At 66.7% G+C, this 115343-nt stretch carries 103 protein-coding genes (2 of these 103 running past the window's edge); 64 read left to right on the forward strand and 39 right to left on the reverse strand.

What is annotated here, in order from left to right:
• The 4 genes from IWX75_RS04055 to IWX75_RS04070 all read left to right on the forward strand — a co-directional run.
• Positions 1-639, forward strand: the 3' portion of a protein-coding gene (locus IWX75_RS04055; RefSeq protein WP_026531449.1) for a DNA-directed RNA polymerase subunit alpha. The gene continues 372 nt to the left of window position 1, outside the view; the window shows 639 of its 1011 coding nt (coding positions 373-1011); its start codon lies off the left edge, out of view; the stop codon is at positions 637-639.
• 67 nt (positions 640-706) lie between these two features.
• The gene (rplQ, locus tag IWX75_RS04060) at positions 707-1333 is read left to right on the forward strand and encodes a 50S ribosomal protein L17 (RefSeq protein WP_196820976.1); all 627 of its coding nucleotides are present in this window, start codon (positions 707-709) and stop codon (positions 1331-1333) included.
• Between the two features lie 28 nt (positions 1334-1361).
• Entirely contained in the window at positions 1362-2306 is a 945-nt protein-coding gene (locus tag IWX75_RS04065; protein ID WP_196820977.1) for a tRNA pseudouridine synthase A, read from the forward strand.
• A gap of 187 nt (positions 2307-2493) precedes the next feature.
• On the forward strand, positions 2494-4827 hold the full coding sequence (locus IWX75_RS04070) for a chromosome segregation ATPase (protein ID WP_196820978.1): 2334 nt from the start codon (positions 2494-2496) through the stop codon (positions 4825-4827).
• 191 nt (positions 4828-5018) lie between these two features.
• Here the strand turns inward: IWX75_RS04070 and IWX75_RS04075 are convergent, their stop codons facing one another.
• Both IWX75_RS04075 and IWX75_RS04080 read right to left on the reverse strand, forming a co-directional pair.
• Positions 5019-5657 (reverse strand): prepilin peptidase, encoded by a 639-nt coding sequence (locus tag IWX75_RS04075; RefSeq protein WP_196820979.1) that lies wholly within the window; start codon positions 5655-5657, stop codon positions 5019-5021.
• A gap of 1 nt (position 5658) precedes the next feature.
• Entirely contained in the window at positions 5659-7479 is a 1821-nt protein-coding gene (locus IWX75_RS04080; RefSeq protein ID WP_334684097.1) for a sensor histidine kinase, read from the reverse strand.
• A 223-nt stretch (positions 7480-7702) separates the two neighbouring features.
• Here IWX75_RS04080 and IWX75_RS04085 point away from each other — a divergent pair, with 223 nt between their 5' ends.
• Positions 7703-8497 carry a response regulator transcription factor gene (locus IWX75_RS04085; protein ID WP_334684098.1) on the forward strand — a complete coding sequence of 265 codons (795 nt, stop codon included), beginning with the start codon at positions 7703-7705 and terminating at the stop codon, positions 8495-8497.
• Between the two features lie 17 nt (positions 8498-8514).
• Here the strand turns inward: IWX75_RS04085 and IWX75_RS04090 are convergent, their stop codons facing one another.
• The 8 genes from IWX75_RS04090 to IWX75_RS04125 all read right to left on the reverse strand — a co-directional run bounded on the left by IWX75_RS04090 (position 8515) and on the right by IWX75_RS04125 (position 15473).
• Positions 8515-9399 (reverse strand): type II secretion system F family protein, encoded by an 885-nt coding sequence (locus IWX75_RS04090; RefSeq protein WP_196820981.1) that lies wholly within the window; start codon positions 9397-9399, stop codon positions 8515-8517.
• Positions 9400-9409: 10 nt separating this feature from the next.
• Positions 9410-10336 carry a type II secretion system F family protein gene (locus IWX75_RS04095; protein ID WP_196821355.1) on the reverse strand — a complete coding sequence of 309 codons (927 nt, stop codon included), beginning with the start codon at positions 10334-10336 and terminating at the stop codon, positions 9410-9412.
• 13 nt (positions 10337-10349) lie between these two features.
• Positions 10350-11798: a CpaF family protein gene (locus tag IWX75_RS04100; protein ID WP_196820982.1), complete on the reverse strand. Its 1449-nt coding sequence runs from the start codon at positions 11796-11798 to the stop codon at positions 10350-10352.
• Positions 11798-12994: an AAA family ATPase gene (locus IWX75_RS04105; protein ID WP_196820983.1), complete on the reverse strand. Its 1197-nt coding sequence runs from the start codon at positions 12992-12994 to the stop codon at positions 11798-11800. The genes IWX75_RS04100 and IWX75_RS04105 overlap by 1 nt, the downstream gene beginning before the upstream one ends.
• Positions 12991-13758: a Flp pilus assembly protein CpaB gene (cpaB, locus tag IWX75_RS04110; RefSeq protein ID WP_196820984.1), complete on the reverse strand. Its 768-nt coding sequence runs from the start codon at positions 13756-13758 to the stop codon at positions 12991-12993. The genes IWX75_RS04105 and cpaB overlap by 4 nt, the downstream gene beginning before the upstream one ends.
• A 1-nt stretch (position 13759) precedes the next feature.
• Entirely contained in the window at positions 13760-14797 is a 1038-nt protein-coding gene (locus IWX75_RS04115) for a pilus assembly protein TadG-related protein (protein ID WP_196820985.1), read from the reverse strand.
• Complete coding sequence (locus tag IWX75_RS04120; protein WP_196820986.1) at positions 14785-15168, reverse strand: TadE/TadG family type IV pilus assembly protein; 384 nt, start codon at positions 15166-15168, stop codon at positions 14785-14787. Before IWX75_RS04120 ends, IWX75_RS04115 begins: the two co-directional genes overlap by 13 nt.
• A gap of 68 nt (positions 15169-15236) precedes the next feature.
• Entirely contained in the window at positions 15237-15473 is a 237-nt protein-coding gene (locus IWX75_RS04125) for a Flp family type IVb pilin (protein ID WP_196820987.1), read from the reverse strand.
• Between the two features lie 254 nt (positions 15474-15727).
• On the opposite strand from IWX75_RS04125, the gene IWX75_RS04130 reads away from it, so the two are divergent.
• The 4 genes from IWX75_RS04130 to glmM all read left to right on the forward strand — a co-directional run bounded on the left by IWX75_RS04130 (position 15728) and on the right by glmM (position 20730).
• On the forward strand, positions 15728-17956 hold the full coding sequence (locus IWX75_RS04130) for a putative bifunctional diguanylate cyclase/phosphodiesterase (RefSeq protein WP_196820988.1): 2229 nt from the start codon (positions 15728-15730) through the stop codon (positions 17954-17956).
• 245 nt (positions 17957-18201) lie between these two features.
• Entirely contained in the window at positions 18202-18645 is a 444-nt protein-coding gene (gene rplM / locus IWX75_RS04135; protein ID WP_026550700.1) for a 50S ribosomal protein L13, read from the forward strand.
• Positions 18646-18686: 41 nt separating this feature from the next.
• The gene (gene rpsI / locus IWX75_RS04140) at positions 18687-19184 is read left to right on the forward strand and encodes a 30S ribosomal protein S9 (RefSeq protein ID WP_196820989.1); all 498 of its coding nucleotides are present in this window, start codon (positions 18687-18689) and stop codon (positions 19182-19184) included.
• 187 nt (positions 19185-19371) lie between these two features.
• The gene (gene glmM / locus IWX75_RS04145; RefSeq protein WP_196820990.1) at positions 19372-20730 is read left to right on the forward strand and encodes a phosphoglucosamine mutase; all 1359 of its coding nucleotides are present in this window, start codon (positions 19372-19374) and stop codon (positions 20728-20730) included.
• Positions 20731-20810: 80 nt separating this feature from the next.
• Here the strand turns inward: glmM and IWX75_RS04150 are convergent, their stop codons facing one another.
• The 3 genes from IWX75_RS04150 to coaA form a co-directional block, all read right to left on the reverse strand.
• On the reverse strand, positions 20811-21482 hold the full coding sequence (locus IWX75_RS04150) for a DNA alkylation repair protein (protein WP_196820991.1): 672 nt from the start codon (positions 21480-21482) through the stop codon (positions 20811-20813).
• A 42-nt stretch (positions 21483-21524) separates the two neighbouring features.
• Complete coding sequence (locus IWX75_RS04155; RefSeq protein ID WP_334684099.1) at positions 21525-22139, reverse strand: M15 family metallopeptidase; 615 nt, start codon at positions 22137-22139, stop codon at positions 21525-21527.
• Between the two features lie 329 nt (positions 22140-22468).
• The gene (gene coaA / locus IWX75_RS04160; protein WP_196820992.1) at positions 22469-23455 is read right to left on the reverse strand and encodes a type I pantothenate kinase; all 987 of its coding nucleotides are present in this window, start codon (positions 23453-23455) and stop codon (positions 22469-22471) included.
• 54 nt (positions 23456-23509) lie between these two features.
• Between coaA and glmS the strand changes: the two genes are divergently transcribed.
• The 11 genes from glmS to IWX75_RS04215 all read left to right on the forward strand — a co-directional run bounded on the left by glmS (position 23510) and on the right by IWX75_RS04215 (position 38850).
• The gene (gene glmS, locus IWX75_RS04165) at positions 23510-25450 is read left to right on the forward strand and encodes a glutamine--fructose-6-phosphate transaminase (isomerizing) (RefSeq protein ID WP_196820993.1); all 1941 of its coding nucleotides are present in this window, start codon (positions 23510-23512) and stop codon (positions 25448-25450) included.
• A gap of 33 nt (positions 25451-25483) precedes the next feature.
• The gene (locus tag IWX75_RS04170) at positions 25484-25837 is read left to right on the forward strand and encodes a holo-ACP synthase (protein ID WP_196820994.1); all 354 of its coding nucleotides are present in this window, start codon (positions 25484-25486) and stop codon (positions 25835-25837) included.
• A gap of 86 nt (positions 25838-25923) precedes the next feature.
• Entirely contained in the window at positions 25924-27477 is a 1554-nt protein-coding gene (locus tag IWX75_RS04175) for a bifunctional ADP-dependent NAD(P)H-hydrate dehydratase/NAD(P)H-hydrate epimerase (RefSeq protein WP_196820995.1), read from the forward strand.
• Between the two features lie 61 nt (positions 27478-27538).
• The gene (gene glgX / locus IWX75_RS04180; protein ID WP_196820996.1) at positions 27539-29725 is read left to right on the forward strand and encodes a glycogen debranching protein GlgX; all 2187 of its coding nucleotides are present in this window, start codon (positions 27539-27541) and stop codon (positions 29723-29725) included.
• 34 nt (positions 29726-29759) lie between these two features.
• The gene (gene treY, locus IWX75_RS04185) at positions 29760-32078 is read left to right on the forward strand and encodes a malto-oligosyltrehalose synthase (protein ID WP_196820997.1); all 2319 of its coding nucleotides are present in this window, start codon (positions 29760-29762) and stop codon (positions 32076-32078) included.
• Positions 32075-33829 carry a malto-oligosyltrehalose trehalohydrolase gene (treZ, locus tag IWX75_RS04190; protein ID WP_196820998.1) on the forward strand — a complete coding sequence of 585 codons (1755 nt, stop codon included), beginning with the start codon at positions 32075-32077 and terminating at the stop codon, positions 33827-33829. Before treY ends, treZ begins: the two co-directional genes overlap by 4 nt.
• Before the next feature lie 9 nt (positions 33830-33838).
• Positions 33839-35362 (forward strand): FAD-dependent monooxygenase, encoded by a 1524-nt coding sequence (locus IWX75_RS04195; protein ID WP_196820999.1) that lies wholly within the window; start codon positions 33839-33841, stop codon positions 35360-35362.
• 90 nt (positions 35363-35452) lie between these two features.
• Positions 35453-36172: an HpcH/HpaI aldolase family protein gene (locus tag IWX75_RS04200; RefSeq protein ID WP_196821000.1), complete on the forward strand. Its 720-nt coding sequence runs from the start codon at positions 35453-35455 to the stop codon at positions 36170-36172.
• Positions 36156-37256, forward strand: coding sequence for an alanine racemase (locus tag IWX75_RS04205; RefSeq protein ID WP_196821357.1), 1101 nt, complete (start codon positions 36156-36158; stop codon positions 37254-37256). Before IWX75_RS04200 ends, IWX75_RS04205 begins: the two co-directional genes overlap by 17 nt.
• A gap of 47 nt (positions 37257-37303) precedes the next feature.
• A complete protein-coding gene (gene mgrA, locus IWX75_RS04210; protein WP_196821001.1) occupies positions 37304-38350 on the forward strand; it encodes an L-glyceraldehyde 3-phosphate reductase in 1047 nt (348 codons plus the stop codon).
• Complete coding sequence (locus IWX75_RS04215; RefSeq protein WP_196821002.1) at positions 38350-38850, forward strand: GNAT family N-acetyltransferase; 501 nt, start codon at positions 38350-38352, stop codon at positions 38848-38850. The genes mgrA and IWX75_RS04215 overlap by 1 nt, the downstream gene beginning before the upstream one ends.
• A 19-nt stretch (positions 38851-38869) precedes the next feature.
• Here IWX75_RS04215 and IWX75_RS04220 read toward each other — a convergent pair whose 3' ends face one another.
• A complete protein-coding gene (locus tag IWX75_RS04220; RefSeq protein WP_196821003.1) occupies positions 38870-39295 on the reverse strand; it encodes a DUF1801 domain-containing protein in 426 nt (141 codons plus the stop codon).
• Positions 39296-39576: 281 nt separating this feature from the next.
• Between IWX75_RS04220 and IWX75_RS04225 the strand changes: the two genes are divergently transcribed.
• The 3 genes from IWX75_RS04225 (at position 39577) to IWX75_RS04235 (ending at position 41343) form a co-directional block, all read left to right on the forward strand.
• On the forward strand, positions 39577-40038 hold the full coding sequence (locus tag IWX75_RS04225; protein WP_196821004.1) for an Hsp20/alpha crystallin family protein: 462 nt from the start codon (positions 39577-39579) through the stop codon (positions 40036-40038).
• A 484-nt stretch (positions 40039-40522) separates the two neighbouring features.
• Positions 40523-40897, forward strand: coding sequence for a DUF7793 family protein (locus IWX75_RS04230; RefSeq protein WP_196821005.1), 375 nt, complete (start codon positions 40523-40525; stop codon positions 40895-40897).
• Positions 40894-41343 carry a DUF7793 family protein gene (locus tag IWX75_RS04235; protein ID WP_196821006.1) on the forward strand — a complete coding sequence of 150 codons (450 nt, stop codon included), beginning with the start codon at positions 40894-40896 and terminating at the stop codon, positions 41341-41343. Before IWX75_RS04230 ends, IWX75_RS04235 begins: the two co-directional genes overlap by 4 nt.
• On the opposite strand, the gene IWX75_RS04240 is transcribed toward IWX75_RS04235, so the two are convergent.
• Positions 41320-42738, reverse strand: a complete 1419-nt coding sequence (locus tag IWX75_RS04240; RefSeq protein ID WP_196821007.1) for a family 4 glycosyl hydrolase — start codon at positions 42736-42738, stop codon at positions 41320-41322. The two genes, IWX75_RS04235 and IWX75_RS04240, sit on opposite strands and share 24 nt — an antisense overlap.
• 65 nt (positions 42739-42803) lie before the next feature.
• On the opposite strand from IWX75_RS04240, the gene IWX75_RS04245 reads away from it, so the two are divergent.
• Genes IWX75_RS04245 through tsaD form a run of 6 tightly spaced genes read left to right on the forward strand, consistent with a single transcriptional unit; the run spans position 42804 to position 47896 of the window.
• Positions 42804-43889 (forward strand): PfkB family carbohydrate kinase, encoded by a 1086-nt coding sequence (locus tag IWX75_RS04245; protein WP_196821358.1) that lies wholly within the window; start codon positions 42804-42806, stop codon positions 43887-43889.
• A 42-nt stretch (positions 43890-43931) separates the two neighbouring features.
• Positions 43932-45095 (forward strand): alanine racemase, encoded by a 1164-nt coding sequence (alr, locus tag IWX75_RS04250; protein ID WP_196821008.1) that lies wholly within the window; start codon positions 43932-43934, stop codon positions 45093-45095.
• On the forward strand, positions 45088-45639 hold the full coding sequence (gene tsaE, locus IWX75_RS04255; protein WP_196821009.1) for a tRNA (adenosine(37)-N6)-threonylcarbamoyltransferase complex ATPase subunit type 1 TsaE: 552 nt from the start codon (positions 45088-45090) through the stop codon (positions 45637-45639). The genes alr and tsaE overlap by 8 nt, the downstream gene beginning before the upstream one ends.
• Positions 45640-45648: 9 nt before the next feature.
• Positions 45649-46314 carry a tRNA (adenosine(37)-N6)-threonylcarbamoyltransferase complex dimerization subunit type 1 TsaB gene (gene tsaB / locus IWX75_RS04260; RefSeq protein WP_196821010.1) on the forward strand — a complete coding sequence of 222 codons (666 nt, stop codon included), beginning with the start codon at positions 45649-45651 and terminating at the stop codon, positions 46312-46314.
• The gene (gene rimI / locus IWX75_RS04265) at positions 46311-46811 is read left to right on the forward strand and encodes a ribosomal protein S18-alanine N-acetyltransferase (protein WP_196821011.1); all 501 of its coding nucleotides are present in this window, start codon (positions 46311-46313) and stop codon (positions 46809-46811) included. Before tsaB ends, rimI begins: the two co-directional genes overlap by 4 nt.
• Positions 46808-47896 (forward strand): tRNA (adenosine(37)-N6)-threonylcarbamoyltransferase complex transferase subunit TsaD, encoded by a 1089-nt coding sequence (gene tsaD, locus IWX75_RS04270; RefSeq protein ID WP_196821012.1) that lies wholly within the window; start codon positions 46808-46810, stop codon positions 47894-47896. Before rimI ends, tsaD begins: the two co-directional genes overlap by 4 nt.
• Before the next feature lie 18 nt (positions 47897-47914).
• Here the strand turns inward: tsaD and ptsP are convergent, their stop codons facing one another.
• Positions 47915-49600, reverse strand: a complete 1686-nt coding sequence (gene ptsP / locus IWX75_RS04275; protein ID WP_196821013.1) for a phosphoenolpyruvate--protein phosphotransferase — start codon at positions 49598-49600, stop codon at positions 47915-47917.
• 136 nt (positions 49601-49736) lie between these two features.
• Here ptsP and IWX75_RS04280 point away from each other — a divergent pair, with 136 nt between their 5' ends.
• The 3 genes from IWX75_RS04280 (at position 49737) to IWX75_RS04290 (ending at position 53666) form a co-directional block, all read left to right on the forward strand.
• Positions 49737-50465 carry a TetR/AcrR family transcriptional regulator gene (locus tag IWX75_RS04280; RefSeq protein WP_196821014.1) on the forward strand — a complete coding sequence of 243 codons (729 nt, stop codon included), beginning with the start codon at positions 49737-49739 and terminating at the stop codon, positions 50463-50465.
• Positions 50466-50532: 67 nt separating this feature from the next.
• Complete coding sequence (locus IWX75_RS04285) at positions 50533-52503, forward strand: PTS mannitol transporter subunit IICBA (protein WP_196821015.1); 1971 nt, start codon at positions 50533-50535, stop codon at positions 52501-52503.
• The gene (locus IWX75_RS04290) at positions 52503-53666 is read left to right on the forward strand and encodes a mannitol-1-phosphate 5-dehydrogenase (RefSeq protein ID WP_196821016.1); all 1164 of its coding nucleotides are present in this window, start codon (positions 52503-52505) and stop codon (positions 53664-53666) included. The genes IWX75_RS04285 and IWX75_RS04290 overlap by 1 nt, the downstream gene beginning before the upstream one ends.
• Positions 53667-53800: 134 nt before the next feature.
• On the opposite strand, the gene IWX75_RS04295 is transcribed toward IWX75_RS04290, so the two are convergent.
• On the reverse strand, positions 53801-54199 hold the full coding sequence (locus IWX75_RS04295; protein WP_196821017.1) for a MerR family transcriptional regulator: 399 nt from the start codon (positions 54197-54199) through the stop codon (positions 53801-53803).
• A 170-nt stretch (positions 54200-54369) separates the two neighbouring features.
• On the opposite strand from IWX75_RS04295, the gene IWX75_RS04300 reads away from it, so the two are divergent.
• Together IWX75_RS04300 and IWX75_RS04305 are read left to right on the forward strand one after the other, a co-directional pair.
• Positions 54370-55893 carry a SulP family inorganic anion transporter gene (locus IWX75_RS04300; RefSeq protein ID WP_196821018.1) on the forward strand — a complete coding sequence of 508 codons (1524 nt, stop codon included), beginning with the start codon at positions 54370-54372 and terminating at the stop codon, positions 55891-55893.
• Positions 55894-55910: 17 nt separating this feature from the next.
• Positions 55911-56141, forward strand: coding sequence for a hypothetical protein (locus IWX75_RS04305; protein ID WP_196821019.1), 231 nt, complete (start codon positions 55911-55913; stop codon positions 56139-56141).
• A gap of 7 nt (positions 56142-56148) precedes the next feature.
• Here the strand turns inward: IWX75_RS04305 and IWX75_RS04310 are convergent, their stop codons facing one another.
• Complete coding sequence (locus IWX75_RS04310) at positions 56149-57288, reverse strand: glutamate--cysteine ligase (RefSeq protein WP_196821020.1); 1140 nt, start codon at positions 57286-57288, stop codon at positions 56149-56151.
• Between the two features lie 137 nt (positions 57289-57425).
• Between IWX75_RS04310 and IWX75_RS04315 the strand changes: the two genes are divergently transcribed.
• On the forward strand, positions 57426-58244 hold the full coding sequence (locus IWX75_RS04315) for a shikimate 5-dehydrogenase (RefSeq protein WP_334684101.1): 819 nt from the start codon (positions 57426-57428) through the stop codon (positions 58242-58244).
• Positions 58245-58309: 65 nt separating this feature from the next.
• On the opposite strand, the gene IWX75_RS04320 is transcribed toward IWX75_RS04315, so the two are convergent.
• From IWX75_RS04320 to ybaK, 5 genes are all read right to left on the reverse strand, one after another.
• The gene (locus tag IWX75_RS04320; RefSeq protein WP_196821021.1) at positions 58310-59650 is read right to left on the reverse strand and encodes an ABC transporter substrate-binding protein; all 1341 of its coding nucleotides are present in this window, start codon (positions 59648-59650) and stop codon (positions 58310-58312) included.
• A 106-nt stretch (positions 59651-59756) separates the two neighbouring features.
• On the reverse strand, positions 59757-60686 hold the full coding sequence (locus IWX75_RS04325; RefSeq protein WP_196821022.1) for a carbohydrate ABC transporter permease: 930 nt from the start codon (positions 60684-60686) through the stop codon (positions 59757-59759).
• A complete protein-coding gene (locus IWX75_RS04330) occupies positions 60683-61621 on the reverse strand; it encodes a carbohydrate ABC transporter permease (protein WP_196821023.1) in 939 nt (312 codons plus the stop codon). Before IWX75_RS04330 ends, IWX75_RS04325 begins: the two co-directional genes overlap by 4 nt.
• Positions 61599-63671: a beta-galactosidase gene (locus IWX75_RS04335; protein WP_196821024.1), complete on the reverse strand. Its 2073-nt coding sequence runs from the start codon at positions 63669-63671 to the stop codon at positions 61599-61601. The genes IWX75_RS04330 and IWX75_RS04335 overlap by 23 nt, the downstream gene beginning before the upstream one ends.
• A 181-nt stretch (positions 63672-63852) precedes the next feature.
• Positions 63853-64341 carry a Cys-tRNA(Pro) deacylase gene (gene ybaK / locus IWX75_RS04340; protein WP_196821025.1) on the reverse strand — a complete coding sequence of 163 codons (489 nt, stop codon included), beginning with the start codon at positions 64339-64341 and terminating at the stop codon, positions 63853-63855.
• Positions 64342-64663: 322 nt separating this feature from the next.
• Here ybaK and IWX75_RS04345 point away from each other — a divergent pair, with 322 nt between their 5' ends.
• The gene (locus tag IWX75_RS04345; protein ID WP_196821026.1) at positions 64664-65470 is read left to right on the forward strand and encodes a GAF domain-containing protein; all 807 of its coding nucleotides are present in this window, start codon (positions 64664-64666) and stop codon (positions 65468-65470) included.
• A 178-nt stretch (positions 65471-65648) separates the two neighbouring features.
• A complete protein-coding gene (locus IWX75_RS04350) occupies positions 65649-66665 on the forward strand; it encodes a LacI family DNA-binding transcriptional regulator (protein WP_196821027.1) in 1017 nt (338 codons plus the stop codon).
• A 60-nt stretch (positions 66666-66725) separates the two neighbouring features.
• Here the strand turns inward: IWX75_RS04350 and IWX75_RS04355 are convergent, their stop codons facing one another.
• The gene (locus tag IWX75_RS04355; RefSeq protein WP_196821028.1) at positions 66726-67418 is read right to left on the reverse strand and encodes an HAD family hydrolase; all 693 of its coding nucleotides are present in this window, start codon (positions 67416-67418) and stop codon (positions 66726-66728) included.
• Positions 67419-67497: 79 nt separating this feature from the next.
• Positions 67498-68709, reverse strand: a complete 1212-nt coding sequence (locus IWX75_RS04360) for a class I SAM-dependent methyltransferase (RefSeq protein ID WP_196821029.1) — start codon at positions 68707-68709, stop codon at positions 67498-67500.
• Between the two features lie 202 nt (positions 68710-68911).
• Here IWX75_RS04360 and IWX75_RS04365 point away from each other — a divergent pair, with 202 nt between their 5' ends.
• Complete coding sequence (locus IWX75_RS04365; RefSeq protein WP_196821030.1) at positions 68912-69628, forward strand: GAF and ANTAR domain-containing protein; 717 nt, start codon at positions 68912-68914, stop codon at positions 69626-69628.
• Positions 69629-69640: 12 nt separating this feature from the next.
• The gene (locus IWX75_RS04370; RefSeq protein WP_196821031.1) at positions 69641-70039 is read left to right on the forward strand and encodes a hypothetical protein; all 399 of its coding nucleotides are present in this window, start codon (positions 69641-69643) and stop codon (positions 70037-70039) included.
• A 41-nt stretch (positions 70040-70080) separates the two neighbouring features.
• On the opposite strand, the gene IWX75_RS04375 is transcribed toward IWX75_RS04370, so the two are convergent.
• Positions 70081-70836, reverse strand: a complete 756-nt coding sequence (locus IWX75_RS04375) for an ANTAR domain-containing protein (RefSeq protein WP_196821032.1) — start codon at positions 70834-70836, stop codon at positions 70081-70083.
• 320 nt (positions 70837-71156) lie between these two features.
• Here IWX75_RS04375 and groES point away from each other — a divergent pair, with 320 nt between their 5' ends.
• Together groES and groL are read left to right on the forward strand one after the other, a co-directional pair.
• The gene (gene groES, locus IWX75_RS04380; protein ID WP_026531894.1) at positions 71157-71453 is read left to right on the forward strand and encodes a co-chaperone GroES; all 297 of its coding nucleotides are present in this window, start codon (positions 71157-71159) and stop codon (positions 71451-71453) included.
• A 72-nt stretch (positions 71454-71525) separates the two neighbouring features.
• A complete protein-coding gene (groL, locus tag IWX75_RS04385) occupies positions 71526-73139 on the forward strand; it encodes a chaperonin GroEL (protein WP_196821033.1) in 1614 nt (537 codons plus the stop codon).
• A 358-nt stretch (positions 73140-73497) separates the two neighbouring features.
• Here groL and IWX75_RS04390 read toward each other — a convergent pair whose 3' ends face one another.
• Positions 73498-75132: a ribonuclease J gene (locus tag IWX75_RS04390; protein WP_196821360.1), complete on the reverse strand. Its 1635-nt coding sequence runs from the start codon at positions 75130-75132 to the stop codon at positions 73498-73500.
• Between the two features lie 612 nt (positions 75133-75744).
• Here IWX75_RS04390 and guaB point away from each other — a divergent pair.
• The 5 genes from guaB to IWX75_RS04415 all read left to right on the forward strand — a co-directional run bounded on the left by guaB (position 75745) and on the right by IWX75_RS04415 (position 82757).
• A complete protein-coding gene (guaB, locus tag IWX75_RS04395; RefSeq protein ID WP_196821034.1) occupies positions 75745-77271 on the forward strand; it encodes an IMP dehydrogenase in 1527 nt (508 codons plus the stop codon).
• Between the two features lie 60 nt (positions 77272-77331).
• Positions 77332-79188, forward strand: coding sequence for an ABC transporter ATP-binding protein (locus IWX75_RS04400; RefSeq protein WP_196821035.1), 1857 nt, complete (start codon positions 77332-77334; stop codon positions 79186-79188).
• Positions 79189-79279: 91 nt separating this feature from the next.
• Positions 79280-80419 carry a GuaB3 family IMP dehydrogenase-related protein gene (locus tag IWX75_RS04405; protein WP_196821036.1) on the forward strand — a complete coding sequence of 380 codons (1140 nt, stop codon included), beginning with the start codon at positions 79280-79282 and terminating at the stop codon, positions 80417-80419.
• A gap of 74 nt (positions 80420-80493) precedes the next feature.
• Positions 80494-82218: a glycerol-3-phosphate dehydrogenase/oxidase gene (locus IWX75_RS04410; RefSeq protein WP_196821037.1), complete on the forward strand. Its 1725-nt coding sequence runs from the start codon at positions 80494-80496 to the stop codon at positions 82216-82218.
• Between the two features lie 47 nt (positions 82219-82265).
• Positions 82266-82757 (forward strand): PTS sugar transporter subunit IIA, encoded by a 492-nt coding sequence (locus IWX75_RS04415; RefSeq protein ID WP_196821038.1) that lies wholly within the window; start codon positions 82266-82268, stop codon positions 82755-82757.
• A gap of 87 nt (positions 82758-82844) precedes the next feature.
• Here the strand turns inward: IWX75_RS04415 and IWX75_RS04420 are convergent, their stop codons facing one another.
• Positions 82845-84608 carry an ABC transporter ATP-binding protein gene (locus tag IWX75_RS04420; RefSeq protein WP_196821361.1) on the reverse strand — a complete coding sequence of 588 codons (1764 nt, stop codon included), beginning with the start codon at positions 84606-84608 and terminating at the stop codon, positions 82845-82847.
• Positions 84609-84642: 34 nt separating this feature from the next.
• Complete coding sequence (locus IWX75_RS04425; RefSeq protein WP_196821039.1) at positions 84643-86361, reverse strand: ABC transporter ATP-binding protein; 1719 nt, start codon at positions 86359-86361, stop codon at positions 84643-84645.
• Between the two features lie 118 nt (positions 86362-86479).
• Between IWX75_RS04425 and IWX75_RS04430 the strand changes: the two genes are divergently transcribed.
• The 4 genes from IWX75_RS04430 to IWX75_RS04445 all read left to right on the forward strand — a co-directional run bounded on the left by IWX75_RS04430 (position 86480) and on the right by IWX75_RS04445 (position 93507).
• On the forward strand, positions 86480-87355 hold the full coding sequence (locus IWX75_RS04430) for an SURF1 family protein (protein WP_196821040.1): 876 nt from the start codon (positions 86480-86482) through the stop codon (positions 87353-87355).
• Positions 87348-87845, forward strand: a complete 498-nt coding sequence (locus tag IWX75_RS04435) for a DUF3817 domain-containing protein (RefSeq protein ID WP_196821041.1) — start codon at positions 87348-87350, stop codon at positions 87843-87845. Before IWX75_RS04430 ends, IWX75_RS04435 begins: the two co-directional genes overlap by 8 nt.
• Positions 87846-87911: 66 nt before the next feature.
• Positions 87912-89498: a glutamine-hydrolyzing GMP synthase gene (gene guaA, locus IWX75_RS04440; protein ID WP_196821042.1), complete on the forward strand. Its 1587-nt coding sequence runs from the start codon at positions 87912-87914 to the stop codon at positions 89496-89498.
• 196 nt (positions 89499-89694) lie between these two features.
• On the forward strand, positions 89695-93507 hold the full coding sequence (locus IWX75_RS04445) for a DUF4011 domain-containing protein (protein ID WP_442858950.1): 3813 nt from the start codon (positions 89695-89697) through the stop codon (positions 93505-93507).
• Between the two features lie 9 nt (positions 93508-93516).
• Here IWX75_RS04445 and IWX75_RS04450 read toward each other — a convergent pair whose 3' ends face one another.
• The 3 genes from IWX75_RS04450 to IWX75_RS04460 all read right to left on the reverse strand — a co-directional run bounded on the left by IWX75_RS04450 (position 93517) and on the right by IWX75_RS04460 (position 95426).
• Entirely contained in the window at positions 93517-94191 is a 675-nt protein-coding gene (locus IWX75_RS04450; RefSeq protein ID WP_196821044.1) for an RcpC/CpaB family pilus assembly protein, read from the reverse strand.
• A gap of 132 nt (positions 94192-94323) precedes the next feature.
• Positions 94324-94683 carry an FmdB family zinc ribbon protein gene (locus IWX75_RS04455; RefSeq protein ID WP_196821045.1) on the reverse strand — a complete coding sequence of 120 codons (360 nt, stop codon included), beginning with the start codon at positions 94681-94683 and terminating at the stop codon, positions 94324-94326.
• 95 nt (positions 94684-94778) lie between these two features.
• Complete coding sequence (locus IWX75_RS04460) at positions 94779-95426, reverse strand: 5-formyltetrahydrofolate cyclo-ligase (protein ID WP_196821046.1); 648 nt, start codon at positions 95424-95426, stop codon at positions 94779-94781.
• A 57-nt stretch (positions 95427-95483) separates the two neighbouring features.
• Between IWX75_RS04460 and galU the strand changes: the two genes are divergently transcribed.
• The 4 genes from galU (at position 95484) to IWX75_RS04480 (ending at position 99507) form a co-directional block, all read left to right on the forward strand.
• Positions 95484-96386 carry a UTP--glucose-1-phosphate uridylyltransferase GalU gene (gene galU / locus IWX75_RS04465; protein WP_196821047.1) on the forward strand — a complete coding sequence of 301 codons (903 nt, stop codon included), beginning with the start codon at positions 95484-95486 and terminating at the stop codon, positions 96384-96386.
• A gap of 6 nt (positions 96387-96392) precedes the next feature.
• The gene (locus tag IWX75_RS04470) at positions 96393-97016 is read left to right on the forward strand and encodes a GNAT family N-acetyltransferase (protein ID WP_196821048.1); all 624 of its coding nucleotides are present in this window, start codon (positions 96393-96395) and stop codon (positions 97014-97016) included.
• A gap of 291 nt (positions 97017-97307) precedes the next feature.
• A complete protein-coding gene (locus IWX75_RS04475; RefSeq protein WP_196821049.1) occupies positions 97308-98204 on the forward strand; it encodes a hypothetical protein in 897 nt (298 codons plus the stop codon).
• Positions 98173-99507, forward strand: coding sequence for a phosphotransferase family protein (locus IWX75_RS04480; protein ID WP_334684102.1), 1335 nt, complete (start codon positions 98173-98175; stop codon positions 99505-99507). The genes IWX75_RS04475 and IWX75_RS04480 overlap by 32 nt, the downstream gene beginning before the upstream one ends.
• Before the next feature lie 18 nt (positions 99508-99525).
• Here the strand turns inward: IWX75_RS04480 and IWX75_RS04485 are convergent, their stop codons facing one another.
• The 5 genes from IWX75_RS04485 to IWX75_RS04505 are packed head-to-tail and all read right to left on the reverse strand — an operon-like array spanning position 99526 to position 103822.
• Positions 99526-100194, reverse strand: a complete 669-nt coding sequence (locus IWX75_RS04485; RefSeq protein WP_196821050.1) for a response regulator transcription factor — start codon at positions 100192-100194, stop codon at positions 99526-99528.
• Complete coding sequence (locus IWX75_RS04490) at positions 100191-101939, reverse strand: sensor histidine kinase (protein ID WP_196821051.1); 1749 nt, start codon at positions 101937-101939, stop codon at positions 100191-100193. The genes IWX75_RS04485 and IWX75_RS04490 overlap by 4 nt, the downstream gene beginning before the upstream one ends.
• Positions 101932-102432 (reverse strand): hypothetical protein, encoded by a 501-nt coding sequence (locus IWX75_RS04495; RefSeq protein ID WP_196821052.1) that lies wholly within the window; start codon positions 102430-102432, stop codon positions 101932-101934. Before IWX75_RS04495 ends, IWX75_RS04490 begins: the two co-directional genes overlap by 8 nt.
• A gap of 41 nt (positions 102433-102473) precedes the next feature.
• Positions 102474-103343, reverse strand: coding sequence for a metal-dependent hydrolase (locus IWX75_RS04500; RefSeq protein ID WP_196821053.1), 870 nt, complete (start codon positions 103341-103343; stop codon positions 102474-102476).
• A complete protein-coding gene (locus IWX75_RS04505) occupies positions 103340-103822 on the reverse strand; it encodes an Lrp/AsnC family transcriptional regulator (protein ID WP_196821054.1) in 483 nt (160 codons plus the stop codon). Before IWX75_RS04505 ends, IWX75_RS04500 begins: the two co-directional genes overlap by 4 nt.
• A gap of 198 nt (positions 103823-104020) precedes the next feature.
• Between IWX75_RS04505 and IWX75_RS04510 the strand changes: the two genes are divergently transcribed.
• The 8 genes from IWX75_RS04510 (at position 104021) to IWX75_RS04545 (ending at position 112236) form a co-directional block, all read left to right on the forward strand.
• Complete coding sequence (locus IWX75_RS04510) at positions 104021-105268, forward strand: MFS transporter (protein ID WP_196821055.1); 1248 nt, start codon at positions 104021-104023, stop codon at positions 105266-105268.
• Positions 105269-105277: 9 nt separating this feature from the next.
• Complete coding sequence (locus IWX75_RS04515) at positions 105278-106174, forward strand: N-acetylglucosamine kinase (RefSeq protein ID WP_196821056.1); 897 nt, start codon at positions 105278-105280, stop codon at positions 106172-106174.
• A gap of 288 nt (positions 106175-106462) precedes the next feature.
• Complete coding sequence (locus tag IWX75_RS04520) at positions 106463-107581, forward strand: ABC transporter ATP-binding protein (protein ID WP_196821363.1); 1119 nt, start codon at positions 106463-106465, stop codon at positions 107579-107581.
• A 2-nt stretch (positions 107582-107583) separates the two neighbouring features.
• Positions 107584-108288 carry an ABC transporter permease gene (locus IWX75_RS04525; protein ID WP_196821057.1) on the forward strand — a complete coding sequence of 235 codons (705 nt, stop codon included), beginning with the start codon at positions 107584-107586 and terminating at the stop codon, positions 108286-108288.
• The gene (locus IWX75_RS04530) at positions 108288-109037 is read left to right on the forward strand and encodes an ABC transporter permease (RefSeq protein WP_196821058.1); all 750 of its coding nucleotides are present in this window, start codon (positions 108288-108290) and stop codon (positions 109035-109037) included. Before IWX75_RS04525 ends, IWX75_RS04530 begins: the two co-directional genes overlap by 1 nt.
• Positions 109034-109999 carry an ABC transporter substrate-binding protein gene (locus IWX75_RS04535; RefSeq protein ID WP_196821059.1) on the forward strand — a complete coding sequence of 322 codons (966 nt, stop codon included), beginning with the start codon at positions 109034-109036 and terminating at the stop codon, positions 109997-109999. The genes IWX75_RS04530 and IWX75_RS04535 overlap by 4 nt, the downstream gene beginning before the upstream one ends.
• 101 nt (positions 110000-110100) lie before the next feature.
• On the forward strand, positions 110101-111318 hold the full coding sequence (locus tag IWX75_RS04540; protein ID WP_196821060.1) for a pyridoxal phosphate-dependent aminotransferase: 1218 nt from the start codon (positions 110101-110103) through the stop codon (positions 111316-111318).
• A 63-nt stretch (positions 111319-111381) separates the two neighbouring features.
• On the forward strand, positions 111382-112236 hold the full coding sequence (locus IWX75_RS04545) for a PPK2 family polyphosphate kinase (RefSeq protein ID WP_196821061.1): 855 nt from the start codon (positions 111382-111384) through the stop codon (positions 112234-112236).
• A gap of 75 nt (positions 112237-112311) precedes the next feature.
• Here the strand turns inward: IWX75_RS04545 and IWX75_RS04550 are convergent, their stop codons facing one another.
• Together IWX75_RS04550 and xseA are read right to left on the reverse strand one after the other, a co-directional pair.
• The gene (locus tag IWX75_RS04550) at positions 112312-112548 is read right to left on the reverse strand and encodes an exodeoxyribonuclease VII small subunit (protein WP_196821062.1); all 237 of its coding nucleotides are present in this window, start codon (positions 112546-112548) and stop codon (positions 112312-112314) included.
• Positions 112549-112599: 51 nt separating this feature from the next.
• Positions 112600-113937: an exodeoxyribonuclease VII large subunit gene (gene xseA / locus IWX75_RS04555; RefSeq protein ID WP_196821063.1), complete on the reverse strand. Its 1338-nt coding sequence runs from the start codon at positions 113935-113937 to the stop codon at positions 112600-112602.
• Between the two features lie 182 nt (positions 113938-114119).
• Here xseA and IWX75_RS04560 point away from each other — a divergent pair, with 182 nt between their 5' ends.
• Both IWX75_RS04560 and IWX75_RS04565 read left to right on the forward strand, forming a co-directional pair.
• Positions 114120-114965, forward strand: a complete 846-nt coding sequence (locus IWX75_RS04560) for a hypothetical protein (RefSeq protein WP_196821064.1) — start codon at positions 114120-114122, stop codon at positions 114963-114965.
• A 61-nt stretch (positions 114966-115026) separates the two neighbouring features.
• Positions 115027-115343 carry the 5' end (the start) of a 4-hydroxy-3-methylbut-2-enyl diphosphate reductase gene (locus IWX75_RS04565; protein ID WP_196821065.1) on the forward strand. Its footprint extends 781 nt past the window's final position, so the window shows 317 of its 1098 coding nt (coding positions 1-317); the start codon lies at positions 115027-115029; its stop codon lies off the right edge, out of view.

Below are 115343 nucleotides of genomic sequence, written 5' to 3' on the forward strand. Positions count from 1 at the left end.
ATCGCCACCCTGAACTCGAAGGGCAAGTTCGAGCTCGAACTGACCATCGAGCGCGGGCGCGGCTACGTGTCTGCTTCGCAGAACAAGTCCGGCGACTCCGAGATCGGCCGTATCCCGGTCGACTCGATCTACTCGCCGGTCCTGAAGGTGACCTTCCGCGTGGAAGCCACCCGTGTCGAGCAGCGCACCGACTTCGACCGCCTGATCGTCGACGTCGAAACCAAGGACGCCATCGAGCCCCGTGACGCCGTCGCCTCAGCAGGTACCACCCTGGTGGAACTGTTCGGTCTGGCCCGCGAGCTCAACACGGCAGCTGAAGGTATCGAGATCGGTCCTTCGCCCACTGACGCAGCCCTGGCTGCCGACATGGCGTTGCCCATCGAGGACCTCGAGCTGACGGTCCGCTCGTACAACTGCCTCAAGCGCGAGGGCATCCACACCGTGGGTGAACTCGTCGGGCGCTCGGAAGCCGACCTCATGGATATCCGCAACTTCGGTGCGAAGTCCATCGACGAGGTCAAGGCGAAGCTCGTCGAGCTGGGTCTGTCCCTGAAGGATTCCCCTCCAGGGTTCGATCTCGCTGCACGTGCCGCTGCCATCGAAGAGGACGACGCCGCCTACGGCGACGAAGAGCTCTAACAAAGCTAGATCCGCCTGTCCGTCGCCCTAGAAGCGGTCGGCAGGACCACTAAGAGGAGAAACAATTATGCCCACACCCACAAAGGGCCCACGTCTCGGAGGCGGTCCGGCGCACGAGCGCCTGATGCTCGCCAACCTGGCCGCCTCACTGTTCGAGCACAAGCGCATCACCACCACGGTCACCAAGGCCAAGCGGCTCCGTCCCTACGCAGAGCGCCTGATCACCTTCGCCAAGAAGGGCGATCTCGCCTCACGCCGTCGCGTCCTCGGTGTCATCAGCAGCAAGAGCATCGTCCACGAGCTGTTCACGGACATCGCCCCTGCCGTCGCCAACCGCGAAGGCGGCTACACCCGCATCACCAAGATCGGCAACCGCAAGGGCGACAACGCTCCCATGGCCGTCATCGAACTGGTGCTGGACCCGATGTCGGCGAAGCAGTCGGTCGTCGCCGAGGCCGAGCAGGCCAGGACAGCCACACCAGCGGCCGCTTCGGTTGCCGCACCCGTCGCTGAGTCGGCTGATTCACCCGAGTCACCTGAATCCGCAGACTCGGTGGAGTCTGCTGATTCGGCCGAGTCCGCGCCGTCGGCTGACGAGGTTGCAGCAGAAGACACCACCATCGATGCCGAAGCCGGCACCGAAGAGGTTGTTGTCGTCGAAGAAGGCTCCACCGGGACCGACGAGAAGAAGTAATTCTTCCCTCGCACCCTGGTTCAGCTGAATGACGACGCAAAAGCCCGCCTCTCCTTCGGGGGACGGCGGGCTTTTGCGTGTCCGGATCGACCTGGCCTACGACGGCGGCCCCTTCGCCGGCTGGGCACTGCAGCCGGGACTCGCCACTGTCCAGGGCGTGGTGGAGGAAGGGCTGTTCACCCTGCTGCGTCGCCCCGCCAGGGTGACGGTCGCGGGCAGGACCGATACCGGAGTGCACGCGCGCGGCCAGGTGATGCACGTGGACCTGACGCAGGGGGAGTGGCAGGCGATGACGCGTGGCAAGGACGTCTCGCCTGAAGACGCGATGCGCCGCAGGTTGACGGGAACGGTGAACCTCGTGCTCACCCGTCAGCCGCCCGGCAGCGGTAGGACGACGAGGAACGCCGTGCCCGCCGTCGTCGTGCGGAAGGTCGGCCTTGCTCCCGAAGGGTTCGATGCACGGTTCTCGGCACTGTGGCGGCGCTACAGCTACCGCATCGCCGATGCGCAGGCGGGGCAGGATCCACTCGCACGTCACACCACGCTCTGGTACCAGGGCGAGCTCGACGTCGGGCAGCTCAACAGCGGGGCCGCTCACCTGCGGGGGATGCAGGACTTCCGGGCCTTCTGCAAACCGCGGGCGGGAGCAACCACCATCCGCGAACTGCAGCGATACGAGTTCCAACGCGGAGCCGACGGCGCCATCACCGTCACCATCCAGGCCGACGCCTTCTGCCACAACATGGTGCGCGCGCTGATCGGCTCCACCCTGCGGGTAGGCAGTGGGGAAATGCCCGTTCGGTGGCTGAAGGACCGGCTGGAGGCCCGGATCAAGGACGCGCAGTCCATCTTGGCGCCGGCGCACCCACTGGTGCTTGAGGAAGTGGCGTACCCGGAAGCCGCTGAGCTCGGCCGTAGAGCAGCGTTGACGCGAGCGCGGCGAGCTCCTGCGGCGCTCGCCGAACCGGAGTAGTGGGCTGCACACGGACCGTCACCGCCTGAAACGTCGATTCGTGTGAGCGGGGCGCAGGAGGCGGTGCGCCGAAACCCAAGTACCACCTGGAAAACACAAGTAGGACGTACTGTGTTCTGCTGCGAGGAGGTGACATACCTTTCGGGAGGCGATCCAGCCACTTCCCCTTAGGTCTCCAGGAGCAACTGTGCCCACCTCCAGCGCGAAATCCATTCTCGCCCGCCGCGTTGCAAGCGCTGTTCTCCTGTCCGGGATCCTGACCAGCGTCCTGGTGTTCGCTCCGCCGGCCGTGGCTGCAAACGGCCCGACGTCGGGCATCTGCAATGGCGTGGTGAACCAGCAGGCGCACCGTGGCACGGTCCAGGAAAACCTCCTCAAGGCCGCGGCGCGGAAGAATGCCGAACAAATCACCGAACTGCAGGCCGAACGCGCCACGCTTCAGTCGGTGGCCGCCACCCTTGGTGCGGAGGTTACTGCTGCGAGCAACGCGATCGCTGCACTCGAGTTGGAGGGTATGCGGCTCGACGAGCGGATCTCGACCGCCGACGAGGAACTCACCGCTCTTACTGCTGAGCAGGCAAGTACCGCGAAAGCGATCGAGGCGGGCGAGGATGCCCTGGCTGACCTGGAGACACAGCAGGCCGCCGTGCTGGTCTTGCTCAAACCGCTGCAGGATAACCTCGCCGCAGCCCAGGCAGCCTTGGCGACGCTGGAGGAGCGGGCCGCGGTCGTGGAAACCGACCTGACGGCCAACCGGAAAGCACTCGGCGCCGCATCGGAGGAGCTCGCCGTGCTTGAGGCTGCCGCGTTCCGGGCCACCACCGACCTGACCACACGGAATGATGCCATCACGACGGCCGAGGGAGAGCTGATCCCGCTCACTGCGAATGCGCTGGATGCCGCCACAGCAGTCACCGCAGCAACCGCGGCTGTCATCGAGGCCGAGGACGGGTTTCAGCAACTCATCGACGCAGGCACAGCGGCGCAGTCTGTCCTCGACGCGCAGACGGAAAAGGTTGAGGAGGCGAAGGCGACGCTGGAAACGCGTCAGGCTGACGCGACGAAGGCGGGCGACGCGGTGACGGCGAAGAACGCGCAGATAACCACAGCCCAGAGTGAACTCAAGACGCTGCAGGCCGACGCATTGAAGGCTTCTGACGCGGTGACGGCGAAGAACGCGCAGATATCCACAGCCCAGAATGAAGTTCCAACGTTGCAAGCCGACGCGGTGAAGGCGTCGGACGCCGTCGCGAAGAATACCGCCGCGGTGAACACTCTCGCTGCCGAAATCGTCCAGGTGCAGAAGAAGATCGACCTCAAGAATGCGGAAATCACAGCCGCGCAGTCTGGCATTGTGACGGAACAGGAGAAGCTTGCGGCGCTGCAGACAAGACGAATCGCTGTACTCACCGAGATCGCCGATCTCACAACTCAGATCAATGCGATCAATGGCAATTCGAATCTCAAAAGGGAGCTGCTCGCTCAGCGCGCCACGAAAATAGATGAGCGCGACTCCCTGATCACCCAGATTGAGGATAAGGACACCCTGATCTCGGGTCTGAAGGGCAACCTCGCCACGCTTCGGACTCAGGTCGACACCCTCAATGCCCAACTGCTCGCCAGGAAGGGCGAGAGCAGCGCACTCCAGCAGCAAGCTGCACCGCTGCAGGCCGCGCTAACCGCTGCAAACACCTCGGTTGTCACCAAGGAGACGGAAATCAGGACCTCACAGGTTCAGCTTCCCGGGCTGGAAGCCGCTGTGGCCGAGGCCAACACTTCGGTGGCCACCAAGCAGGGCGAGCTGACTGCCCTGCAGGAACAGCTCCCCGCACTGGAAGCAACAGCAACCTCAGCCACCGAGGCGGTCACGGCCCAGAAGGAAGTTGTCGCGGACCTCGAAGCCGAACTCCCGACCCTCACCGAGGGCGTCGCAGCGGCCGACGCCGCGATCGTGGTGCAGAAGGGAGTGCTCGAGGGGCTGCAGAAGGACCTGGGGGACGCCGAGACCGCCCTCACCGCTGCTACCACAGCCGTCGACACCAAAAACGCCGAACTCACCGGGCTGAAGGATCGGCTGCCGGTTCTTCAGACCGCGGCCGACGACACAGCGAAGGCGGTGACCACCAAGCAGGGCGAGATCGCCGGCCTCAACACGGAAATGAACAAGCTGGTGACGGACCTCGGCGGGCTCAACCCTCAGATCACCGCGAAGGAAGGCGAGGTCCTTGCCCTGCAGAACCGGGTCGCTCCGCTGCTGGTACAACTCACCAGCCTCAACGGCGAAATCAGCGCGACGGAAGCTCGGCTCACAAGCCTGCAAGGGCAACTGACCACCATCGATCCACAGGTCACCGCCGCGAAGGCGGTTATGAGCGATCTTCAAGCGCAGAAGAAGCAGAACAGGAACGCCATCGCCGCGCAGCAGGCCAAGGTCAAGGCCCTCGAAGACCAGCTCGGTGCGGTCCAGAAGCAGATCATGGCTATTGACGGGCAGATCGCGCTCGGTGGATGCGTCGTCTGACAACAGGGCTGCATGAAAGGAAGGCCGTGACGGCTCGACGCATCCCGCCACGGCCCGGCGGCACGTGAGATACCGGGACCGGTGAAGCGCCCGATTCAGTGAACATCCGGCAAAACGTTGCAAATTACGACATTCACACCTGTTCTACCCTGTGTGAATGTCGCTTTCAGTCGCGGTTCCCGGAGGTGCGGCTACAGCGCCAGCGTCCCGAGGAAGGCAGCCAGGAGCATACCGGGCCCGAAGGGGAAGACGGCGTGGCGGTCGCCCCGCCGGGAAAGCAGTACGGCCAGCCCGGCGAGACCGCCGAAGAGGAAACCACCCAGCAGGGTGATAAGCCAGGGGAGCAGTCCGGCATAACCGCCGTACAGGCCGAGGACGGCCGCAAGCTTGACGTCTCCCATCCCCATGCCCGCCGGTGACATCAGGGCCAGCAGCAGGTAGAAACCGAACATCGAGGCTGCACCCAGTGCAGCGCCGGAGAGGGGCTGCCAGCCGGCCCCGGTGATCGCAGCGAGACCAAGCGCCGCGGCCGTTGCGCCGGCGAAGGGCAGCAGGAGGGCGTTCGGGAGCAGTTTCGACCTGAGGTCGATTGCTGCGAGGAGTACGCCGAAAACCGGCAGCACAACGAACAGCGGCACCTCGCCGGGGAAACCCGCGGTCGCAGCTCCCAGGCCCGCCAGCAGCGCGGTCAGGGCGGTCATCGGGAAGCGCCAGGACGCGGGCAGCGGTGTCCTCGGATCCCGCAGGGCCAGGGGGAAGACCGAGTAGCCTCCTGCCGCTCCGGCCAACGCGGCAATGGCTATTCCCAGCACAGCTACCAGCGTCTCCATGCTATGCATGCTCCTCAGCAGGCTGCTGCGACTGCTGCCCATATTCTTCCGCGGGCTGCCGCGTTCGCTCGGGCGCTGGCGGCCCCGGTTCCGGTTCCGGTTCCGGTTCCGCCGTAGGGTTCCTGGCGTGCAACGCGGGCTGGGCCCGTTCCATCGGTACGCCGGCGCTCCCGCTGGAGGGCAGCTTCACAGTGAAGACGCTTCCGGCCCCGAGTGAACTGGTGCAGGAAATGGTTCCGCCGTGGGCCTCCACGATGGCTTTGGTGATTGCCAGGCCGAGCCCCAGCCCGTTGATGTCGCCGTTCCGCGCAGCGGGGGTGCGGTAGAACCGGGAAAAGATCTTCGAGGTTTCCTGCGGTTGCATGCCGATGCCGGTGTCCCGCACCTGCAACTCGAGGGACGCGGCGGTCTCGCACGCGCTGATGGTGACGACGCCGCCGTCGGGCGAGTACTTGATGGCGTTGGAGAACAGGTTGTCGAGCACCTGGGAAATCCGCAGCGGATCCAGCAGGGACCAGAGCGGGGCGGGCACGTCGATCTCGAAAACGATGCCGTTCTCCTGCGCCCGGAGCCGGTGGGAGCGGATACCCATCTCCACGAGCCCCGCGAGGTCCACCGGTTTCGGATGCACGCGTACGTTGTCCCCGGCGGTGGACAGCAGGTCCGCCACCAGGTCCAGCACGCGTTCGGCGTTACGGGTGGCCACCTCGAGATAGGCCTGCAGGTAGTCCGGGAGCGGGTGCTCGTCCTCGAGCACGAGTTCGAGGTAGCCCAGCACCGAGGTGAGCGGTGCGTGGAAATCGTGCGAGACATTCGAGATGAGGGCGTCCTTGGCTGCGACCGCGTCCACGAGCCGCGTCACGTCGCTGCAGACGATCACCGCACCGGCGAGCCCGCCGTCGTCGTTCCGAATGGGCCGTGCCGCAGTGGAAACCGCCCTCTGGTCATCTCCCGTGCCGATCCACACGAGCTGGTCCGCGAAGGTCTCCCCGGCGAGCGCGCGCCGGATGGGGCGTTGCTCCTGGGCCAGCGGAGTGGTGCGGTCGGGTGCGAAAAGGAGCTGGCCCTCCTCCTCCGTGACGGAGCCGCCGGAAATGCACGCGAGCCGGTGGAAGAGGTCCTGCTGGTGGTTGGTCAGGGTGTGTTTTCCGTCGGCGTCGACGGCGATCAGGCCCAGGTCCACGGTGTCGAGGATGGTGCTCAGCAGCTTTTCACGTTCATTGCTCGCTTTGAGGAGCTCCTTCAGCTCCTGTTCCTTCTGCCGGAGCTCGTGGTCATTGAGCCTCAGCTGCATCTTCGCAAGGTGGACGGTAAGTGCGAGCGTCACCATGACGACGGGCAGGAGGAGCGCCGTAGTGATGTCGGCCACCGTGGAGGACGTGCCGTCCACGGCCAGGGGGAGCAGCACCACGAGGGATGAGCCGGCAAAGCCGAGGGGCACGGAGATCCACGGGGAGAGCCTGGACGCCGCGAGCCACAGGACGGGAAAGAACGAGAGGACGCCGAGGCTTGGCTGGCTTTCCAGTGCACCGTAGCGGTAGAGGGCGATCGCGGGAAAATCCAGCACCGGGATAAGGAGGATTGCTCCCCGCGGAAGTTTCGGCCAGGGAACCAGGACACAGAGGGCGAGCAACAAGAGGTGGAGGAACACCGCGCCCTCGAACGTCGCGTTCTGCAGAAGCCCGGGACGAAGGACCGGGGCCGCGACGGCGATGACGAGCACGATCAGGGTCAGGGGAAGCTGGCAGAGCACCACGGGATGGCGGAGGTTGAAGCTTTGGAACGTGCCGTCCGCACGAGACGGCGGCAGGCGCTCAGGCACGAGCCCGCGCGTGCTCGGTCCGAACCTGGGTGAGAGACCACATGAAAAGAACTACTTCCCGCAGCTATAGGTAACAAACCCCATTATTCACATAAGCAACACCAGTTGGGCAGAGGCTCGCGTAAGGTGGCGACGCCGGACGGTGGGACACGGCACAATGGACGATATGTCCTAGGCATCCCGGTAATGCAATGCACAACAGGGCAGGGGGGAGGTGATGGCTGTGGCGAACGATCCCGGAGTGGCGGTGGTGATCGAGGACGACGCCGATGTCAGGAACCTGGTGGGGGCAGTGCTCCAGCAGTCAGGATTCGACGTCTTCATGGCGTCCACAGGGCGCGACGGTGTGGAGCTGGTGCGGGCTAACGACGCCACGGTGGTGACGGTCGACGTCGGGCTGCCCGATATCGACGGCTACGAGGTGCTGCGCCGGATCCGCGGTTTCACCGACTGCTACGTGGTGATGCTCACTTCGCGGGGGGATGAGCTGGACACCCTCACCGCCCTGCAGTCCGGAGCCGACGACTACCTGACGAAACCCTTCCGGCCGCGTGAACTGCGCGCAAGGATCGCGGCGATGCTGCGCCGGCCGAGGGGAAAGCCGGACCCGCAGGTCCTGGCGGCGCATGTCGCCGAGGTGGCCACCTCGCCGCCTGACCCGCCTCAGCCGCAGTTCGGCACTCGAGCACCGCTCCTGCAGCACAACGGGTTGGTGCTCAACCAGGACGCACGGACGGCGTCCCTCGACGGCGCCGACCTGACGCTGACCCGCAGCGAGTTCGACCTCCTCCACGAAATGCTGAAGAGCGACGGCGCGGTGCGCACCAAGGCAGACCTGGTCCGGGTGGTGCGCGGCGACCTGTACGGGGAGAGTGCGTACATCAGCGAGTCGGACGAGCGGGCCATCGAGGTCCATATCGGCAATCTCCGGCGGAAACTGCTGGAGGACCCGAAGTTGCCGCGGTGGCTGCAGACCGTGCGGGGAGTGGGTTACCGGCTCACGCCGCGGAAGGACTAGGTGCTTCACTGGCTATCTCACTGGCCCGCGAAGGTGGCCATGACGTTGATGACCGCCGGCCCCAGGATCACGATGAACAGCACCGGGAAGATGAAGAACAGCAGTGGGAAAAGCACCGTCACGGGGAGTTTCATCGCCTTCTCCTCTGCCCGCTGGCGCCGTTTGACGCGCATCACCTTCGCCTGGGTCCTCAACACTCCCGACAGCGCGATGCCATACGCATCGGCCTGCACGATGGCTTTGACGAAACTCCGGAGTTCGGGAATGCTGCTTCGCTCGGCCAGCGCCAGATAGGCTTCCCTGCGGCTGCGCCCCACCTGCATGTCCTGCAGCGTCCGCACCAATTCCTCTGCGAGCGGCCCCTTGCCGTTTTCGCCGGCCCGCTGCATGGCGCTCTCGAAGCCGAGCCCCGCCTCCACCGAGATCAGCATCTGGTCGAGGGTGTTCGCGAGCTCCAGCTGCATTGCCTTCTGGCGTTCCTGACCCCGGCTGTAGAGCAGGAGGTCGGGAATGAAGTAGGCGAGGACGAAGACGAAGATCCCGAGGAGGATGAACTGTTTCGTCGGGTTGGAGCTGATCAGCAGGAGCGCCAGCAGCCCGGCGACAAGGGCCAGTGCAGGTTTTGCGGTGAGGACCTTGGCGAGCGGCAGTGATGCCGGGCGGCCCGCCAGGGCGAGGAGGTGGTCCAGCTTCTGGACGTAACCCTCGGGAGTCAGGCGGTGTCCCAGCTGCAGGAACGGGTTCGGTCGGGCTGCTGCCTCCGCACCTACCGCTCCGCCTCCCCGGTTCAGGTTCTTTTGCACCGTCCTGCGTGTCTTGGTGTCGGAGGTGAGCAGGGACCACGTGAGGTAGCCGAGCGGGGCAGCGACCAGGAGCAGGGACATGGAGAGCATCGGATTCACGGTGGGTCCCTCAGAACTTCAGGTCGATGATCTTGCGGAGCCAGAGGCACCCGATGGTCATCATGACGGCTGCGCCACCGAGCATCGCCCAGCCCAGCGGTTCACTGAAGAGCGGGTCCACGTAGCCGGGGCTGACGACGGTGAGCATGATCGCGATGGCAAAAGGAAGCGCTCCGAGGATGTAGGCCGAGAATTTGCCTTCCGCGGCGAGTGCGCGGATCTGTCCCTTGATTTCGCTGCGCTCGCGGATGGTGTGGCCCACCTGGTCCAGCACGTCGGCAAGGTCCCCGCCCACTTCACGGTTGATCTGGATGGCCTGTGCAATCCAGGCGAAGTCCTCGTTCTCCATGCGCTTCGACGTATCCAGGAGTGACTGGAGGAGATCCTTGCCGAGGCTCGTCTCCGCGACGATCCGCCGCATTTCCTCCGCGGTGGGGCTGTCCGCCTCCGTGGCTGCTGCGTCGATTGCCCGGAGGATGCTGTGCCCGGCCCGCAGGCCGCCGGTGAGAAGCTGCAGTGTATCGCCAAGCTGGGAGTCGAATCTCTTCCTGCGCCTGCCGGTGAGGAAGGAGAGGACCAGGTGCGCAATGGCGGGGGCGAGAACCAGAAGCAGGAGCCCGACTGCGGGCGCTATCAGTACCCAGCCGACCAGCAGTCCGGTGGCTCCGCCGGTGATCACGAGGAGGATCATGTCGGCCTGGCTGAGCCTTACGCCCGCCGTCTCGAGTACTTCCCGGCGGAAGAAGCGCTTCGGGTGCTCCCGGAGATGATTCTCCATCCAGCGCCCGGCGGATCCCGCGAAACGGGACAGTTGCGAGTCCGATTCCAGCTGGACGGGACGACGCCGGTCCAGGGGAACGGGTGACTGCAGTGGCCGGAACGCCAGCATCACCAGCCCCATAGCGGCGAAACACAAAGCAGCGCCGGTCACGAACATACCGGTCATGCCGTCACCAGGTCCGGGCCGGGACTGCGCCGAAAACCGCCGGCGATACCGTGATGCCCATGTCCTCGAAGCGCTCCATGAACCGGGGCCGGATGCCGGTGGGCACGGGTTTTCCGAGGAAGCGGCCCGATGAGTCCACGCCGGCGGAGTAGTCGAAGACGAAAGCATCCTGGAGCGTGACGACGTCGCCCTCCATGCCCTGCACCTCGGTGACGTGCGTGATGCGGCGGGAGCCGTCACGGAGCCTCGAGATCTGGACCACGAGGTTGACCGCCGACGCGAGTTGCTCCCGGATCGCCCGGAGCGGCAGATCCATCCCCGCCATCAACACGAGCGTTTCGAGACGGGCGACGGCGTCGCGCGGCGAGTTCGCGTGCACAGTGGACAGCGAGCCGTCGTGGCCGGTGTTCATGGCCTGCAGCATGTCGAGGGATTCACCGCCACGGACCTCACCGATGACGATGCGGTCGGGTCGCATACGCAGCGAGTTCCGGACGAGGTCACGGATGGTGACGGCGCCCTTGCCCTCGGTGTTGGGCGGCCGGCTCTCGAGACGAACCACATGCTGTTTCTGGATCTGCAGCTCGACGGCGTCCTCGATGGTGACGATGCGTTCGTTGTCGGGGAGGAACGAGGACAGGACGTTCAGCAGGGTGGTCTTTCCCGTACCGGTTCCACCGGACACGATGATGTTCAGCTTGGCTCGGACGCAGGCGTCGAGGAGCTCCGCCATCTCCGGCGTCAGGGTGCCGAAGTCGATGAGGTTCTGGACGGTCAGCGGGACCTTGCTGAATTTCCGGATGGTGAGTGAGGAGCCGTTGACGGCAAGCGGAGGGATGACCGCGTTGACGCGCGAACCGTCCTCGAGCCGCGCATCGACGAAGGGCGAGGATTCGTCGATGCGGCGTCCTACCTTCGAGACGATCCGCTCGATGACCCGTCGCAGGTGCTGTTCGGAGCTGAACCGCGAGCCGCTGAGGGTCAGCTTTCCGCCCTTTTCCACATAGATCTGGTCCATGCGGTTGACCATGATCTCCGTGACCGTGGGGTCGTCCAGGAGGCGTTGCAACGGGCCGAAACCGAGGACGTCGTCAGCCACGTCCTGGATCAGCCGACGGCGCTCGTCAGGGGTGAGCGGCACCTGCTCGGCGTCGATGATCTCGCTCAGCTCTTCGCGCGCCGCGATCTTCAGGTCCTCCTCGGTGACCGAGGTGTCGCTGGCCCGGGATCCCATGCGCTCGAAGAGGGCCGACGCCGCCCGCAGTTTCAGTCCCGCGAAGACGTCGACGCGCGCGCTGGCCTGCGGTTCCGCCGTTCCCGCTCCTGCAGGGCCCGGGGATTTCACTGCGGGAGCTGCCTTTTTCTCCCCGGCCTTCGTATCGGCGGAGTGCTTCTCCGACGCGGAGACGGTGAGGGGGAGGCCGGCGGCCTGGATGCGGTCCGAGAGTTTCATCAGACGACCACCCTGCGGTGCATCTTGCGCTGTGACTTCGCGCGCCACTGATGGTCGAAGCGCTGGACGAGGCTGCGCAGGTTCTTGGTGGCCGGGTCCCGGACGTTTTCCTGCAGGAGGGGAATTCCGCGGTTCGTTGCCAGGGAGATGCCGCGCGAGCGTGGAACGGAAATGTCGACGGGTGCTCCAAGTGTCGCTTCGACGTCCTGGACCGACAACCCGGTCTTGGAGTCGGCGAAGTTGAGCACCACGTGGCGTGACTCGGGAAGCAGGCTTAGCCTGCCGAGGAGATCGAGGCCCGTGCGCAGACCCCGGACGCTGGGCACGTCCATGCCGGTGACCCAGATGGCGTCGGTGCACTGCTCAAGTGCCGCCAGGCTGTGTTCGCTCAGACCCGGGCCGGTGTCGACCACCACGTAACGGAACTCGGCGGCGAGCTGTTTCAGGAGTTGGGTGATCTGCTCGGTGCTGATGCGGTCGGCATCGGCTGGATTTCGGGGAGCACAGAGGGCGTAGATCCCGGCGGGGTGCACGGTCAGGAACGCCTTGAGGACCATGGAGTCCTGCGTCGCGGATCCGGAGACGGCGTCGAGGACCGAGTACTCGGGGTTGAGGTAGAGGCCTGTGGCAACGTCGCCGAACTGAAGGTCGAGGTCCACGATCACCACGCTCATGGGAGCCAGCTTCCCGAGGCCCACCGCCACGTTGGTGGCGATCGTCGTCTTGCCCACGCCGCCCTTGGGGGAGAGCACCCCGATCACCAGACCGTTTTCCTGCTGGCCCTGGTGCTGCCCGAAGTCGTTGCGGCGCCGGCTTGCGAAGGCCTGGCAGGCATGCTCGAGCTGGGTGCGGATGCTCGCGACGTCGGCGAGGGGGCTGAGCACGTCCCTGACGCCGGCGCGCATGGCCTGCAGGACGACGTCGGGCTGGCTGTCGTTGACGAGGATCAGGCTGACTTCGGGAAATTGAACGTCGAACACGGTGGCGAGACGCAGCGCGTCCTCGACGGGCAGGCCCGGGCCGAAGATGAGGACCTCGGGACGCTCGGGGGAGAGCTGCTCGAGGATTTCGTGCGCTTCGCTGGTGAGGACGCTCGCCGGCAGGCTTTTCACCTCGCCGTGCAGTCCGCCGGCGACGGCGAGGCGGACCTTCTGCTCGAATTCCGAGCTCGGGGTGATCAGGACGAATCTGCTCATCGGTAGAGCTCCTTGTCTTGCATGACCGGCGAGTCGCCTTCAGGGGTGTCCAGGGGTTGCTTGCTGAGCCAGAGTGAGGCGTTCTCGTTGGCATAGATGATCTTCGTCGCCTGGTCGCTATCCACGGCAACGGTCAGCATCAACGATCCGGTGGGGAGCGCCTCAGCCTCGGCCCGGGCCACTTCCTCTGGGTCTGCGGCCGGATCAGCCGGGGCCACCGCGGTGGGAGCGCGCTGTACTGATGTCACAAGGATCTTGTTGAGCACCAGCTTGGTCGTCTTTTCCTCCGGGCTGTCTTCAAGACCGCCCGACTCCATCGAGATGAACACGCCGACGTAATCGCCCGGAGTGACCTTGCCTCCCGCTACGCGCTGAGGCTCGAGGGAGAAGGAAACTTCCTGGAGACCGGCAGGAACATCGACCGAACCGGAGGCAGGGCCTTCCGCGGGATCCACGAGCCGCTCCGCGAGGAGCTGCTCACCGGGCAGGAGGTCAACTGCCGTGACGAGTCCCTCCGATGACGCAAGGTCCTTGAGCGCCCCTTCGGGAACGGCGTTCGAGGGCAGTGACTCCGTCGTCAGGAACGGCGTCAGTTCCGCGACGGTGGTGCCGGCCGGTACTGGCTGCTGTATCACGAGGACGGGGATGGGGTCGAGACCCTGCACGGCCCGGTTGTCTGCAGCCTGGGCGTACCCGTACACCAGTACGGCACCGATCAGGGCCAGGACGACGGCGGCAACGCCGGCGATGAGACGGGATTTCACGTTATGGTGCTCCGATGGTTAGCCGCACCACAGCGGTGCCGAATTCGTCGTCGATCGGTCCGAGTGCATAGGCGTCGTCGAGCGACACCATTTCGACGAACTTGCCGATGATGCCGATGCATTGTGTTGTCGAACATTTCGCGCCCGAGTGGTATTCGTGCCGGAACGCTTCCGGGAAGGGAGGGTTACCTGTTTGTTTGAGCTTCCAGCCGTGGACCTCGAAGGCAGCGAAGCCGGTCAGACTATAGACCGCGTTGGTTCCGCTGTCGGTGATCGTCTCGTAGATGGGAAAGAGCCCTACAGGAGGTGTTCCCGCCAGGATTTCATCGCGCCATTCGGTGAGCAGGGGAGTGCAATTGGCGGGGATCCCGTTGCCTGTGGAACTGCCGGAGGCAGCATTGTCGATGTCGACGAGAGCCTCGCATTTGCCATCTACTTGCTCGAGATTACTGAAACCGCCTGGGGGCCCACCGGCGCAGCCCGAAGCCGTATCGTCCTTCAGACGAAACTTGATCAATTGCAGGTCCGGCCCGTCCAGGAGTTCACATTCGGAGAAGACGACAGGGAAGGGAGCCGGGCCCGACACCGGGGAACCCCATTGTGCCAAGGATTCCGCTGTTACTTCCGCCGAGGAGATTCCTAGTGCGTTCGCGAAGACGAGCGACATTCGGTTGTCCTCGACGCCATCCTGATCCATTGCGCCTGTTGTCACGCTAACCGTGCCGAGAGCTGTATCGACGGCCAGGTCATCGACATTCGAAAGACCGTCGTTGGCATTCTGCTTGGCGAACGAATCAGCCATCGGCGATTCGTTCGAGCACTTCGGTGCTAGCGGATCGGCAGCGCAAACCTGTGCGATGCCGAGTGCTGCAGCATCGGCACCATTCTGAAGTTGCGCCTTCTCCGAATACAGCATTCCTACGTCGATCGCCAGAGCCGCGAAGCCCAGGAGAACGACCATCAGGAGGGCTACGAGGACGCTGACTGCACCGCGTTCACTCTTGTCGACCTGCGTCTGGGCAATGCCTAACCGCCGCATAGCATGACGCTCCTGCCTTCCATAGTGAATGGGCCGGCTATCCCGGTCAATGTGCTCAGCGAGTAGGTGATGGTCACAGAGACCTCAGCCGGTGCCGTGCATGTTCCAGAGGGCGAAGTAGTGATGACTATGTTTGGATCGTTCAAGGCGGGGTTAAGAGCTTGTGCGGCGCTTTTCGCTGATGTCCTCGCGTCAGAATCGCTCTTTGTGATCGCCATGACGCGTACGCTTTCGCGGGCGGCGTTGGTCAAAGTAATCTGGGTGTTGAAGGCTCGTCCAAACTCCATAATTCCAAGGAGTAGGAGGATGAGAACGGGCAACACGAGAGCCATTTCGACGGCGGCGGCGCCGCGCTCGGACCTTATCGCCATTCAACACCTCCTGGAACCGATTGGCCTAGCGAACTTCGTGAATTTAATCGCTAGGCCAATCGAACTCGCTACGGGCCGCAGGTGGCGGTGCCGGCTGCTCCCGCGGCCGTGAAGGTTCCACCGTTGATGGCACACTGAGCTTGAGTGAATGCGTCTCCTAGGCCATCACCGAGGAAAGTGACAGCGGTGATAATGACGACTGCGATGAGGGCGACCATGATGCCGTACTCAACGGCGGTGGCGCCGACTTCACTGCGGCGCAGGCGAGCGATGGCTTTCTGAACTGCATTCTTGAGAAACTGCATGAGAACTCCTGAAGTGGGGTAGGGCCGGCCCAGCGCCGGCCCTGCTCAAAAGGTAGCTCTCCCACAAGCCTCATATGGCACATTTTTTCGGATCCTGCGCGAAGCCTGACCCACCTGCGCTTTTCCTGTGCAATTTCTGCGGTTGAAGTGTGGCTGATAACGAGCCTCCCGTCCGAAAAACCATGAAAAGGGCCGGTTCTATCAAGAATCGCGTCCAACCTTGAAACGGAATGCATTCGACCTACACTGGCGGAATGACCTCTACTTCCGCCTCGGCTAATGCTGCGCGGACCGCACCGATATCCTCGGAGAAGCGACAAGAGGCCGACGCCGTCGTCGTAATTCACAGCGAAACTGCGGCCCACCCCGAGCTCGAGTACCTGCGCCGGCTTGCCGCGCTGGTCGAGTCCTCGAAGGATGCCATCAACGGCGCCGACCTGAACGGCATCATCACCAGCTGGAACGCGGGCGCGGAGGAGCTCTACGGCTACAGCGCCCAAGAGGCGATCGGCCGCAGCATCGAGATGCTGACTCCGCTGAATGCCGGCGGCGCCGGAAACGCGCTGCGGGCCGGGCTGGCCGAGGGCAAGGGCGTCACGGGACAGCAGACTGTCGCCAAGCACCGGGACGGTTCGCTCATCGAGGTGTGCCTGACCCTTTCGCCGGTGTTCGACGCCCATGGCAAGGTCATCGGGTCCTCCGGGATTGCCCGGAACATCACTGAAACCCAGCAACTGCGCGCCTCAGCCGAGCACGAGCGGGATCGGCTGACCTTCGCCCAGGAGATCGCCCACGTGGGCTCCGTCGAGGTCAACATGATCACCGGGCACCGGTGGTGGTCCGACGAGTACTTCCGAATCCATGGTCTGCCCATCAGTTCGAGTCCCACCGAGGAGTTGTGGCACTCGGTACTGCACCCGGAGGATCGCGAGCGGGTGCAGCAGGTCTGGCAGGAACTCGAGTCAGGTGGCCCGCCCCTCAAGCTGATCCATCGGATCCTTCGTCCCAGCGGGGAGGTCCGCTGGGTTCATACCCGCGCTGCCGCCGAACACAATGACGGCGTGCTGGTCCGGCTTCTCGAAACAGCCGTCGACATCACCGAGCGGAAGCAGGCCGAGGAAGCGCTCGAACGCCTGGCCTTCCAGGACCCACTCACCGGGCTTGCCAACCGGACGCTCCTGACGAACTGCATCGAACTCGCCCTCAAGGAAGCTGCCGTCGCCGGCACCCAGATGGGGGTGCTCTTCCTCGATGTCAACCGTTTCAAGGTGGTCAACGACGGGCTGGGACATGCTGCGGGGGACAGTCTGCTCGTCCAGCTCGCCGCGCGCCTTCGAAGCGCCGTGCGTCCGGATGACACTCTCGCGCGGTTCGCCGGCGATGAATTCGTGATCGTCTGCAGCGGCATCGGCTCGGAGGAGGCGCATGACCTGGCAGGACGCATCGCCGAGGAGGTGCAGGTTCCGTTCGACCTCCTGGGCCAGGAGCTGTTCGTCAGTGTCAGCATTGGCATCGCCCTTTCATCGAGCGGCGACACTGCAGAATCGCTCCTCCACCAGGCTGACGCGGCCATGTACTTCGCCAAGGACGTCGGCAGGATCGACGGCGTCGTCTTCGACGAATCGATGCTTCGCCGCGCCGAGGCCCGCCTCGACATCGGATCCCAGCTGCCGCGCGCCATCGAACGGGGAGAGCTCGAGGTGTACTACCAGCCGATTCTCGACGTCGGAAGCCAGGCTCCGGTGGCCTTCGAGGCTCTTCTGCGGTGGAGGCATCCCAAGCACGGGCTCGTGTCGCCGTGCGATTTCATCCCGGTGGCCGAGGAAACGGGACTGATCGTCCCCATCGGTGGCTGGGTACTGGTGAACGCTCTCACGCAAGCGCAGCATTGGCGGTCGCAGGTACCCGGGGCGTCTGCTCTCCGGATCGCCGTCAACCTGTCGGCCCGTCAACTACAGGATCCGGGGCTGTTCGACACCGTGGCAGACGCGATTGCCCGCGCACGGATCGATCCCTCCGCCGTCGAGCTCGAAATCACCGATTCAGTGCTCATGAAGGATGTGGATACCTCAATGGCGACGCTGACGCGGCTCCGCAGCCTCGGCGTGGGGCTCTCGGTCGACGACTTCGGGACCGGCTACTCCTCACTGAGCTACCTGCGGCGATTCCCCGTGACGACGCTCAAGATCGACGGCTCCTTCGTGGAAGGTCTGGACGGCAAGGACGTGCATGCCCGGCCGATCGTCGCCGCAATCGCGATGATGGCCATCGCCCTCGGATTGGACGTGGTGGCGGAAGGCGTTGAAACCCTGGACCAGCTCCGCGAACTGGAGAGGCTGGAGGTTCGTTCCGCTCAGGGCTACCTCTGGGCAGAGCCGATGCCGGCCGGGAAAGTGGCCCCCTGGCTGTCGGAGCTGCCGCAGTTTCCCGGCGGAGTGCTGGAGGGCGCTGGCGCATCCCGACAGGCCTTCGGAGCGTTTTGACCTGAGGCACCGCTTCGCGCTAACCTTGAAAGTCGTTGTGCGTATCCCTTCTCGATACGTCTGCGCCTCCGGAGCGGTTCAGTTGCAGAACCACCTGGCCCGGAGAAGCAGCCGAGATGTACGGGATAACTGGTCTTATTTCAGCCCTCACCTGGAGTTCCGGTAACGCATGAATAAGCTGAGCCCGTGTCCGCGGAATTTCCCGTGATGCGGGCGACACCGAATAAGAAACGAAGGCCATAACCGTGCGTACGTACACCCCGAAGCCAGGCGACATCACCCGCCAGTGGCACGTCATTGACGCAACCGACGTTGTCCTAGGCCGTCTTGCCAGCCAGACCGCAATCCTGCTGCGCGGAAAGCACAAGCCGACCTTTGCACCCCATATGGACATGGGCGATTTCGTCATCATCATCAACGCTGACAAGGTAGCCCTCACGGGCGCCAAGCTCGAGCAGAAGCGTGCCTACCGCCACTCGGGTTTCCCGGGCGGCCTGAAGTCCACCACCTATGCCGAGCTCCTTGAGAAGAACCCCGAGCGCGCAGTGGAGAAGGCCATCAAGGGCATGCTCCCCAAGAACTCGCTGGCTGCCCAGCAGATCGGCAAGCTCAAGGTCTACCGCGGCGCCGAGCACCCCCACGGTGCACAGCAGCCGACGTCGTACGAAATCACCCAGGTCGCCCAGTAGTCCTGGCCACCACACACTAAGAAATTAATTCAAGGAGAACCGTGGCTCAGAACCCTGAAGAGCTGAATGAATCTGCTGAGGAGCTTACGAGCTACACCTCAGAATCCACCGAAGGCAGCGAAACCCCCGTCAAGGAGCGCCCTGCGCTGACTGTCGGCGGCGGAGCCGTTGGGCGCCGCAAGGAAGCCGTGGCCCGCGTACGCCTCGTGCCCGGCACCGGCAAGTGGATCGTCAACGGGCGCGAGCTCAGCGACTACTTCCCGAACAAGCTTCACCAGCAGGAAGTCAATGACCCCTTCAAGCTCCTCGAGCTCGACGGCGCCTACGACGTCATCGCCCGCATCCACGGCGGTGGACCCTCCGGCCAGGCCGGTGCCCTTCGCCTCGGTGTTGCCCGCACGCTCAACGACATTGACCGTGAGAACAACCGCCCCGCGCTGAAGAAGGCCGGCTTCCTCACCCGCGACGCCCGCGTGATCGAGCGCAAGAAGGCTGGTCTCAAGAAGGCCCGCAAGGCGCCTCAGTACTCCAAGCGCTAAATCCGCCTACCCCTTGCGCGACCGCTGACGCGATTTCGCAAGGGGCCCCGCGTCGGATTTCGGCGCTTGGCTCCAGCGCTGAATGTGCTTTTGCGATGCCCGTCCGGCTTGCTGGACGGGCATCGTGCGTTAACGAAGATGGCGTGGTGCGCGCCATAGCAGTGAGGTCGACTTAGGATGAAGAACCATGAGTAAGTTATTTGGAACCGATGGTGTCCGCGGGCTGGCGAATGGCTTGATCACCGCCGAACTCTCCCTCCAGCTGGCCCAGGCCGCAGCAGTGGTGCTCGGCCACCGGGCGGTGGAGGGCAATCGCCGACCCACAGCCGTGATCGCGCGGGACCCCCGCATCAGCGGTGAGTTCATCGCAGCCGCCGTTGAGGCGGGGCTGGCGAGCTGCGGCGTCGACGTCTATGACGCCGGTGTGCTGCCCACGCCCGCCGCGGCGTTCCTCGTCGCCGACCTCGATGCCGACTTCGGCGTGATGATTTCCGCGTCGCACAACCCGGCGCCCGACAACGGCATCAAGTTCCTTGCCCGCGGCGGCAAGAAGCTCGACGACGCCCTCGAGGAGGCCATCGAGGCCGAACTCCAAGAGCCGTGCCCGCGGCCCGTCGGCGCCGACGTGGGACGCATCCAGCGGTTCGCCGACGCGGAAGACCGCTACATCGTCCACCTGCTGCAGACACTGCCGCACCGCCTCGACGGGATCAAGGTGGTGCTCGACTGCGCCCACGGCGCTGCCAGCGGATGCTCACCCCAGGTATTCGCCAACGCAGGTGCGGAGATCGTCGTCATCGGCGCAGACCCGGACGGCAACAACATCAACGACGGCTACGGCTCCACGCACCTCGAGAAGCTGCAGGCCGCGGTGCTCGAACACGGCGCCCATCTCGGCATAGCGCACGACGGCGACGCCGACCGCTGCCTCGCCGTGGATCATGAGGGAACGGTTGTGGACGGTGACCAGATCATGGCCGTGATGGCCGTGGCGATGAAGGACGCCGGCAAGCTCGTGGACAATACCCTCGTAGCCACGGTGATGAGCAACCTCGGCCTGAAGATCGCACTGCGTGACGCCGGCGTTCTCATCAGGGAAACCGCAGTGGGCGACCGCTACGTGCTCGAGGGAATGCGCGACGGCGGATTCAGCCTGGGCGGCGAACAGTCGGGCCACGTGATCTTCGCCGAGTACGCCACCACGGGCGACGGCGTGCTGACGGGACTCCAGCTGGCCGCGCAGGTCGCGAAGACCGGGCGGAGCCTGAAGGACCTCGCCGGCGTCATGACGAAGCTTCCGCAGGTGCTCATCAACGTCCGGGGAGTGGACCGCACCGCAGTGAACTCGGACGAGGGCGTGCAGGACGCCGTGCGGAAAGCCCAGGAGGTACTGGGTGAGACCGGCCGTGTCCTGCTGCGCCCCTCCGGCACCGAGCCCGTGGTACGCGTGATGGTGGAGGCAGCCGATATGGGGACCGCCCAGCGCATTGCCGATGAGCTCGCGGAAACGGTCCAGGGGCGCCTCGCGCTGGAGCCGGTGGCCTGAAGTCCGGCCGCTCGCGGCCCCGTTGGCGTTGTGCCGCCCTTTCGCGGAGGCAGCGGCGCGGGCGTGAACGAAAACCCTCGCTAGGAAACGTTCTGGCGGCGCACCATCTCGGCGATCCAGCTGGGCGCGAACGGAGATGTGCAGTTCGGGGGAGTCGGGTAGTCCTTGAGAACCTCCAGGCGCTCACCGAGGTCGATGGCGCGGGCGCGGTGCTCAGGGTGCTCGATCCCGATCTGGGCCAGGCAGGTGTTCATCGCCCACTGCAGGCGGCCCGGAGCGTTCCTCATCTCCGCCTCGATGATGTCGAGCAGTCCTGCGAGGTCGAGGCCCTCCGGATTCTTCACGACGCGTTCGCTGGTCAGCGCCCAGCCGGCACTCGCGACCACAGGATCCGGGTCGCCGAACCAGGCCGCACGCAGCTCCTCGGCGTGCGGGTTCTTCTTCACCACGTAGTTCACGAGCCAGTCGTGCACCTTGGGGATACGCGCTTCGCGCAACATTCCATCCAACTCGTTCCGCTCGAACGCCTTCGGCCGGCAGATCAGGATCGCCAGCAGTCTCGCCGCGGTGTCCTTCGTTCCCCAGAGCTCACGCGCAAGTTCCTGCTGCGTCTTCAGCCGCTTTGCCAGCGCGCGCAGTTTTCCGAGGTTCACACCGTGATCGTCCCCGTGTCTCTCGTTCACCTCGCGTGCTTTCGGGTCCTCGAGCGCGGCCAGCGCGGCCATCACCTCGGCCACCGTCGTCCCGGCCATCCCAGCCTCCTGTCCAGTCCATGTGTGGGGATCCAGCCTAGGCTAATACCCGGGCGCCGCCGGAAGCCCGAAGTACTCCTCGAGGGTGGCCGTTCCCGCCGACCTCATGGCGCCGGCGATTTCGGTTCCCACGTAGCGGAGGTGCCACGGCTCCCAGGAAAAGCCGGTCGTCGCGTCTTTGCCCTGGGGGTAGCGCACGATGAACCCGAACGACGCCGCATTGGCCTCGGCCCACCGGCCCGCCGCGGTGTTGCTGAAGCAGGTGGCCAGGGTGCAGGCGCCGTCGTCCTGCCCTATGTCGACGGCCAGGCCCGTCTGGTGCTCCGAGAACCCGGCCCGTGCCGAGACCGTGTCCGCCAGCGCGGCGTCACCGTACTGGCTGACCCAGTAGGCGTAGGTCGATTCCTGGTCCGCGTACGAGCGGTACGCACTGACTACCGTCAGGTTCACGCCGTCCGCCTGCGCAGCCGAGAACATCCACTCGACGGCGGCGGCGGTGTCCGGCCGAAGCAGAGCGCTCCCTGCCGAGGGGCCCAGTGGAACAGCAGGTGGAACGAGCTGGGCCGGCGCGAAGTCCGCGGGACCCAGCGGCCGCCGCTTGTTCACGACGACGTCGATCGCTGACGGATCCGAGTGAGCACCGGGTGCTCCAGCCACCGGACCCGGCGCAGGGGCCTCCCCTCCGCGAGACGGCGGTCCGGGGGCAGGTGCCACGGGCAACGGACTTTCGGCCGGTGGCGGCGTTTCAGGTGCCGGTGGCTCGGGCACCGCCGGTCCGTCCGCCGACGGCCGGCCGGAGGAGGAAGGTGCGGAAGGAGCGGGGGAGGGTGCAACGGAAGCGGAAGCGGAAGCGGACGCGCCCGCGGAAACCGTCGTCGTTCCCGCAGGAACGGCGGAATCTTCCGACGGACTGCACCCGCTCAGGAGCAGGGCCCCCAGCAGCAGGACGCTGAGCGGACGGGCGGAGGACCGGGGGCGCGGAGCTGTCAGGTTTTCCGTAGCAGCATCCTCCGGATGGAATGGTCGGACTCCTTGGTCAGGACCAGCTGCGCCCGCCCCCGCGTCGGGAGCACGTTCATCATCAGGTTCGGCTCGTTGATGCGCCGCCAGATCCCCTGCGCCGTCTCCCGTGCCTCGTCGTCCGAGAGCCGGGCATAGCGGTGGAAATAGGAGTGGGGGTCGGCGAACGCACCGGAACGCAGCGACTGGAACCGCTGGATGTACCACTGTTCGATGTAGGACGTCTTCGCGTCCACGTAGAGGGAGAAATCGAAGAAGTCGCTGAGGGCGAGGCCGGTGACGCCGTCCGGCCGTGCCCGCGCGGGCGCGAGGACGTTGAGGCCCTCCACGATCAGAACGTCGGGCCGCCGCACCACCACTTCCCGGCCCGGCACGATGTCATAGGTCAGGTGCGAATACCAGGGCGCACGTACTTCCTCCGCGCCGCTCTTCACCTCGCTCACGAAGCGGAGGAGACGCCGCCGGTCATAGGACTCGGGAAATCCCTTGCGCTCCATGAGCCCGCGGCGCTTCAGCTCGGCGTTCGGGTAGAGGAATCCGTCGGTGGTGACGAGCTCGACGCTCGGCGATTCCGGCCACCGGCGCAGCAGGTCCCGCAGCACACGCGCCGTCGTCGACTTCCCCACGGCAACCGATCCCGCCACGCCGATCACGAAGGGGGTGCGCCGGGTCGTTTCACCGAGAAAGGTGTTGGTGGCGGAATGCAGTTCACCGGCGGCGGCGATGTAGAGGTTGAGGAGCCTCGAGAGGGGCAGGTACACCTCACGGACTTCGTCGAGGTTGAGCGCTTCGCCCAGGCCGCGGAGCCGCTGGATGTCCTCCGAGTTGAGGGGAGACGTGATTTCGTTGGAGAGCCGTGACCACATCTGCCGGTCGAGTTCCACGAAGGGTGTGAACGTTTCGGGACCGCTGGCCTGTTGATTACCCGGGTTTCGATCGTTCACCCTGAGCATTCTGCCTGCTGGCCTTGACATTAACAAACCACTACTGCCGGTAGGCTTGACCTCATGTGTGGAATCGTAGGTTATGTAGGCCGTGAACGCGGACAGGTCCTTTCAACGCTGGAAGCTGTGCCGCCGGCGGTTGGGTCGGCAAATGGGGAGGTCGAGCACGGTGCCCTCGACGTCGTCATGGAGGGCCTCCGGCGCCTCGAATACCGCGGGTATGACTCCGCGGGCGTCGCGGTGCTCACGCCGTCGGGCGTCGAATCCCGCAAGAAGGCGGGCAAACTGACCAACCTGGTGCAGGAACTCGCAGCCGAGCCGCTGCCGCGGTCCATGACGGGCATCGGCCACACCCGCTGGGCCACCCATGGCGGCCCGACCGACCAGAACGCGCACCCCCACCTTGCCGACCAGGGCCGGCTGGCAGTCATTCACAACGGCATCATCGAGAACTATGCGGAGCTGAAGGCGGAACTGCTGGCCCAGGGCCTCGAGTTCATCTCCGACACCGACACCGAAGTGGCCGCCGGGCTCCTGGGCTCCATCTACCGCGGCCTCAAGGACAGCGGATCCGAGGGCGACGTCCTGACCCTCGCCATGCAGCAGGCCTGCCAGCGCCTCGAGGGTGCCTTCACGCTGCTCGCGATCCACGAGGACCAGCCGGGAACGGTTACCGCAGGACGCCGCAACTCGCCCCTCGTCGTCGGCCTCGGCGACGGCGAGAACTTCCTCGGCTCCGACGTCTCCGGCTTCATCGACTTCACGCGCCGCGCGGTGGAGCTCGGCCAGGACCAGATCGTCACCATCACACCGGAAGACGTCGTCATCACCGACTTCTTCGGAACCCCCGCCGAGGGCACCGAGTTCTACGTGAACTGGGATGCCGCTGCTGCTGAGAAGGGCGGGTACGACTCCTTCATGGAGAAGGAGATCAACGACCAGCCCGACGCCGTGGGCCAGACCCTCCTGGGACGCTCCGACGTCAAGGGCAACCTCGTCCTCGACGAGCTGCGCATCGACGAATCGATCCTTCGCTCGGTGGACAAGATCGTGGTGCTCGCCTGCGGTACCTCGGCCTACGCCGGCCAGGTGGCCAAGTACGCCATCGAGCACTGGTGCCGCATCCCCACCGAAGTGGAGCTCTCGCACGAGTTCCGGTACCGCGACCCCATCGTCAACGAGAAGACCCTCGTGGTCGCCATCTCGCAGTCGGGCGAAACCATGGACACCCTCATGGCGGTGCGCTACGCCCGCGAGCAGGGCGCGAAGGTGGTGGCGATCTGCAACACCAACGGCTCCACCATCCCGCGTGAATCGGACGCCGTCCTGTACACCCACGCCGGCCCCGAGATCGCCGTCGCCTCGACGAAGGCGTTCCTCGCCCAGATCACCGCCGCGTACCTGCTCGGTCTCTACCTCGCCCAACTGCGTGGCAACAAGTACCGCGACGAGATCAACGCGGTGATGGCGGACCTCGCGGAGATTCCCGCGAAGATCCAGACCGTGCTCGACAACGCGGACAAGATCAAGCAGCTCGGCACGGAGATGGCGGACGCCAAGTCGGTGCTGTTCCTGGGCCGCCACGTAGGGTTCCCCGTTGCCATGGAGGGTGCGCTCAAGCTCAAGGAGCTCGCCTACATCCATGCCGAGGGCTTCGCCGCGGGCGAGCTCAAGCACGGCCCGATCGCGCTGATCGAGGAAGGCCAGCCCGTAGTGGTGGTCATGCCGTCGTCGTCGGCCCGGGACTCGCTGCACGCGAAGGTCGTCTCGAACGTCCAGGAGATCCGGGCCCGTGGCGCCGTCACCATCGTGATCGCCGAGGAGGGAGACACCTCCGTGGAGGCTTACTCGGAGCACGTGTTCTACGTTCCGGCGACGCCGACACTCCTCGCGCCGCTGCTGACCACGGTTCCGCTGCAGATCTTCGCGCTCGCGCTGGCCAGCGCCAAGGGCTACGACGTCGACCAGCCGCGAAACCTTGCCAAATCGGTCACGGTTGAGTAGAGCGCTGCGGCGCTCCGGTCTGAGGACATCCTCGTGATCATCGGTATCGGGATGGACGTCGTCGACATCGAGCGCTTCCGACGCCAGCTCGAGCGGACGCCCGGTCTGGTGACGCGGCTGTTCGTGCCCGCCGAGCGGCAACTGACCACGCGGTCCCTTGCCGCCCGTTTCGCGGCGAAGGAGGCCGTGGCCAAGGCCCTGGGTGCGCCGGCGGGTATGAACTGGCAGGACTGCTGCATCGCCGTGGACGCGGCAGGCGTGCCCTCCATCGAGGTGTGCGGGACCGTTGCGGAGGCCGCTGCCCGTCGCGGCATCTCGGAGTGGCACCTGTCCCTCAGCCACGACGGCGGCCTGGCGACGGCCATGGTGGTGGCCGAGGGCACGTAGGGCGAAGCTCGCCCCTGTGGCGGAGAGCACATCCAAAAATAGTAACCCGGCTGACTATCGGGCCGGGTGCCGCTAAGCTCGTACATATGCTCAATGCCTTTACCGGCGCCCAGGTCCGCGCGGCCGAGGTGCCTTTCCTCAATGCCGGACACGGGAACACCCTGATGCAGAAGGCTGCCCATGGACTGTTCCTGGTGGCGCTCGAGATGCTCCGGTCGGCTGGCCACAGCGCGAAACGCAGTAGCGTCGTGGTGCTCGTCGGTTCCGGGAACAACGGCGCGGACGCCCTGTACGCGGGGGAGCGGCTGCTGCGGCGGGGCGTTGCGGTCACCGCCATCGCCGTCGCCGACGAGGTCCACTCCGAAGCCTCCGAGGCGTTCGGCCGGCGGGGCGGGCGGGTCCTGCACCTCGGCCCGGAGAACTTCCCCGATCTCGCAGCGCGGGCGGTCCGGGCCACGCTGGTCATCGACGGGATCCTCGGCACCGGTGCCAGGGGAGGGCTGCGCGGAATCGCTGCCGAACTGGTCTCGGCGATCAACACCGGAGCGGGTGAGCGGAGCGTCCGCTCGCTGCTGGTGGTCGCGTGCGACCTGCCCAGCGGCGTGGATGTCGACTCGGGTGAGCTTCTGGAGCCGGTCCTCCTCGCCGATGCGACGGTGACCTTCGGTGCGGCGAAGACCGGACTGCTCGTTTCGGGCGGAGCACTGGCGGCGGGCGAGTTGAACGTCGTCGACATCGGTCTGGGGATGACCACCCCGGGCGCCGACACCGCCATGGAACCGCCGATGCGCCGGCTCGAGGCCCACGACGTCTCGGCCCTGTACCGCCGGCCGCAGGTGGGTGACCACAAGTACACGCGCGGCGTGCTCGGCGTCGCGGCGGGTTCAGCCCAGTACCCGGGGGCTGCCGTCCTGGCCACGGGTGCCGCACTGGCCACCGGGTTGGGTATGGTGCGCTATCTCGGGCCGCCCGCGGTGGCCACGATCATCAACGCCGTCCATCCCGAAGTGGTCTGCTCCACCGGGGATGTCGAGGATTCGCGCTCGCAGGCATGGCTCGTGGGGCCCGGTGCGGTGGAGGACGACGACCAGGCCCGCCGCGCCCGCGGAGCCATCGCGAGCGGGCTGCCCGTGGTGGTCGACGCCGGGGCCCTCTCCGAGGTGCCCGAGCGCGTGGAGTCCTCAGTGATCCTCACCCCCCATGCGGGGGAACTGCGGGCGCTCCTCGCCACGCGCGGCATCGACGTCTCCCGCGCCGACATCGAAGCCGCGCCTGCGCGGTTCGCCCTGGAGGCGGCTCGGCTGACCGGAGCAACGGTGCTCCTCAAGGGCTTCACCACCATCACCGCCGCGCCCACCGGGGAAGTCTTCAGCCAGGCCGAGGCTCCGCCGTGGCTCGCCACCGCGGGCTCGGGGGACACGCTGTCCGGGATCCTCGGGGCACTTGTCGCCACGCTGGCGGAGGACGACGGCGTCGCCGCGCGCCTCGGCCTTCCCGCCAGCGCCACCTGGGCGGCGGTCGCCGCGGCGGCTGCGCTGATCCACGGGCTGGCGGGCATGCGGGCTGCGGAGTACGGGCCCGTCGTCGTGGCCGGCCTGCCCCGCCACATCGGTGCGGTCCTCGCCGACATCCTCGCATGAGGCAAGCCGGACCCCGCTAAACTTTCCCTCGAAACAGCTGAACACCCCACAAGGAGCACACATGGAATTATGGCCCGGCGACGCGTACCCCCTGGGCGCGACCTATGACGGCACGGGAACGAACTTCGCGCTCTACAGCGAGGTAGCGGACCTGGTTGTCCTCTGCCTGTTCGACGACGACGGTACGGAGACGTGCATCGAACTCAAGGAGGTCGACGGCTATGTCTGGCACGGGTACCTCCCGCAGGTGAGCCCCGGGCAGAAGTACGGCTACCGGGTCCACGGCCCGAACAACCCCGCCGAGGGACACCGCTGCAACCCGAACAAGCTCCTCCTTGATCCCTACGCCAAGGCCGTTGCGGGCGACCTCGACTGGGACCAGGCACTGTTCGGCTACAACTTCGGCGACGAGCACTCCGTCAACAACGAGGACTCCGCCGCGCACATGATGCTCGGCGTCGTCATCAATCCCTTCTTCAACTGGGACGGCGACCGCATGCCGCGCACTCCCTACCACCAGTCGGTCATCTATGAGGCGCACGTCAAGGGCCTCACCCAGCTGCACCCGGAGATTCCCGAGGAGCAGCGCGGCACCTATGCCGGCATCGCCCACCCGGCCGTGATCGCCCACCTGCAGAAGCTCGGCGTCACCGCGATCGAACTCATGCCGGTGCACCAGTTCGTCAACGACAGCACGCTCCAGGAGAAGGGCCTCTCCAACTACTGGGGCTACAACACCATCGGATTCTTCGCTCCGCACAACAAGTACAACTCCAGCGGTGACCAGGGCGAGCAGGTCCAGGAGTTCAAGGCCATGGTGCGCGAACTGCACCTGGCAGGCATCGAGGTGATCCTCGACGTCGTCTACAACCACACGGCCGAGGGCAACCACATGGGCCCAACCATCTCGATGCGCGGTATCGACAACGTGTCCTACTACCGCCTGGTGGAGGACGACAAACAGTACTACATGGACACCACGGGCACCGGTAACTCCCTCAACGTCGGGAACCCGCACTCCCTGCAGTTGCTCATGGATTCCCTGCGCTACTGGGTCACCGAGATGCACGTCGACGGCTTCCGCTTCGACCTGGCCTCCGCGCTCGCCCGCGAGTTCTACGAGGTGGACCGGCTTTCGGCCTTCTTCGAACTGGTGCAGCAGGACCCGGTGGTCTCGCAGGTCAAGCTCATCGCCGAGCCCTGGGACGTAGGCCCCGGCGGGTACCAGGTGGGCAACTTCCCGCCGCAGTGGACGGAGTGGAACGGCAAGTACCGCGACACGGTCCGTGACTTCTGGCGCGGGGAGCCCTCCAGCATCGGCGAGTTCGCGGCCCGCCTCACGGGGTCCGCGGACCTCTACGAGCACAGCATGCGGCGTCCCGTCGCGTCCATCAACTTCGTCACCGCCCATGACGGCTTCACCATCCGCGACCTCGTGTCCTACAACGAGAAGCACAACGAGGCCAACGGCGAGGGCAACAACGACGGCGAATCCCACAACCGCTCCTGGAACTGCGGAGTCGAGGGCCCCACCGACGACCCCGAGGTCAACGCTGTGCGCGTCCGCCAGCAGCGCAACTACATCGCCACGCTCCTGCTCTCGCAGGGTGTGCCGATGCTGCTGCACGGCGATGAGCTGGGCCGTACCCAGGAAGGCAACAACAACACCTACTGCCAGGACTCCGAGCTCAGCTGGGTGCACTGGGACAAGGTGGACCAGCCGCTGCTCGAATTCACTGCCGCGGTGAACCGGTTGCGCTCCGAGCACCCGACCTTCCGGCGTCGGCGCTTCTTCGACGGACGCCCGGTGCGCCGCGGCGAGGGTGAGGCGCTGCCGGATATCGTGTGGCTCGACACCTCGGGCGAGCTGATGGCGCCGGAGGACTGGGACAGCGGGTTCGGTCGCTCGATCGGCGTGTTCCTCAACGGGCAGGGGATTCGCGGGCGCGATGCCCGCGGCCAGCGCATCACCGACGCCAACTTCCTCCTGTACTTCAACGCACATGATGAAGCAGTCGATTTCACCATCCCCTCGGACGAGTACGGCCCGTCCTGGGACGAGGTCATCGACACCGCCGGCAAATTCGCCGACACCGCCGCGATCCCCGCAGGGAAGACGATCTCCATCGAAGGTAAATCGATGGTAGTGCTGCGCGCCCACTCCGAAGCCGAGGATCTCGACCACTCGGTAGCGGCGTCGTTGGCGATCCTCGCCAACGAGGTCACGGCCAAGACCGGCACCGCCTAACCACCCCTGCATCCCAGTTCCCAGGAGGACATGCGTGAAGACACCGAAATCGACCTACCGGCTGCAGATTCGAAATGAATTCGACCTGCGGGAAGCCGCGGCACTGGTGCCGTACCTGCATGACCTCGGGGTGGACTGGGTGTACCTGTCGCCCATCCTGACCGCGGAGGAGGGGTCCGGCCACGGCTACGACGTGACCGATCCCTCCACCGTGGACCCCGCGCGGGGCGGCCGCGAAGCCCTCATCGAGCTGAGCACCGCCGCCCGCGGGGCGGGACTGGGGATCCTGGTGGACATCGTGCCCAACCACATGGGCATCGAGACGCCGGCACGCAACGCGTGGTGGTGGCAACTCCTGAAGGAGGGCCGCGGTTCCCGGATGGCCGAAGCCTTCGATGTCGACTGGGACTCAGCCGACGGGCGGATCCGCATTCCGGTGCTGGGCGACGGGGACTCCGAGGAGGACGCACTCGAGGTGGTGGACGGCGAACTCCGCTACTACGACAACCGCTACCCCATCGCCGAGGGCACGTTCTCACCGGGGGACACCGCTGCCGACGTGCACGCGAAACAGCACTACGAGCTCGTGAACTGGCGCCGCGCCGACAGCGAGCTGAACTACCGGCGATTCTTCGGGGTCAACACCTTGGCGGGCCTCCGCGTCGAGGTGCCGTGGGTTTTCGAGGAAAGCCACAGCGAGGTGCGGAGCTGGTTCGACGACGGACTCGTCGACGGCCTGCGCATCGACCACCCCGACGGCCTCGCCGATCCGGTGGGTTACCTCGAGGATCTCCGCGAGCTGACCGGCGGCGCCTACGTCCTCGTGGAGAAGATCCTGGAGCCCGGCGAGGAACTGCCGGGCAACTGGGAGTGCGAAGGGACCACGGGTTATGACGCGCTCGCCGACGTCGACCGCCTCCTCACCGATCCCGCGGGCGAGCACGACCTCACGGCTCTCGTTCCCGTGGAGCCGTTCCACGAGATGATCCACGGCACCAAGCGGGGCATCGCGGATGGCATCCTCCGCTCGGAGGTGCTCCGCCTGACCCGGCTGGTGCCCGAGAGCGCGGGCCTCGACCCGGCTGAGGCGGCCGATGCACTCGCCGAACTCCTGACCTGTTTCCCCGTCTACCGAAGCTACCTGCCCGAGGGCGCGGGATACCTCGCCGACGCCGTTCGCGACGCCCAGGTGCGCCGCCCGGACCTCGGCGCCACTCTCGAGGTCCTCCACCCGCTGCTCAACCCGTTCCTCGAGGGGGAGCCCGACGCCGAGCTGAACGCCCTGGCCCGGCGCTTCCAGCAGACCTCAGGCATGGTGATGGCCAAGGGCGTCGAGGACACGGCGTTCTACCGGTACAGCCGGCTGGTCTCGCTCAACGAGGTGGGAGCGGACCCGTCGATCTTCGCGATCGATCCCCTGGAGATGCACCGCCGCCTCCTGGAGCGGGAGACCAGCAACCCGCTGTCGATGACCACGCTGAGCACCCACGACACCAAGCGCAGCGAGGACACCCGCGCTCGGATCGTAGTGCTGTCCGAGATGCCCGACGAGTGGGCGCGGCTCCTCGCCGAACTCGAAACCCTCGCGCCGATCTCGGACCCCTCCTTCGCGCCGCTGATGTGGCAGTCGCTTCTCGGTGCGTGGCCGCTCAGCCGCGAACGCGCCCACGCGTACGTGGAGAAGGCCTCGCGTGAAGCCGACCTGAGCACCCACTGGACCGCGCCGGACGAGGAGTTCGAAGCGGCCATGCACAGCGCTGTCGATGCCGCGTTCGACAACGCCCGAGTGAACGATCTCGTCAGCGGAATGGCCCAGCGGCTCGAAGGGCACGGCTGGTCCAATTCGATCGCGGCCAAACTGCTCCAGCTCACCATGCCCGGGGTCCCCGATGTGTACCAGGGAACCGAGTTCTGGGACTTCTCCCTCGTGGATCCGGACAACCGCCGCGAGGTGGACTACGCCGCGCGTCGGCAGGCCCTGACCGACCTCAACTTCGGGGCTGTTCCCGCCGTGGGAGAGGACGCCGCAGCGAAACTGCTCGTCGTGTCGCGGGCACTCAAACTGCGCCGCGACCGACCGGAACTCTTCTCCGGCTACCAGGCCGTGCAGGCCGCCGGTTCCGCCGCGAACCACGTCTTCGCGTTCAACCGGGGCGGCGTCGTCGTGCTGGTGACCCGCCTGCCGTACGGCCTCGAGAACCGTGGCGGCTGGGGCGACACCACGGTGCACCTTCCCGACGGTTCCTACACCTGCGCGATCACGGGCACCGCGGTGACCGGCGGCATCGTGCGGGCAGCCGACCTCTTCCCCACTTTCCCGGCAGCACTACTCGTCCAGGAGGACGCATCATGAGCAGCAGTTTCGATGTGTGGGCGCCACGCGCCGAGACCCTTTCCCTCCTCGTCGACGGAACCGCCCGGAAGATGACGCAGGGCGACGGCGGCTGGTGGACCGCCCCCGGCGGCGTCTCCGCCGCCACTGCCACCGGTGACGTCGACTACGGCTACCTGGTCAACGGATCGGAATCGCCGGTACCGGACCCGCGGTCGCGCCGGCAGCCGGAAGGAGTCCACGGTCTTTCACGCACCTTCGATCCGGCCGCGCACGAATGGCAGGATCAGGGCTGGGTCTCGCCCGGCCCGAACGGGGGCGTGATCTACGAGATGCACCTCGGCACCTTCACTCCCGAGGGCACCCTCGACGCCGCCATCGGACGCCTCGACTACCTGGTGGAGCTGGGCATCCAGTACGTGGAGCTCCTCCCCGTGAACGCGTTCAACGGAACGCACAACTGGGGTTACGACGGCGTGCTGTGGTACGCGGTCCAGGAGAACTACGGGGGCCCTGCCGCCTACCAGCGCTTCGTCGACGCCGCGCACCAGAAGGGCCTCGGCGTCATCCAGGACGTGGTCTACAACCACCTGGGGCCGAGCGGCAACTATCTCGGCCAGTTCGGGCCGTACCTCACCGAGGGCAAGTCTAATACCTGGGGTGACTCGCTGAACCTCGACGGCCCGCTCTCCGACGAGGTGCGGCGCTACGTGATCGAGAATGTGCTGATGTGGCTGCGCGACTACCATGTGGACGGCCTGCGGCTCGACGCCGTGCATGCCCTCCACGACGAGCGTGCCGTGCACATCCTCGAGGAATTCGCCGCCGAAACGGACGCCCTGGCAGCCGAACTCGGAAAGCCGCTGTTCCTGATCGCCGAATCCGACCTCAACAACCCGCGCCTGATCCAGGCGCGCGGCGTGAATGGCTACGGACTGGCCGGGCAGTGGAGCGACGACTTCCACCACGCCGTGCACGTCAACCTCACGGGGGAAACCGAGGGGTACTACGCCGACTTCGATTCGGTGGGCGCGTTGGCCAAGGTCCTCGAGAAGGGGTTCTTCCACAACGGCACCTACTCGTCATTCCGCGAGCGCCACCACGGCCGCGAGATCGATGTCGAGCGGGTGACGCCGCTGCAGTTGGTGGTGTGCACGCAGAACCACGACCAGATCGGCAACCGTGCTGCCGGCGACCGCATCAGCGCCACGCTGAACACCGCGCAGCTGGCTCAGGCCGCAGTGCTGAACCTGGCAGGGCCGTTCACGCCCATGCTCTTCATGGGTGAGGAGTACGGAGCCCGGACGCCGTGGCCGTTCTTCACTTCACACCCCGAGCCCGAACTGGGCAAGGCCACCGCCGAGGGCAGGCTCCGGGAGTTCGAGCGCATGGGGTGGAAGCCCGAGGACGTGCCGAACCCGCAGGAACCTTCGACGTTCGAGTCGGCGAAACTCGACTGGTCCGAGCTCGGCAACCAGGAGCAGGGCCGGCTGCTGGAGACATACCGGACGCTGATCCGGCTGCGCCGGGACCGCCCGGAACTGCGGGAGCCGGACTTCGCCGGCATCTCCGTGGAGTACAGCGACGACGAACGGTGGCTCGTCCTTCACCGGGGACGGACCGCCGTCGTCCTCAACCTCAGCGACCAGCTCCGCACCGTGCCGCTGCAAGCGGTCGATGCAGAAGTGCTGCTCTCGACCGTCGACGGCGTCGGCCTGCTGGAGGACACCGTCCAGCTGCCGCCGCATGCGTCACTGATCCTGGCCCTGTAGGAGCAACCCGTGGACACCCCGCACCGCACCACCGACGTCCTGGTGGTCGGTGCGGGACCCACCGGGCTGATGCTGGCGAATTGGCTGCGAAAGCTCGGCGTCGACGCCGTTCTCATCGATGCCAAGGCCGGGCCCACGCGGGAGTCGCGGGCCATCGGCGTGCAGTCCCGCACCCTCGAGATCTTCGACCAGCTCGGCCTTGCCGACCGCGTGCTCGAGGAGGCACAGCACGCCGGCCTGGTGCGGCAGGGGTACGGGAAACGTTCCTATGCGCCGGTTCCGCTCGGCGAGCTGGGGCGTGGCCTCACGCCGTTCCCCGGCCTGTTCTTCCTCGAGCAGAGCCGCAACGAGCAGCTCCTCGCCTCGAACCTCGTCGCTTCAGGTGGTGAGGTGCTGTGGGGTACGCGGCTGGTGGGACTGGAGGATGCGGGCACCGTCTCGGCATCGGTGGAGGGGAGGGACGGACCCACTGTCATCGAGGCGCGGTACTGCGTGGCGTGCGACGGTGGATCCTCGGAAGTCCGCCGCCTGAAGGGGATTCCCTTCGAAGGAGTGACGAACCAGCACACCTTCTACGTGCTGGACGCGCTCGCCGTGGGCGGGCTCGCCGAAGCGTCGGTCAATATCCGTCAGGGCGCCTCCGACTTCCTCCTCGCGTTCCCGATGAAGTCCCCGTCCGGCAGCGACAACGCCTTCCGGTTGATCGGAGTTGTCCCCACAGCCGGGGATGCCGACGTCTCGGAAGAGGTTGCGCAGGCTCGGCTTTCAGCCATCTTCGGTGTCTCCTACGGGACGTCGCGATGGTTCTCGACCTACCGGGTGCACCACCGTCTGGCGGCCCGGTTCCGCGACGGCGCCGTGTTCCTCGCCGGGGATGCCGGGCACCTCCATTCGCCCGTCGGCGCCCAGGGGATGAACACCGGGCTGCAGGATGCCCACAATCTGGCGTTCAAGCTCGCCGATGTTCTTCGGCATTCGGCGTCGCCCGACTATCTCGACCGGTACGACTCCGAACGCCGCCCCGTTGCCCGGCGCCTGGTCCGCTCGACCGACCGGGTGTTCGGGTTCCTCACCTCGAACGCCGTTCCGGCCCGGTTGGCCCGCAGGTTGGTGCCGCGACTGGTGCTGCCCGTCGTCGTGCGGGTGGTGCCGCGCCTGCCTCTCGCCGGTCGGCTTGCCGGCTACCTGGGCCAGCTCCGCATCCACTACTGGATGAGCCCCGGTGCGAAGGAAGCGGCAAATGGCCGTCGCGGCCGTGTGGTGGGACGGCGACTGCCATGGACCGGCGTCAATTTCGACGTCCTGCGGGAGGCGGTGTGGCAGGTCCATACGTATGGCGGGATGGACGACGCCGTGGCTGACGCCGTCGGACGCTCCCTCGGCCTGGCCGTCCACCGGTTTCCTGCGGCACCCGACAAGGGCCTGCAGGAGGGCTTCTTCTACCTCGTGCGGCCGGACGGCTTCGTCGCGGCGGGAGCTCCCGCCTCTTCCGCGGTGTCGGAGCTGCATCGCGCGCTTCCTGTGGTGCCCTGACGCCGGAACTCGCGCATTCCCTGCGGGTGTTCGGCCCGCTGCCCACCACGGGTGCACGACTTCCTGCGCCGTTTCGGCGAGAATGGCTGCATGACGACGAAACCCGGTGTGTGGGTGACCCTCGGGGATGCCCGCACGGCCGCAGAGCTCGAGCACGCCGGCTTCGACTGGCTGGGCCTCGACGCGCAGCATGGCCACTTCGACGACCGCAGCCTTCGGGATTTCTTCGCCCTGCGGCGCGATCGGGAGGCCACCGTGCTGGTGCGGGTGGCAGCGAATGATCCCACGCTCATCGGACGAGCGCTCGACGCCGGAGCCGACGGCGTCATCGTGCCCCTGATCGACACCGCGGAGCACGCCGAGGCGGCCGTGGCAGCTGCCCACTGTCCGCCCAGGGGCAGGCGCAGCTGGGGTCCGCTGCCCGGCACTCCCGCGAGCCGTGGGACCGAAGTGCCCGTGCCCTTCTGTGCAGTGATGGTGGAGACTTCGCTCGCCGTCGAGAACCTCGACGCGATCGCGGCGACGCCTGGCCTCGACATGCTGTTCGTGGGCCCCTTCGATTTGTCCCTCGCGCTCGGGCTCGACGTCGATGACCTTCTGTCCGACCGCTCGGAGCACGCACCGCTTCCCGCCATCGTGCGGGCCTGCCGCACAGCAGGGATACTGGCGGGCGCCTATGCGGGCTCGCTGGACCGCACGAGGGCGCTTCAGGAACAGGGCTTCGCGTGGATCGCGGCGGCCACCGACACCGGAGTCCTCCACCTGGGAAGCGCCGCCGCCCGCGCCGGTCTGTCTGCCGATGATTCCTGACCAGATCGACACGCCGTCGGTGATGATCGACGTCGGTGTGCTCGATGCGAACATTGCACGGATGGCGTCGGCGATGCACACGCGGGGAGTGAGACTGCGGCCCCATGCGAAGACGCACAAGGTCCTCGAGATCGGTGCCAGGCAACTCGCAGCGGGCGCGGTGGGCCTGACCGTGGCCACGATCGGTGAGGCCGAGACCTTCGCGGCAGGCGGGGCCGCGAATCTCTTCATCGCCTACCCGCTGTGGGTCGATGCACGACGGGCACGGCGCCTGCGGGTCCTCAGCGAAGCAGCGGCCATCCGGGTCGGCGTCGACTCGGTGGAGGGCGCCGCGGAGATGGGCCGGAATCTCGGCACCGGAGCCCGGAACGTCAGCGTACTGGTGGAGGTGGACAGCGGGCACCACCGCAGCGGCGCCAGGCCCGCCGACGTCGTGGACATCGCCCGCGCGGCCGCGGATGCAGGACTCCTCGTCGAAGGAGCCTTCACCTTCCCCGGCCACAGCTATGCACCGGGAATGCCCCAGCACGCCCTGCAGGACGAGGACACCGCGCTCAGGGAAGCGTCGTCGCGCCTTCGAGCCGCAGGATTCGACGTCGATGAGCTGAGTGGCGGTTCCACGCCCACAGCCCTTCTCGGCGGAGGAGGCGCGGCCACCGAGCTGCGTCCGGGCGTCTACGTTCTCGGGGACGCGCAGCAGTACGAGCTGCAGCGCTGCGCCCTGGAGGACATTGCGCTGACGGTCGCCGCAACGGTCGTGAGCCGATCCGCTCCGGCACACGCCAGGGGCCGCCGCGTCGTCGTCGACTCCGGAAGCAAGATCCTGGGGAGCGACCGTCCCGCCTGGGCCACCGGCTACGGGAGGCTTCTCGACGAGCCCGCCGCACGCATCGTCGCACTGTCCGAGCACCACGCCACCATCGAATGGCCCGACGGCGCCGCGATGCCGGCGCACGGGCAGCGGCTGCGGATTGTCCCCAACCATGTGTGCCTCACGATGAACCTCGTCGATCGGGTGAGCGTGGTGCGGAACGGCTCGGTCGAGGACGAATGGGAAGTTGCCGCGCGGGGACAGAACAGCTGAACGGTTCCGGAGAGCCGGCGCGGCGATGTCCCCAATAGGATGGGTGGATGACCTACCACCCCGCGGAAGACCGTTACGAAAAGATGAAGTACCGCCGTGTCGGCAAGAGCGGGCTGCAGCTGCCCGCCGTGTCCCTCGGCCTCTGGCACAACTTCGGCGACGACAAATCCTTCGATACCCAGCGCGCCATCCTGCGCCGCGCCTTCGATCTCGGCGTCACGCACTTCGACCTGGCGAACAACTACGGACCGCCCTACGGCAGTGCTGAGACGAACTTCGGGCGCCACTTCGCCGACGACTTCCGGCCCTTCCGCGACGAGCTCGTCATCTCGAGCAAGGCCGGCTACGACATGTGGCCCGGCCCCTACGGCAACTTCGGCTCCCGCAAGTACCTCCTGGCCAGCCTCGACCAGTCGCTGAACCGCATGGGCCTCGACTACGTGGACATCTTCTACAGCCACCGGCCTGACCCCGAGACTCCCCTCGAGGAAACCATGGGCGCGCTGGACACCGCCGTCCGGTCCGGGCGCGCACTCTACGCCGGCATCTCGTCCTACTCGCCCGGAAGGACCATCGAGGCCGCAGCCATCCTGCGCGAGATGGGGACTCCGCTGCTCATCCACCAGCCGTCCTACTCGATGCTCAACCGGTGGGTCGAGAACGGTGAGCCCAACCTGCCGCAGGCGCTCGAGAAGGTGGGCGCCGGGTCCATCGCGTTCTCACCGCTTGCCCAGGGCCTCCTCACTGACCGGTACCTCGACGGCGTTCCTGCGGATTCCCGGGCCGCCGCGGACAAGTCACTCTCGGAAGGCCACCTGTCCGAGGACAACCTGCGGCGCGTGCGGGGCCTCAACGAGATCGCGGGCGGGCGTGGCCAGACGCTGGCCCAGATGGCGATCGCCTGGATCCTGCGGCCGCAGGCCAAGGGGACGCCGATCACCTCGGCGCTCATCGGAGCGTCCAGCGTGAAGCAGCTCGAGAACAGCCTCGCGGCCGTCGGCAACCTCGACTTCACCACCGAGGAGCTTCACGCGATCGATGAGTTCGCCGTCGAATCGGACATCAACCTGTGGGCGGGAGCGCTGAAGGCCTGATGCGCACCCTCCGGAGGGCGGTCCGTAGTGACTGGGCCGCCCTCTGGCGCATCATGGAGCCGGTGGTCAGGGCCGGGGACACCTACTGCTGGGATCCCGCCATGGAGGAGGAGGCAGCGCGGCGGGAGTGGTTTCCCGAGGAACCCCTCGATGCAACGTTGTGCGTCTATGTGGTGGCCGACGACGACGTCGTGGTGGGCACTGCTCAATTGCACGCGAACCGTGGGGGCAACGGCAGCCACGTTGCCAACGCCTCGTTTCTGGTGGCGGCTGACTCCGGCGGGAAAGGATTCGCGCGGTTGCTCGCTGAGCGGGTGATGGAGGAGGCTCGTGGTCAGGGCTACGAATCGATGCAGTTCAACGCCGTGGTGCAGACGAATGAGCGGGCGGTGGCGCTGTGGCAGTCCCTGGGATTCGAGGTGATCGGCACTGTTCCGAACGCCTTCCGGCATCCTGTGCAGGGACTGACCGGCCTCCACATCATGTATCGGGAACTCTAGGGACGCATCCGCGGGAATGCTAGCCGAGGGTGAAGTCCGCCGTCGTCATGTAGGTGTGGCCCAGCCGGATCAACTCCTGAAGCACTTCGGTGTCCACCTCTGCCAGCGACGGGATGTACAGGCACGCAGCGCCGGTCCGATGCCTGCCCAGACGGGCGAGGAGGTCCTCCGCGCCGGGGGCGATCGTGAGTCCGTACAGGGCAAGGGCGTCGCTCCGAGGGGAAAACCCGACGGCGAGGGCGTCCCCTTCGCGACCGGAGGCGTATTTGTAGGAATACTGCCCGAACCCGATCATCGAGGGCCCCCACAGAACGGGGTCGAGCTTCGTGATCGACTGCATCATCCGGAGCACCGCGAAGCCGTCATTGCGGCGTCGTTCGTTGGTGACATCGTTGAGGAAGGCGATCGGGTCGGCCGTACTCGGTCGGGTCTTGTTCGCTGCCACCGCGCCACCTGGCTTCCTGTCGCGGGAAAGGCCCCGGAAGGACCTGTCCTGTGTCAGGTCCTTCCGGCCATCCTAAGCGGTCGGCACCGGCCGTTGCCGGGTCGAGGGACACCGGTGGTCGGGTCGAATGCGGAAGGGAAAAATCTTCCGGCAGATCTGGCACTCTCCCTGCAGGAGTGCTAACCTATTTCCGTAGTTGAGCGAAGGACGCTCAACTACCCGAAACAATGGATCGAGCGTTGCTTCCGAGGGAAGCGGCACACCTGAAGGAGTTGACAACAATGGCTATGAGGTTTGACCCGTTCCGCGAGATCGACCGTGTTGCCGGTGCGCTTCTGAACAGCGGGCCGGGCCTGCGCGGGATGCCGATGGACCTGTACCGCCAGGGAGATCATTACGTCCTGAATGCGGATCTTCCCGGGTTGGATCCAGGATCGGTCGACATCGATGTCGACGGGCAATTGCTGACCATTCGTGCGGAGCGGACACTGCAGGGCGCTGACGGCGTCCAGTGGTTGACCCGTGAGCGCGACAGCGGCTCGTTCCTGCGCCAACTCAACCTGGGACAGGGAATCGACACCGAAAACATTTCCGCACATTACGAGAACGGTGTCCTGAGCGTCACCATCCCTGTGGTCGAGAAGGCGAGGTCCCGCAAGATCGCGGTGACCACCAACCACGATTCCGACGTCGTGGAAGAGGGTACGGATCCACGCAACAGGCAGCAGGCCGTGGAGCCCTAGGACGCCTGTTCAAGAGCGCCGCAAAACGCCGGATCCAACCAACGGTCGGGTCCGGCGTTTCTCGTGGAAGCGATTCGGGACGATTCCCCAGAAGCGAGCTGTAGCAACCCGGAGCGCCCCGACACCACCTGAAGCAACCCGGTTCAATCCGGTGCAACCGGTGCAAGGTCGAGAAAGGGACCGGGGGCGTTGCTGGGGGTGAAGCCCCGGTCTCAAGAGGGCTTGCGGCCCCCGGTCCCATTCGAGGGCAGCCGCCCGATTACCGGCGGTTCTGCCGCTGGCTTTTCTTGAACTGCTGCCTTGACGCAATCATCACGTGCCGTTCTTGGGAAAAGCTTGTGTTCTCTCCCCGACGACCCGGCCCCGTAACAAGGCTTCTCGAACGCTCCGCCGTGTCACGAGGGTCGGTCGGGAACTTCGGACTACGCTTCGCTACAGTGCATCGCTAAAGTGCTCAGTCACCGGGGGAGATTCGATGGGCCGCGTGTCAGCTGCCAGGGGTAAGGCGTGGATCAGCACCACTGGAGGAAACGGACTCCGCCTCGAGTGGGAGCCTTCCTCCCAGGTGGAAGCCGACGACGCCCGGTCCGTCCTGGAAACGAGTACCTTTCTGGCCGGCGGGGAACCGTACGTACTCCTGGTCGACCTGACGATGCTCATCTCCATCAGTACCGAGGCCCGGGACGTCTTCAATGCCTGCGGCGATGTCCTCGCCGCGGCAATGGTGGGGCAGGGTCCCATGGACCGGGTTCTGGCTGCACCTTCGGGGAACGCCGGCCATCCCACGGGATTCTTCACCTCGGAGGCCGATGCGCTCAGCTGGCTCGGAAGAATGAGCTCCGGAGGAAGGAACCCATGAACAATCCGCGAAATCGCACGGGCAGGTTCCTCGCGGTCCGGGAGGACAACGATCTCATCCGCGTCGACTGGGATCGGGGCATCACCATCTCCGACGACGACGCCCGCCAGCTGATCGCCCGGCTTGCTGAACTCTCCCCGCTCGTGTGCGGGCCGATGCTCGTCAACCTCAACGGCATGGTGTCCCTCAGCCGGGGATCCCTCAGCGCCTTCGCCGGGAACCTGGATATCTCGGCGATGGCGCTCGTCGGGCACTCGGCCGTGGACCGGCTCCTGGCGGGATTCTTCATCGGTGTGCATCGCCCGCCGTATCCCACCTGCTACTTCGACTCCGAGGAGGCCGGCGAAGAGTGGCTGCTGGGACGCCGTCATCTCGACCGGGACTGCGTCCTCGAGCCCTCGACATTCGAGCCGGTTGAGCTCTCACTCCCGCCAGAAGCTCCTTAGGCCGGGGAAAACCTCTTCATACCCCTGCAGCACGCGGGCTGCAGCGTGCGCCGAATCGATGAGCGGGTGGAGGGTGAAGGCCTTCAGCGCCGCGTCCCGGTCCGCACGCAAAGCCGCCTGCACGGCCTGCTGCTCAGCCCCCTTGACCGACGCCATCAGACCGAGTTGGGAAACGGTCAGGGGCGAGGCGGGGAGCGGAACAGCCCCGCTGCCGGACACCCGCGCCGGAACCTCGACGACAGCGTCCTCCGGCAGCCCACCGAAGGTTGTGCCGTTGCGGACGTTCAGGATCAGTTCGGCGGGAGTGTCCGTCAGCAGCGCGTGCATCACCTGCAGCGCCACCCTCTCGTACCCGCCTCCGGCGAGGTCGCTCAGTTCCCGTTGCTCGTCGGGGCGGCGCGCCTCCACGAGGTAACCGGACTCCCGCGCCAACCGCGCTTCCTCCCATACCGCGAACGGGTGCGTCGCCTCGAGCAGTCGTGGGTACAGCCCGTGCTGCTGGCTCGCGAGGATCTCGCCGCGGGTCTGCCCGGCGGATGACACAGCACGCAGTGCCTCACGATGGAAGTAGTAGTAGAACAGGTACTCGTTGGGCAGGGCGCCGAGAAGCCGGAGCAGGTCGGGGCCGAACACCCTGCCCTCCTCGAAGGACAGTAACCGTGCAGGATCCCGCAGCAGGGCCGGAAGCCGGTCCTCGCCGTCGTGCATCAATCCCCGCAGCCACCCGAGATGGTTCAGGCCCACATAGTCGACGCCGGTGAGGGACCCGGCAGCCAGCGGGATGCCTGCGGCAGCGCAGGCACGCGTCACGAGGCCCGACGCCGAATCGCAGATGCCGATCACGCGCCCGCCGAGGACAGTCTGGAGCGCCTCGGTCACCATTCCGGCGGGATTGGTGAAGTTGATGAGCCACGCGTCGGGCGCGTGCTCCTGCAGCAGACGCGCCACGTGCATCATGTCGGGAATGGACCGGAGAGCGTAGGAGATCCCACCCGCACCGACGGTTTCCTGACCCAGCAGGCCCGCACCGAGCGCGACACGCTCGTCGAGGACGCGGCCCTCCAGCCCGCCGCTGCGGACGGCTGCGAAGACGACGTCGGCCCCCACCAGCGCAGTACGCAGGTCCGATCGGACCTCCACCTCGGGCCGGTGTCCGGCATCGGGCGCGGAGCCGCCGGCGGCTCCGGAACCGGCGCCCGGAGGCGGCCTCGCCGCGAGCCCCGCATCCCCGGAGAGCGGCATGTCATCGAGCACCCGCCGGATGGCCTCCGCGCGTCCGGCATCGGCATCCACCAGGACCAGCGAGTCGATCAGGCCGGCGAAACGCCCTTGGGACAGCGCGCGGTAGACCAGAGGGACACGGAACCCGCCGCCGCCTACGATCACCAGTTTCATCGGCGTTCCGCTCCCTTCCAGCACGTCGCAGGCCGGCGGTGCAGCCTACGAGTATTGTGCCGTACATGGTTCATCAGCACCGCTTCGACCCCCTGGCCGGCCGGCGGACCAGTGAGGAACCCGAATTCGACCTGCTGGTCGCCGGCCAGGTGTTCTTCGACATCATCTTCACCGGACTCGAGCAACTGCCGTCACCCGGCACCGAAGTGTGGACCGACGGGATGGGTTCGAGCCCGGGAGGGATCGCGAACCAGGCCATCGCTGCGAGCAGACTGGGGCTCCGGACCACGCTGGCGGCCGCGTTCGGTGACGACGGGTACGGGCAGTCCAACTGGAACATCCTCCAGGATCAGGAATACGTCGACCTCTCGCGGTCCCGGGTCTTCGAGAACTGGCACTCGCCCGTCACCGTCTCGTTGTCGGTGCACCGCGACCGCTCCATGGTGACCCATGGCCACCCGTCGCCCCTCTCCGCCTCGACGCTCATCGGAGACCCGCCGCGCTGCCGTGCCGCCGTCGTCGGGGTCGAACTGGAGGTCGAACGCTGGGCGCGTGCGGCGAGCGCCAACGGAACCAAGCTTTTCGGAGATGTGGGGTGGGATCCTGCCGGGAAGTGGGCTCCGGAAACCCTGCGTTCACTCGAGTATTTCCACGCCTTCATGCCCAATGGAGCCGAGGCGATGGCCTATACGCAGACGGACGATCCCTGGGCCGCGCTGTACGCGCTCGCTGACCGCGTCCCCGTGGCGGTGGTGACGGTGGGGCAGCACGGCGCCATGGCCATCGACTCGTTGACGGGCGAGGAGGAGTGGGTGCCGGCGCTTCCCGTTGCTGCCTACGATCCCACCGGCGCCGGTGACTGCTTCAGTGCAGGCTTCGTGGTGACCGATCTCCTGGGGCTGCCGCTGGCCGACCGGCTGAGCTTCGCCAACCTGTGTGCCTCGCTCTCCGTCCAGCATGTGGGGGGATCGCTGGCCGCGCCCGGCTGGGGGGACATCGCCGACTGGTGGCACCGGATGAGCGCCGAGCGCGACGGCGTCCGCAAGCAGTGGCTGCGTCGCTATGCCTTCCTGGAGGACCTGGTGTCGGATGTGCCCCTCGAGGCCGTCCGCCGCGCGTCGGCCACCATCGCGCGGCATTCGGACGCGTAGCCGGGAGTGTCGAGGAAGCGGGTGCAGTGACAGAATGGGCCAGTGAGTTTTCCAAGTCCGGTCCCGGCTGACCGCCGCGCAGAGATAGACCTCGACGCCGTCCGCTCCAATGTCCGCCATATCGCTCGGCTGGTGAGTCCCGCGAGGGTCATGGCCGTAGTGAAGGCCGATGGCTACGGCCACGGCGCGGTGCCCGTGGCCAGGGCGGCGATCGAAGCGGGAGCAGCGTGGCTGGGGGTGGCGCACATCGCGGAGGCCGTCGCGCTCCGGGAAGCAGGAATCGAAGCGCCGCTGCTCGCCTGGCTCCACACTCCCGGCTCCGACTTCGCCGCCGGTATCGAGAATTCTGTGGACCTCGGCGTCTCCGGCTGGGAGCTCGAGCACGTGGTGGCCGCCGCACGGTCCCTCGAACGCCCCGCGCGTGTCCATCTGAAGATCGACACCGGACTCGGCCGGAACGGCTGCCCGCCGGAGCAGTGGGACGCCCTGCTCGGCAAAGCCCTCGAGTACCAGGAGGAGGGCCTCCTGAGGGTGGTGGGAATCTTCTCGCATCTCGCGGTGGCCGACGAACCCGAGCGGCCCGAGACCGACGACCAGTTGCGGCGTTTCCGCGAAGCGGTGGCGGTCGCGGAAGACTGCGGGGTGGACGTGGAGGTGCGCCACCTCGCCAATACCCCGGCAACGCTCTCCCGGCCGGATTGCCACTTCGACCTGGTGAGGGTAGGCCTCGGGATCTACGGGCTGTCCCCGTTCGCCGACCAGACTCCGGAGCATCTCGGCCTGCGCCCCGCGATGACCCTTGCGACGTCGGTTGCCAACTGCAAGGAGGTTCCTGCCGGGCAGGGAGTGTCCTACGGATTCACCTACCGGACGGCGGAACGGACCACCCTCGGCCTGATCCCGGTGGGTTACGGCGACGGCGTTCCGCGGATCGCCACCGGTGCGCCGGTGATGGTGGACGGACGCTGCTACCCCGTGGTCGGCAGGATTGCGATGGACCAGTTGGTGATCGACTTCGGCGCGGACGGCCTCGTCGACTCGGACGAGAGCCCGCTGGGCCACCGGGCCGTTCTCTTCGGCGGGGACGACGCACCGTCGGTCCAGGCCTGGGCGGCGGCGTCGCACTCGATCAACTACGAGGTGGTCACGAGGATCAGCGGCCGGGTACCCCGGATCTACCTCAACGAAACGGCGACCGATGATTAGGCCGGCATGGACCGTTGAGCGCCAGGTGCGGTCGGCGGAGGAACTCAAGGAGCTCGCCCGGCGGCTCGCGGTCGACCTCCTGGCCGGCGATCTGCTCGTCCTGGCCGGTGAGCTCGGCGCCGGCAAGACCACCTTCACGCAGGGCCTCGGCCGCGGGCTCGGCGTCCGGGAGGGAATCATCTCTCCCACTTTCGTCCTCGTGCGCCAGCACCCGAACCTCGGCGACGGGCCGGGCCTGGTCCACGTGGACGCCTACCGGCTGGACTCCGCCGCCGAGATCGACGACCTCGACCTCGAAGCGACGCTGGACACCAGCGTCACAGTCATCGAGTGGGGTGCGGACCGTGTCGAGCACCTCACGGCGAGCCGCCTCGACATCGCCATCACCCGGCCGGTGGGCGGCGGGCTCGTCCCGGGCCCCGGACTCGATCCGGAATCGCCGGTGACGTTCGACGACGACGCCGACGAACTCCGGCACATCAGCATCACCGCCCACGGGCCCCGCTGGTCGGCCGGGCAACCGGCGTCGCTGCTGCTCGATTAGGCTGTACTGGTGCTCATCCTTGCCCTCGACACCTCCGCCGCGGCCAGTGCCGCGCTCCTGAGGGACGGCGGAGTGGCACAGCATTTCCTCGGCACCGACACCCGCGCCCACGCCGAGGTGCTGGCCCCCGCCGTGCAGGACCTCCTTGACGCGGAAGGGGTTGCGGGTCGGGACCTTGACGCCGTCGTCGCCGGGGTGGGGCCGGGACCGTTCACCGGTCTCCGGGCCGGACTGGTGACGGCTCGCACCCTCGCTTTCGTGTGGGAGGTGCCGCTGCACGGCGTGATGAGCCTCGACGCGATTGCTTACGATGCGCGAGCGGACGGCCCCGAGGGCTCCGAATTCCTGGTGGCCACCGACGCGCGCCGCACGGAGGTGTACTGGGCCCGGTATGCCTGGGGAGGCGAAGGGCTTCCCTCCCTGCTGGACGGCCCGCACGTGGGAGCCGCCGCGACCCTGCCGGACCTGCCCGCCTACGGGCGCGGAGCAGGGCTGTATTCGAGCGCCCTGGCGGCCGTGCCCGGGTTTGCCGCCAGAAACCCCGATGCCGCCTCCGTGGGATTGGTTGCGGAGCGAAGCCTCCGGCAGGGGCTTCTCCTCCGCGACACGACGCCGCTGTACCTGCGGGAATCCGACGCGAAAGTCCCCGGGCCGCGAAAGAGGGCAACCCCGTGAGTTTCACCCTGCGAGACCTGACCTTCGAGGACATCGGCACCGTCGGGCGGCTTGAGAACGAGCTCTTCCCGGTCGATGCCTGGCCGCTCCAGATGTTCTACGACGAGTTCTTCCAGCCCGACACCCGGCGGTACGTCGTGGCCGAGGTCGACGGCGCAATGGTCGCCTACGCGGGTCTGATGTGCGTGGATACCACCGCTGACATCCAGACCATCGGAGTGCTTCCCGCGTTCGAAGGCAGGGGTATCGGACGCGCACTGCTCACCGAACTCCTCGCCGAGGCGGCCCGGCGGGGTGCTGACAATGTGATGCTGGAGGTGCGCGCCGACAACCCCCGCGCCCAGCAGCTCTACACCCGCTTCGGCTTCGAGCGCATCCACACCCGCCGGAGGTACTACCGCGACGGCGTCGACGCCTGGATCATGCGGCTGGCACTTCCTTCCCCGGAGGCAGGCCCCCGGAATCCGTCCGGAACCATCCCGGCGGACGGCCGATGAACCGCACCGAACCCCTGGTACTCGGCATCGAATCCTCGTGCGACGAAACAGGCGTGGGGCTGGTGGCAGGTACCCGGCTGCTCGCCAACACGGTGTCCTCGTCCATGGCGGAGCATGTGCGCTTCGGCGGTGTCATCCCCGAGATCGCGTCACGCGCGCACCTCGATGCCTTCGTTCCGGCGCTCCGGCAGGCCCTCGACGACGCCGGCGTCACCCTCGAGGACGTCGACGCCATCGCAGTGACCGCCGGGCCCGGACTCTCCGGCGCCCTCATGGTGGGAGTCTCGGCGGCGAAGGCGCTCGCCGTGGCCACCGGCAAGCCGCTCTTCGCGATCAACCACCTCGTGGCGCACGTGGGCGTCGGAATGCTGGGGGGCACCTTCCCGCAGGGGCTTCCCCCTCGCCTCGGCGCGCTCCTGGTCTCCGGCGGACACACCGAGATCCTGCGGGTGGGCAGCATCGCCGCCGACGTGGAACTGCTCGGGTCGACGATCGACGACGCCGCCGGCGAGGCCTACGACAAGACGGCCCGGATCCTGGGGCTCGGCTACCCCGGCGGTCCCGCGATCGACCGGCTGGCCGCAGGGGGCAACCCCACCGCCATCCGTTATCCCCGCGGGCTCACCCAGCCCAAGTACATGGGCTCCGCGGAACATCCCGGGCCGCACCGGTACGACTGGTCGTTCAGCGGACTGAAGACCGCGGTGGCGCGCAGCGTCGAACACTTCGAAGCCACCGGGCAGCCGGTCCCGGTAGCCGACATCGCGGCGTCGTTCCAGGAGGCAGTGGTGGACGTCATCACCGCCAAGGCCGTCCTCGCCTGTACCGAGAACGGCATCAGCCACCTGTTGCTGGGTGGGGGAGTCGCGGCGAACGCCCGCCTGCGCGGGCTCGCCGCCGAGCGCTGTGCGGCGGCGGGCATCGAGCTCACCGTGCCCCCGCCGTCGTTGTGCACCGACAACGGTGCCATGGTGGCCGCCCTCGGCGCGCAGCTCGTGATGGCCGGCGGCACGCCGAGCGGCATCGGTTTCGCCACCGATTCCTCCCTGCCGGTCACGAGCATCCTGCTCCCACCGCTGAGCTAGGGCAGTTACAGCCGGCAGTTACAGGCCCAGGCTCTCCAGCACCGGAAGTTCAGCCCTCACCCGGGCCCGCGCCTCGTCCGCGGTCGGGGAGCCGACCGCGATCGCCGCGAGTTTCCGGGCGTCCTCGAGGCTGACGCTGCCCAGTACGGCGCCCACCCCCGCCAGTGCGCGGAACGTCATCGACAGCGTCGAGACGCCGAGACCCACCAGCACGACGGCGAGGGCCGGGTCGGCGGCGGCCTCACCGCACACCCCGACCGGCTTGTTGGAACCCTCGGCCGCTGAGCCTTCGACGGTCAGCTGAACGAGGCGAAGCAGGGCCGGCTGCCATGAATTGTTGAGCGCGGCGAGTGACCCGAGCTGGCGGTCGGCGGCCATCGTGTACTGGGTGAGGTCGTTGGTGCCGAGGCTCGCGAATTCGACCTCCGACAGGATCGCTGCGGCGGTCAGTGCCGCCGAGGGCACCTCGACCATCACTCCCGGCGTCTTCAGTCCAGCAGTGGCGCACATGGCGGCGAATGCTGCTGCCTCCTCCGCGGTGGCGATCATGGGCGCCATCACCCAGACCTCCGCGGAGGTCTGGGCGGCGGCGTCGGCGATCGCGGTGAGTTGCCGCTCGAGGACACCGGGCGAGGTGAGATCGGTGCGGTAGCCCCGCACCCCGAGCGCGGGGTTCGGCTCGGTGGAATCGGTCAGGAACGGGAGTGGCTTGTCGGCGCCGGCGTCGAGGGTGCGCACCACCACCTTCTTGCCCGGGAACGCATCGAAGACACCCTTGTAGGCGGCGATCTGCTCGTCCCCGGTGGGCTCGGTGTCCCGCTCGAGGAAGCAGAACTCGGTCCGGAGCAGGCCGACGCCCTGTGCTCCGGCGTCAGCGGCGGCTCTCGCGTCCTTCGCGCCGCCGACGTTCGCGAGGAGCGGTACCTCATGACCGTCGGCCGTGACGCCGGTGCCGTCGAACACCGCGAGCGCCGCCGCCGCCGCCGCATAGGCTTCGGCGGCCGCCGCTTCGTCGTCGCCGGGATCGAGCATGATCCGTCCCGCGGCGCCGTCCACGAAGACGGTGCTGCCGTCGTCGAGCGTTCCGACGCCGTTCGCCGCCACCACTGCGGGAAGGCCGAGGGAACGCGCGATGATGGCGGTGTGGGACTGGGGTCCGCCGCCCGAGGTGACGAGTGCCAGCACGAGCTCAGGGTCGAGGGTCGCCGTGTCGGCGGGCGCGAGGTCTTCCGCCACAAGGATGAAGGGGGTGTCCGACGCCGGAATGCCGGGCGCGGGCAGGCCGCGCAGCTGCGCGACGATGCGGGCGCGGACGTCGAGGACGTCGGCCGTGCGCTCGGCCATGTAGCCGCCGAGATTGTGGAGCATCTCCGCGACGGACGCACCGGCATCCCACACGGCGCGCTCGGGGGAGGACCCGCCCCGGATCAGCTTGCCCGCCGCCTTGAGGAGCATGGGGTCGGCGGCCATGAGCGAGGTGGCCTGGAGGACCGCCTTGCCGTCACCCTTCGCGGCCGCCGCACGGGACTTCAGCTCCTCCTGGACCGACTTCGACGCCGCGCGCAGCAGTTCGATGGCCTCCTCCGCCGCGTCAGGGTCCGCAAGGCGCTCACCGACGGGCGGTTCGCTGATCGACTCCGGCATATGGCGGATGGTGCCGATCACGCGGCCGGGACTTACGCCCACCCCTGAGAAATTCTGCATTGAACGTCCTCGTTTCCTCATCTGTGCTTGCATCTAGAACCATTCTGCAGGGTGAAGCGGACGGTGCAGGGGTTCGGGGAAGAAAGTTTTGTGATGCACTTCATATATCAGCGTTATAGATGCTACGGTAGCAGGCATGAAATCCGCTGGCGAACCTCCTCCCAAAACGAGGCTCCTGAGGGCTGCTGCCTCGCTGTTGGCGGAATCCAACGGGGCGCCGGTGTCCACCCGGCAGGTCACCCAGCTTGCCCGTGTCACCGCCCCCACCCTGTACCACCACTTCGGGGACAAGGAGGGCCTCTTCGACGCCGTCGTCGCCGAGGGCTTCAGTGAATATCTTGAAGGGGAGCGCAACCTGGCGTCCTCAGGCCAGCCCGTCGAGGACCTCCGGCGGCACTGGGACAACCACGTGCAGTTCGGCCTCGACCATCCGCACCTCTACCTCGTGATGTTCGGGAACATCCGCCCGGAGCGCCGCCCCTCGATGGTCGCCAGTGCGGAGGCGTTCCTCGAGGAGGTGCTCGATAAGGCGGCCGCTGCCGCACGGCTGGTCGTCTCTCCGCATGAGGCAGCACGCAGCATGCTCGCCGCCAATATCGGCGTCACGCTCATGCTGATCGCGGAGCCCGCGGCCAAGCGGAACCTCGACCTGTCGGCGATGACGAGGGAGGCGGTTCTCTCCGCCGTCGCGACCGATTCGGAAGCTGATCCGGTGACCGACACCGAGGGTAGCCCCTCGGTGGTGGTGGCGGCCATCGCACTCAACGCCGCGCTGCAGTCGTCCCATCCGGACCAGCTCTCCAGCTCGGAACTCAAACTGTTCCTCGAATGGCTGCAACGCATCTCGGCGAGGACCGGCACCTGATTCACCAGATCGATTCAAATATCCATTCCACCCTGCGATGCTGCAGGGGTAGCGGTTAGGAAAGCATGTGGCAACACAAACAGCAGTGACGCCCCGCCCCAGTGCGCGCGTCCGCGTTCAGAAATTCGGGACATTCCTGTCCGGAATGATCATGCCCAACATCGGGGCCTTCATCGCCTGGGGCCTCGTCACGGCCCTCTTCATCGAAGCGGGGTGGCTCCCTGTTCCGCAGCTCGGCGGATTCGGCGAGACCGACGGCGTGGCCAACGTTGGACTTGTGGGACCGATGATCACCTACCTGCTGCCCCTCCTGATCGCCTACACCGGCGGCCGAATGGTCTATGACGTCCGCGGTGGCGTGGTGGGTTCGATCGCCACCATGGGCGTCATCGTGGGTGCCGGCATCCCGATGTTCATCGGAGCCATGATCATGGGTCCGCTCGGTGGCTGGACCATGAAGAAGATCGACGCGATCTGGGACGGCAAGATCCGGCCGGGCTTCGAGATGCTGGTGAACAACTTCTCCGCCGGGATCTGGGGTGCGCTGCTGGCGCTGATCGGCTTCTACGGCGTCTCCCCGCTGGTGCAGGCCTTCAGCACGGGCGCGGGCAACGTGGTCCAGTTCCTGGTAAACAACGGCCTGCTGCCGCTGACCAGCATCTTCATCGAGCCGGCGAAGGTCCTGTTCCTCAACAACGCCATCAATCACGGGGTCCTGACTCCGCTGGGCGTCCAGCAATCGCTGGACCAGGGCAAGTCGATCCTGTTCCTGCTCGAGGCCAATCCTGGTCCAGGCCTCGGAATCCTGCTCGCCTACATGATCTTCGGTCGCGGCGCCGCCAAGGCATCCGCGTCCGGAGCCGCCATCATCCACTTCGTCGGCGGGATCCACGAGATCTATTTCCCGTACGTGCTGATGCGCCCGCTGCTCATCCTCGCCGCTATCGCCGGCGGCATGACAGGCATTGCCACCCTGAGCATCACGAATGCCGGCCTGGTGGCACCCGCCGCTCCGGGATCCATCATCGCAGTGCTCGCCCAGACCGCCCGTGACAGCTACTTCGGTGTAGCTCTGTCCGTCGTGCTCGCAACGGCCGTGTCCTTCCTCGTCGCTTCCGTCATCCTCAAGACGGGCAAGAACCAGGACGACGGCGACATCGCGGCTGCCGCCACGAAGATGGAAGGCCTCAAGGGGAAGAAGAGCTCCGTGGCCGGCAACTTCCGCTCCTCGGCAGCCACCGACGGACCCATCCGCAACATCGTGTTCGCCTGCGATGCCGGGATGGGCTCCTCCGCGATGGGCGCCTCGGTGCTCCGCAACAAGATCAAGGCGGCCGGGTTCCCGGACGTCAAGGTCACGAACCTCGCCATCGCCAACCTGAAGGACGACTACGACGTCGTCGTGACGCACCAGGATCTCGCCGCCCGCGCCGAGCCCCTGACACAGGGCGCGACGCACGTCGCGGTCGACAATTTCATGAACAGCCCGCGCTATGACGAGATCGTGGAACTGGTCCGTGCCAGCGCGGCAGCCGAGGGTGGGGTCGATCCGAAGAACCCGACGCCTGCCGCGGTGGCATCCGAGGCCGACTCCGGGAGTGCCGCCAACGATGTCCTCGCTGAGGAAAGCGTCGTGCTGGACGGAAGGGCAACCACGCAGGAGGACGCCATCAACGAGGCCGGCCGCCTGCTGGTCGACCGCGGTGCGGTGGATTCCGGGTACGTTGCAGCCATGCACGAGCGCGAGAAGTCCGTCCCGACCTACATGGGCAACTTCCTGGCGATTCCACACGGCACCAATGACGCCAAGGACCTCATCAAGCGTTCGGCGGTGTCCATCATCCGTTACCCCGAGGGCATCGACTGGAACGGCAAGCAGGTCAAGTTCGTGGTGGGAGTGGCAGGCCGGAACAACGAGCACCTGTCCATCCTCTCGGCGATCGCCCGCGTCTTCTCCGACAAGGAACAGGTGGCGCAACTCGAGAATGCGACCACGGTTGATGAAGTGCTTGCGCTCTTCGGGAAGGTCAACGCCTAGTGAAGGCCGTCCATTTCGGAGCCGGGAACATCGGCCGCGGTTTCGTGGGACTGCTCCTCCACGAGGCGGGCTACGAGGTGGTTTTCGCCGACGTCGCCGACGCACTGATCGACCAGCTCGCCTCGACACCGGCTTATGACGTGCACGAGGTGGGGGAGGCGCCGGCTGTCAAGCGGGTGGACAACTACCGTGCGCTGAATTCACGAACACAGGAAGCAGCGGTGGTCGCCGAGATCGCATCGGCGGACATGGTGACCACCGCCGTGGGGCCCAACGTCCTGAAGTTCCTCGCTCCCGTCATCGCTGCGGGGATCGCCGGGCGGTCGGGCGGGCAGGATCCGCTCCAGGTGATGGCCTGCGAGAACGCCATCAACGCGACCGACCTGCTGCGGAAGGAGATCGTCAACGCCTATCCGGGTTCCGAGGGGGACCTGGCGCAACGGGCGGTCTTCGCCAACACGGCAGTCGACCGCATCGTGCCGAACCAGGCCCCCGGCCAGGGGCTGGACGTCACGGTGGAGACCTTCTTCGAGTGGGTCATCGATCGGACGCCGTTCGCCGGCGCCGAACCGGCCATTCCCGGCGCCACCTATGTCGATGATCTGGCTCCGTACATCGAGCGCAAGCTCTTCACCGTGAATACGGGCCACGCTTCCTGCGCCTACTTCGGCTACGCGGCAGGGTTGGAGAAAGTGTCCGACGCGATGGCCGACCCGGAGGTGGCGGGGCAGGTCCGTGCTGTGCTCGACGAGACGAAACAGCTGCTCGTGGACAAGCACGGGTTCGACCCCGGGGAGCAGGAAGCCTACGTGCAGAAGATCCTGCACCGGTTCTCGAACCCGCATCTGCCGGACACCGTGCAGAGGGTAGGCAGGGCGCCGCTGCGCAAGCTGGGCCGCAACGAGCGGTTCGTCGGTCCAGCCGCCGAGCTGGCGGAGCGGGGAACGGTCCCGTCGGGATTGCTGTCGGCCATGCAGGCAGCGCTCGCATTCCGGGACCCCGCTGATCCTGAGGTCGAGGCGCTTGCAGGGATCCTTCGAAGCGAAACGCCCGAGCAGGCCACGACGTCGGTCAGCGGGCTGGAGCCCGGGCATCCGCTGTACGTGCACGTCCTCGAGCTGGTACGCCGGGCGCAGTCGGATTCCGGCGCGGCTTCGGCATAGAGGGCGGCGCGGTGCGGGCGATCAGCCGGTACCGCGCCTTTCGCTTGGCGAACGGAGGATCCCGGCTCGGGTGCCGACCCGCCCACCGGTTGGGTGGATTCCGGGCAAGGAAGCAATGCCTCGTACTTCGCCGACTAGTACTTCGCCAAGATATCGATGAATTCGTCGGCACGGGCAAGGGTCTCGACCATTCGTGCCCGCCGATCCGTCGCCGCGTCCCGGAACGCGGCGAGCCTCCGGCGCAGTTCCAGGGCGCGTGCCGGGTCCTTCTCCTCCTGAAGGGCGTCAAGAACGGTCAGGAGGTCCGTCATCTCCTCGAGCGTGAATCCGAGGGGCTTCATTCGGCGGATCACCATCAGACGCTCGAGGTCGTCCTCGGTGTAGACCCGGAAACCTCCCTCCGTGCGTGCGGTTGCCGGCAGGATCCCCACCTCGTCGTAATGCCGGATGGTCCGCAACGAGAGCCCCGTCCGTTCCGCGAGCTCGCCGATATGCATGGTCCGCCCTTCAGTACTTGAAGGGGTTTTGCTCATGACAGCCAGCTCCTCGGGTTTCGACCAACACTAACATTACGTTAGAGTAGGGTTCAGCTTCGGTCAGGCACAGGAACCAGACTCTTCCTGCACAGCGGCGTGGCCATCCTTTCCGCCCGCCCTGGGCGATGGCACTGAACCTTGTACGACTGCTCGAAGGAACCTGCCGTATGTCTTCATCAACTCTTTCCACGTCCCCTGAACTGACGCCCCTCGAACGGCAGTCCGTCACCCGTACGCTGCGGTCACCGCGCCTGCTGAAAACCGAGGTCCTTGCCGGCCTCGTCGTGGCGCTGGCGCTGATTCCAGAGGCTATAGCGTTCTCCATCATCGCCGGTGTGGACCCGCGCCTCGGCCTGTTCGCCTCCTTCACCATGGCCGTCAGTATCGCCTTCCTCGGCGGACGGCCCGCCATGATCTCCGCCGCGACCGGCGCCGTCGCGCTCGTCATCGCCCCGCTGGTGGACAGCCACGGCGTCGACTACTTCATCGCTGCCGTCATTCTCGGTGGCACCATCCAGGTTCTCCTGGGAGTGGCCGGCGTGGCCAAGGTGATGCGGTTCATCCCCCGCTCGGTGATGGTGGGCTTCGTCAACGCCCTGGCCATCCTGATCTTCCTGTCCCAGGTCCCCGAACTCATCGGTGTCCCGTTCCTCGTGTACCCCATGGCCGCCGTCGGACTGCTCATCGTCTTCGGGCTCCCACGCCTCACCCGCGCCGTGCCCGCACCCCTGGTGGCGATCGTCGTCCTCACCGTCTTCGCAGTCTTCGCCAACGTCCTGGTTCCGACCGTGGGTGACAAGGGGGAGCTTCCTGACAGTCTTCCCTCGCTCTTCCTACCCAACGTCCCGCTGACCCTCGAAACCCTGCAGATCATCGCGCCGTTCTCCCTGGCGCTGGCCGCCGTGGGTCTGCTCGAATCCCTCATGACCGCCAAGCTCGTCGACGACATCACCGACACCCGCTCCCACAAGACCCGCGAATCCTGGGGCCAGGGGGCCGCCAACATCATCACCGGATTCTTCGGCGGCATGGGCGGCTGTGCGATGATCGGCCAGACCATGATCAACGTCAAGGCCTCCGGAGCCCGCACCCGGATCTCCACCTTTCTGGCCGGCATATTCCTGCTCATCCTCGTCGTCGCCCTCGGCGACATCGTCGCACTGATCCCCATGGCGGCGCTGGTCGCGGTGATGATCTTCGTCGCCATCGCCACCTTCGACTGGCACAGCATCCAACCCTCCACGCTGAAGCGGATGCCCAAGAGCGAGACCACGGTCATGCTCGCCACCGTGATCGTGACCGTCTGGACCCATAACCTCGCGATCGGCGTGGGCGTCGGTGTGCTCGTCGCCATGGTGGCGTTCGCCCGCCGGGTCGCCCACTTCGTCACCGTCGAACGCGCCGAGGACATCGTCGACGGGCACCAGCACGCGACCTACACCGTCAACGGTGAGCTCTTCTTCGCGTCCTCCAACGACCTCTACACCCAGTTCGAATACGCCACCGACCCCTCCTCGGTGACCATCGATCTGCACGGCTCGCACCTCTGGGACGCCTCGACCATCGCGTCCCTCGACGCCATCCAGGAGAAGTACCGGCACCACGGGACCGACGTGGAGATCGTCGGCCTCAACGAGGCCTCCACGATGATGCGGGAACGGCTCGGCGGGAGACTCGGAAGCGGCCATTAGGAGCGTACGCTCGGTGCATGACGAGCGATACGAACAATAATTCAACCGGCGACGACAGCACTCCCGACAGCTCCGACGTCGCGGAGATCCAGGAGGACGACTCCCTCAGCCAGGCGGATCAGGTGGACTACATCGCCAACCGGGTGGTGCCGGATGACTCGCCGGCCGTTGAGACGGTTGCCGGGAATCTCGGGCTCGAGGATTCGCCCTCGGACCACCCTTCCGGGGACCAGCTGCGCGGACGCTGAACGCTTCTCAGGGCCGCAGCTGCTGCACCATGTCGAGAACGACGGCGCGCAGGTCGCCGTCGTTCTCCGCCGCCACGCGCCGCTGGCGCTGGTAGCCGGCGCCGCGTGTGAGGATGGTTTCGACGTCGGCGAGCTCCGCGCTGCAGCCCAGCTTCGCCGCCACCGGCTCGAGCCGATTGAGGACCTCGGTGAGGTGCTCGGTGACCAGTTGCTCCCTGCCCGCGGCGTCGAGGATGATGATGGCGTCGAGTCCGTAACGGGCGGCTCGCCATTTGTTCTCCTGGACATGCCAGGGCGGCATGGTGGGGATGGTCCCGCCGTCGTCGAGCGTTGTGGAGAACTCGTCCACGAGGCACTGCGTGAGGGCGGCCACCGCCCCCACGTCCTGGAGGGTGGACAGGCCGTCGCACACCCGCATCTCCACGGTGCCGAGGTTCCCGACGGGCCGGATGTCCCACCGGATCTCACTGACCGTGTCGATCACACCGGTGGTGAACATGTCCTGGACATAGGCCTCGTAGGCGGTCCAGTCCGAGAACTGGAACGGCAGGCCCGCTGTGGGAAGCTGCTGGAACATGAGTGCACGCTGCGATGCGTAGCCGGTGTCCTCACCGCCCCAGAAGGGCGAGGATGCAGAGAGCGCCTGGAAATGCGGAAAGTAGTTGACCAGCCCGTCGACCACCGGCAACGCCTTGTCGCGTGAGTCGAGCCCCACATGGACGTGCACCCCGTAGATCACCATCTGGCGGCCCCACCACTGGGTACGGTCGATCAGCTTGAAGTAGCGTTCCTTGTCGGTGACCTGCTGGGAGCGCGGTGCGCTGAAGGGGTGCGAGCCGGCGCAGAAAAGCTCCACTCCCATCGGGTCGGTGACCTCCCGCACTGCGGCGAGCGAGCGTGCGAGGTCCGCCTTCGCCTCGGACACGGTGGTGCAGACGCCCGTCACCAGTTCAACGGTGTTGAGCAGCAGTTCCTGCTTGATGTGGGGGTGCTCCTCGTCATCCTGCAGTTCGGGATGACGGTCGTTGACCCCGCGGAGTACTTCATCGGCAACCGACACCAGTTCGCCGTTGTACCGGTCAACCAGTGCCAGTTCCCATTCGACGCCGAGCGTCGACTGGGAGGACTTCGCAAAATCGATCTTCAAGGGGTGGCTCCTGACCGTACCGGACTGCAGGTGGATGAATGCCTCGGTAGCGCCATCGCGGAAGAGAACTGACCCAATATTAGTCTGGTCCGCCCGGTCCCCGGCGACACGGCCGGAAGACAGGGGACAATGGCGGGGTGCCAATACTGAACAAGGACATGACCCTGTGTATCTCACTGGCCGCGCGGCCCAGCAACATCGGCACGCGCTTCCACAACTACCTGTATGACGAGCTCGGCCTGAACTATGTCTACAAGGCCTTCACCACCACGGACCTGCCCGCAGCCATCGGGGGTGTGCGGGCGCTGGGGATCCGCGGCTGCGCGATCTCCATGCCCTTCAAGGAGGAGGTCATCGCGCTCGTGGACCGGCTGGACGGCTCCGCGCGTGCCATCGACTCGGTGAACACCATCGTGAACGACGACGGCGTCCTCACCGCCTACAACACCGACTACCTTGCCGTCGCACGGCTCCTGGAGTCCCACGGGGTGCCGGCCAGTTCCACGGTGCTCGTGCGCGGCTCGGGCGGGATGGCGAAGGCGGTTGTCGCGGCCCTCCGGGACGCGGGCTTCGCCGCCGTCACGGTGGTGGCACGCAACGAGACGGCAGGACGGGCGCTCGCCGGTCTGTACGGCTTCGGCTGGCAGGCGGAGGTGGACGGCTCCACGGCCGACCTTCTCATCAACGTCACGCCGCTGGGCATGGCAGGCGCGGACGCCTCAACGGTGTCCTTCCCCGCTGCGACCATCGATGCCGCTCGGGTGGTGTTCGACGTCGTCGCCCTGCCCTCGGAGACCCCGCTCGTCCGGACCGCGCGGGCTGCTGGAAAACCGGTCATCACCGGAGCGGAGGTGGTGGCGCTGCAGGCCGAGGAGCAGTTCGTGCTCTATACCGGACGGCGTCCCACGCCCGACCAGGTGCTGGCTGCGGGAGAATTCTCGCGGCAGGAGCCCTGATCGGCGCGAAAAAAGCTCCGCACCGGCAAAAGACCGGTGCGGAGCTTCGTTCTTCAGCGGAAATGCTACTCGTTGACCGGAATCGACTGGGCCTTCAGGGCGTCGATGGTCTTCTGCTGGCCTTCGGTCAGGGCATCCATGAGGGTGCTTGATCCGCCGATGGCCGCACCGAAACCGTCGGAGACGTCGGTGTAGGTCTGGGTCATGGTCGGTCCCCAGGTGAAGTCGGGGTCGACGTTCGAGGAGGCTTCGGCGAAGACGTCGTAGATTGGCTGTCCACCGTAGAACTCGACGCCGCCCGCGAAGGCCTCGAGCTCCGCAGCCGACTCGGCAGCCGGGTAGAGCCCGCCGAGTTCGTTGGCCAGGGCGAGAGCTTCGGGATCGGTGTTGAGCCAGAGGGCGAATGCCGCCGCTTCGGCCGGGTTCTCGGAGCCCTTGAGGACGGCGGTGGAGGAGCCGCCCCAGTTACCTGCGGACTCTCCGCCGTCTTCCCACTGCGGCATGGGCGCTACAGCCCACTGGCCGGCGGTGTCGGGTGCGGCGTCGGAAAGCGTGGTGGCACCCCAGACCGCCGACACCCAGGTCCACTGCTGTCCCTCGTTGAAGGAGGCGTTCCATTCATCGGAGAAGGACGGCAGGGTGGAGACAAGGTCCTCCGAGAGGAGGTCCTGCCAGTAGGTGGCGACCTGCTCGGATTCCTCGCCCGTGAGGTTGACGTCCCAGGCTTCGCCGTCGTTGGCGAACCACTGACCGCCCGCCTGCCACACCATACCGGCGAACCAGTTCACGTCGGACCTCGGGAAGTTGGTGATGTAGGCGCCCTCGGCCTTGATCTGCTCGGCTGCGGCAGCGTACTCCTCCCAGGTGGTGGGCACCTCGATGCCGGCCGCCTCGAAGAGGTCGGCGCGGTAGTACATCGCCATGGGTCCGCTGTCCTGCGGCACGGCGTAGACGGCGTCGTCCTCGCCGAAGGTGACCTGCCCCCAGGTCCAGTCGACGAACTGGTCCTCGGCGTCGGCTATCCCTTCGCACGCGGCGATGTTCTCGAGGCCGTCCTGCACGCGGAAGTTCGGCAGGGCGTCGTACTCGATCTGGCCGAGGTCCGGCGCGTTGCCGGCCTGCAGCTGGTTGAAGAAGTTCTGGTAGGTTCCGGAGTTGCCGTTCGGCCCGGTCTGGACAGTGACCTGGACATCCGGATTCTCCTCGTTCCACAGTTCGACGACCTGGTCCATGCCCGGAACCCAGGTGGTGAAGGTGAGTTCGACCGGACCTCCCGCTGGTTCGCAGGCCCCGCCGTCGGCACCTGCGTCGGTGCTGCCGCTGTCTCCGCCGGCTGAGCAGCCGGACAGTGTCAGCGCAGAGATCATGGCAAAGGCCGCGGTGACTTTTCCGTAATGCGCGCGCATTTCGTTTCCTATCGGTGGTAGTGCTGCCGGGGCTTTGTCCGGCAGCGGATGGGGGATGGGTTGATTCGGGAGAACACGTCAGGGCGATGACGCACCCTGGGAGCTGCTACTTGACGCCTCCGGCGCCGAGGCCGCTGCTCCAGAAGCGCTGCAGGCCGAGGAACGCGATGATCAGCGGAAGAATGGAGACCAGCGCGCCGACGATCACGAGTGGCCGAAGCTCGGGAATCTGGCTGATTTGGCTGTTCCACGCATACAGGCCCAGGGTGACGGGGAAGAGCGCCTGGTCGCGGAGCATGATCAGGGGCAGGAAGAAGTTGTTCCAGATCGCCACGAACTGGAAGAGGAAGATCGTGACGAGCGCCGGAGCCATCAGCCGCGTCGATACGGTGAAGAACGTTCGCACCTCTCCCGATCCGTCGAGGCGGGCCGCCTCGAGGAGTTCACCCGGTACGCTGGCTGCCGCATAGATCCGCGCCAGGTAGACGCCGAACGGACTGACCAGGCTCGGCAGGAAGACGGCCCACAGGGTGTTGGTGAGATTCACCTCGCTGAAGATCAGGAACAGGGGCAGCGCGAGGGCTGTCGCCGGGACCAGCACGCCGCTGAGCACCACGTTGAAAATGGCCTCGCGCCCCCGGAACTCGTACTTGGCGAGCGCGTAGCCGCACATCGCGGCGATGACGGTGCCGACCAGGGCGCCCAGGCCGGCGTAGATCGCCGAGTTGACGAGCCAGCGGCCGAAAAGGCCGTCGCCGTAGCTGAAGAGGTTCCCGAGGTTGCCGAAGAACGTCGTGAGGGACTCCGCGGTGAACCAGAGGGGCGCGGATCCGGTGATCTCGCTGCCGGTCTTCGTGGAGGAGACGAGCAGCCACCAGATCGGGGTCAGGAAGTACAGGGTGAAGACGCCCATAATGAGCATCGCCGCGCTTCGGGAGAGCATGCTCTGGCGGGGTCCGCGCGAGCGGGGCCCGGCGGCCCGGCTATGGCCGGCATCCCGGGGTTGTTCGGGTGCTGTGGCTGGGGCTGCCGTCATTGGGTGACCTTCCGCTGGGTCGACTTGAGGAAGACGAAGGACAGAGCGAAGGTGGCCAGTGCCAGCACCACCGAGAATGCCGCTGCGAGGTTGTAGTTGGGTACGGATGCCGTGGTGTAGACGGCCAGGTTCGGGGTGAACGAGCTACTGATGGCCGAGCTGAAACTACGAAGCGTCTGTGGTTCGGCAAGCAGCTGCAGGGTACCGATGATCGAGAACACCGCGGTCAGGATGATCGCGGGGATCACGAGCGGGATCTTGATACGCCACGCGATCTGGATGTTGCTGGCGCCATCGAGCCGTGCCGCTTCGTAGATCTCGGTGGGGATCGCCAGCAGGGCGGAGAAGATGATCAGCATGTTGTAGCCCACATACACCCAGGTGACGATGTTCGCGATGGCCCACAGCACAAGCTCCGCGGAAAGGAAGTCGATGCTGGAGGTCACTGCCCCGAACGGCGAGAGGGACGGGGAGTACAGGAACCCCCACATGATGGCGGCGATGACGCCGGGTACGGCGTAGGGGGCGAAGAACGCGAGACGGAAGAACTTCTTGCCCTTGAGTAGCGGCGAATCGAGCAACAGCGCAAAAAGGAGTGCCAGTCCCAGCATGATCGGGACCTGCACCGCGCCGAAGGCCAGCACACGGCCTACTGATTGCCAGAACTCGGTGTCCCGGAAGACCTGCTCATACTGGGTCAGTCCGCCGAACACCTGTCGGGGCGGGCCGAACGTGCCCTCGCGTTCTACGGTCAGCAGTGACTGCACCACCGCGAAGATGATCGGCACCGCATAGAACGCGAGGAACAGGACGGCGAAGGGTGCAATGAAGATGGCGACGGCCCGGCGCTGGGCGCCGGACGATCGGTTCCTCCGCGCGACCGCCGGCGCTTTGGGCGCCGTGGGCGGAGTGCTAGTTGCTGTCACGGTGTGCATCCTTTCGGTCCCGGACGGGTCCGTTCTTCTTCGGGTGGACGGCGGGTGTTGCCGGAAAGCGCATCACGCGCACAGCGCCGGCGGGAACCACGACGACGTCGGCGATGACCTCGTCCGTCAGTAGTTCAGTGCCCGTTCCGCGGTATTTGCGGTCGTCGCTGGAGTGGTTGATAAGGAAGACATAGCTATTGCCGTTGCCGCTGCGCACGATGACCTCCAGCCCGTCCTGTACCTCGGGAACGGCGACTCCCGCCGCGGCTGCGGCGGTGACGAGGAGGTGTTTCAGGGTGTCGGGGTCAAGGACGGTTCCCGTGTACCAGGCCTGGCCTTCGCCGAAGCCGTTCCGGGTGACGGCCGGTACTCCGGCGAGGTGGCCGCCCTCGTAGGCCAGGACCGTTTCGGCGCCTTCCAGTCGCAGCGCTTCGGACCAGAGGGTCGCTGTGCCTCCGTTGTCCAGGGGAAGCGATTCCCGCGGGTGCAGCGGGAAGAACTCCTCACTGCGGATGCCCAGCAGATCGAGGAATGCCCCTGGGTAACCGCCGGGGCGTACGCGCTCGTTCTCGTCGACGATGCCGCTGAAGAAGGTGATGAGCGCATGGCCGCCGTCTTCCACGTATGCCGTCAGTGCTGCAGCATCCGTGTCGCGCACCAGGTAGAGCCCGGGGACCACCACGAATCTGTAGCGGGCGAGGTCAGCTCCCGGCGCGACGACGTCCACGGTGATTCCTGCTTCCCACAGCGCCCGGTAGGACGCGTGCACCTGGTCGAGGTAGCGCACGTCCCCGGAAGGGTGGGAGTCCTGGTCGTGGGCCCACCACGCCTCCCAGCTGAAGACCAGGGCCACCTCGGCCTGGACGGTTGTGCCCGCGACTTCGCCGAGTCGTCGGAGTGACGATCCGAGTTCGAGGACGTCCCGCCAGGTGCGGGAGTCGGTGCCGGCGTGGGGGAGCATGGCCGAATGGAACTTTTCACTGCCCTGCAGCGAGGCGCGCCACTGGAAGAAGCACAGGCCGTCAGCACCGCGCGCAAGGTGGGTCAGCGAATTGCGCAGCAGTTCCCCCGGACCTTTGGCGATGTTGCGTGGCTGCCAGTTGACGGCGCCTGTCGAGTGTTCCATGAGGAGCCAGGGCTCCCCCTGCGCCAGCCCACGGGAGGTATCGGCTGCGAAGGCGAGTTCACTGTCGGGGGAGTCCAGCCGGTGGTCGAGGTAATGGTCATTGGCGATCAGGTCCATGGCGGGAGCCCAGGACCAGTAGTCCTGGTTCCGGATGTGCGCGGACACCATGAAGTTGGTGGTCACGGGAGCTGTGCTGAGGCGTCTCAGGATTGCTGTTTCGGCCGTGTAGTGGGCAAGCAACTCGTCGGAGCTGAACCGCTGGTAGTCCAGCGTCTGGGTGGGATTCGTGGCCGAAAGAGTCAGTCGCGGCGGGAGAATCTGCTCCCAGGCCGAGTAGCGCTGGCTCCAGAACGCCGTGCCCCAGGCGCTGTTCAGGGCACCAAGGGTGGCGTACCGGTCCTGGAGCCAGGTGCGGAAAGAACCGGCGGAGACATCGCAGTAGCACAGCGCATTGTGGCAGCCGAGCTCGTTCGAGACGTGCCAGATCCGAAGGGCTGGGTGGCTGCCGTAGCGCGCCGCCACCTGCTCCACGAGGCGCAGGGCGTGTTCGCGGTATACAGGGGAACTCGGGCACCAGGCCTGGCGTCCGCCGGGCCAGCGTCGGGTTCCATCAATTGCCTGGGGGAGGACCTCGGGGTGCAGGGTGGTGAGCCAGGCCGGCGTCGACGACGTTGCGGTGCCGAGGTTTACTCCGATTCCGTGCTCCGCCAGCAGGTCCAGAACGGCATCCAGGCGGTCGAAGCGGTAGGTACCCTGCGTGGGTTCCAGTTCTGCCCAGCCGAAGATGTTGACTGCCACCAGATTGACGCCGGCCTCCTTCATCAGCAGGACGTCCTCCTGCCAGACTTCGGGGTCCCATTGCTCGGGGTTGTAATCGCAACCGAAAACCAACGATCCGTCGGCGAGTCCTGTTACGGCGGTCCTGCGTGCCAATCGTGCTCCTCACACCTGCGCTGCCCGAATTCTCGAGGGCGCTTTCCTGACCAAAAGGTTTTCTGCGTCCGTCTGGGAACGTTCCCATAAGACAAGTGTGCGGTTTCGCCCTCGACTCTGGGAACGTTCCCAGAGTAATGCGCATCACAGCTGCTTGTCAACGAAACCGTTCAGCGAAGAGCTAGGCGGCTGCGATCCGCGCGACCCGCGCTGACGTGATTCTCACGAGGTCTGCCGGGCTGAGCTCGATCTCGAGTCCGCGTCTTCCTCCCGAAACCAGGACGGTACCGAATCCGAGAGCTGATTCATCGATCACCACGGGGCACGGGTGCCGCTGGCCGAGCGGAGATATCCCGCCGAGTACATACCCGCTTCGCCGTTGGGCCGCGGCCGGGTCTGCCATGGCAGCCCTCCTTGCGCCCAGGGCCGTGGCTAGAGCCTTGGGATCCAACTGGCGGTTCACCGGTACGACGGCGGCCACCATGACGCCGTCGGCCATGGCCATGAGCGTCTTGAAGACGCGCTGCGGATCTTCACCGAGGGCCACGGCCGCCTCGGGCCCGAAAGCACCGCCCGCTGAATCATGCGCATAGGTGCGAAGGAGGAACTCGATCCCTGCGGCTGATGCTGCCGATGCCGCCGGGGTGGGGGCGGCTTTCCTGTCCCTCACCCCGGACGGCCCTCAGCAACGGGGGTGGGTACCGGCCGATCGAGGTGATCAGGGTCGCGGACCGGATAGTTGCACATGATCGAAAGTATGCGCTCCGGGGAGGTCGAGGACCATGTGCGCGCGTGCCGGATCCGGGTCCAGCACACAATGTCCCCGCCTGTCGACTTCGTTACGGCCCACGGGATCTCGGCAGGACTGCTGTTCCAACTCGGTTACGCTCGATGATAAGCAGGCTGATCGTTAGCGGTAGGGCTGTCCTGCGGACTTCCGACTGGAAGGCCATGGCACAAGCAGCCCGGACAACATAATTGGAGTGCCTTGCATGGATGGTCAGACGCAGCAGCAACTCACTCTTGTTGCGGCCACCGACGCGGGGTTGAATCCTGAGGAGATCTGGATCCAGTATTTCGGGTTGGGGGGAACCCTCGCGCAGATCGAGATCGAGGCCTACCTTCGCGGGCTGTTGGACCTGCCGGCGGCGGAAAGGGACACCCTCGCCAGCGCGGTCAATGAGATCCTGGAGGAAACCACGTCAAGCGTTCGGGTGCCCTACAGCGAAAGGCGCGACGAGCAGGATGCGCCGAGCCGGGCGCGCAGGGCGCTGGGGGCCGTCGGCGCTTTCCTGCTGACGCCCGGGGAGGCGGAGGAGGAACGGGTGGACGCCCTTCGGCGGACGAACCTGCTGGACACTCCGGCAGAGGAGAGGTTCGACAGCATCACCCGCCGCGCCAGGGAACAGTTCGGTGTGAGCTCGTCGACGGTCTCCCTGATCGACAGCCACCGGCAGTACCTGAAGTCGGTGGTGGGGCCGGTCGGACAGAACACGCCGCGGGAGCTCTCGTTCTGCAATATCACCATCCGCAACGCAGGACCCCTCATCGTCAATGACGCACTGGCGGATGAGCGGTTCAAGAACAATCCGCTCGTGCGGGGGGAACCGTATATCCGGTTCTACGCGGGTTATCCGCTGCGGGGGTCCAACGGCTGGACCATTGGAACCCTCTGCATCATCGACCAGGAACCCCGGGATTTCTCGGCCGATGACGAGGGAGCCCTCCGGCTGCTGGCCGAGGCCGCGCAGCGCGAACTCGATCTTGACGCAAGGCCGGTTCAGGATGACGAGTCCTGACATCGTTGCCCAGGACTCACTCGGATCCTGCCCCGTCCGGCGTGCCTGATCGGTCCTGGTCCCTTCCGACGGTGTCGCCGAAAGGGTGAGGTCGATCCACACGCTTTCCGTCGTCCGGGAGATCCCCGGTCCGCCGACACACGGCGATCGGCCGGCCGTCCTCGGCTAAGGTACACATATGCCGCCCTCCCGCACCCGCATACGTCGGGCGACCATCAACGACGTCGCCACAGCAGCGGGGCTATCCCGGGGAACGGTCTCCCGGGTGGTCAACGGTGAGCGGTACGTGTCGCCGGAGGCGCGTTCCGCAGTCGAGGATGCGATCGCACAGGTGGGGTATGTGCGCAACTCCGCAGCCCGCAACCTCGTCCTGCAGGAATCCCGAGCCATTGCGCTCATCATCCACGAGCCGCATTCGCTGTTGTTCGAGGATCCCAACATCGGATCGATCCTGCTGGGCGCCAATGAAGTGCTGTCCAAGGCGGACTACCAATTGGTCTCCCTGATCATCGATTCCGAACGTGACAGCCACAGGGTGGCGGAGTACCTGAGCGGTGGGCTGGTCGACGGTGCGGTCATCGTCTCGGCGCGGGCCTCTGATCCTATCGCCTCGGCTGTCCGCGACCTCGGAGTGCCGGCGGCTTTCGTGGGCCATCCGCCGGGAACGCCCGATCTTCCGTACGTGGCCATCGACAACGTGTCCGCTGCCCGGGAGATCACCGAAAGACTCGTCGGTACGGGCCGGAAGCGGATCGGCATGATCGCGAGTGCCCTGGACAGGGACTCAGGACAGGACCGTCTGTCGGGCTTCAGAACTGCCCTCGGGGCCCGCTTCGACCCCGAGCTCGTTGTTCGGTATCCCCTCTACACCTACGGTTACGGGCTTGAGGGCATGCAGGAACTACTGCGTCGCTGCCCCGAGATCGACGGCGTGTTCGCAGCCTCCGACGCGGTGGCCGCCGGGGCGATGACGGCGCTGCAGGAGAGCGGACGCAGGGTGCCCGACGACGTCGGGATCGTGGGCTTCGACGACAGCAGCTGGGCGCTACGCTGTAGGCCGCAGTTGTCGACGATCCGGCAGCCGGCGGACCTGCTGGGGCGTACTGCCGCCGAGCTTGTCCTTGCGCAGATCAGGGGGCTTCCCAGCCCTGTCCGCGTGCTCGACACCACGGTGGTGTGGCGCGATTCCGCCTGAGACAGTCGGCGGATCCGCGGCGCGCAGCGCCGGATTGGTCACAAGGAACCTCGGATCGCCTCATACCTCCCGCTCTTCGCCGAAGCGGTGCAGCGCGCTGTCGTCGAAGGCGGCGAGCAGCCCGGCAACATCCGCATACACCTCGACAGCGCCTGCGTTCCGCAGTTCCGCCTCACTCGTGCCGCCGGACTCCACCGCGATGGTGGGGATGCCGAGTTCCTTCGCTGCGAGGACGTCCCACACGGCGTCGCCCACGAAGACCGTGTTTTCGGCCAGGAGCCCGGCGGTGTCGAGCGCTGCACGCAGGATGTCGGGAGAGGGCTTGCTGTTCTCGGCATCGGATGACGATGTCGCTCCCGCAATCACGTCGTCCGCGTCGATGATCGTCCGCATGACGGCCAGTTCCTGCTTCGAAGCGGACGATGCCAGGACGATGCCCAGGCCGTTTCCGGCGCAGCGCTGCAGCAGTTCGCGTGCGCCCTCGAAGCGGCGTATCGACGGCCAGTAGCTCGAGTAGATCGCACCGTGGGTCGACTCCAGCTCGCCGTCCTGGGACGCGTCCCTGTCGGAGCCGAGGAGATGCCCGATGAGCTTGTCCCCGCCCATGCCGATCGCCCGGTGGATCTCCGCCATCGGGGCATCGTGGCCGAAACGGCGGAACGCCTGCCACCAGGCGATGGTGTGCAGGTAGTTGGTGTCGACAAGGGTGCCGTCCACGTCGAACAGGACGCCGCGTTCCGGGCTGTCAGTCATGGTCCTTCTTCCGTTGGGGATTCTGGTCCGACTCTACGAAGTCCCCCGCGAAGTCGCCAGAATTCCCGAAATCATGAACTCATGGTAGGACCGGCTCCACCACGATAGCCACACGATCCTCGCCGATGCGCGTCAGCACCAGGGTCGCCTTCTTCTTCCCCTTGCCGGAGCCCGCGAGCAGCTGGCGACGCACTTCCTCAGGCGTGACGGCGGTGCCTCGCTTCTTGATGTCCAGCACGCCGATTCCTTCCGTGCGCACCCAGGCCTTGAGGCTTCGGATGTTGTAGGGACGCACCTCAAGAATCCGGTAGGCCCGTGCGAACGGGGTCCCGACCAGTGTGGGCGCACACACGTACGCGATTCTGGGGTCCAGCAGGTGGCCGCGCAGTTGGAGTGCGACGTCGGCCACGAGCCCCGCCCGGATCACGGCGCCGTCGGGCTCGTAGAGATAGCCCTCCACCGGCCCCAGGGGCGCGTCCGGTCCCTCCCCGAACTCGGCGGCGCTCGTCAGCTCGGCTGCACCGTGGACGCTGATGACCAGCGCAGCTCGGCGGATACCCGTGCGCCGAAGCGCATTGAACCAGAGGGACACTTCGGTCACGTCGCCGTCCACCGACACCCACTGGGCCTCACACCCGGACGGCACCGCCTCGTGGGGAATACCGGGACCCATCTTGACTCCCACCGGTGTCCCGCCGTCGGCGAGTTTCTCCACGAAGGACAGCGGTGGTGAGAACGCCTCCGGATCGAAGATCCGGGTGGTGCCTGAGGACGAGGTGCTGCGGCGCGCGGGGTCCAGCCAGACGCCGTCGTACGCCGATGCGTCGATCGACTCGGCGTCCGCGTTGACCACTTTCGCGTTCGCCCAGGGCAGCAGGTTCATCGTCGCCGCAGCGGCCGTGGTCTCATCGAGTTCGACGGCGGTGACCTCGCGGTCGAGCGTGGCCAGGGCCATGCTGTCGGCTCCGAGTCCGCACCCGAGGTCGGCCACCCGCACCAGGGAGGCCTCCACGAAGCGCTGGGCATGCCGGGCTGCCACACTCATGCGCGTGGCCTGCTCCAGCCCTGCGGTAGTGAAGAGCATGCGTTCGGCGAAGGGCCCGAACTTCGCCCGGGCCTTCGCCCGCAGCCGTGACTGCGTGAGGGCTGCGGAGACGACATCGGGGGAGTGCCCCGTCTTCCGCAGCTGCTCACTCAGGCGGAGGCTTTCCACTTCGGAATACGGGCCGAGCGAGTTCAGCAGCTCCCACCCCTCAGGGGCCAGGATCGGGGCGATGTTGTCGGTGGCCATGGGCTCCAGCCTAGGCGACCGAGAGGCTCCGGACCCCCTTCCGGATGCCTGTCGGATCGAGGCGTTTCTTCGCCCGTGCACGTTCGCAAAGGCTAGACTGGTGATACTGAACCGGGCGGATCCGTTCGGATCAGCAGGGTCCAGCAGAGGGCCTCCACCTGCCGGGCACGAGTGCCCGGCTCTCCAAATTGTGAGGCCGTCCGTGGCAACCGAGTCATCCCTCAACGAGATCGAAGTTGTCTTCGGGCGGGTCAAGGGTCTCCTCCTCACCGCGGAGACCGTCAACCATGCAGTCGATCTCCTCGCCGAGGCCGCAAAGGAAGTAATTCCGGGAGCAATCGGTGCCGGGGTCACCCTGGTCCGGAACGGCCAGCGGATCAGTACCGGTTCCACCGATGCCTTGGTCAGCCAGGCGGACGACATGCAGTACGAGCTGGGTGAGGGCCCGTGCCTGAGCGCCTGGGCGACCGGCGAGCCCGTGCGCATCGACGATACCCGTACTGAGCCCCGCTGGCGGAATTGGAACGCTGCGGTTTCCCAGGGGCCCGTGCGGGCCTGCGTCAGTGTCCCGCTCTTGCGCGGGCAGGATCATCTTGGAGCGATCAAAGTGTATTCAGCTGTGCCTTCCGCCTTCGACGCCTCTACCGAGGCCCTGCTCCTCCATTTTGCCGTTCCGGCTGCAGCCCTCCTGGGTCACGTGCAGACCACTGAAACGCCGCAGCAGATCACCGATGAGCTCCTCGCGGCCCTTCGGACACGGGACGTGATCGGTCTGGCCAAGGGAATACTCATGGGCGGACGGGGTATGGCGGAGGAACAGGCGCACACGGAAATCATCGAAAGGGCCAAGCGCTTGAAAATTACGATGGGTGAGGCCGCCCAGCAGCTGGTGGACCACCTGACCGGTCCGGAATCGTAAGGAGTAGGTTCGATGGGTTCCACTGGGGAGGAAGACCAGCGCCTGTTGCTTGCAACGGCCGTGAAACAGGCCGGGTACACGGTCGGCGAACTGTGGCTCCGGTTCTTCGCGATCGGCGGCAGGGTCGGTGAATACGAGGTGGAGGCCTACCTCAGCGGACTGATTCTCCTGCCACCGTTGCAGCGGGACCTCCTCGCCCATGCGGCGAACGAGCTGATCGACGAACTTCCGCCGCCCCTGCGCGCACCCTACAGCGACGACCTCGAAAATGGTATCGAATCCGACGACCAGAAGCGCGGTACCCACAGTACATTTTCCGGGGATCAGCCGAACGGCTCCGAGGAAGCGAACCCGCAGGGACTGGAGTGCGCTGACAGCAACGCCGAGCACGGAAAGACGGACGGCCGCTGACGATCGGCACTTCCCGCCCGCCCACGAGCTGCCGGGGTCCGTCAACTGAAGTGCGTGGTCACCGAGTCCTGTCCGACTGAGGCGAGGACCGCCGCCGCGACATCACGGAGTTTGGTATTACGTGTATTCGAAGCGGCCTTGAGAATGGTCATCGCAGCGTCCTGGCTGCACCGGTTCTGTGCCATGATCACTCCCGCCGCCAGGTCGATGGCGGTTCGCGATTCCATCGCCGCCCTCAGGTTCTCTCCTGAATCGGTCAGGCGGGCGATGCGGATGGCCAGGCGCAGGGAGGCCGACGCCTCGCTTGCGACCCCCTGCGCAGCGGCGACCGCCGAAGTGTCGAAAGCGGAGGCGTTCGGTGAGTAGATGTTCAATGCCGACCGGGTGTCACCTTCCAGCCGAATGGGTACCGCCAGGGCCGAACGGATTCCATGCCCGGCGATGGCCTGGCTGTAGCCGGGAAACCGTTCGTCTTCCCGGAAGTCCTGGACGTGGTAGGTCCTGCCCTCCCGCGCCGCTCGCAGGCACGGGCCGTCGTCGAACCGGTACTGGATCTCGTCCATCTTCCGTGCGTGCTCGCTGCTACTTGCCACCGTGGTCTTCATCCGTGGCCGCAGGAGGGTGACCGCACACAGAACCTCATCGGCGGGTCCTGACAGGGCCCTGCCGGCAACGGTCACCAGTCCGGTCAGGAACTCCTCGACGTCGGCGCTGTCCAGTACCAGGTCCTGAAGCATTCCGGCGAGGCCGAGGTCACTACCCCTGGTGTCGCGGGATTCGGTGGCGTTGTCGGTCATAAGGACCTTTCGGAAACCAAACCCCTGTAGGCCGGCTGTCAGCAGGAAGGGTCGGTTGATAGGGCCGCCCTCTGCTAAGCGACTGCTCCGACTCTACCCGCTGGCACTTCCACCGGGGCCATAAGCCCGGTCCTGTCGATCGGGATGCCCGCTCTCTGGCACTCGCCTTGACCGAGTGCTAACGAATGCATAAAGTCGGGGTTAGCACTCTCAGTAGGAGGGTGCTAACCCCGAGGGAAGCGCCAGCCGGCACCGCGACGACGGTCAGCGCCATCCCGACGGCCACATTCCATTAGTAACGAACGCAAAGGAGAGCCCGAGTGTCGGTCTCTATTAAGCCTCTTGAGGATCGTATTGTTGTCCGCCCACTGGAAGCGGAGCAGACCACTGCTTCCGGTCTGGTCATTCCGGATACCGCCAAGGAGAAGCCCCAGGAGGGCGAAGTCGTAGCAGTTGGACCGGGACGCGTTGACGACAACGGCAACCGCGTTCCCGTCGACGTCGCCGAGGGTGACATCGTCATCTACTCCAAGTACGGCGGAACCGAAGTCAAGCATGCCGGCCAGGAATACCTGGTCCTTTCCGCTCGCGACGTTCTGGCGATCGTCGTTAAGTAGTCCATTTGAGAGGAACCCCGGCCTGGACTGGCCGGGGTTTTTCTCGCTGCACAAGCCTGAAAGGAATCAACAATGGCAAAGCAGTTGGAATTCAACGATGCCGCCCGCCGTGCCCTCGAGGCCGGCGTGGACAAGCTGGCGAACACCGTCAAGGTGACGCTCGGCCCGCGCGGCCGCAACGTTGTGCTGGACAAGAAGTGGGGTGCCCCCACGATCACCAACGATGGTGTGACGATCGCCCGCGAGATCGAACTGGACGATCCGTACGAGAACCTTGGTGCGCAGCTGGCCAAGGAAGTAGCCACCAAGACGAACGACGTCGCCGGTGACGGAACCACCACGGCAACCGTGCTGGCCCAGGCCCTGGTCAAGGAGGGCCTGCGGAACGTTGCTGCGGGTGCAGCTCCCGGCCAGCTCAAGCACGGTATCGAGGTGGCAGTCGAGGCAGTAGCTGCGCGCCTCCTCGAGAACGCCCGGGAAGTCGTCGGTCAGCAGACCGCCAACGTCGCCTCGATCTCCGCGCAGAGCACCGAGGTGGGCGACCTGCTCGCCGAGGCCTTCGAGAAGGTCGGCAAGGACGGCGTCATCACGATCGAGGAGTCATCCTCGACGCAGACCGAGCTCGTCCTCACCGAAGGGATGCAGTTCGACAAGGGCTACCTCTCGCCATACTTCGTCACCGACGCCGAGCGCCAGGAAGCAGTGCTCGAAGATGCGCTGATCCTGATCAACTCGGGCAAGATCTCGTCCCTGCAGGAGTTCCTGCCGTTGCTCGAGAAGGCGCTGCAGGCAGGGAAGCCGCTGTTCATCATCGCCGAGGATATCGATGGCGAAGCGCTCTCGACCCTCGTGGTGAACAAGATCCGCGGCACGCTGAACGTGGTTGCCGTCAAGGCACCCGGCTTCGGCGACCGCCGGAAGGCGATGCTGCAGGACATTGCAACCCTGACGGGCGCGCAGGTCGTGTCTCCGGATCTCGGCCTGAAGCTCGATCAGGTGGGCCTTGAGGTGCTGGGCTCCGCCCGCCGCATCACGGTCACCAAGGACACGACGACCATTGTGGACGGCATCGGCAGCGAATCCGACGTCGCCGACCGCGTCGCCCAGATCCGCGCCGAGGTCGAGCGCACCGATTCCGATTGGGACCGCGAGAAGCTCCAGGAACGTCTGGCGAAGCTCGCCGGCGGAGTGGGAGTCATCAAGGTCGGCGCAGCCACCGAGGTGGAGCTCAAGGAGAAGAAGCATCGTATCGAGGACGCCGTCTCCTCGACCCGTGCGGCTCTCGAGGAGGGCATCGTTGCAGGTGGCGGTTCCGCGCTGGTTCACGCCGGCAAGGCGCTCGACACCGACCCCAACGTCCTTGCACTCGAGGGTGACGCCGCCACGGCCATCGGTCTTGTGCGCCGGGCACTCGCCCAGCCCCTGCGCTGGATCGCGGAGAATGCGGGACACGAGGGCTACGTCGTGGTTGCGCGCGTCACGGACCTCGAGGTCGGCTTCGGTTTCAACGCTGCCACCGGCGAGTACGAAAACCTGGTCGACGCGGGCATCATCGACCCCGTGAAGGTCACCCGTTCGGCGCTGCGCAATGCGGCTTCGATCGCTGCCCTCGTGCTGACCACCGAAACACTGGTGGTCGAGAAGCCCGAGGAAAGCGACAACAATAATTCCGGTCACAGCCACTAGGACCGGAGTTGTAGACCGAACGACGACGCGCGCCGCAGCTGCTTCCGGGCGCCGCAGGCCGTCGTCGTTCAGGAGCACGCAGACGCCCGGCCGGGGTAATCCGGCCGGGCGTCTGCGTGTCCTGGCGGGGTAGCTGCCCGGCTTGTTCAGGCAGGTCCGCCGATGACCGGCGCGTCGAGCGACGACACGCTCCTTCGGCGGCAGAAGATGGGCTGGAAGCTCCGCTGCCCGACGGCAAGGCAGCGCCTGCGCCGGTTCAGGCGCAACGCACAACGGTCGCTGCAGCTTCCGAAGTGTCCGGGTGCTGCAGCGACCGTTGAAGCCCGGGCGGGGCCCGGGAGGTCGGTCTCAGAAGGGGTTATGCGTCGACCACGATGGCCGTGATGACCGGCGTCCTGTTGTAGAAGCGGCGCATCCAGTTCGCGGTCGCCCGCTCGATGATGGTTTCGGGGCTGAGTGACCGCCCGCCCTGCCGGTTCGACGCCGCATCCTTCAGGGCCTTCTCGACGGCGGCGCCGGCCTTGTCGAGGTCCTCGTTCGAGCAGGAGAATCCCTTGGTGAAGAATTCGGGGAGTTCCGCGGTCTGTCCGGTCTCGGCGTCGATGATCGCGAGAACCGTCACCGAACCTTCCTCGGCCAGCCGGCGGCGTTCGCGCAGCGTGTCCTCGGTGATGCCGCCCACGCTGTCGCCGTCCACGAAGATCAGGCCTGCGGGAACCTTGCCCGAGATCGTCGCCCGACCCCGGTGGAGGTCGACCGTGACGCCGTCCTCGGCGATCACGACGTCACGCTGGTCAACGCCCGTGCTGACGGCGATGGCGGCATTCGCGCGAAGGTGGCGCCACTCGCCATGCACCGGCATCACGTTGCGGGGCTTCACGATGTTGTAGCAGTAGGCCAGTTCGCCCGCACTGGCGTGTCCCGAGACATGCACCTTCGCGTTTCCCTTGTGCACCACGTTGGCGCCGATCTCGGTCAGGGCATTGATGATGCTGTAGATCGCACTCTCGTTGCCGGGAATGAGCGAGCTCGCGAGGAGCACTGTATCGCCCTCGTGAATGCGGATGGCGTGATCCTTGTTCGCCATCCGGGACAGCGCCGCCATCGGCTCGCCCTGCGAACCCGTGCAGATGAGAACAACTTTGTGGTCGTCGGTTTTTTCGAGCTTCCGGAAGTCGACGAGGATGCCCTGGGGAATCTTCAGGTATCCGAGATCGCTGGCGATGGTCATGTTGCGCACCATGGAGCGGCCCACGAAGGCGACTTTCCTCTGGTGGCGCTGCGCCGTGTCGATGATCTGTTGGATCCGGTGGATGTGGCTCGCGAAGCTCGAGACGATGATCCTCCGCGGCGCGGTCCGGAAGACCGCGTCGATCGCGGGGGCGAGGTCCTTCTCGGAGGTCGTGAAGCCCGGGACGTCGGCATTGGTCGAGTCGGTGAGGAAGAGGTCCACTCCTTCGGCTCCGAGCCGGGCGAAGGCCCCGAGGTCGGTGATGCGCCGGTCCAGGGGGAACTGGTCCATCTTGAAGTCACCGGTGTGGAGGACCATGCCGGCTGCGGTGCGGATCGCTACGGCGAGGCTGTCCGGAATGGAGTGGTTGACCGCGATGAACTCGAGATCGAATCCGCCCATGGTGCGGCGGTCGCCTTCCTTGACCTGCACGGTCTTGGGAGTGATCCGGTGTTCCTTGAGCTTCGCTTCGATGAAGGCGAGCGTCAGCTGCGAGCCGACCAGCGGAATGTCCGCCCGCTCCTTCAGCAGGTAGGGGACAGCGCCGATGTGGTCCTCATGGCCGTGCGTGAGCACGACCGCGACGACGTCGTCGAGCCGGTCCCGGATGGCGGTGAAGTCCGGCAGGATCACGTTCACGCCGGGGTGGTGGTCCTCGGGGAAGAGGACGCCGCAGTCGACGATGAGGAGCTTGCCGTCGAATTCGAAGACCGTCATATTCCTGCCGATCTCGCCGATACCGCCGAGGGCAACTATGCGCATCGCGCCCTTGGCAAGGTCGCGGGGGGCTTTTAGATTGGCAGGTGCTTTATTCACAGAGGTGGATTCTTTCGTGGTGTTTGTTCGGGAATGCGAGGCGGTCCCCATGCTTCGAAGGGGACGGTGCGGCGGTGCGCCACTGCCAAAGGTCTTGGTATCGAGAATAACGCCGATCCGGCCTCCGGGCCTACCCGGGCGGAGGGATACGCCGCGGACGGGACTCGCCGGCAGGTGAACTGACAGTTTGCACTCGGACCATCGAAGGGATTCTCAGGCGTGACGATGGCCAGGGTTGGCAGGAACGATCGAGTCGTTCCAGCACCGCCGACCCCTGTCGTGTGTATCGATTCCTCCTGCCCCGGCGTCATCGGCAATGTCCGCTTGTACATCGACCGGGACCACCCGAGCAGGACGTACGCGGCGACCACAGTGCCGGTGTTCGACGGAAGGTTCCGGGCCCTGACCGGCTGGTGAGGAGCATCAGGTTCCAGTTGTGTCCAACGGCACCGGTGCCGGAATAGAGCGCAACTTTGATCCGTTCTAGACTTGAGTAACTGCCCGCCGGCCACCCGCAGGCACTCCATCCCCCCGGTGACACCGAAAGAGGCTCAAGTAGTGACCCAGTTGTCCGCGCAGAACGAAGCCCACGACCCCTTCGGCTTCATCGGCCTCACCTATGACGATGTCCTGCTGCTTCCCGGATACACCGACGTCATCCCGTCGGAGGCCGACACGTCGTCGCGCATCTCGCGGCGGATCTCGGTGCGGACTCCGCTGCTGTCCTCCGCCATGGACACCGTCACCGAGGCGCGGATGGCGATCGCGATGGCGCGCCAGGGCGGGCTCGGCGTTATCCACCGCAACCTGTCCATCGCCGACCAGGCCGAGCAGGTGGACCGCGTCAAGCGCAGCGAATCGGGCATGATCACCAACCCGCTCACCATCGGCCCCGGAGCCACCCTGCAGGAACTCGACGAGCTGTGCGGCCGTTACCGCGTCTCGGGCCTCCCCGTGGTCGATGAGCAGGGACGCCTGCTCGGAATCGTCACGAACCGGGACACACGCTTCGTCCTGGAGCGTGATTTCCCGGATCGGCTGGTGCAGGAGGTGATGACCAGGATGCCCCTCATCACCGGTCGGGTGGGCATCAGCGGCGACGACGCCATCAACCTCCTCGCCGTCAACAAGATCGAGAAACTGCCGCTGGTCGACGCCGAAGGCGTGCTCCGCGGCCTCATCACGGTCAAGGATTTCACCAAGGCCGAGCAGTACCCGCTCTCCACCAAGGACGATGACGGGCGCCTGCGGGTAGGCGCGGCCATCGGCTTCTTCGGGGACGGCTGGGACCGCGCCATGGCCCTCGTGGACGCCGGCGTCGACGCCCTGTTCGTGGACACCGCCAACGGCCACAGTGCGGGCGTCCTCGAGATGATCGGGAAGCTCAAGGCAGAGAAGTCGCTGGCGCACGTGGACATCATCGGCGGACAGGCGGCAACCCGCGAGGGTGCGCAGGCGCTGATCGACGCCGGCGCCGACGGCATCAAGGTGGGCGTCGGGCCCGGCTCCATCTGCACCACGCGCGTGGTCGCCGGCGTCGGCGTGCCGCAGATCACCGCCATCTACGAATCCGCGAAGGCTGCCATCCCCGCGGGTGTCCCCGTCATCGCCGACGGCGGCCTGCAGTACTCAGGCGACATCGGCAAGGCGCTCGTGGCCGGCGCCGACACCGTGATGCTGGGGTCGCTGCTCGCCGGCTCCGCGGAGGCGCCCGGTGAACTGGTCTTCGTCAACGGCAAGCAGTACAAGACCTACCGCGGCATGGGGTCCCTCGGTGCGATGCAGACCCGCGGAAAGAACACGTCGTACTCGAAGGACCGTTACTCCCAGGGCGATGTGAGCGGCGATGACAAGCTCATCCCGGAGGGCATCGAGGGCCGCGTCGCCTACCGAGGGCCGCTTGCCTCCGTAGCGCATCAGCTGGTGGGTGGGCTCCGCCAGACCATGTTCTACACGGGCGCACGCACCATTCCGGAGCTCAAAGCCCGGGGCAAGTTCGTCCGGATCACCTCCGCCGGTCTGAAGGAATCACACCCGCACGACATCCAGATGACGGTCGAGGCGCCCAACTACAGCTCCAAATAGCACGATGCGCGGCAATCGCGGTCCCGGCAGGTTGTCCGGCCGCCCCGGTCGGGCGTCCGGATGACGTTGCCCGCAGCGTCACCCGCTCCGCGGCGGGGCATCGCCCTGCGGCCCTACGCGAGTGCCGTGGGTCAGGTCCTGAAGGTCAGCGCGAAGGCCTCGCCGGGCGCCGTCGTCATGAAGGTCCTCGGATCGCTGATCTCCGCCGTCCTGCCGCTGGTCACCACCTACTTCGCGGCGCTGACGACGACGGCCCTCGCCGAGGCGTACACCGGCAATCCCGACGCGGGGCGGCAAGCCGTCATCTACGTCCTGGTCACGGCAGCGCTCGGTCTGCTCTGGGGCGGCTTCACGAGTGTCGACCGCTATATCCAGCAGGTCCTGAGTTTCCGGGTCGGCGCAGTGGTGGGTGACCAGATGTACGAAAAATTTCTCGCCCTCGAGTTCTGGCGTTACGACGACAAGGAGACGGTCGACCTCTACGACCGCGCGAAGCGGTTCTCGGACTCCTATGCCCGGGTCCTCGACCGGATCGCCGCGATCTTCACGCAGCTCACGTCGGTGGTGCTCGCCATCGGCGCACTGCTGTTCGTGAGCTGGTGGGTGGCGCTGATCGTCCTGGTGGCGATCATTCCGAGCGTCTACCTGCAGTTCCGGCTCTCGCGGGAGCAGATGGCGCACTGGAACACGCAGGTGGACTCCCGCAGGCAGCGGCGCATGATCGAAACCAATCTCATGCGGCCACAGCACATCGCCGAGATGCGCCTGTACGGCGTCGTGGGGTACCTGATGGACCTGCGATCCAGGCTGCGCGACGCCGACGAGAAGCGGCGGCTCGAATTCCAGCGTCGCTACATCCCCAAGCAACTGCTGGCCGACACCCTCCAGTACGGGGCGGAAGTGGTGGCGCTTCTCTGGGTGGTGGGCCAGATCATCGCCAGGGCGGAGCCGGTGGGCCAGTTCCTCTACGTACAGCAGATCGTGAGCCGGGCGCTCAGCACCGCCAATTCGCTGGTGACCTCGCTCAGTTCGATCGACGAGGACCTCGCGAACCTCAAGGACTATGAGCAGTTCCTGGATTTCCCGGCGGCCACCTCGCCACGTCGCGAGCTGGCCGCGGCGCCGTCGTCGTTGGAGCTGCAGGATATCCACTTCACCTATGAGGGCGGGAACACCGAGGTCCTGAAGGGCATCTCCCTCACCATCGGGTCGGGGAGCCACATCGCCATCGTGGGGGAGAACGGCGCAGGGAAATCGACGCTGATCCGGGTCCTGGCCGGGCTCTACGAGCCGAGCGCGGGCCGGGTGCTCCTCGACGGCCAGGACCTCCGCTCCCTCGGGGCCGCATCGTGGCACCGTCACCTCGCCGTCATGTCGCAGGACTTCCTCAAGTACGAGTTCGCCACCGCCGCCAACAACATCTACTTCGGCGATGTGGACCAACCGCGTGACGACGAGCGCATCCGACGCGCCGCGGACGACGCCGAGGCAACCGACTTCATCGCGAAGATGCCGAACGGGTTCGACAACTACGTCAGCAACTGGATGGAGGACCCCCGGGGACGCAAGGGCAGCGGCCTCTCCGGAGGGCAGTGGCAACGCCTCGCCATGGCGCGCAACTTCTACCGGAACGCACCCTTCGTGGTGCTGGACGAGCCGACGTCGGCCATCGACGCGCTCGCCGAGCACCGGATCTTCTCGCGCCTCTTCGCCGACCGCTCGCGCACCATCGTGGCCATCAGCCACCGCCTCGCCACCATCGAGAAGGCCGACGTCGTCTACATGCTCGAGGACGGCCGCATCGTGGAAGCCGGAACCCACAGTGAGCTCGTCGCGCTGCGCGGCAGGTACTTCCGGATGTTCGAGAGCCAGCTGTCCGGGGGCCGTCCCATGGACGCGGTACCCCCCGCTGATTAAGCACCTGTGGCTGCCTCCCGGCCGGAATAGCAGCCATAGCCGCTTAATCAGCGGGGGGCGGGGCCCAGGAACGCTGGGATAACCTAGAGCAGTGACTTACGAGATCGAGATCGGCCGAGGCAAGCGTGGACGCAGGGCATACTCCCTGGACGACGTGGCGGTGGTACCTTCGCGGCGCACCCGCGACCCGCTGGACGTATCGGTCAGCTGGCAGATCGACGCCTACCAATTCGAGATGCCAGTGGTCGCAGCCCCCATGGATTCGGCGATGTCGCCCGCCACGGCCATCCAGATGGGCCGGCTCGGTGGCTTGGGGGTGCTGAACCTCGAGGGGCTGTGGACGAGGTACGAGGATCCGCAGGTGGCGCTCGACGAGATCGCCGGCCTCAGTACCGAGAACTTCAGCCCGGCGGCCACGAAGCGCATGCAGGAGATCTACGACGCACCCATTCAGGCGGGGCTCATCACGAGCCGCCTGGCCGAGATCCGGGAGGCCGGTGTCACGGTGGCAGGCTCGCTGACACCGCAGCGCACCCAGCAGTTCTACAAGACGGTGCTGGCCGCCGGCGTCGACATCTTCGTGATCCGCGGCACCACCGTTTCCGCCGAGCACGTCTCGAAGAACGAGGAGCCACTCGACCTCAAGAAATTCATCTACGAGCTCGACGTCCCCGTGATCGTCGGAGGAGCCGCAGGCTACACCCCCGCGCTCCACCTCATGCGCACGGGCGCCGCCGGCGTCCTGGTCGGTTTCGGCGGGGGTGCGACGACGACGACGCGGCGGGCACTCGGCATCCACTCGCCCCTCGCCTCGGCCATTTCCGACGTCGCTGCGGCACGCCGCGACTACATGGATGAATCCGGCGGCCGCTATGTCCATGTCATCGCCGACGGCGGCATGGGGGCAAGTGGCGACATCGTCAAGGCGATCGCCATGGGTGCCGACGCCGTCATGCTCGGCTCGGCCCTCGCCCGCGCAGAGGAAGCGCCCGGCAAGGGGTGGCACTGGGGGCAGGAAGCACACCATGCGGAGCTTCCCCGCGGCGACCGGGTGAGGATCGGCACGGTCGGCTCGCTCAAGGAGGTGCTGTGGGGACCCTCGCACCACACCGACGGAACCTCCAACGTCATCGGTGCCCTGCGGCGGGCTATGGCGACCACCGGGTACTCGGACCTCAAGGAGTTCCAGCGCGTCGAGGTAGTCCTCTCGCCCTATGCCTCGAACGACTGACTCGAACGGCCGTTTGGCCTAGAGTTGGGGGATAGGCAGGGACAGCAGGATCCACCCACTGAAGGGTTACGACCATGGCATCTGGCGCACTCAGTCCGCAGAACCGCGAAGAGGCAATCGCGGCGCTGAAAGCCACGAGCGGGCAGGGCCGGGAACTCGACATCCTGATCGTCGGCGGCGGAGTGGTGGGCGTGGGATCCGCGCTCGACGCCGCGACGCGAGGCCTGACCACGGGAATCGTCGAGGCCCGCGACTGGTCGTCGGGAACGTCGTCGCGCTCGTCGAAGCTGATCCACGGCGGCCTGCGCTACCTGGAGATGCTCGATTTCGCCCTGGTCCAGGAAGCACTGAAGGAACGCGGCCTCCTGATCCAGCGGATTGCCCCGCACCTCGTGCGCCCCGTACCGTTCCTCTATCCCCTGACCAGACGCTTCGTCGAACGTCCCTACGTGGGCGCCGGGATCGCCCTGTACGACGCCATGAGCATGTCCGGCGGGAATTCGCGTGGCGTGCCGTTCCACAAGCACCTGAGCCGGAAGGGAACCCTCCGCGCGGCGCCGAGCCTCAAGGACGACGCCATGGTGGGTTCCATCCGCTACTACGACGCCCAGGTGGATGACGCCCGGTACGTCGTCAATATGGTGCGGACGGCGTCGCACTACGGAGCGAAGGCCGCCAACCGGGTGAGCGTGGTGGACTTCCTCCGTGAAGGAGAGCGGGTTGTCGGTGCGCGGGTTAAGGACCATGAAAGCGGCGAAGAGTTCAGCATACGCGCGAAGCAGGTGGTCAATGCCACAGGGGTCTGGACCGACGAGACGCAGGCCATGGTCACCGACCGGGGCCAGCTGAAGGTCCGGGCATCGAAGGGCATTCACCTGGTCGTGCCGCGGGACCGCTTCCAGTCGACCGTTGGTCTGATCCTCCGGACCGAGAAATCGGTACTTTTCGTGATCCCGTGGGGTCGCCACTGGATCATCGGCACCACGGACACCGACTGGCACCTCGACAAGGCGCACCCGGCCGCCACTTCCAAGGACATCGACTACGTGCTCGAACACGTGAACCGCGTCCTCAAACGGCCGCTCACCCGCGAGGATGTCGAGGGCGTCTACGCGGGACTCCGGCCGCTGCTTGCGGGCGAGAACGACTCCACAGCGAAGCTCTCACGGGAACACGTCGTCGCCCATCCTGTCCCGGGGCTGGTGGTGGTTGCCGGCGGAAAATGGACCACCTACCGTGTCATGGCCAAGGACGCCGTCGACGAGGCGACGCGCGCCCTCGACGAGCGCGTTCCCGACAGCGTCACCGAGTCGGTTCCGCTGCTCGGCGCGGAGGGTTACAAGGCGGCGTGGAATGCGCGCGGCAATATGGCCGACGATGCCGGGGTGCATGTCGCGCGGGTGGAGCACCTGCTGCAGCGCTACGGAACGCAGGCTGCCGACGTCCTGGCCCTCATCAAGGCGGATCCCGCACTGGGGGAGCCGCTGCCCGGCGCGGACGATTACCTCGGCGCAGAGGTGGTCTTCGCCGTCACCCATGAGGGAGCGAGGCACGTTGACGACGTGCTGACGCGGCGGACTCGGATCTCCATCGAAGCCTGGGATCGCGGCGTCTCGGCCGCGCCGGTGGTCGCCGGCCTCATGGCGCCGATCCTGGAATGGAGCGAGCAGCAGGTCGAGCGTGAGGTGAAGCACTACATCGCGCGGGTCGAGGCGGAGCGCCTCAGTCAGGAACAGCCCGATGACGAGTCCGCCGACAGCGCGCGCCTCGGAGTGGCCGACATCGTCCCGCTAAGGTAGGACACTCCAGGTTCCTCCTGAAAACCCGCCGTACCGAGAGGCCAAACGTGAGTGAGCTGTCCCTGGACTTGCATAACGCCGAACTGACCACGCCGGACATGGTGATCCTCGAGATGGTGGCGGCCAGCAGGCAGGACGCCTCGGCGCAGCTGGCCGCCCGCATGCACGCCGGCGGGCGGATCTCCGACCTCGACGCCTTCCTCGACCAGGTCTCTTCCCGCGAACACCAGATGGCCACCGGCCTCCCCGGAGGCGTCGGCCTGCCGCATGCGCGCAGCGAGTACGTCAACCGGACCTCCATCGCGGTGGGCGTCGCGAAATACGGCCACAGCCTGGACTTCGGCGCGATGGACGGCCCCGCCACCCTCGTCCTCCTGATGGCGACGCCGGCCCAATCCTTCTCCGAGCACCTCGAGGTCCTCGCGACCATCGCGCGGAGCCTGTTCAAGGAGAACTTCCGTGAGTCGCTGAGGAGGGCGCACGACGCCGAAGTGATCGCGGAACTCATCAATTCCTCGCTCGTGTTCCACAACCACTGACACGGTCACAGAACGACCACTGACGGGACTCCTGTCACGGTCATCGACGTGTCTCCTGTCACGTCAGTGGCCCGGCGGACCCGGTTCCTATTCGGTGCGCCAGGAACGCCACAGTGACGCGTAGGCGCCGTCGAGCGCGATCAACTCGTCATGGGAGCCGAGCTCGGTGATGCGGCCCCCCTCCACGACAGCCACGCGGTCGGCGTCGTGCGCGGTGTGGAGGCGGTGCGCGATGGCGATCACGGTGCGGCCCTCCAGCACAGCGCTCAGGGAGCGCTCGAGGTCCCGGGCGGCCTGGGGATCGATCAGCGAGGTCGCCTCATCGAGGACGAGCGTGTGCGGATCGGCGAGCACCAGGCGTGCGAGCGCGACTTCCTGCGCCTGCGCGGGAGTGAGTTCGAGCGCGCCCGATCCCACCTCGGTCTCCAGTCCGTCGGGCAGGGCCAGGGCCCAGGCGAGTGCGCCGACGTCGTTCAGTGCCTCCGCCAGTTCCGCTTCGGTGGCTGACGCACGGCCGAGGCGGACGTTGTCGGCAAGCGATCCCACGAAGACGTGGTGCTCCTGCGTCACCAGGGCGACCTCGCGGCGCAGCTGATCCAGCGGACGGTCCACCAGAGGGACCCCGCCGACGGTGACCGAGCCGGTGGTGGGCGGGTGGATGCCCGCGATCAGCCGGCCGAGGGTCGATTTGCCGGCTCCCGACGGTCCCACCACGGCGAGGCGCTCGCCGCGCCGCAGGGACAGGTCGATGCCGTGCAGGACGTCCTGGCCCGGACGGTAGGCGTAGGTCACGTTGGAGACGAGGATGTCCTCATTGGTCGGCACGGCGTCCGTCGCCTCGCGGTCCGGAGCCACGTCCTGAACCCCGATGATGCGCGCGAGCGACGCCGCACCGACCTGGATCTCATCGGTCCACATGATCAGCAGATCCACGGGGTCGATCAACCGCACGGCAAAGAGCGCGACGGCGGCTACCGCGCCGGGGGTGACGACGTCGTTCGAGGCAAGCCAGCCGCCCCACAGCAGGACCGCCGCGACGGGGAGCCAGAAGGCCAGGTCGGCTGCGGGAAACAGGACGGAGCGCAGCCACAGGGTGTAGCGCTCCACGCCGTAACTGACCCCCAGCGCATCGTCCATGCCCTGGCGCCGGATTCCTCCGAGGCTGAGGGCGTCGACGGTCCGCGCGCCCTCGATGCTCTCGGTGATCGTGCCATTCACCACGGCGTACGATTCCCGTTCCCGCTGGTAGCCGTCAGAACTGCGCCTGAGGTACCAGCGGGTCACCGGGTAGAGCAGCGGGATGCCGACCAGGAGGGCCGCCGACAGCACCGGGGAGGTGAGAACCGCGACGGCCAGGGTCAGTACGATCGTCACCGCCGAGACCACCACCTGCGGCACGCCGAAGCGCACGGTGTGCGACACCGCGTCGATGTCGTTGGTGGTGCGGGCCACCAGGTCACCCGTGCCCGCCTTCTCGACGGTGGACAGCGGCAGGGCAGTGACCTGCTCCAGAAAATCCTCACGGAGTTCGGCGAACACCCGTTCGCCGAAGACCATTCCGGAGCGTACGGCGAAGCGCCGCAGCACCGACTGCACCGTGAGGAAGCCCAGCATGGCAAGCGACACCGTAGCCACATAGCCGCTGGTGGTGCCGCCGGCGACGGCGTCCACCAGCGCCCCGAGAAGCAGCGGTCCGGCTAGTCCCGCCACGGCCGATCCGACGTACAGTGCGATCACGCCCGTCAGGCTCCTGCGGTGCCGGCGGATGAGGCGCCTGGCTTCAGCGCGTACAGTGGCCGGCGAGGCGACCGGCAGCTTGCCCTCGCCCGGTGCGGCCCTGCCCCTGGTCACCGGGGCTGTCGCCTCCGCTGTCTCCGTCGCTGCTTCACTCACTGCGAATCACCACATTCCGGTACGCGCTGTTGCCTGCCACAAGTTCTGCATGCGTGCCCTCGGCCTGGACACGGCCCTCGTCGAGGAACACCACGGAGTCCATGACCCCGAGCAGAAGCGGGCTGGCCGTGACCACCACCGTGGTTCGGTCCTTCCGCCCCCTCGCGTCCCGGAGCCGCGCGGCGATGCGCGCTTCGGTGTGGGCGTCGACGGCGCTCGTGGGCTCGACCAGTATCAGGGTCTCCGCCTCGGTCAGGAACGCCCGGGCCAGCACCAGCCGTTGGCGCTGCCCTCCCGAGAAGCCGCGGCCACGTTCGGTGACCTCATGGTCGAGGCCGTCGTCGATTCCCTCGAGGATGTCGAGCGCGCTCGCTGCATCGAGGGCGCGGAGCACGGCGGCGTCGTCGTGCCTTCCGTGAGGGTCGAGCTGGGAGCGCAGCGAACCGGTGAAGAGCTGCGGACCGGCCTCACTGACCACGATCCTGCTCCGGATCTCCTGCAGCGCCACGCGGCGCAGGTCGGCGGCACCCCACCGCACCCGTGCTTCCTCGAGGACACGATCCTCGAACCGGCCAAGGCGGCTCGCCACCTCAGCCGCTGCCCCCGACTCCGATACCAGCGCGGTGAGACGCCCGGGCCGGACGGTCAGGCCGGTGCGCTCGTCGAACAGGGCGGAGCCCGACGGCGGAGCGGGGGCCGGAGGCCCGTCGTCGGAGACATTCGGCTCGACCCGCAGGACCGCGATGATCTTCCGGGCTCCCACGGAGGCCCGGATGAAGCGGGCGACCGCGTCGGCCGCCGCGCGGATGGGGGTCATGAGAAACACCGAGAACCCATAGAGTGCCACCAGCTCGCCGGGGCTGATGACGCCGTCGAGCACGAGGTTCGCTCCGACCCAGGTGAAGACCACGCTGAACGCACCGGCAATGAACACCTGGGACGCCTCGAGGTCCGCCAGGGAGCGGGCCACCCGTATTCCCGAATCGCGGGTTGCGGCCGACTTCGCACGGTAGCGGTCGACGAAGATGTGCTCACCGCCGATCCCGCGCAGAACCCGCAGGCCGGCCACGGTGTCGGCGCCGACCGCCGTCATCCTGCCCGATGCCTCGCGCTGCTCCCGCTGCCGGGCCTGCATGGGCTTCACCACGAACAGCAGCAGGGCGCAGCAGACGGGCACTCCGACGAGCACCAGCACGGCCAGCATCTCCGAGGTCTGCCAGATCAGGACGGTGACCACCAGCCAGGCAGCGACGGCTCCCGCGAGGCGCGACAGTACTTCGAAGACCTCGCCCAGCCGGAAGGCATCCGAGGCTGCGGTGGACACCACCTCGCCCGTCGACAGCGAACTGGGCAGGGCGTCGCCGGTCCTCGTGATCTTGTGGCCGACAAGCTGCGCGGAGCGGAAGGCGGCCTGCATCCAGTTGCTGACGGCCGCCCGGTGGCTCGCCGTATCCGCCGCTGCCTGGACCACCATGAGGACGAGCAGACCGGAGACCCACTGGACGAGCGCGGTCGGATCACCGGCGATGATCCCGCCGTCGATGGCCCGTCCCAGGAAAAAGGGCATGGCGGCCTGTGCCGCCATCAGCACGGCACCGAAAAAGATCCCTGCGCACAGGGTCCCTTTCTGCTTCGAGGCAAGCCATGCGAGGTACCTGGTGGGCGAGGCGATGTTGGGAGGGCCGGTATCGGGGTAGGGGAAGACGCGCACGAGAGCCAATCCTAGACGCGATCCCGCCAAAGCGATAGAGGTTTCCCAATCACTTGGGAACAGCTGCCCACGGCTGAATCATTCGTTGTTCTACACGCGCACGAAGTACCTTTAACAAGTGTTGAAGACCGCGCTCAAACCCCGATGGATCCTTCTGCTGATCCTCGCGATGGTGATCGCCTCGGTCTTCGTGTTGCTCAGTCAGTGGCAGTTGTCCTCGTCACGCAGTGACGGCCCGCCGGCTCCCTCCGTCACCGAGTCGGTTCAACCCCTGATCGACGTCCTCCAGCCCGGTGCGCCGTTGACCACTGCCGCGGCCGACCGGCTCGTGTCCTTCGACGGGAGCTTCGTGCCGGGCACGCAGATTTTCGTTCAGGACAGGGTCCGCGGGGAGGACACCGGACTGTGGGTGGTCAGCGCCTTCGAGGTCGAGGGTGCACGGATGGAGGACGAGCCCGCAGGTGCGGGGGACGACGCGGCACCCGTGATCCCCGTGGTGCTCGGTTGGGTCCGGACCGCCGATGCCTTCGACGCCGTGAGCGTCCCTGAAGGGCCGGCGCGGGTGGAGGGGAGGCTCCTCCCCGGGGAAGGTCCGGTGGCCCAGCGCACGGTGGAGAACCAGGTTCCGACGCTCGCGTCGGCCGAACTGACGAATATCTGGGATCGCCCGACCTATTCGGGATTCGTGGTGTCCAACGAGATTCGGCAGGCCGATGACGTCGTGCCCGTCCAGGCGCCGCTCGAAACCGTGGAAGTCGGCCCGCAGCCGCAGGACACCCCCGTCAACTGGCTGAACATCTTCTACGCCATCGAGTGGTTCGTCTTCGCGGGCTTTGCCTTCTTCATCTGGTGGCGCCTGGTGGCGGACGACTACCGCAGGAGCCTCGAGGACGAGGCAGACGAAATTCCGAACGATGCGGAGCCGGACCAGCCGGCACTGACCGCAGCGGACCCGAGCACATCGACATCAGGAAGTGGAACCAAGAGTGAGTGACCCGGTTACCGAAGGAAAAGCCGACCGCCGGCCAGCAGGCGGGGCCGCGACCAAGGCCGCGAAGAAGCGCAGATTCGGAGGCACGCACGCCCAGATCCGGTCCGCCCTGAGCTTCTATCGTGTGCTGGCCTATGCCACGGGCGTCATGTTGCTCCTCGTGGTCGTCGAAATGATCGCGAAGTACGGATTCGGCTCGGAGATCGTTGCCGGGGGAGGCTCGGCACTGCAGCTTCTTCCGGAGGCAGAGGCGGAGCTTTCTTCGGGATTCAACCTCTCCACCGCGGTCCTGATCGTGCACGGCTGGCTCTACGTGGTGTACCTGATCGCCGATTTTCGTCTGTGGCAGTTCCTGCGGTGGCCGTTCACCCGCTTCCTGCTCATCGCACTCGGCGGGGTGGTGCCCCTGCTCTCGTTCATCGTCGAGAAGCGAATCCACCGGCAGGCGGAAGCCGACCTCGCATCCCACCCCGAGGCGGCCCAGCGGTACTGACCCGGCGTGCCGGTTCCAGCGCGGAACAAGGTGCGGCGCGCCGGCCCTTCCGACTATTGTTGACGGGTGACTACCCCCGCCCCCACCCCTGAACACCGCCCGGTCCTCGTTGTCGATTATGGTGCTCAGTACGCCCAGCTGATCGCGCGGAGGGTGCGCGAGGCCGACGTCTACTCCGAGATCGTGCCCCATACCCTGAGCGCGGAACAGATCCTCGCCAAGAATCCGGTGGCGATCATCCTGTCCGGCGGGCCGTCGAGCGTGTACGCCGACGGTGCGCCCCGCGTGGAGCCTGAACTGTTCGACGCCGGTGTTCCTGTCCTCGGCATCTGCTACGGCTTCCAGGCCATGGCCGCCGCCCTCGGCGGCACGGTGGCGAAGACGGGCCTGCGCGAGTACGGCTCCACCGATGTCTCCTCCTCCGGGAACGCCCGCTCCATCCTCGAGGGAACGCCCGAGCATCAGAACGCCTGGATGAGCCATGGCGACAGCGTTCAGGCCGCACCTGAGGGATTCGACGTCCTGGCCAGCACGGCAGGTGCCCCGGTAGCGGCGTTCGCGCATGAGGGCAGGGGCCTGTACGGGGTCCAGTGGCACCCCGAGGTGAAGCATTCCCGGCATGGCCAGCAGGTCCTCGAGAACTTCCTGTTCAAGGGTGCCCGGCTCCATCCGAACTGGACCACCCGCGACATCCTCGAGGAGCAGGTCGACCGCATCCGCGAGCAGATCGGGGACGCGCGGGTCATCTGCGGCCTGTCGGGCGGAGTGGATTCCGCCGTCGCCGCCGCACTCGTGCAGCGTGCGGTGGGGGACCAGCTCACCTGCGTCTTCGTGGACCACGGGCTGCTGCGCGAGGGCGAAGCCGAGCAGGTGGAGCGTGACTTCGTTGCCGCCACCGGAGTGAAGCTCTACGTCGCGAACGAGCAGGAACGCTTCCTCGACGCGCTCGCGGGCGTCTCTGATCCGGAGACCAAGCGGAAAATCATCGGTCGTGAATTCATCCGCGCCTTCGAAGAGGCCGAGCGGGCCATCATCTCCGAGGCCGAAGCCCACGGCGAGAAGATCCGGTTCCTGGTCCAGGGGACCCTCTACCCTGACGTCGTCGAGTCGGGCGGCGGAGAGGGGGCCGCGAACATCAAGAGCCACCACAACGTGGGAGGGCTTCCGGAGGACCTGCAGTTCGAACTCGTCGAGCCGCTGCGCACCCTGTTCAAGGATGAGGTGCGGGCTGTGGGTGCGCAGCTCGGGCTGCCCCCGGAGATCGTCGGGCGCCAGCCGTTCCCGGGTCCGGGGCTCGGCATCCGGATCGTCGGTGACGTGACGCAGGAACGGCTGGAGCTGCTCCGGAAGGCCGACGCCATCGCCAGGGCGGAACTCACCGCCGCGGGGCTCGATTCCGAGGTCTGGCAGATGCCAGTGGTGCTCCTTGCCGACGTCCGCAGTGTCGGCGTGCAGGGCGACGGGCGGACCTACGGCCACCCGATCGTGCTGCGTCCCGTCTCCAGTGAGGACGCGATGACCGCCGACTGGTCGCGGTTGCCCTACGACCTCCTCGCCAGGATCTCGAACCGGATCACCAATGAGGTCGACGGCGTCAACCGGGTGGTGCTCGATGTCACGAGCAAGCCTCCGGGAACCATCGAGTGGGAATGAGCTGCTCCTGACGGGGGCAAAACCGGTGGCGGTATCACGCGTTGCTATCCGACGCCGCCGTCCCTTGATCGGATAGCTTGGAGGATGGCCGATCCGGCCGAAATCAGTGTGTAACCATGCAGGGAAGAGGACAGCTGTGCCGGAGCAGGACCGTGGGGATGCGGCGGAGGATTTCCTGCTGCCGTGGCTTAATTCGATGGGCCCGCAGGCAACCGGTGACACGCTGCTGCATTTCCGTCCGTCGGCCGGCACGAGCATCGACCTCACGCACGCGCATCCCTCGGGGCTCGCCCAATTGCTCGCTGGGCGGCGCACCCGCCTTTCGACACTGCTTCGTGATCCGGTGCAGTACAACGCCGCGAAAGCCGCTGCCCGCGCGCTCCGGGCCAAGATCTTCGAGCTCGGCACCGAGCGGGGCATCGACGTCGGGAACCTCGCTGCCGGAACGGCGTCCTGGCGCTCCGTCGATGGCGCCGGACGGTCCGAAACGCTCAACGCTCCGGTGCTGCTGACCGCTGTCTCACTCACCGTGCACTCGTCCCAGGACGACTACGAACTGCAGATCACCGAACAGGCCCGGCTCAATCCGGCCCTCGTCCGGCACCTGCGGACCGTCCAGCACATCGACGTCGACGCCAAAGGGCTGGCGAGGCTCGCCTACGGCACGGCCCGGCTCGACCCCTATCCCGTACTGGAGCGTCTCCGCCAGCTGACCGACGGCGTGCGAGGGATGTCGGTGGAGCACAGGATCCTCGTGTCCACCTTCGCCGACCTGGCGAAGACTGCCGATGACCCGGCGGTGCACCCCGGCCACCCAGCCCTTGCCGCTCTCGTAGCCGCAGCGAGGGAAGGCGACAGAACAAGCGGGGCGACACCCGCTTTTTCCGCGGCGGAGGGCTTCCCTCCCTTCGACGAGCGGTCCCCCGGGGACGAACTGCTCATCCTCGACGCCGACAGCGCCCAGCAGGAAGTGCTCGACCAGATCGGCGCCGGCACCTCGCTCGTGGTCTCGACGCCGCCCGGGACGGGCCAGACCCAGACGGCACTGAACGCCGCCGCACTCCTGGCCTCACAGGGCAAGCAGGTGCTGGTCGTGGCCGAGCGGCGCGGAACGCTCAACGAATTCGTTCAGGACCTCGACGCCCTCGGGCTCGGTTCCCTGGCGCTCCAGGTCGGCGAGAACATGCCGACCGGGCAGCTGAAGGACGCCGTGGTCCGCGCGATCGTCCGCAATGAGAAGGCGACGGAGCCGTCGCTGGAGAGCCTGCACCAGACACTCGTTGGGCACCGCCACCAACTCCTCGAGCACGTGCAGTCCCTGCATAACATCCGCAGCCGCTGGGCTTGCTCGCCGTACCAGGCGATGCAGTCCCTCGCCGGACTGACGGCGCTCGACCCCGCGCCGTCCACCACGGTCCGCCTCAAACGCAGTGTCCTCGACAGCATCCCCGACCGGGCCGAACTGACCTCGAGACTGCAACGGGCCGCGGAACTCGGCAGCTTCAGTAAAGCCGCCACCAGGAGTCCCTGGTATGGCGCCCAGTTGTTCAACCGCAGCGAGACCGAGCATGCCTACGAGCTTTCGGCAGGGCTCGCGAAGGACATTCCGGAGCTTCGGGCGAGGATGCTGCACGTCGCGGAGTACTCCCATATCGCCCTCGGAAAGACCTTCACGGCGTGGGGGGAGCAGCTCGATCTCCTGGTCGCGGTCCGGGCCAGCCTCGACAAGTTCACGCCCGACATCTTCGACCGCCCGGTGACGGACCTCATCTCGGCCACCGCGCCGTCGTCCTGGCGGCGCGAGCACAGCATCGAGATGAGTTCGATGACCCGCTCGCGGTTACGCCGGGTGGCCAAGGAATATGTCCGGCCGGGTGTGCACATCGCCGACCTCCACTCATCCCTGGTCGACGTCCAGCAGCAGCACACCCTCTGGACGCAGTATGCGACGACGGAGCAGCACCCCTCGGTGCCCACCGGCCTCGCGGAACTCAACAGTTCCTATCAGGCCGTGCGGTCGCGTCTTTCAGAGCTGACCGGCATCCTGAAGACCACGCAGACCAGCCCCGACCTGCCTGCCTGCGGGCTCGACGACCTCGAGCGTATCCTCGCGGAACTGGTCGCCGACAAGGGAACGCTCCAGACCCTCCCGGAACGCACGCTGCTGCTGAAGGAGATGCGTGAGCGTGGGTTGGGGGACCTGCTCGACGACCTCGCGGAACGGGAAGTGGACGGAGCGGAGGTGGGGCCCGAGCTCGAGCTGGCCTGGTGGCAGTCCGCGCTCGAGGCGATGATCAGCGGAGACGATTACCTCGCGATGTCCGACGGCGACAGCCTCCGCAGGCTTGAGCGCGAGTACCGGTTGGCGGACAGCGCGCATATCGCGTCGGGGGCGTCCCGGCTGCGCTGGAACCAGGCGCAGCTCTGGAGAGACGGCATCGCCGCTCACCCGGAGGACGCCGGGCGGCTTCGCAGTTCGCTCCGGGAAGAGCTCCTCACCCTCGGGACCCTCGCGGACCTTCCCCCGACGCTGGTGTCGGCCCTGCTGCCGGTCTGGGCCGTGAGCCCGCTGTTGGCTCCGGCGGTGCTGCCTGCGGGAATGGTCTTCGACGCAGTCCTGGTGCTCGACGGTGAGTCGGTTTCGCTGCAGAGCGCTGTGTCCTCCATCGCACGTGCCCGCCAGGTGGTCGTCTTCGGTGACGAGCAGGTCGCAGCACCAAGCCGGTTCAGCATCGAGATCGAGTCGTCGAGCCGGCCGGGAGCATCCGAGCCGCTGCCCAGCGCGTTCGGTGCCTTTCGCGACATCCTGCCGGCGCGGGCCCTCACGGAGGTGTACCGGGCCGTGGACCGGAGCCTCGGTGACTCCCTGAGCGAATCGTTCTACGACGGACAGCTCGCCCGGTTGCCGCAGGCCTCCGAAATCTCCGGACTCGACCGCGGGCTCATCGTCGAGTACCTGCCGAACGGGACCGGCATGCCGAGGTCCGACGACGACGGCGTGGAAAGCGTGGCGGTGGAAGTGAACCGCGCGGTGGACCTGGTCTTCGAGCACATCCGGCAGCGCCCGGACTCCACGCTCGCCGTGGTGACGGCCAGCACACGCCACGCAGCCCGTGTCGGTGAGGCGATCCGCCTCCAGATGGCGGACTATCCCTGGGCTGCCGGGTTCTTCGCTCCCGGACGTGAGTCCTTCAGGGTGGTTCCCGTGGATCGCGCTGCAGGCCTGGTCCGTGACGACATCATCTTCTCACTGGGATTCGGGCGCACTCCGCACGGCCGGGCGCTGCACGGCTTCGGCCCGCTCTCGGCTCCTGACGGCCGGCAGCACTTCGTGATGGCCATGACCCGCGCCCGACGCCGGCTGCACGTCCTTACCTGCTTCCAGCCCTCCGATCTCGATCCCACACGCCTGGCTGCCGGCGCCCTGGACTTCTTCGAGCTTCTCCAGCGCGAGCTGGGGGAGCCGGCAGAACAACGGACGTCGCCGTCGAGCCCCTCCAACGCGGATCCGCTCGTCGCCGACCTCGTGGACCGGTTGCGCTCCCGGGGAGCCGAGGTGTGGGACCACTACGACGGCGTCCTCGATATTGCAGCGGTGAAGCCGGCCGGGGGAACCCGGCCGGGCGGCCGGTCCAGTACCCAGGCGGCCAGGGTTCCCCTCGCCGTCGAATCGGACGGCACCTCGCGTTACGGCACCAGGACGGTGCGTGAACGGAGCCGGTTGCGGCCCCAGCTGCTGGAGCGTATGGGGTGGAACTACATGCCGCTGTGGACCATCGAGGTCTTCACCGATCCGGACGGTTGTGCCCAGCGGGCAGCCGAGGTCCTCGCCCTCGAGCCCGTCGAGGCCCAGGACTCCCCGCGGAACGGCCGTTTCCCACGGCCCGAAGCACCAGAGGAAGTACTCCTGCCTGCCCTCGCCGCCGAGGACGACGCGCGGCAGTGGGGCGACCGCACGGAAGATCGGGACAGCTGGTTGAGGGAGCAGCGTCCGCCGCACTGGGACTAGGGCACGTGCCTAGCCTCCGCCAGTGAGCACCAGGTAAACCTCGCCGGAGCTTGCCGAACCCGCAAGGGCCGCGGCATCCTCCGGCGGCGCAGCCACCACCACCAGCCCGGCCTGCGGGTCGGCACCGGGCCAGGCCTGCTCCTCGCCCGCCACGGATCTCCACAGCACAGGCAGCCCGCTGGCGAGGACGGTGGTGTCGGCAGCCACATCGTAACCGTTGCCGGTGGTGAGCACTACGTCGACCAGCTGTCCCGGCGCCAATAGCTGGACCGTCGATTCGTCAGCCGGACGGAGCGGTACCGCGACCGTTCCCGGAGGGGTTCCTGCGAGGAGCCCGGCACCGAGGAGTGCCGTATCGGTCAGGATGTCGCCCTTGCGTAGTGGAGTGGCGATCCGCTGGCCGACCAGGGGCTCGGCGGCAACGAAAGCCGTGCCGGGCACTACCTCGGGAGGCAGGTGCCGCGTCACCAGATGGTCCTGCGTGAGGACGGTGCCGACGGGAACGTCCATTGCAGCTGCCATGACAGGCGTCGTGCCGTTCGAATCCTGCAGGAGCGCCTCGACGCATACCCCGGCCGCCGCACACAGCAGCAGCGCGGCAACCAGGCGCCGGTGCCGAAGGACCAGGCGCCGGAAAGGCAGGCCCCTGGTGGTGCGGCGATCTGATGTTCCGGCGGTGCGCATGAGCCAACGCTAGGACCGCTCGGCATCGAAGGGTGTTTCCTTCGCGGCTATGTGGACAGAGCGGACGAGTGGACGTCGCTGCTGTGTGAACAGAGCGGCTGGGCGGACGGAGTAGAGAAACTTCCGGAACGCCTAGGAGGCTTGCTGTCCTGCAGGAACGGACGTCTTCGACTCCGGGCGGGCGGCGGGCGCCGGAGCGGGCTTGGTGCCATTCCCCGTTGCGGGCGAGGACGCGGTCGAATCCTTCCCCGCTCCCTTCGAGTCGGCGGAACTGGCGGAAGCCGGTGCGGCTCCTGCTTCCGAGGACGACTTCGTGTCCCGGGAATCATTGCGGTAGAACCCGGAGCCCTTGAAGACGACGCCGACACTGTTGAACTTCTTCCGCAGGGTTCCCGAGCACTCCGGGCATACCGTCAGGGAGTTGTCGGAGAAGGACTGCTGGATGTCGAAGGCGTGGATGCAATCCTTGCAGGCGTAGGCATATGTGGGCATGGGTCCTCCTGGGCATTCATTCGGGCGGCCTGTGCGTCTCCCGGATCCGCTGGATCGGAAAGCAGTTTAGCACTCTGCACGGGTGAGTGCTAAGTCTACACCTCCCCGGCTGCACCCTCCGGCGGTCGGAGATTCGTAAAGCCCGACGGGGTGAACACAGCAGGAAGGGGTACATCGAACGGTTCCACCGGAAAGGAGCCCTCAGGCAACAGTTCGTGGTCGTGAACCACTCCTACGAGTTCTGCCGCCGGGTTGGCTGCACGCAGTCCCGCGAGCATGCGGTCGTAGTAACCCCCGCCCTGACCGATCCGGTTGCCGAGGCGGTCGATGGCCAGGGCGGGGACCAGGACGAATCGCAGTTCCGGCAGGGCTTCCACCGGCCAACGCGGTCCGAGGGGCTCCAGGAGGGGGCCGAAGCGCGATTTCGCCAGGGGCACACCGGGGAACCAGTCCACCCAGGTGAGTTGGCGCTCCGCCTCGCACACCGGAACCACGATCGGATGGCCGGCCGCATGCAGCTGGAACAGCAGGTCCATCACCGGAGGCTCGGGCGGAAGGTCGAGGTAACCCGCCACCAGCACCTTCCCTGTCGAGGCGGCAGTACCCTCGAGATACTCCAGGACCGTGGCGGCAAGATTGTGGGCGACTGTTGCGCGCTCCGAGGCGGGCAGTGCCAGACGGCGGGCGCGGAGGGCGGTGCGGGCTGCGGGTTTGCTGTCCCAAATCTCGTTCTCGAAGCTCATTTCTCCATTGTGTGCGCCGCTGATGAATTTACCGCACCGTTATGTAGTGTGGATGCCATGACCTCGCGAACCCCAGTAACCAAGGCCGTCATTCCAGCGGCAGGTCTTGGCACCCGCTTCCTCCCGGCAACGAAGGCGATGCCCAAGGAGATGCTTCCAGTCGTCGACAAACCGGCCATCCAGTACGTGGTGCAGGAAGCCGTCGACGCCGGCCTGTCGGACGTCCTGATGATCACCGGACGGAACAAGCGCGCTCTTGAGGATCATTTCGACCGCGTTCCCTTCATCGAGCAGACCCTGGAAGCCAAAGGCGATCACGAAAAGCTTGCTGCAGTCCGTCGGCCCTCCGAGCTCGGGGACATCCACTACCTCAGGCAGGGCGATCCCAAGGGACTGGGGCATGCAGTGCTGCGTGCCAAGCTCCACGTGGGCAACGAACCCTTCGCTGTGCTCCTTGGCGACGACCTCATCGATGAACGGGATCCGCTCCTCGAGACGATGATCGCGGTCCAGGCGAGGACCGGCGGATCGGTGATCGCGCTCATCGAGGTCGATCCCGCGCAGATCAGCGCCTATGGATGTGCCGATATCACCGAGCTGGAGGGTGAGGAGTACGTCCGGGTCAATCAGCTGGTCGAGAAGCCCGCAGTGGATGAAGCGCCGTCGAACCTCGCCGTGATCGGTCGTTATGTGCTGCACCCGCGCGTCTTCGACGTCCTCGAGACGACCGGTCCCGGGCGGGGTGGGGAGATCCAACTGACGGATGCGCTTCAGACGCTGGCAGCCGCTGACGGTGAGGGTTCAGGAGTGTACGGCGTCGTTTTCCGCGGCCGCCGGTACGACACCGGAGACAAGCTGAGCTACCTGAAGGCAGTGGTGACCCTTGCCTCTGAACGCGAGGACCTGGGCCCTGACCTCTGCGCATGGATCAAGGAATTCAGCGCCGGCATGTCCAAGTAGCCAGCGATGTGGTCGGCAGGGAGCTGGCCGGTGACGCTGGCCGCAGGGGACATCGGACTGCGGCCCATCCGGCATCGTGACCGCAGCGAGTGGACAGCAGTCCGGCAACAGAACGTGCAATGGCTGGCGCCCTGGGAAGCATCGAACCCTGATCCCGGAGGCTATCTCCCCACCTACCACGAGATGGTTCGTGCGCTCTCCCGGCAGGCGCGGACCGGGGTGGCCCTTCCCTTCGTGATCACGCGGAAAGTGCAGGATTCCGCACCGCAACTTGTGGGGCAGCTGACCGTCTCCGGGATCCTCTACGGTTCGGCCAGGACGGCAACACTCGGATATTGGGTCGATTCCCGCTGTGCGGGCCGGGGAATCGCACCGACCGCCGTGGCACTGGTGACCGACTACTGTTTCTGGAACCTCGGACTGCACCGCATGGAAATCAATATCCGGCCGGAGAATGCCGCAAGCCTGCGCGTCGTGGAAAAACTTGGTTTCCGGGACGAAGGACTTCGGCCACGCTATCTTCACATCGCCGGCCAGTGGGCCGATCACCGAAGTTTCGCGCTGACGACCGAGGATATTCCGCAGGGCCTGTTGAAGGCATGGTTGGAGCGACAGGCCCGTCGGTCCTGAGCCACCCTTCGGGCAGGAGGGCCCTTCAACGTCCTGCCGACACGCCCGGCGTAATGCTGGCGGGAGTTCCGTTCTTCTCCTAGCGTTCTATAGGTGGACTTCTCTCTGGATAGCTCGGTTGTACTGGCGGCGGTCGTCGGTCTCTGGCTGATCTGGGTGGCGCCTTTTCTCCTGCGACGTGCCAGATATGCAGGAAGCCTTGTCGCAGTTCGCCGCAGGTCAGCACGGCCTGCCCATTCCGACCCTCTCGCCGGGAACACCACTGACCGAGGGCGCAGCCAGGAGAGCACCATGGAAATGACGGGCACAGACCAGAGCAGCAGCGAACCCTTCGGGCGCCGCTCCCCGGAGGGCAGCACCGCGTTTTCCGGACATCGGCCGGCTGCAGAGACGGCGACCGCACACGAACTGCCGGCGACGAAACCTCCTGGAACCCGACCGTCACTTCCGGCACTGAACGTCCGCCACGGAAGGGTTGCCCTGGCGCTTGCCGGAATCCTCGGTCTGCTGGGCGCCGTCATTACTTTTCCCTTCGCAGTGTTCGGCGTCGTCCCGGCAGCCTGGCCCGTGCTCCTGGGGGTGCTTGCGGTGTCGGCGATCGTCCTTCTTCGGATACTGGCGGTGAGGGACAGGCACGCACGCGTGAACCGGGCATTCGCCGAAGCGATGTGGCCGGAACACGCCAGTGACACGACCCACGAGACCATAGCGGCCGGCCCGCCGCGGGAACTTCCACGGGTCGGCCGCAAGCCCGACGTCGCGCTCTTCGACGGAGAACAGCCCATGCCGCCCGCACCGCCTGAAACCGGACCCCCGCTCGCCGGTCCTGCTGATCCCGACACCGGTACGGGCTCTCCCCGAGAGCGGCGTGACGAGGAATCGCTGCGCAATGAACCGGACCCGGATCCGGAGCGGAACAGCGGCACCTTCGCCGGCGTGCGGAGTTCCACCTGGCAGCCGATCGATGTTCCCCGTCCCACCTATGTTGATGCCGCCAAGGCCGAGCGCTCCGCCCCGGTGCCGCTGGAACTGCCGGATGCCCCGAAACCGACCGGCCGGACCTCCTTCAAGGAGAGTGCAGCAGCACTGGCCCCGGGGAGGCCCTCCAGCGCAGCCGATGAACCGGCGAATCCTTCTCCGGTGGGCAAGATCAACCTTGACGACATCCTTCAGCGGCGCCGGGCCTGATCGTCCGGACCAGGCGGCACGGCCACAGCAGGAACCCCCGGAGAGCGGGCGGCAGACCCGTGAGCGGAACGATCGTGAACTGCTGGAGACGGCGGTGGCGCAGGCACTCCTGACCGCTGCGCTGGCGTCCATGGGATATCTCCTGCACAGCTGGTCCCTCCTGCAGGTTTCCCACCGTCCCGGTGCAGGAGTCACGGGGATCTACGCGGTCGAGGCCGGAACAGGCACCCCCGCCCCTGCTCCTGCCCCTGCCCCCAGATTTCTCTGCATGACGACGGCGGTGGTGCCGGTCGGGGCGCCCGGGGTCGTTTCGCTCTCCGGCCCCCAACGGCAGACGTTGTCCGTCTGGGCTCACCCCCGGGACCCGCTCCTGCCCGGTCTCGCCTGGGCAACGGACCCCCACGCGGTTTCCGCAGCGCTCTTTCCGCCGCCGGACGGCTGCGCAATCGACCGCCGCCCTGCGGGCCTTCGGACCACGAGCTACCGGCCACTACGCCGGGCGGTTCTCGTTGCAGAGCACGACGGTGAACGGCGGTACCTCAAGGTGTTGCGCCGCGGACAGGCCGGAGCAATGGGGAACAGGCACCGACTCCTGCGCGACGCCGGCGTGCCCGCACCCGAGCTGGTCGATGTGCCCGGTGAAGACGTGGTGGCGATGCATGCAGCGGCCGGCCGGCCGCTTGCTGAGTTGCTGATGAGGGACGGTGCGGCGGAAGTGGATCCGCAGGTGCTGGTGAACCTCCTCCGGGACCTGCCGGCGTCGGTCCTGGACCTGCCTCGGCGCCTCCCGTGGAGTGCGCGGGTGCGCACCTACGGTGAGGGCGCAGCCGCAGTGCTTCCGTCCTCCGCGGGACGCATCCATGAACTGTCGGCGGCCATCGACGATCTGGTCCGCCGGACCGACCCCGGGCCGGTGGTGCCCTCGCACGGAGATTTCTATGAGGCGAACCTGGTGATGGCGGAAGGGCGGGTCTCGGGACTGCTCGACGTCGACGCGCTGGGCCCCGGACATCTGGTGGATGACCTTGCCTGCTTCCTCGGGCACCTTGCGGTACTCCCGGCAGTCAATCGACGGTATGTGCACGCCCCGGCCGCACTCGAGCGCTTCGGGGGTGCCTTTGAACGCTACGTGGATCCGGCAGGACTGCACGCCCGGGCCGCCGCTGTGGCCCTCACCCTTGTTGCGGGGGCGAAGCGCCGAACCACCGACGGGAGAGAGGCTCACGGCTGGGCCGAAGATGCACGTGCACGGCTCGATGCCGCGGCAGCACTTGAGGCGGAGGCCCGCCGGCTGCTGCGCTGAACTCACGGATCACTGCAGCTAGGGCTGGGAGACCAGCCGGTAACCCATGCCCCGGACCGTCGCGAAACGTTCAGCACCGAGTTTGTTCCGCAGGTACCGGACGTACACGTCGACCACGTTGGAGCCGGGATCGAAGTCATAGCCCCATACCCGTGAAAGGAGCTGTTCCCTGCTGAGAACCTGCCCCGGATTCCTCAGGAACGCTTCGGCGAGCGCGAATTCCCGTGCGGAAAGGTCTATCTCCCGGCCGTCCACGAGGGCCCGCCGGGTGCGGAGATCCAACTGCAGGTCGTGGTGCGAGAGCACGCCGGTGGGAGACGAGCCGTTGTCCTGGCGCAAGCGCAGGCGCACCCTGGCCAACAGTTCCTCGAAACGGAAAGGTTTGGCCATGTAGTCGTCCGCCCCGCCCTCGAGTCCCGCCACGGTATCGTCCACCGAACTGCGCGCCGAGAGGATGATGACGGGGATGTCGTTCTTCGACTCCCGGAGCCGGCGCAGGACGGTGAAACCGTCCTGGTCCGGAAGGCCGAGGCCAAGAATGATGAGCTCGAATTCGCCGGTCTGCCCCAGGTGGTAGCCGTCCCTGCCGCTGATGGCCACGGTGGGCGCATACCCCGCGGCTTTCAGTCCCTTGGCGACGAAGGAACTGATGCGGTCCTCGTCCTCGATGATCAGAATCCGGCTCATGTGTCCTCTTTCGGCTGTGCTGCTACCGGGGTATGGGGAAAGCTCAGGGTGAAGGTCGATCCGCTGCCGGGAGCCGACTCCAGCTCCACGATGCCACCATGGGCGCGGACGATCGCGTCGACGATCGTAAGCCCGAGTCCCGAACCCTCCGCGCGCTTGCTGTTCGCTCCGCGGGTGAACCGTTCGAAGATCCGCTGCTGGTCGGCCTTCGGAATGCCGACCCCTTCATCGCGTAGCCACAAGCGGAGACCTTCGGGCTCGAGACGGGAACCGAGGGTCACCGTGGAGCCTTCGGCGGAGAACTTCACGGCGTTCGCGGCGAGTTGCAACCAGGCCTGGGTGATCCGGCGCTCATCGATCCGGAAGAATCCCTCGGCGCGGGAATCGACCGCCCACCTACGGTGCCCGAGCCCCCGGGCCTTGTCGAGGACCTCGTCCGTCAATCGCCCGATGTCGGAGGACTCAGCGCGGACGAAATCCGGGCGGGAACTCCCCGCGAGGGTCACGAGGTCGTCGACGAGGAAGCGCATGCGTCCAAGCTCGTCGAGCGCCACTCCCCGGACCGCGTCGACGTCCGCGCGATCGGACGAGTCCTGCAGTTCGAGGTGGCCCTGGACGATGGTGATGGGGGTTCGCAGTTCGTGGCCGACGTCGTCGAGCAGTTGCCTTTGGGAGGTGAAGGATCCCTCCAGTCGGTCGAGCATGGCGTTGAAGGTGCGGCTGAGGTCGGAGAGGTCGTCGTTGCCGGTGACGGCGATCCGCTGGGACAGGTCCGAGTCGCTGATCTGGCGTGCGGTGTCCCGCAGGCGCCGGACCGGCTGCAGCAGGTTGCCCACCAGGAGCCACCCGACGACGCCGATGAGCAGCAGCGTGCCGAGGCTGATGAGGGCGAAGGTGCCGAACGTCTGGTTGAGCTGGGACCTTTCGGCCTGCGTGTCGAAGGCCAGCACGAACACCGTGGGTTGCGGATCCTGCGCCAGTTGCACAGGAACGGTGACCGCGCGGTAGGTGGCGCTCGACGTCGTGAAGGTGCTGATCCGCACAGTAGGTGAGTCCGCCTCGCCGGCGACGGCACTGACCAGTTCGGGGTCGTTCTCGAGGCGGACGTTCACTGATTCGTTCGCCACGAGGATGGCCTGGCCGTCCCGCACGCCCATCATGCCCTCGTTCGGTGCGGGTAGGGTCCGCTGCATCACGAGGTACACCAGCTGCTCCGCCTCGACGAAGCCGGCGCCGGTTTCGGGGTCTATCCCGGTATCGAGGAGTGTTCCGAGTTCGCCGAAGCTGCGCGACAGGGAACCGTCCATCTCGGCGTTCAGATTGGCCCGCTCCAGGGCATACGCGGCTGTTCCCGCCACGAGGAGGCCGAGCGTCGACAGCAGCAGGACGGCGCCGAGAACACGTGAACGTACCGTCCACTGGCCGGCCAGGCGGAGAATCGACCGGCCGATTCCACGGCGTGGACCCTCGCCGGCGGATCCGGAATCCGGGGCGGAGGACCGCGAGGAATCGGGGATGTGCGGAGCCGGGGTTTGAGCTGCGGGGCTTTGCGGTGCGGCAGCGTGCGGTGAAGCGGACGGGGAACCGGCCGCCTGCGTCGTCGAAGCCTGCGGCAGGAAGGACGGCGCGGATCCGGTGAGCGGGGGCGGCACCGGTGGTCGGGACGGCGGTGCTGCCGGAGGAGTCGCCCGCCGGTGCAGCGCACCCGCACCGACAAGGGGGAGGGGTTGCGTCCTTTCAGTCATCGTCGTCGTCGGAGTCGCTGCCCGAATCGCCGAAGTCGTCATCGAAGTCGTCATCCTCGTCGTCGTCGAGCAAGGGAGGCTGTGCCGGGACGACGACGGGCGGCGCCGGCGCCGGCGCCGGCGCGGGCGCGGGCGCGGGCGCGGGCGCGGGCGCGGGCGCGGGCGCGATGGAGGGAGCGGGCTTCGGCAACGGTTCCGGCGGCGCCGGAGGCGCAGGGGGTTCCGGAGGGACCGGCGGCGCAGTGGGTTCCGGAGGGACCGGAGGCACCTGGGATGCCGATGTGTCGGGTGGGGCGGAGGCGGACGGCCACGGGGCGGGTGGGGTGGTAGACGGCAGGGCCGGCTCGGGATCCGTGCCGGTCATCACGACGGCGGGGCCGAGATCCTGCACCGGCGGCTCGCCGGCGGCACTGAGAACTGTTGCCCCGCACGCCACGGGCAGGCCGACGGCGAGAGCTCCGATGAGCCACTTGTTTCCCGGGAATGACCTCATGACGTCCAGTATGTCCGCCCTTCATGAGATGGAGATGAGAGTTACGGCGAGACGGTGGCCGTGGTGTCCATCCTCAGGACGGGTGTGCCGTCGGCGTCGTGAATACTGAGGTCCACGTGGATCCGGGCGAATTCCGCGAGGGATCGGGCATGCGTGCCGCCGCACGGGATGCTCACCACTCCGTCCGGCAGGCCGCATTCCCAGTGCCGGCGGTCAGTGAGCAGATTGCCGTCGTGCCGAACGGTGATCGGGCCGCCGGACTCCACCCACTGTCCGAGCAGTCGGTTGACCCACCCACCGACTGCATCAAGGTCGAGGTCCTCGCCGACGAATCCCTTGCGCCGAAGGGAGCGGCCCAGACGGTAGGTGTCGGTCGAGGAGTGCTCCCCGATGCGGGAACTGTCGATGGCGACGGCGTCGAAGTTGGGGGAGCCGAGCGCGTCGGCGGGAATGTCCTTCTTCCATCGGTCCGCGACGGCTGCGTTGAGGGCGAGTGAGGCGAGATGGCATGCGGTGTGCCCCGCGGACACAGCGCGGCGGTAGGTTTCATCCACTTCCACCGAGGCCGGAGCACCCTCGTGGGGTGGTTCGCCGGCAATCAGGTGCGCCACCACGAAGGACCAGCCGTCCGTTCCCTTCCGGACCGGCACGTCGGATCCCAGGAACAGCGCCGTCCCGTCGGTTGCACCGACCACGCAATCCTCGATGGCCATCCTGCGCCCCCCGGAGACCATCACGGCGCGGTCCGCACCCTGGTCGGGCCAGGCGGCGTCGACCGGGTGGCAGGCTGTTTCGGCCAGGAGCACGGCCGACCTGCCGTCGGCGAGTTCCTCGACATGGAGGACGGTCGACGACGACGCCACGGCTCCTGCCGCGTAGGTCACTGTGGTGTCGACTGCGGGAAGGGTCATGGCGTTCCTTGGGTGAGTACGAGTTTCTCGAGAAGCGGCTGGGTGCGGTAGGGAATGTGTTCATGCAGGGCGAGCACCGTCTCCGTGCGGATCACACCCTTGATGCGCAGGACCGAGCGCAGCGCGGACTGCAGGTGATGGGTATCGGAGGCCGCGAGCCTGCACCAGACGTCGCCCCGGCCGGAAATCTCGTGGACCTCGAGCACCTGGTCGAGCTTCCGCAGCGAGCCGATCACCCCGTCGAGTTCGCGGTGCAGGACCTCGATGGTCACGAAGGCCACCACGTCGTAGCCGAGGGCCTCCAGATCCAGTTCCCGGCCGTTGTCCCGAAGGATCCCGGCCCGCATGAGGCGCCGGACACGGCTTTGAGCGGTGTTCCTCGCAATACCGAGGAGGTCGGCGAGTTCGCTGATCTGGATCCTGGGGTCCCGGACGAGCTCCAGCAGCAGCCGGGTGTCGAGGTGGTCCAGATTGCTCATGAAGCTCACTTTCCGGGAAATGCCTGCTCTTAAGTTGCGGTAAATGCTCATTCCAATCATAGGGGTGCGCCGTCGAACGGTTGGAAGCCCCATGCTGGGAAGGCAGGTGCAGCCTGCACGATACGGCGGTCCTCCCGCATGCCCGGCGTCTGAGCCTGAACCGGGCAGGCCCTCCAGAACGAGTTCGAAGGAAAACGGATGAGCGTCCTGCACGAACTGAGAATGCAGCCCTCCATCGCCGGACGTTGGAGCTGGGACGCCTCCCTTGCCGCCCGCCTCGCGCTCGCCGTCGTCGTCATTTCCACCCTGCTCATCGGCGCCAACCTCGCCACGCCGCTTTATCCCCTCATCCAGGCCGATCTCGGTCTCTCCCCGTTCGCCGTGACCGTGGCCTTCTCCTCGTACGTGGTGACCCTGGTGGTCGGGCTTCTGCTCGCGGGCCACTGGTCGGACCATATCGGACGGCGCGCAGCGCTGGTCCTTGCCGTCCTGCTGGGCCTGGCAGGTGCTGCGGTCTTCGCCGGGGCTTCGTCCCTCGGGGCGCTCGCGCTCGGGCGTGCGCTGCAGGGCGCGGCCGTCGCCCTCGCCACCGGGGCCAGTTCGGCCGCGCTGCGGGACCTGCTGCCTCACCGCCCCGACTGGGCATCGCGCTTCACCCTGCTGGCCTCCAGCGGGGGAGTGGCGGCGGGCCCGGTCATCGGCGGGTTGATGTCACTCCTGCCGGCGCCGACACGCACACCCTTCCTTCTCTACCTCGTTGTCCTTGCCTGCCTCCTGGTGCCCCTGTTGATCCTGCGCGCACGGCCCGCCATCAAACCCGCCGCGGAGGCCCGGCCACTGGCGGCTCTGCGCCCGATGCGGCCGGCCGTCTCCCGGGCGGCCCGGCAGGCCTTCTGGACGGCCTCGTCGGTGGGATTCCTGAGCTTCGCCGTGTTCGGTTTTACCCTGAGCCTTGCACCGACGTGGTTCGCGGGGATCGCCGGAACAACTTCACGGCCCGTCATCGGACTCCTGGCGGCCCTGGTGCTCGCCTCCTCCGCAGCGATCCAGCTGGTGTCGCCCCGGGGCCGGTTCGTGGTGCCCCTCGGCCTGGCCGCGATGGCAGGGGGAGTTGCGCTGTTGCCGGTCGCCGAGGCGCTCGGAAGCCTGCCCCTCCTGGTCGCCTGCTGCGTGGTGGCCGGCGCGGGACAGGGCATGGCATTCCGCGTGGTCTTCAACGAGGTGGCGCTCAAGGTGGAGCCCTCGCTCCACGCGCAGGTCATCAGCACCGTGTACGTTCTCACCTACCTCGGCAGCGCAGTGCCCGTCCTCGGGCTCGGAGCCGCAGTGGGGGTGTGGGGGCTCGACGCATCCGTCGGTGGGTTCGCCGCTCTCATCGCCGTGGCGAGCGCGGGCCTGGCCGGAGCCTCCCTGTTCGCGCGCACCCGCAAGGCAACGGAACCGTAGGCTGGTGCCATGACTTCACCTTCCGGCCCGTCGCACACGGGCGTCGTCGTCGGGCTCGACATCGGCGGGTCCAAGACCCACGGCGTGCTGTGGCGGGACGGTGGGAAGGCGGCGGAGGCAACATCGGGCAGTGCGAACGTCCAGAACGTCACGCCGGTCGAGGCTGCCGCGAATCTGCTGTCGCTGTTCACCGCACTCGGGGACCCGGCGGTTTCCCGGGTGGTCGCAGGTTCCGGCGGAGTGGACACCCCCGACGACGTCGAACGGCTTCGCGCCCTGATCGCGCCGCACGCGCCGGGGGCGAGGATCGAGATCCTCCACGACACCCGCCTGATCCTGGCGGCGGGACGTGCCGTCGAAGGAATCGCGGTGATCGCCGGAACCGGATCGGTGGCGTGGGGTGTCGCGGAGGGGAACGAAGCCCGTTCCGGCGGCTGGGGCTACCTCCTGGGGGACGAGGGCAGCGGGTACTGGGTGGCACGTGAGGCAGCCCGCGCCACGCTGCACCGCGCCGACCTGGGCCTGGAGCCGGACGAACTCGGGCGCCTCGTCCTGGAACGCAATGCACTCGCGTCCCCCACGGGACTGATCGGGCTCTTCCACTCGAGCGCAGGGCGCGGCCACTGGGCCTCGCAGTCCTCCCTGGTGTTCCAGGCCGCAGACCTCGGCACGCCGGCGGCCGTCGGCATCATCGGGCGCGCGGCCGATGCGCTCGCCTCGCTCGTCCTCGATGTCGCATCGGTGATCGGGAGCAAGGGGCCCGTCATCATCGGAGGCGGCCTCGCCGTGAATCAGCCCCTCCTGCAGGAGGCACTTCGCGGGACGCTCCGCGGGCACGGTTTCGACGACGTCGTGTTCCTGACCCAGGACCCGGTGATGGGCGTCGAATTCCTCCTCCAACGGTGACTGGGCCTCCACCCGGATTGGCTGAATACCCGGTCACACCACCAATACCCGGCCCTGATCGCGCCGAACTGGGGGTTAGACTCGAACAACTGATCGGTTCCACTGACCGCTGCCGCGAAAGCCAGCACCGCTGACCATCAGGCCGACCCTCCCCGTGCGGGAACCGGCCGCGGACCCGCCCGTCAAGCTCCTGCCACGAAAGGCAAGGCTTTCATGACTTCCTCCTCCCGTACCGGTGATCCTGGCGCTCCACGGACCGATGCACCGCGGGACCCGGTCCATGATCCGATGATCCAGTTCCGCGGCGTCACCAAGACCTACGCGGGCACGCAGCCCGCCGTCGACAATCTCAGCATTGCCATCGACCGGGGAGCCATCACCGTCTTCGTCGGCCCGTCCGGCTGCGGCAAGACCACCTCGCTGAGGATGATCAATCGCATGGTCGAGCCCACTTCGGGCACCATCCTGCTGGACGGCGCGGATGTGCAGGGGCGGAAGGCCGCAGAGCTCCGCAGGTCCATGGGGTACGTGATGCAGTCCTCCGGCCTGCTGCCGCACCGCTCCGTCCTCGACAACATCGCCACCGTGCCGCGGCTGAACGGCGTCCCTCGACCCGAGGCGCGGGCGCGGGCCGCGGAACTGCTCGACGTCGTCGGACTCGCTTCGGTGCTCGGAAAACGTTACCCGGGCGAGCTTTCCGGCGGGCAGCAGCAACGGGTCGGTGTCGCTCGGGCCCTTGCCGCGGATCCACCGGTACTGCTCATGGACGAGCCGTTCAGCGCCGTCGATCCGGTGGTGCGCGGTGAGCTGCAGCAGGAGCTCCTGCGGCTGCAACGCGACCTCGCCAAGACCATCGTCTTCGTCACCCACGACATCGACGAGGCAACGGTCCTCGGGGACAAGGTGGCTGTCTTCGCCGTGGGCGGGCGCCTCGCCCAGTACGCCACCCCCGAGGAAATCCTCCGGGCCCCCGTCGACAACTTCGTGGCGGGTTTCGTCGGGCGCGACAGGGGCTTCCGCCACCTCTCCTTCCAGGACGGCACCGGCGTTCCGATCCACCCCATCGAAACGATCGAGGTGGAGCGGCTCGGCGATCCCACCGTCAGCGTGCGCTCGCCGTGGACTCTTGCCGTGGACAGCGAAGGACGCCCACATGGCTGGGTTCCCCAGGCCCGGCGCGCCGACGTCACATCCCAGGCCGAGGCGGTTCCCGGTGGATCCCTCTACTCCCGCGGGGACACGCTGCGGCGCGCCCTCGATGCCGCATTGTCGTCGCCGTCGGGCCTCGGCGTGACGGTGGACGACGACGGCCGCGTGGTCGGCGTCGTCCGGGCGGGCGAGGTGTTCGAGCTCATCGAGCAGGCCCGGCTCGACCGCGGCCGCGCCGACCACAACACGGCGGTGTAGCCATGGACTGGTTCCTCGCAAATCTCGACTTCATCTGGCGACTGACCGGCCTGCACCTGTTCCAGGCAATCCTGCCGATCGTGCTCGGGGTGCTCTTCGCCGTGCCGCTGGCGCAGCTGGTCCGCCTCAACCGGACCGCGGGAGCCGTGCTGCTGACGGTGTCATCGATCCTCTACACCATCCCGTCACTTGCCATGTTCGTGTTCCTTCCCGTGATCCTCGGGACGCGGTCCATCAGCATGGTCAACGTGGTGGTGGCGCTGACCATCTACGCGTTCGCCCTGCTCATCCGCTCCACCCTCGACGCACTCAATTCCATCGACGACGGCGTCCGGCAGGCCGCGATCGCCATGGGCTTCACGCCCCTCCGGAGATTCCTCAGCGTCGACCTTCCCCTGTCCATCCCGGTGCTGATCGCCGGCGTCCGGGTCATCTCGGTCACCAACATCTCACTGGTCAGCGTGGGCGCACTGATCGGTGTCCAAAGCCTCGGCACGCTCTTCACCGATGGGCTGTTCCGCTCGTTCCCCACCGAGATAGCGGTCGGAATTCTCATCACGCTGCTCCTCGCGCTGGTCATGGACCTGGTGCTCGTGGGCCTTGAACGGCTGCTGACGCCCTGGGCCCGACGGGCGAAGGCCGGCGGTCCGGTGGCTGAACCGGCTCCCGAGCCGGCTGCCCCTGGTATTCACGGGGCGGTTGCCTGATGGACTACTCGAGCGACAACCTCTTCGTCCAGATGGGGGAGTGGCTGACGTCGCCGGACAACTGGTCCGGCCCCGCCGGCATCCCCACCCGGATCGCCGAGCATCTCGGGTACACCGCCCTGACCCTGCTGATCGCCCTGGCCATCGCCGTGCCGATCGGCCTGTTCGTCGGGCATACCGGCCGGGGACGGGTGCTGATCGTCTCCGGCGTCGGCATCCTCCGCGCACTTCCGACGCTCGGCATCGTCTTCCTCTTCGTGCTGCTCGCCGGCCGGGGGTTGATGCCTCCCATCTGGGCCCTCGTGCTCCTCGCCGTTCCCCCGCTGCTCGGCGGCGTCTACGCAGGGATCTCCTCGGTCAGCCGCTCAGTGGTCGACGCCGCCCGGAGCATGGGCATGACCGAGTGGCAGATCCTCACCCGCGTGGAGGTGCCCAACGGAATGCTGGTCATCCTGGGTGGTGTGCGGGCGGCGGCGCTCCAGGTGGTGGCGACCGCTACGGTGGTGGCGTTCGTCAAGGCCGTGGGGCTCGGCGTGTTCCTGGTGGAGGGCACCCAGCTCGCCGACTACGGCCGGCTGTTCGGCGGCGCGGTGGTCATCGGCGCCGTCGCCATCGCCGTCGACGCCGTCATGGCACTATTGCAAAGATTTGCCGTCTCGCCGGGCCTGCGCACATCGCGGAGTCCGGTACGACCCCAAGAATCTGGCCGGCAAGAGGCCGTCGCCAGTGCACAAGGAGGAACAACATGACAAACCTGTCACCAAACCGCGCCCGACGGCGCGCCTTGATGGGACTGGCTGGCGGCCTGACGGCCGCGCTGGCGTTGACTGCCTGCGGTGCCAACAGCGACCCCCAGGGGGAACCGGAAGACACGGCCGCCGCAAGCGGCTCGGTCGTTGTCGGTTCAGCTGATTTTCCGGAGAGCCAGGTCGTCGCCGAGATCTACGCGGGTGCCCTCAATGCCGCCGGCGTCGAGGCCACCACACGGCTGGGAATCGGATCCCGTGAGATCTACTACACCGCTGTCGAAGAGGGGTCGATCGATATCATTCCCGACTACAGCGGAAACCTGCTGCTGTTCGCGGATCCCGAGGCCACCGCAGCCTCCGCCGGGGACATCATCAGTGCGCTGCCCGAGGCGCTCGCAGCGAGGTCACCGGAAAGCAATCTCGGGGTGCTCGAGCCCTCGGAGGCTGAGAACAAGGACTCGCTCGTCGTCACTGCCGCCACGGCTGAACAGTACGGTCTCGAGTCGATCGCCGACCTCGCCGAGGTGTGCGGGGAAATCACGATCGGCGCCCCGAGCACGTTCCAAGAACGCGCGTACGGCCTGCCCGGCCTTGCGGAGAAGTACGACTGCGTGCCCGGCAGCTTCGAGGCCATCAACGACGGCGGCGGTGAGCTGACGCTGCAGGCGCTGCTCAACGACAACGTCCAGGCGGCCGACATCTACACCACCACGCCGTCCATCCAGGACAACGACCTCGTGGTGCTCGAGGATCCGGAGAACAACTTCATCGCACAGCAGGTACTTCCCCTGGTCAACCTCGACACAGTGGGGGACGAGGCTCGGGAAGTACTCAACAATGTCTCGGCCGAACTGACCACCGAGGATCTGCTGAGCCTGAACCGCGAGGTCAGCGGCGATGAGAAGCGCAATCCCGCCGACGCTGCCGCCGACTGGCTGGCGGAGAAGGGCCTCGCCGGCTAGGCAGGGCCCACAATGCCCTTCTTCGGAGGGGCAGGAAGCCCCGGTGCGTGGCATGCATCACAATCCCGCGTACCGGGGCTTCGCTATGGCATCCTGATCAGATGGTCAAATTCAAGCAGTCGGATAAACTCCATAACGTCCTCTACGACATCCGGGGTCCGCTGCTGGAAGAGGCGATGCGCATGGAGGCCCAGGGCCACCGCATCCTCAAACTCAACATCGGCAACCCCGCCCCGTTCGGCTTCGAAGCTCCCGACGCCATCCTCGTCGACATGATTCGGAACCTGCCCAGATCCCAGGGGTACAGCGACTCCCGCGGAATCTTCTCCGCGCGCACCGCCGTCGTGCAGTACTACCAGAGCCGGGGAATCAACTCCATCGATGTCGACGATGTCTATCTCGGCAACGGGGTCAGCGAACTGATCACGCTCTCCCTCCAGGCGCTCCTGAACAACGGCGACGAGATCCTGGTACCCACGCCGGACTATCCGCTGTGGACAGCGTCCGCGAGCCTAGCCGGCGGAACCGCCGTGCATTACCTCTGCGACGAGGAAAACCACTGGTACCCCGACCTCGAGGACATGGCGGAGAAGATCACCCCGCGTACCAAGGGAATTGTTCTCATCAATCCCAACAATCCCACCGGCTCGGTCTATCCCCGCCCCATCCTCGAGGGCGTGGTCAAGCTCGCACGTGAGCACGGGTTGATCATCTTCGCCGACGAGATCTACGAAAAAATCCTCTATGACGACGCCGTCCACATCAACGCAGCGTCCGTCTGCGGGGACGACGTCCTCTGCCTGACGTTCAGCGGACTGTCCAAGGCGTACCGGATCGCCGGGTTCCGCAGCGGATGGATGGCCATTTCCGGCCCGAAGCACGACGCCGCGGACTACATCGAGGGCATTAACCTCCTCGCCAACATGCGGTTGTGCGCCAACGTCCCGGCGCAACATGCCATCCAGACGGCACTGGGCGGCCATCAAAGCATCAACGACCTCATCCTGCCGGGAGGGCGCCTCAAGCAGCAGCGGGACAAGGCCGCCCAGTTGCTGAACGGGATCGACGGCGTGAGCTGCGAGATCGCCAAGGGTGCCCTGTACCTCTTTCCCCGACTGGATCCCGAGGTCTACCCGATCAAGGACGACGAGAAGTTCGCGCTCGACCTCCTCAAGCAGCAGCGGATCCTCGTGTCCCATGGAAGCGCCTTCAACTGGATCGCGACGGACCACTTCCGGATGGTGACGCTCCCGAGTGTCGAGGTGATCGAGGACGCCATCGGGCGGTTGGCCGACTTCCTGTCCTCCTACAAACCCTGATCCCCAGCGCGTCCGGTCCGGGGTGGCCCGCCCCGCCGGTTCCAGGTACCCCCAGGAGGATTCATGGCACACCGACGACGATTCGATGCTGATCCCCGCAAGCTGTTGCTCGCGGGTCCTGATTTCCGACTGGACGCGATCGATCCGAGGTCCACTCCCGGTTTCGGTTCCGGAAAAGCTGCAGGCAAGGCGGCGTTGGGTGAGGGTTCCCGGGTGTTGTCGGAACTGCAGGAGAAACTGTTCGCCGAAAGCCGCCACGCCAGCGAGATCTCAGTCCTGCTGATCCTCCAGGCGATGGACACGGCGGGGAAAGGCGGCATCGTCCGTCACGTCGTGGGTACTGTTGATCCGCAGGGCGTCCAGCATCACGCGTTCAAGGCTCCCACTGCTGCGGAGCAGCGGCACGACTTCCTGTGGCGAATCGGGAAGCAACTTCCAGGACCGGGCATGATCGGTGTGTTCGACCGTTCGCACTACGAGGATGTGCTGATCCACAAGGTGCGGGGCTTGTCGGCGACGAGCGAGATCGAACGGCGCTATGGGGCGATCACCGCCTTCGAAGCGGACGCCGTGGCCGCAGGAACCCGCGTCGTGAAGGTGATGCTGCACATCAGCAAGGGGGAACAGAAGCTTCGCCTCGCGGAGCGGTTGGACCGCAGGGACAAGTTCTGGAAGTACGCACCGCAGGACATTGAGGAGCGCGCGCTGTGGAGTGAGTACCAGGCAGCCTACGAAACGGCCATCGAACGGACGACGACGCCGGACGCCCCCTGGTACGTGGTCCCGGCCGACCGCAAATGGTATGCGCGGCTTGCCGTCCAGCAGGTGCTCATCGGAGCCCTTGAAGACATGCAGCTCGGCTGGCCGCCGGCCCACTTCGACGTCAAGGCCGAGAAGCAGCGCCTCGCCGCGTCCTGAACCTACAGCACAGGCGTGCCGGCCCCGGAGCTGGTTCGGGGTCGAGTTGCCCCGCCCGATCGAGCTGCTTCGGCTTCAGCCCTCGTTCTCGGCCCTGGTCCGCGCTGCCGCGAGCCGTTTCTTGGCGCCTTCGAGCCAGGACTCACAGTGATCCGCGAGGGCTTCGCCCCGCTCCCAGAGGGTCAGTGACTGTTCGAGGCTGACTCCGCCCGCTTCGAGTTGGGTGACGACGGACAGCAACTCTTCGCGGGCCTGCTCGTAGGAGAGGGCAGCGACCGCGTCCTTGACCGGGGAGGGAGCGTTCTGGCTCATTCGGATCTTTCCTTCGCTGGTGATTTGGTGCGCGGGGTCCCGCTGATGGGGCTAGTCAAAGTAGTCATCGCCCGGATCGTCACCGCCCATGGTGACTTCGGCGGAGAACGCGCCCTCGGCGACCCGGATCTGGACCTGATCTCCTGGTTCGACCGAGGTGGCTTCACGTACCACGGTGCCGTCATGAAGCTGGACCACCGCATAGCCGCGGTCCAGAGTCTTTTGCGGGGAGAGCGCCCGCACCTGGGCACGCAGGTGGCGGATGCCGTCCGACTGGCGGCTCACCGCAGAGGCAGCGGACCGGTGCGCACGCTCCCTGAGCCGTTCGACGTCGGCCTCCCGCACATCGATCATGCCCTCCGGTCGAGCGAGGGAGGGCCGAGACCGCAGCTGGGCGAGGCGCTCCGCCTCCCGGCCCACCAGGGTGCTGACCGCCCGCTCCAGGGACGACCGCGCCTGACGGATGCGCTGGAGTTCCTCGGCGACATCGGGTACCACTCGCTTCGCCGCATCGGTAGGGGTGGATGCACGGAGGTCTGCCACCTCGTCGAGCAACGGCCGGTCGGCCTCGTGGCCGATGGCGCTCACCACCGGCGTGGTAGCTGCGGCCACGGCGCGCACCAGTTCCTCGCTGCTGAACGGCAGCAGGTCCTCGAGCGCCCCACCGCCGCGGGCGATGATGATGACGTCCACCTCCTCGAGAGCATCGAGCTCTGCGAGGGCGGCCGAGACCTGCGCTACGCAGCTCCCGCCCTGCACCGCCACCTCCCGGATCTCGAACTCAACGGCGGGCCAGCGGCGGGAGGCGTTCTGCAGGACGTCCTTCATGGCGTCGGAATCGCGGCCGGTGATGAGGCCGATGCGGTGTGGCAGGAGTGGCAGCGCTCGTTTGCGTTGGAGGGAGAAGAGCCCTTCCCCGGCGAGGAGCCGGCGCAGGCGTTCGATCCGGGCGAGCAGGTCGCCGAGACCGACAGGCCGGATATCGCGAGTCTGCATGGACAGCCGGCCGGTTTTGACCCAGAAATCCGGTTTCAGCTGCGCCACTACCCGCGAGCCGCGCTCCAGTGGCATCGACAGCCGGTCGAGCACTGTGGAGAAAACCGTCAGTGACAGTGACACTTCGGCGTTCACATCCCGCAGTGTGAGGAAGCACATGTTCGAGCGCCGGTTGAGCTCGATCACCTGCCCTTCGATCCATGCCGCGGGCGCCCGCTCGATATGGGCTTTCAGCTTTTCGGAGAGTACGTGCAGGGGCCACGGCGACTCTGCGGACGTCTCCGCAGCCGTCAAGGGCAGGGTCGATGGCTGGGCCTTCGCCTGGGCGACGCTCCCGTCCGGCCCGGAAGGTGACAGGCGGAGGCTTCCCTCGGTCGGGTTCCCGTTCGTCATCCGCGTCTGCTCCTTCCGTGGTCATGGCAGCGAATCGTCGAATCCATGTCTATCAGCCTGCGCCGACAATCCTGTGCATCGGTTCGCTATGTGCGGAACCGTCCGGGGTAGCTCATCGACGGGCTCCAGCCCCTCGAACAGGCATAATCGTAGGCCCAGCTAGTTCCCGATCCAAGGACTGCATGCGTACCCTTGCCTCAGCCGTCTTCGCCCTGCTCGCACTTGTACTCACCGCCGGCGCGCTCTCGGCGGTGTGGGTCGACAGAAACCTTGTACAGGAGCAGGGTTTCGTGGCCCTGGCTGCACCCCTCGGCGACGACCCCCGGTTCCAGGCCGCCCTGTCGGAGTCACTGGCGGCCGAGGTGGTGGGAAGCGCCGGCCTGCCGGAACAGATTGCCGATGTCGTCGAGCCGATCATCACCGACGCGGCGTCGTCGGTCACCCGGTCGCCGGGCTACCCGATGGCATGGGACGAAACGCTTCGCCTTTCCCATGCCATCACCTTCGCGGGAGTGCCGGAGAGCCCCGGCGACCCGACACCCGGCGCGCTGTCCCTCGACCTCGGGCCTGTGGCGCGCCTCGTTGCCGATACCGCGGGCTCGAGCCTCGGCATCGACGTGCCGGTTCCGCCGGACACCACAGTGGACATCGGGTCCTTCGAGGGCGGGGCGCTCGTCCGGGCAGTTGCGGAAACGGCCGGGAACTGGCAGCTCATCGCCCTGGCAGCCGGGATCTGCGCTCTCCTGTCCCTGCTGACAGCCCGGCGGCGAGGCACCACGCTCGCCCTCCTGGGGTGCGGGGCGATGCTCATCGGTCTCGCTGGATGGGTGGTGGCCGGGTTCGTGCCCGATGCGGCCGTCGCAGCGGTCGGCTCAAGTGGCCTTGCGCAGGTCTTTGCCGAGGGTTTGGCCGGCAGGATCGGGCTCAACCTTGCCGCGTTCTCCCTGCCGGTCATCGTGGCAGGCGGAATCGCAGTGGGAATCGGCGTGGTGCTGAGGCTCACGCTCGACCGAAGGGTGCGGAATTAGCCCTGCGCGAAGAACGGGCCGGGGCAGGCAATGGCCGGCAGCGAACCGTTAGCATTGAAGGATGACCAGCACTGCAGTCCAGGTCCCCATGCCCACCATTCCACGGCGTCGCCGTTCGCCTGAGGAAGTGCAGGCCGCTTCGCCGGTCGAAGCGAGCCGGCGGGTTCTCCTTGCCGCACCGCGGGGGTACTGTGCGGGTGTCGATCGTGCCGTGATCGCAGTGGAAAAGGCGATCGAGCACTATGGCCCCCCCGTGTACGTGCGCAAGCAGATCGTTCACAACCTGCATGTGGTCTCGACGCTCGAATCCAAAGGCGCCATCTTCGTCGATGAAACCGACGAGGTTCCCGAGGGGGCGCTCGTGGTGTTCTCCGCGCA

Origin of the sequence: Arthrobacter sp. CAN_A6, from assembly GCF_015751715.1 — a bacterium.
GTDB lineage: Bacteria > Actinomycetota > Actinomycetes > Actinomycetales > Micrococcaceae > Arthrobacter_D.

Bases quoted from the DNA above. Each gene is read 5' to 3' on its own strand.
- rplQ (WP_196820976.1), top strand. From the start codon at position 707: ATGCCCACACCCACAAAGGGCCCACGTCTCGGAGGCGGTCCGGCGCAC.
- IWX75_RS04065 (WP_196820977.1), top strand. From the start codon at position 1,362: ATGACGACGCAAAAGCCCGCCTCTCCTTCGGGGGACGGCGGGCTTTTG.
- IWX75_RS04075 (WP_196820979.1), bottom strand. From the start codon at position 5,657: ATGGAGACGCTGGTAGCTGTGCTGGGAATAGCCATTGCCGCGTTGGCC.
- IWX75_RS04095 (WP_196821355.1), bottom strand. From the start codon at position 10,336: ATGTTCGTGACCGGCGCTGCTTTGTGTTTCGCCGCTATGGGGCTGGTG.
- IWX75_RS04100 (WP_196820982.1), bottom strand. From the start codon at position 11,798: ATGAAACTCTCGGACCGCATCCAGGCCGCCGGCCTCCCCCTCACCGTC.
- IWX75_RS04105 (WP_196820983.1), bottom strand. From the start codon at position 12,994: ATGAGCAGATTCGTCCTGATCACCCCGAGCTCGGAATTCGAGCAGAAG.
- IWX75_RS04115 (WP_196820985.1), bottom strand. From the start codon at position 14,797: ATGCGGCGGTTAGGCATTGCCCAGACGCAGGTCGACAAGAGTGAACGC.
- IWX75_RS04120 (WP_196820986.1), bottom strand. From the start codon at position 15,168: ATGGCGATAAGGTCCGAGCGCGGCGCCGCCGCCGTCGAAATGGCTCTC.
- IWX75_RS04125 (WP_196820987.1), bottom strand. From the start codon at position 15,473: ATGCAGTTTCTCAAGAATGCAGTTCAGAAAGCCATCGCTCGCCTGCGC.
- IWX75_RS04130 (WP_196820988.1), top strand. From the start codon at position 15,728: ATGACCTCTACTTCCGCCTCGGCTAATGCTGCGCGGACCGCACCGATA.
- glmM (WP_196820990.1), top strand. From the start codon at position 19,372: ATGAGTAAGTTATTTGGAACCGATGGTGTCCGCGGGCTGGCGAATGGC.
- IWX75_RS04150 (WP_196820991.1), bottom strand. From the start codon at position 21,482: ATGGCCGGGACGACGGTGGCCGAGGTGATGGCCGCGCTGGCCGCGCTC.
- coaA (WP_196820992.1), bottom strand. From the start codon at position 23,455: ATGCTCAGGGTGAACGATCGAAACCCGGGTAATCAACAGGCCAGCGGT.
- glmS (WP_196820993.1), top strand. From the start codon at position 23,510: ATGTGTGGAATCGTAGGTTATGTAGGCCGTGAACGCGGACAGGTCCTT.
- IWX75_RS04175 (WP_196820995.1), top strand. From the start codon at position 25,924: ATGCTCAATGCCTTTACCGGCGCCCAGGTCCGCGCGGCCGAGGTGCCT.
- glgX (WP_196820996.1), top strand. From the start codon at position 27,539: ATGGAATTATGGCCCGGCGACGCGTACCCCCTGGGCGCGACCTATGAC.
- treZ (WP_196820998.1), top strand. From the start codon at position 32,075: ATGAGCAGCAGTTTCGATGTGTGGGCGCCACGCGCCGAGACCCTTTCC.
- IWX75_RS04200 (WP_196821000.1), top strand. From the start codon at position 35,453: ATGACGACGAAACCCGGTGTGTGGGTGACCCTCGGGGATGCCCGCACG.
- mgrA (WP_196821001.1), top strand. From the start codon at position 37,304: ATGACCTACCACCCCGCGGAAGACCGTTACGAAAAGATGAAGTACCGC.
- IWX75_RS04215 (WP_196821002.1), top strand. From the start codon at position 38,350: ATGCGCACCCTCCGGAGGGCGGTCCGTAGTGACTGGGCCGCCCTCTGG.
- IWX75_RS04225 (WP_196821004.1), top strand. From the start codon at position 39,577: ATGGCTATGAGGTTTGACCCGTTCCGCGAGATCGACCGTGTTGCCGGT.
- IWX75_RS04235 (WP_196821006.1), top strand. From the start codon at position 40,894: ATGAACAATCCGCGAAATCGCACGGGCAGGTTCCTCGCGGTCCGGGAG.
- IWX75_RS04240 (WP_196821007.1), bottom strand. From the start codon at position 42,738: ATGAAACTGGTGATCGTAGGCGGCGGCGGGTTCCGTGTCCCTCTGGTC.
- IWX75_RS04245 (WP_196821358.1), top strand. From the start codon at position 42,804: ATGGTTCATCAGCACCGCTTCGACCCCCTGGCCGGCCGGCGGACCAGT.
- tsaE (WP_196821009.1), top strand. From the start codon at position 45,088: ATGATTAGGCCGGCATGGACCGTTGAGCGCCAGGTGCGGTCGGCGGAG.
- tsaD (WP_196821012.1), top strand. From the start codon at position 46,808: ATGAACCGCACCGAACCCCTGGTACTCGGCATCGAATCCTCGTGCGAC.
- ptsP (WP_196821013.1), bottom strand. From the start codon at position 49,600: ATGCAGAATTTCTCAGGGGTGGGCGTAAGTCCCGGCCGCGTGATCGGC.
- IWX75_RS04280 (WP_196821014.1), top strand. From the start codon at position 49,737: ATGAAATCCGCTGGCGAACCTCCTCCCAAAACGAGGCTCCTGAGGGCT.
- IWX75_RS04295 (WP_196821017.1), bottom strand. From the start codon at position 54,199: ATGAGCAAAACCCCTTCAAGTACTGAAGGGCGGACCATGCATATCGGC.
- IWX75_RS04300 (WP_196821018.1), top strand. From the start codon at position 54,370: ATGTCTTCATCAACTCTTTCCACGTCCCCTGAACTGACGCCCCTCGAA.
- IWX75_RS04305 (WP_196821019.1), top strand. From the start codon at position 55,911: ATGACGAGCGATACGAACAATAATTCAACCGGCGACGACAGCACTCCC.
- IWX75_RS04320 (WP_196821021.1), bottom strand. From the start codon at position 59,650: ATGCGCGCGCATTACGGAAAAGTCACCGCGGCCTTTGCCATGATCTCT.
- IWX75_RS04325 (WP_196821022.1), bottom strand. From the start codon at position 60,686: ATGACGGCAGCCCCAGCCACAGCACCCGAACAACCCCGGGATGCCGGC.
- IWX75_RS04330 (WP_196821023.1), bottom strand. From the start codon at position 61,621: ATGCACACCGTGACAGCAACTAGCACTCCGCCCACGGCGCCCAAAGCG.
- IWX75_RS04345 (WP_196821026.1), top strand. From the start codon at position 64,664: ATGGATGGTCAGACGCAGCAGCAACTCACTCTTGTTGCGGCCACCGAC.
- IWX75_RS04350 (WP_196821027.1), top strand. From the start codon at position 65,649: ATGCCGCCCTCCCGCACCCGCATACGTCGGGCGACCATCAACGACGTC.
- IWX75_RS04355 (WP_196821028.1), bottom strand. From the start codon at position 67,418: ATGACTGACAGCCCGGAACGCGGCGTCCTGTTCGACGTGGACGGCACC.
- IWX75_RS04360 (WP_196821029.1), bottom strand. From the start codon at position 68,709: ATGGCCACCGACAACATCGCCCCGATCCTGGCCCCTGAGGGGTGGGAG.
- IWX75_RS04370 (WP_196821031.1), top strand. From the start codon at position 69,641: ATGGGTTCCACTGGGGAGGAAGACCAGCGCCTGTTGCTTGCAACGGCC.
- IWX75_RS04375 (WP_196821032.1), bottom strand. From the start codon at position 70,836: ATGACCGACAACGCCACCGAATCCCGCGACACCAGGGGTAGTGACCTC.
- groL (WP_196821033.1), top strand. From the start codon at position 71,526: ATGGCAAAGCAGTTGGAATTCAACGATGCCGCCCGCCGTGCCCTCGAG.
- IWX75_RS04390 (WP_196821360.1), bottom strand. From the start codon at position 75,132: ATGCGCATAGTTGCCCTCGGCGGTATCGGCGAGATCGGCAGGAATATG.
- IWX75_RS04400 (WP_196821035.1), top strand. From the start codon at position 77,332: ATGACGTTGCCCGCAGCGTCACCCGCTCCGCGGCGGGGCATCGCCCTG.
- IWX75_RS04410 (WP_196821037.1), top strand. From the start codon at position 80,494: ATGGCATCTGGCGCACTCAGTCCGCAGAACCGCGAAGAGGCAATCGCG.
- IWX75_RS04445 (WP_442858950.1), top strand. From the start codon at position 89,695: ATGGGCCCGCAGGCAACCGGTGACACGCTGCTGCATTTCCGTCCGTCG.
- IWX75_RS04450 (WP_196821044.1), bottom strand. From the start codon at position 94,191: ATGCGCACCGCCGGAACATCAGATCGCCGCACCACCAGGGGCCTGCCT.
- IWX75_RS04455 (WP_196821045.1), bottom strand. From the start codon at position 94,683: ATGCCCACATATGCCTACGCCTGCAAGGATTGCATCCACGCCTTCGAC.
- IWX75_RS04460 (WP_196821046.1), bottom strand. From the start codon at position 95,426: ATGAGCTTCGAGAACGAGATTTGGGACAGCAAACCCGCAGCCCGCACC.
- galU (WP_196821047.1), top strand. From the start codon at position 95,484: ATGACCTCGCGAACCCCAGTAACCAAGGCCGTCATTCCAGCGGCAGGT.
- IWX75_RS04470 (WP_196821048.1), top strand. From the start codon at position 96,393: ATGTGGTCGGCAGGGAGCTGGCCGGTGACGCTGGCCGCAGGGGACATC.
- IWX75_RS04475 (WP_196821049.1), top strand. From the start codon at position 97,308: ATGGAAATGACGGGCACAGACCAGAGCAGCAGCGAACCCTTCGGGCGC.
- IWX75_RS04485 (WP_196821050.1), bottom strand. From the start codon at position 100,194: ATGAGCCGGATTCTGATCATCGAGGACGAGGACCGCATCAGTTCCTTC.
- IWX75_RS04490 (WP_196821051.1), bottom strand. From the start codon at position 101,939: ATGACTGAAAGGACGCAACCCCTCCCCCTTGTCGGTGCGGGTGCGCTG.
- IWX75_RS04495 (WP_196821052.1), bottom strand. From the start codon at position 102,432: ATGAGGTCATTCCCGGGAAACAAGTGGCTCATCGGAGCTCTCGCCGTC.
- IWX75_RS04500 (WP_196821053.1), bottom strand. From the start codon at position 103,343: ATGACCCTTCCCGCAGTCGACACCACAGTGACCTACGCGGCAGGAGCC.
- IWX75_RS04505 (WP_196821054.1), bottom strand. From the start codon at position 103,822: ATGAGCAATCTGGACCACCTCGACACCCGGCTGCTGCTGGAGCTCGTC.
- IWX75_RS04510 (WP_196821055.1), top strand. From the start codon at position 104,021: ATGAGCGTCCTGCACGAACTGAGAATGCAGCCCTCCATCGCCGGACGT.
- IWX75_RS04515 (WP_196821056.1), top strand. From the start codon at position 105,278: ATGACTTCACCTTCCGGCCCGTCGCACACGGGCGTCGTCGTCGGGCTC.
- IWX75_RS04520 (WP_196821363.1), top strand. From the start codon at position 106,463: ATGATCCAGTTCCGCGGCGTCACCAAGACCTACGCGGGCACGCAGCCC.
- IWX75_RS04525 (WP_196821057.1), top strand. From the start codon at position 107,584: ATGGACTGGTTCCTCGCAAATCTCGACTTCATCTGGCGACTGACCGGC.
- IWX75_RS04530 (WP_196821058.1), top strand. From the start codon at position 108,288: ATGGACTACTCGAGCGACAACCTCTTCGTCCAGATGGGGGAGTGGCTG.
- IWX75_RS04535 (WP_196821059.1), top strand. From the start codon at position 109,034: ATGACAAACCTGTCACCAAACCGCGCCCGACGGCGCGCCTTGATGGGA.
- IWX75_RS04540 (WP_196821060.1), top strand. From the start codon at position 110,101: ATGGTCAAATTCAAGCAGTCGGATAAACTCCATAACGTCCTCTACGAC.
- IWX75_RS04545 (WP_196821061.1), top strand. From the start codon at position 111,382: ATGGCACACCGACGACGATTCGATGCTGATCCCCGCAAGCTGTTGCTC.
- IWX75_RS04550 (WP_196821062.1), bottom strand. From the start codon at position 112,548: ATGAGCCAGAACGCTCCCTCCCCGGTCAAGGACGCGGTCGCTGCCCTC.
- xseA (WP_196821063.1), bottom strand. From the start codon at position 113,937: ATGACGAACGGGAACCCGACCGAGGGAAGCCTCCGCCTGTCACCTTCC.
- IWX75_RS04560 (WP_196821064.1), top strand. From the start codon at position 114,120: ATGCGTACCCTTGCCTCAGCCGTCTTCGCCCTGCTCGCACTTGTACTC.